Source organism: Cycloclasticus pugetii PS-1, from assembly GCF_000384415.1.
In the GTDB taxonomy this organism is placed as follows: Bacteria; Pseudomonadota; Gammaproteobacteria; order Methylococcales; family Cycloclasticaceae; genus Cycloclasticus; species Cycloclasticus pugetii.
On sequence record NZ_ARVU01000001.1, the window covers coordinates 1 to 115,343 of the forward strand.

The window sequence follows — 115,343 nt, forward strand, 5'->3', positions numbered from 1 at the left end:
TGTTTAAATAAAGATTCCCGCCGTAGTGTCGTTCTCTAATGAATCTTTTTTACTGTGGATAACTTTCCCTTTAAGGGGTATTCTTATAAGCCATTCGTTTCAATTTTATCAAGGATTAATGTGTCATCTCTCTGGGAGCAATGTTTACAACGATTAGAGGAAGAAATTCCCCCTCAACAAATAAATACCTGGGTTCGCCCTCTTCAAGCTCAAACTAATAATGATGAATTGCTTTTATTTGCGCCAAACAAATTTGTATTAGATTGGGTTTCAGATAACTATATTGAAAATATAACAAATATAATCAATAAGTTAACTGAAAATAAAATTAAGCTTCATCTTAAAATAGGCAGTTCAAAAGTACAACCTTCGCCCGCTACTGTCAGTAAAAAAACGACGACTAAAGCTAATAACACACCCAGTGTTTCCCATAATCTTAATAGTGCCTTTACTTTTGACTCTTTCGTTATGGGTAAATCTAATGAGTTAGCCAAAGCCGCGGCTATACAGGTATCGGAGAACCCGGGTGTTTCATACAACCCGCTTTTTATCTATGGGGGAGTAGGACTCGGTAAAACGCATTTAATGCACTCCATAGGCAATGCCATTCTTCAAAAGAACAAAAACAAACGTGTGTCTTTTTTATCATCCGAGCGCTTTGTATCCGGTATGGTCCAATCTTTACAGAAAAACACCATAAATGATTTTAAAAACTACTATCGTTCATTAGACCTATTACTTATTGACGATATCCAGTTTTTTGCAAAGAAAGAAAGGTCTCAAGAAGAATTCTTTCATACCTTTAACACTCTCATTGAAAACAATAAGCAAATCGTCCTAACCTGTGATTGCTATCCAAAAGAGATTAATGGTTTAGAAGAACGACTTAAATCTCGTTTTGGTTGGGGCTTACCAATTCCCATTGAACCGCCAGACTTAGAAACACGGGTGGCTATTTTAAAAAGTAAAGCCGCGTTAAGTGGCGTTGACCTAGCTGATGAAGTTGCTTTTTTTATGGGCAATAGAATTAAATCCAATGTTAGAGAACTAGAAGGGGCCTTACGCAGAGTTTTAGCAAATGCGAACTTTACCGGTAAACCTATTACCTTAGATTTTACTAAAGAAGCACTCAGAGATTTGATTGCTCTACAAAACAAACGTATTAGCATTGATAACATTCAAAAAACGGTTGCTGAGTACTACAAAATAAGGACATCTGACTTATTGTCTGCTAAACGAACAAGATCAATCGCTCGCCCAAGACAAATAGCAATGGCTCTGGCAAAAGAACTTACTCAATACAGCTTGCCAGAAATAGGGAATCAATTTGGTGGCCGGGACCATACGACCGTTCTTCACGCAACGCGAAAAGTAAAAGAGCTAAGAGACTCTGATCAATTGATTGATGAAGATTATATTAACCTGTTAAGAACCCTATCGCATTAATTAGGTGTAAGCTGTGGATAAAATTTGAGATGTTTTTACAAACAAGTTATCCACAATAGTTTTTATATTTAACAACACCTTTTAAAATAACGTAGGTTATTGATTTAAAATTAATAATTAAAAATACTAACCGATTTTTAATTCCTTATAATCATAATAAGTATTAAGAGATATGAAATTAAATATTAATAAAGAAGATCTATTAGAGCCATTACAGAAGGTTTTTGGTGTTATTGAAAAAAGACAGACCTTACCGATTTTATCGAATGTTTATTTATCGATTAACAATGGTACGATCAAATTCACAGGCACAGATTTAGAAGTACAGGTCAGCGCTAAATCCATATTGATAGGGGAAGATAGCTTTAATATAACGATTCCTGCAAGAAAGTTATTAGACATCTGTCGATCTTTACCTGATCACTGTGAATTAAATTTATCTTTCAATGATGGTGTTCTTATTATTAAATCAGGCAAAAGCAGATTTACACTTAGGACACTGCCATCAGATGAATACCCTCTTTTCGATGAATCAAGTTACCTAAATCAAATAAGCATTAACCAAGAGGTTTTATTAAAAGCCTTTAGTAAAACTATTTTTTGTATGGCACAACAAGATGTTCGTTATTATCTAAATGGTTTAATGATGGAAATTGTTGATGGTGAATTACAAACTGTCGCCTCAGACGGTCATCGACTAGCCCTATCTAAAAATAAAATTGATAATGAAAATCAATCCATTAACCAGGTTATCATTCCAAGAAAAGCAGCCCAAGAATTACTCAGACTAATGGATAAATTTGAAGGTGCTGTTGAGATAAAGATCGCTAAAAACAGTATTAAATTCTCGTTGGGTGATGTTGAACTTAATGCAAAGTTGATTGATGGACGCTTCCCTGATTTTAATAATGTAGTCCCTGAACAAAGTAAACATAGCTTTAATATCAATAAGTTATCTTTTAAATCCGCTTTATCTCGTGTTTCCATTTTATCCAATGAAAAATATAAAGGAATACGTTTAGACTTATCAAACCAATTAATGACTATTAATGCTAATAACCCTGAACAGGATGAAGCCGAAGAAGAAGTAGTGGTTGATTACAATGGTGATGAGATGAGTATGGGCTTTAATTCAAGTTATTTAATGGATGCCCTAAATGTAATTGAATCGGATAATGTGTTAGTTTCTTTTACTGATACAAACAGTAGTTGCTTGCTTGAAAACCCAGAAGATAAGAGAAGTCAATTTATTATTATGCCAATGCGTATATAAACATTTTTACTGTAATTATTTTTCTTGTCTTTAGTCGATATTCAAATTAAAGATGTTAGGAATATTGAAAATATAATATTCCAACCATCTCCTAAGCTTAATATTATTGTTGGGCCTAACGGGAGTGGAAAAACATCAATTCTAGAGTCGCTTTACATACTAAGTAGGGCGCGCTCTTTTAGAACGCAAAATATCACTAAGGTTCTCTCACACAATAAAGATAGCCTTATTGTTTTTGCCCAATTAGCTTATGTGAACGTTTCTCATAAGATAGCGATCAAAAAAAACAAACATAAAACCATTATCAGGATAAATGCTCGATCAGAAAAAAAATCTTCTGAATTATCCCGTCTGTTTCATGCACACCTTATCAGGCCTGAATCCCAAACATTATTAGAAAATGGTGGGGTTGATAGAAGGGCTTTTATTGATACCGGTGTGTTCCACGTGAAACACTCATTTTTGAATATATCGAAGCAATATAACCACTTATTGAAACAGAGGAATAAGTTATTGAAAACCAAACAATTAGATACATTAACTGTTTGGAATAATAAACTGATTGAATACGGTACAATAGTCAGTCATGAAAGAGAGAAGTATCTTGAATTGTTAGATAAAGAACTTAAAGGTATTGCCTGTCAGTTTATTGGTGATGCAGAGGTTACTTTAAATTACTTAAAAGGCTGGGATAAAAGCTTATCGTTTGAGGATGCGCTTAATAAAGCAAAGGACCGAGATATCTTGTATGGCTTCACCACAGCAGGCGCGCATAAAGCAGATATTAAGGTTCTGGTTAATGGAAGGTTAGCACAGGATTATTTATCCAGAGGGCAGATGAAACTGCTGGTCATTGCGATGTATTTAGCGCAAATTAAGTTAATGCGTGATCGAGTATCTAAGTCGGTTTGTGTGTTATTGGATGATTTAGGTGCTGAGCTTGATAGGGAGAATGTAAGAAAAGTAATGTTTTTTTTACAGAAACTAAATATACAGACTTTCGTGACGACAACAAATATAGATTTGTTTTTAGAGTTTATTGATGCGAAAGAAACTAAGGTGTTTCACGTGAAACGTGGAGTTATGCAGATAGAGGATAGTTAAGTGAGCGAAGAAAAAAACAATGAGACTTATGATTCATCAAATATACAAGTTCTAAAGGGCTTAGATGCGGTTAGAAAGCGCCCGGGAATGTATATAGGTGATACCGATGATGGTTCAGGCTTACATCATATGGTGTTTGAGGCGGTTGATAATTCTATTGATGAGGCTTTAGCAGGCTACTGCACAGAGGTTGGTGTAATTATTCATGAAGATAATTCGGTTACTATCACAGATGACGGTCGTGGTATTCCTGTTGATATCCATCCCGATGAGGGGAGATCAGCTGCTGAAGTCATTATGACGGTGCTCCACGCAGGCGGTAAGTTTAATGATAACGCTTACAAAGTGTCCGGTGGATTGCATGGTGTGGGTGTGTCTGTTGTTAACGCGCTATCTGACGAATTAGAGTTAACTATAAACAGGGAAGGTAGTCAGCATTATCAGCTGTATAAAAAAGGTGAACCTGTAGAGCCGTTAAAAGTTGTAGGACCAACTGAAAAAACAGGAACAAGTCTGAGGTTTAAACCAAGTATCGGTACCTTCAGTAATATTGAATTTCATTTTGACTTATTGGCAAAAAGGCTACGAGAATTATCGTTTTTGAATTCTGGTGTAAGAATTAGGTTATCGGATGAGCGCACCGCAAAAGAAGAGATCTTTGAATATGAAGGTGGGATTAAAGCGTTTGTTAATCACCTAAATAAAAATAAATCTCAAATCCATGAAAATATTATTTATATCAACGTAGATAAGAATGATGTGAATGTGGAGGTGGCTTTGCAATGGAATGATTCTTATCAAGAGAATATTTTTTGTTATACAAATAACATTCCTCAGAGAGATGGGGGGACACATTTAGCAGGTTTTAGAGCAGGTCTCACTCGAACATTAAATCAATATATAGAAGGTAGCGGCCTAGCAAAAAAACAGAAGGTGACAACATCGGGTGATGATGCGCGTGAAGGGCTGACGGCAGTCTTATCAGTTAAAGTACCAGATCCTAAGTTTTCATCACAAACGAAAGACAAATTGGTGTCTTCGGAAGTGAAATCCATTGTTGAGTCATCCTTAGCTGAAGCGCTACAAGAGTTTTTGTTAGAAAACCCAACAGAAGCAAAAGAAATAGCTGGCAAAATGCTAGAAGCAGCCAGGGCGAGAGATGCGGCTAGAAAAGCAAGGGAAATGACACGACGTAAGTCTGCTTTAGATATTGCTGGTTTGCCTGGGAAATTAGCTGATTGCCAAGAAAAAGACCCTGCATTATCAGAAATATTTCTAGTGGAAGGGGACTCGGCTGGAGGCTCAGCAAAGCAAGGCAGAGATCGAAGAACTCAAGCGATATTGCCGTTGAAAGGAAAAATACTCAATGTAGAAAAAGCTCGGTTCGATAAAATGTTATCGTCGGATGAAGTGGGAACCTTAATAACAGCATTGGGTTGTGGTATTGGTAAGGAAGAGTATAAGCCAGAAAATCTTCGTTATCATAAGATCATTATCATGACAGATGCCGATGTGGATGGCTCACATATACGAACATTGTTATTAACTTTTTTCTATCGCCAAATGCCTGAGTTGATTGAGAATGGTAATGTCTATATTGCGCAACCGCCTTTATATAAGGTAAAAAAAGGTAAACAAGAATATTATGTTAAGGATGATAATGAGCTGAATAGTTACCTTCTACAATTGGCTTTACAAAAAGCAAGTTTAGTTATTAATGAGACAACACCAGCTATTACAGGGCTTGCGCTAGAAGAACTTGCAAAAGAACATATTCAAATTGAAGGAATGATTGCGAGACTGGCGGGGCGTTATGATGAGTTGATTTTAAACGAGCTATTGGTTTCTACTGAAATAACAGAATCTGTTAGTGAAGACGAGTTAAATGATTGGTTACAAGACTTAGAAAAAAACCTAAACGGAATAGAAAGTTGCCCAACCCAATATAGTTTGTCATTAAAGTACCAACAAGATAATTGGTCGGTTCACTGTATAACCATGTCTCATGGAGTAGAGAAATCTTTTGAAATGCCACGTCTATTCTTTAAATCAGGTGAATATAAACGCTTAGTCAGTTTTGGTAAAACATTAGTGGGTATGTTTGAGGAAGACACGCACCTTAATATTGCTGATAAGAAACATACTGTGACTAGTTTTAAAGAAGTTTTTGAATTATTAATGAAAGAAGCAAGAAAAGGTCAACAAATCCAGCGTTATAAAGGGCTAGGAGAAATGAACCCAGATCAACTATGGGAGACAACATTAGATGCAGACTCAAGACGTTTATTGCAGGTAAGAATAGAGGATGCCATTGCAGCTGATGGAGTGTTTACAACATTAATGGGAGATGAAGTAGAACCTAGGCGAAACTTTATAGAAAAAAACGCATTAGAAGTAGCAAACTTAGATGTGTAGTTTTTTATGAAAAAATAACACACATAAACCAGAAGGGTTATGAGTCGTTTAAAAGTATCAAAGGCGGAAATTAAATTTCCGCTTTTTTTTGAAAAATCGGAAATGAATTTCACTAAAGGCTTTATCCTTTGCTGTAGAGCTTAAAAATAAAAAACGCATACAAACGGGTTGCTTTATGTGAAAAGGCTTCTTAAATAAGCTTTCAGGAGCTTATTTTTACCCTGGATTTAAAAAAATTTATTGAAGCCGTGTGAAAAACAAATTAAATAATTACAAGATAGGTATATTTAAGGTATGTATTAATTGTCGAAACATCTGTTAGCAGAGGTTTAGATAGTTTGATTCCTTATAAGAAATAAAAGCAATGGTTAGCTTTACCAATATAAGCCTGTATTTATTCATCGAATGATGCAAGATCACAAAGTAAATCAGGTCTAGGTTTGTTTAAGAGAGGGTTCTTTTATTTTAGCGATTAGTTTATATCTGGAAATCGCACCAAATTAATTCATTAATTTTTTTAGGCTCATTTTTATGAGCTTTTTTTGTGCAATAATTCTAAATATATAGTCATTATCCATTAAAAACAAAGGGTTATATTCTGGCATGATATTCGCATTTTAGTACCTTCCATTGACAAGATAAAAGGTAATGAATGATGAAATATTCAGGAAAAGTGACAGGGATTGCGGCATTAATTGCTGCTCAAGTCATGACTGGTTCTGTATTGGCTGGTGCAAAATTTGAAGGTTCAGATGGTAAATGGATAAGTTTCGGTGTGGGCGTGAGAACAAGTTTCACTGCAGTAGAGGATGCGTCGCCTAGTGGGGATGATTGGTCAAATGATTTTAACTTGGATAGCGCGCGAATCTATATTAATGGTCAAATTTCTGAAAATTTCGGGTTTGAATTAAATACCGAGACATTTTGGAGTAGTTCTAATGCACCATTTGATGAGGAGTTTGGAATTTTAGATGCTATTGCAAAGTTTAAGATTAACCCTGCACTAAATATATGGGCTGGCCGCATGCTAGTGCCTGCTGATCGTGAAGAAATGAGTGGTCCATACTACGCCAATATATGGAATGCTTTTAAAACCCCATTTGGCCCTGCTGATCAAGGAGAAGATCATGGAAAAGGTAATGCAGGTCTATATGGCCGTGATGAAGGTGTAACGGTATGGGGTCGTTTAGGAGCTGAGGAGCGTTTTACCTATGCTGTCGGTGTTTTTGAAGGTTATGAAAGTGCAGGGATGGGTGATGCGGACCCAGATGATAACTTTTTATATGCAGCGAGGTTCAGTTATAACTTCTTAAATGTTGAAAAAGCACCTGGTTATTACACAGGTAGTACATCATACGGTGCAGCGGGCGATATTTTTACTGTCTCAGTGGCTGCTCAATTTGAGGAAGATGCTACCGGTATTGTTGGTGATTTAGGTGATTTCACAGCCTTATATACAGATGTTTTATATGAAAACGTGTTGGAAAACGAAGGTGTTTTGACCATTGAAGCAGCCTATAAAGACTTTGATTTAGACGGAAAAACAAATGCATTTGGTTTATTTGAAGGTGATTCATGGAAAGCAACAACACTTTACTTGTTTCCAAACAAGTTAGGTATAGGCAAGGTTCAACCTTACTTTTCTTACTCAGAAGTAAACCCAGATAACGGCAGCGATTCTGAAACAATTGATGCTGGTTTTAATTATGTTATCGATGGGTTTAACTCTCGAATTTCTGTGGCTTACTCAAGCACAGACAACGGAACAAATGATATGGATGCTTTTGTTATCGGTTATCAATTCCAGTATTAATAATTAGCTCAACACTATTAAATAGGGAAATCAAAATGAATATAAAACGAAAATTAGTTACATCATTAGTTTCAGCAGGTGCCTTAATAGCAAGTAATGTCTATGCGGCAGAAGATACAATTAAGGTAGGGGTATTGCATTCATTATCAGGCACCATGGCAATCAGTGAAACGACATTAAAAGATACGGTTTTAATGTTAATTGAAGAGCAAAATAAAAAAGGTGGTTTGCTAGGGAAGAAACTAGAACCCGTTGTGGTTGATCCTGCTTCAAATTGGCCATTATTTGCTGAGAAAGCGAAGGAGTTAATTGATAAAGATAAGGTATCAGCGGTATTTGGTTGTTGGACTTCAGTGTCACGTAAATCAGTATTACCTGTGTTTGAAGAGTCAGACAGTATACTTTTTTATCCAGTACAGTACGAAGGCGAAGAGTCTTCTAAAAATGTTTTCTATACTGGGGCTGCACCTAATCAACAAGCTATTCCAGCGGTAGATTACCTGATGAGTGACATTGGTGTTGAGCGTTGGGTATTAGCCGGAACTGATTATGTCTACCCACGAACAACAAACAAAATTCTTGAGGCGTATCTGAAATCAAAGGGTGTTGCAGCAGAAGACATTATGATCAATTACACTCCCTTTGGTCATTCAGATTGGCAGTCAATAGTCTCTGATGTAAAGAAATTTGGTTCAGCAGGGAAGAAAACAGCAGTGGTTTCTACCATTAACGGTGATGCTAATGTTCCTTTCTATAAAGAGCTTGGAAACCAAGGTATTTCAGCTGAAGATATTCCTGTTGTAGCCTTCTCAGTTGGTGAGGAAGAACTATCAGGTATGGATACTAAACCATTAGTTGGCCATTTGGCGGCATGGAATTACTTTATGAGTATTGAAGCTGAGACAAATGATAAGTTTATTTCTACTTGGCATGATTTTACTAAAGATGAAAAACGGGTAACGAATGACCCAATGGAAGCGACGTATATCGGCTTCAATATGTGGGTTAAAGCCGTAGAAAAAGCAGGCACAACTGATTCAGCGGCTGTACAAGAGGCCATTATTGGCATTTCAGTTCCAAATCTTACAGGTGGTTATTCGTCGATGATGCCAAATCATCACATTACTAAGCCAGTTGTCATTGGTGAAATCCAAGATGATGGTCAGTTTGGTACTGTTTGGGAAACATCTGGTTTAGTGGCAGGGGATGCATGGTCAGATTACTTAGAAGGATCGAAAGACCTTATTTCAGATTGGCGTAAACCGCTTTCATGCGGCAATTACAATGTGAAAACGGCAAAGTGTTCAGGTCAAAACTTCTAATCAGTTGTAATCGCAAAATTTTTGGCCAGGCACAAGTAAGTTGAGGTTGTGTCTGGCCATGTATTTAAATTAAGAGATTAAATTGTACTTAATAACAGCAGACCTTTTCAGAAACACAATAATACATAAGAGTGTGATTCATGACATACGTAACTAGGATGGTCGTATTAATACTAATGGTAATGATACCTATTAGTTTTTCGTCTTTTGCTGATGATGGGATATCAGCCGATTTTGAAATTGTGTTAGCAGATTTAACATCATCTAAATTTAAAAAAAGGACGCAAGCGATAGAAAAACTCGTCAAAATTAATGACAAACGCTTGCCACTAGTAATTGATGCCTTACTACATAGTCAGCTTCATTACCGAAAAGCAGATAAATTGGTGGCTGTATTAACTGAAAAAACAGGTAAAGACTACGCAAGTGCAGTATTAACAGGTGAATCGCTGGGTGTTGCTATTTCATCAGAGTGGAAAAAAATAATCATCAGTAATCGTTTGCGTACAACGTTACGTGATGCGTTGGCGATGATTCAACTTAATGATGAAAATGCAACGATAAGGAAAACAGCTGTTGATCAGGTGTTAAGTCAAATAGATGTCAAGCAATTAGCCGCATTAGAAAAACGTTATAAGATAGAGCAGGATGATGACGTTAAAGAAAAATTAAATGTAGCTATTTCAACGCTAAAGCTTAAAAAGAATGAGGGTGATACACGAAACTTGATTGCAAATGTGAAAGACAGTGTTAACCCGAGTGTGCGTCAAGTATTGGCAGAAGTTATAGACAATGTAAACGATAAAGAAACGAAAAATCTTGCGACGAAAACATTAGCCAAGATTGATCAACGAGTTAGCCAGTATGCCAAAGTTGAAACCCTGTTTTTTGGTTTAAGTCTTGGATCAGTGTTAGTACTTGCCGCTATTGGCCTAGCTATAACCTTTGGTGTGATGGGTGTTATCAATATGGCTCATGGCGAATTAATTATGTTAGGTGCTTACACAACATATGTTGTGCAACTTTGGTTTCCAAACCTAATTGAATATTCAGTATTAATTGCTATTCCACTGGCTTTTATTGTTTCAGGATTGGTGGGAATTCTAATTGAACGAGGTATTATTAGGTTTTTATATGGCAGACCGCTTGAAACATTATTGGCTACATTTGGTGTCAGCTTAGTTTTACAACAAGTTGTACGATCAATTTTTGGACCCTTAAATCGAGCAGTAGAATCACCAACATGGATGAGTGGGGTGTGGCAGGTTAATGATGCTTTAGCACTAACGTGGAATCGGCTCTATATTATTGTTTTTGCAGTATTAGTGTTTTTCATTTTATTGTTTATTTTAAAAAAAACCACACTCGGTTTAAAGGTAAGGGCCGTTTCCCAAAACCGGACTATGGCCTGTGCAATGGGGGTTAAAGCAAACTGGGTGGATGCAATGACGTTTGGTTTAGGCTCTGGAATTGCAGGTGTTGCAGGGGTAGCACTTAGTCAGTTAACAAACGTAGGCCCTAACTTAGGGCAAGCCTACATTATCGACTCATTTATGGTGGTTGTATTTGGTGGGGTAGGGAATTTATGGGGTACGTTAGTTGCTGGACTAAGCCTAGGTATCACTAATAAATTACTCGAACCTTGGGCGGGTGCAGTGTTAGCGAAAATTATCGTCTTGCTATTTATCATTTTATTTATTCAGAAACGACCTAGTGGGCTATTCCCACAAAAAGGTCGGGCAGCAACTTAAAAGTGGGGGGATAAATAAAATGTATTTAAAGAAAATTTTAAAAGATGATGTCGGTGGTCAAGTTTTTCTTACTATTTTACTGCTCGTTAGTATTATGGTGCCGCTATTAAATTTAGTTGTACCAGAAGGAAGTGCCTTTCACTTAACAACCTATACAGTCACTTTATTAGGCAAGTATCTTACTTATGCATTATTGGCGATAGCTGTCGATTTGGTTTGGGGAGTGCTAGGCATTTTAAGTTTAGGACACGGGGCTTTTTTCGCACTGGGTGGTTATGCGATGGGTATGTACCTTATGCGTCAGATAGGTGATAGAGGCGTGTATGGGAACCCTGAGTTACCAGATTTTATGGTTTTTCTTAACTGGACTGAATTACCGTGGTTTTGGCAAGGCTTTGATCAGTTTTGGTTTGCAGCGATTATGGTTATGTTAGTACCGGGTTTATTAGCCTATCTGTTTGGCTGGTTAGCTTTCCGTTCTCGTGTAACAGGTGTTTATTTATCAATCATGACTCAAGCATTAACTTATGCACTAATGTTAGCGTTTTTTAGAAACGAGCTTGGTTTTGGTGGGAATAATGGTTTAACGGATTTTAAAGATATTCTCGGTTTTTCACTGCAAAGTGATGCAACTAGAGTGGGTTTATTCTTTGCTTCGGCTGTGGCGCTAGCTTTTGGTTATTTAGCTTGTCGAGCGATCGTACAATCTAAATTAGGTCGCGTTGCAATAGCGGTACGAGACTCAGAAGATAGGCTTCGCTTTATTGGTTACCGAGTTGAAAATGTAAAACTGTGGATATTCACTTTTTCTGCAATTCTTGCAGGCATTGCTGGTGCCTTGTATGTACCACAGGTTGCGATTATTAATCCAGGTGAATTTTCACCATTACTCTCTATAGAAATGGTCGTTTGGGTAGCGATTGGTGGACGGTCAACACTATATGGTGCGGTAATAGGGGCGATTTTAGTGAATTTTTCAAAAACATACTTTACCGGTGCATTTCCTGAGGTTTGGTTATATGCACTAGGCGGGTTATTTATCTTTGCAACCATGTACCTACCGCAAGGAGTAGCCGGCTTATTCAAAAAAAGCAAAGAGGCTACGGTATGAGTACATTAGATATGGTGCGTGATGTATTGCGCCGAGATGAGGTGTTTGATTTATTAAAGCCGGATATAAATCCTAACCTAGAGGTTAGTAAAGACATTATTTTATATATGGAAGATGTCAGTGTGAGCTTTGATGGCTTCAAAGCCATTAATGATCTTAACTTATATATTAATGATGGAGAGTTACGTTGTATTATCGGTCCAAATGGTGCTGGTAAAACAACGATGATGGATATTATTACCGGCAGAACTAAGCCGGATAGTGGAACTGTTTATTTTGGCCAAACGATGAACCTGCTTAGAATGACAGAGCCAGAAATATCGAATGCTGGTATTGGTCGTAAGTTCCAAAAACCAACAATATTTGAAAACCATACTGTATTTGAAAACCTTGAGCTATCGATGAAAGGTGATAAAGGTGTTTGGGCGACTCTATTTGCAACATTAACGGGCGAGCAACGGGATACTATTGACCAAGTACTTGAGAGAATTGGTTTACTTGAAAAAGCAATACTGCCTGCGGGTTTATTGTCTCATGGTCAAAAACAATGGTTAGAGATTGGTATGTTATTAATGCAACGGCCTAGGCTGTTATTAGTGGATGAACCTGTAGCAGGAATGACACATCAAGAAATGGAAAAAACCGGGGAACTACTGACCTCACTGGCAGGAGAGCATTCTGTTGTAGTTGTAGAGCATGATATGGATTTTGTTCGTTCAATTGCACGCAAAGTGACCGTGTTACATCAAGGGAGTGTGCTTTCAGAAGGAACCATGGATGAAGTGCAGAATGATGAGCGTGTTATTGAAGTCTATTTAGGTGCTTAGCGATGTTAAAAATTGAAAAATTAAATCAATTCTATGGTCAAAGTCATACATTGTGGGATTTAGATATAGAAATACCTAAAGGGAAATGTACCTGTTTGATGGGGCGCAACGGTGTTGGAAAAACCACTCTAGTCCAAAGTGTGATGGGAATTTTGCCAACAAAATCTGGAAGCATGATGTTTGATGGTCAAGAGCTATCTAAATTATCTGCGGAAAAACGAGCGAGTTTAGGGATCGGTTATGTACCTCAAGGGCGACAAGTTTTTCCACTGTTAACGGTAGAAGAAAATTTAAAAATTGGATTATCATCACGCCGAGATAAGGTGCGAACAATTCCTGAGTCTATTTATGAAATGTTCCCCGTATTAAAAGAAATGTCACAACGCCGTGGAGGAGACTTGTCGGGTGGCCAGCAACAACAATTAGCTATAGGGCGTGCCCTAGCGCTTGATCCTGTTATGTTAATTCTTGATGAGCCTACAGAGGGTATTCAGCCAAATATAGTTCAAGAAATTGGCGATATTATTAATAAATTGAACAAAGAAGCTGGGTTAACCGTATTGCTTGTTGAGCAAAAGTTACCGATAACTAAAAAAGTTGCTGACCAATTTATCATTATGGAACGCGGGTGCGCAGTAGCTAAGGGTGAAATTGCTGAATTAACGGATGATTTAGTCAGTGAATATTTAACCGTATGAGTTCAGCATTAACGTCAACAATAGAGACAGAAACAGTGTCTGGTTGGGAGGCTCAGCTGGATTTAAAGTTTGCAGTGCAAGTGAATAAAACGGTGTTGTCTGCACGCCAACAACGTGGGCCCTTAGCTGTTCAGCGTGCATTTTATCCTGAAGGTGATGTATGTCACTTGTATATATTACATCCACCGGGTGGAGTGGTCGGTGGTGATCGCTTGTATATAAATGTGGATGTGGGGCAGCAGGCTAATACGCTATTAACTACGCCGGGTGCAACGAAGTATTACAAAAGCCAAGGCGATACAGCACACCAACAACAAAGGCTAACTGTAGATGAAGGGGCAGCATTAGAGTGGTTTCCCCAGGAAAATATTTATTTTCCTGGCGCAAAAGTTCATTTGAGAACTCATATCGACCTTACGCCAACAGCACAATTTATAGGCTGGGAAATGCATTGTTTTGGTTTACCAGCTAATCAACAAAAATTTACCGAAGGTCGCTTGCAGTTGGATTTTATGCTCAGTCGTAATGAGAGACCGCTATTAATAGAAAAAATGAACGTTGAAGCAAATAAATTGGAGTCACCAACCGGTTTACGTAATAATTCGGTGATGGCTATTTTTTTGGCAACGCCTGCAAACAACAGCATGCTAGAGATGGTGCGAACATTATTGACAGATGATAATAACGTATTGATTGCCACAACCTTAGTCGAAGACTGTTTATTGGTGCGATATTTAGGTGATTCTACGGAGCAATGTAGGAAAATATTCACTCGTCTATGGAGTGAATTAAGGCCATTGGTACTCAAGCGTAAAGCCTGTTCACCACGCATCTGGGCTACTTAGTAGGATTAATTATGAATTTGACCCCAAGAGAAAAAGATAAGTTATTAATTTTTACCGCAGGATTACTAGCTGAGCGGCGCAAAGCGCGAGGTGTAAAGTTAAATCACCCTGAAGCCATTGCTTATATTAGTTCGGCCATACTAGAGGGTGCGCGAGATGGACAAAGTGTGTCTGAATTAATGAATTTTGGTCGCACACTATTAACACGAGATGATGTAATGACAGGCATTGCCGAAATGATTCAGGAGGTACAAGTTGAGGCAACATTTCCCGATGGTACAAAGTTGGTAACTATCCATGATCCAATTGTTTAATAAAGTACGACAGGAAGGTGCCTTATGATTCCAGGTGAAGTAAAGGTTCTAGAGGGCTCGATTAAGCTTAACGTTGGGCGTGAAACAGTCCTTGTTAGTGTGGCTAATACGGGTGACCGTCCGATTCAAATTGGTTCTCACTATCACTTTTTTGAAACCAATCCTGCTTTAACATTCGATCGAAAAAAAACCTATGGGTTTAGATTAAATATAGCGGCCGGTACAGCGGTGCGTTTTGAACCAGGGCAAACGCGGGAAGTGGAGTTGGTCGCCTATGCGGGAGATCGAAAAGTGTACGGCTTTAATGCCGAAGTAATGGGTACTTTGGAGACGCACTCATGACCAGTATTAGTAGACAAGCTTATATGGAGATGTACGGGCCCACGACAGGGGATCGTGTTCGATTAGGTGATACCGAGCTTTGGATTAAAGTTGAAGATGACCGAACCATCTATGGTGATGAAGTAAAATTTGGTGGTGGTAAAGTTATTCGTGATGGAATGGGGCAGAGCCAACGTGTAGATGCGGAGGTCGTTGATGTGGTCATTACCAATGCATTAATTCTAGATCACTGGGGTATTATTAAAGCGGATGTTGGTATTAAACATGGACGTATTGTTGGTATTGGTAAAGCCGGTAACCCTGATGTACAGCCCGGTGTTGATATAGTCGTTGGGCCAGGAACCGAGGTAATTGCCGGAGAAGGCCAAATATTAACGGCAGGAGGTGTGGATTCACATATTCACTTTATTTGTCCTCAACAGGTTGAAGAAGCTTTGATGTCAGGTATCACCACCATGTTAGGTGGTGGTACCGGCCCAGCTACTGGAACTAACGCCACCACGTGTACACCGGGTATTTGGAATATGCATCGAATGCTGGAAGCAGCAGAAGAATTGCCGATGAATATCGGTTACTTAGCTAAAGGCAATGCCAGTAGTGAAGAGCCACTAGTAGAACAAATAACAGCCGGCGCGATTGGCCTTAAATTACATGAAGATTGGGGGACGACACCGGCTTCACTTGACACGTGCTTGTCAGTAGCTGAAAAAATGGATGTACAAGTCGCAATTCATACAGACACGTTGAATGAGTCCGGTTTTGTAGAACATACCTTAGGTGCAATGAAGGGGCGCACAATTCATACGTACCATACGGAAGGCGCAGGCGGTGGTCATGCGCCAGATATTATCAAGGCCTGTGGTGAACCGTTTGTATTACCATCCTCGACGAACCCAACAAGGCCCTATACGATCAATACGGTGGACGAACATTTAGATATGTTGATGGTTTGCCATCATTTAGATCCTAATATTGCTGAAGATGTGGCTTTTGCAGAGTCTCGTATTCGCCGGGAAACCATAGCAGCAGAAGATATTCTGCATGACCTAGGCGCATTTTCAATGATTGCGTCTGATTCGCAAGCAATGGGACGGGTTGGCGAAGTTATTACGCGCACATGGCAGACAGCACATAAAATGAAAGTACAACGGGGTGCATTAGAAACAGATGATGAGTTGTCGGATAACTTTAGAGCAAAACGCTATATTGCTAAATATACAATTAATCCTGCAATAACACATGGCATGTCCCATGAATTAGGCTCAATTGAGGTTGGTAAATTAGCTGACTTGGTTTTATGGTCACCCGCATTTTTTGCCACAAAACCAAGCCTAATTATTAAAGGTGGCATGATAGTAGCCGCTCCAATGGGCGATCCAAATGCATCTATTCCTACACCTCAGCCAGTGCATTATCGAACTATGTTTGGAGCACTCGGCGGTGCACGGCATGCAACTCGTATGACGTTTGTGTCACAAGCTGCTGCGAAAGATGATATTGCAGGCAAGTTAGGCTTAAAAAGCATGATTGGGGTAGTCAAACATTGCCGTGATGTATGTAAGTCGGATATGCTGCTTAATGATTATCAGCCTAATATTCAAGTTGACCCTCAAACCTATCAAGTGTTTGCTGATGGTGAGCAGTTGACCTGTGAGCCAGCAACAGAGTTACCGTTAACGCAACGATATTTTTTATTTTAATGATGCTGAAGTTAGTAAAAAAACTGAAAGAAGCGGCTGATGCGCAAGCAAGCTTAACCCTGCCACTGGCAAGTAGGGTTAAAAGTCGGCTACGATCAACCCTAGATGATGGTCGAGAAGTTGGCTTATTTTTAGAAAGAGGCCAAACTCTTTATCATGGAGACTTATTAGTAAGTACCGATGGGTTGGTTGTTAAGGTCATTGCTGCGGATGAAACCGTGTCGACAGTAAATTGCGATGATTATCTATTACAGGCAAGAGCAAGTTACCACTTGGGTAATAGGCATGTTGCCCTACAGATTAAACCCGGACAGCTGCGCTACCTTCATGACCATGTTTTAGACGACATGCTTAAGGGGTTTGGGTTAACCGTTAAGGTCGAAAAAGCGCCATTTGAACCTGAGCCAGGTGCTTATCAAAGTACTGGATTACATCACCATGAACATTAAGTAGGAGCTTTCTTCATGAATAAATTACTCGTAGCGATCGTCACTTTATTTCCAGCTTTAGCATATGCCCACCAAGAGCATGGGCACAACCTATCAGAAAATATTTCGCATATATTTTCAAATCCAGAACATGTGTGGCCTTTATCGTTGGGCATTGTTTTGATTGTTGTTATTGGGGCCGCTTTTAGTAAAAAGTAATTAATGCTGGAGTCTAATGTTAGTTTAATACGGCTATTACAATTGTGTAGTAGTGCGTTGCCGATAGGCGGATTCACATACTCACAAGGCATAGAATGGGCTGTTGAAGGACACTGGGTGAATAGTGAAAACGATTTGCGAGCATGGTTATTAGATCTTATAAAAACTAATCTGCAACAGCTTGAAATTCCAGTTTTTTTGAGAATGCTTAGAGCGTGTGAAGATAATGACGAATTAGCATTAAAGCGTTGGTCAGATATTTTATTGGCCTATAGAGAAACCAGTGAGCTGAGATTAGAAGAAAATAACCGTGGCCGAGCAATGACGCGATTATTAATAGATTTAGAGGTGGAGGCTTCTATTGATTTACAGTCAACACTGGCGAAAACTCAAACAGCTGGGTTTGCGTTAGCTGTCAATCAATGGGGTATTCCTGTCAATATAGCTGCTCATGGTTTTGCTTGGACTTGGCTGGAGAACCTAGTTATTTCTGGTGTAAAACTAATACCTTTAGGTCAAGTTTCTGGCCAACGTATTTTACGTGATTTAGCAAAGCCGTTAGCTACAGCAGTGGAGCAAGGGTTGGAAATTCTTGATGAAGATATAGGTAGCTCATCGCCAGCGTTGGCTCATGCTAGCGCACGCCACGAAACACAATATACACGATTATTTAGATCTTAACATTTGGGTAAAAAAGAAAATGATGAATAGTTCAAAAAAAATACCTTTACGAGTTGGAGTGGGTGGCCCTGTTGGGTCAGGTAAAACAGCTTTATTGGACTCCCTTTGTAAAGCGATGCGTGCTGATTACCAGTTAGCAGTGGTTACGAATGATATTTATACAAAAGAAGATGCGCAATTCTTAACTAAAAGTGAAGCGCTTGCAGCTGATCGAATTGTAGGGGTTGAAACGGGTGGCTGTCCTCATACAGCTATTCGTGAAGATGCATCAATGAACCTTGCTGCTGTTGAGGATTTGAGTGAGAAATTCTCAGATTTAGATCTAATATTTATTGAAAGCGGTGGTGATAATTTATCGGCTACATTCAGTCCTGAATTAGCCGATATTACAATTTATGTTATTGATGTTGCTGAAGGAGAAAAAATTCCTAGGAAAGGTGGCCCTGGTATTACGCGCTCAGACCTTTTAGTGATTAACAAAATTGATTTAGCACCCTATGTAGGCGCATCATTGGATGTAATGGATAAGGATACGAAGCGAATGCGAGTAGATAAACCTTATGTTTTTACAAACCTTAAGACCGGTGAAGGTCGCGCCAGCATTATCGACTTTCTAGTTAAAGAAGGCATGCTTTAAAGCCGAAACTTTACTCTGGATAGGTCAACTATACCTAATAAAACCTATTGCTAATGGGGTTATTAGTGATCACTTGAAAGCTATAAGAGTTGATTTAATAGCATGATAGTTAAGGGACACTAATAACGTTTTAAGGCGATTTGTTTGTTATTTCTTCCATCTGCCCTTCAATCCAGTTTTCTGCTTGTTGATTGAGCTCTTTGGCAGACATGGCGTTACTGTCGATCATTTTTCCAATTCGAACTTGAATCGTACCTGGGTGCTTTATGAAAGCATTTTTTTTCCAAAACTCGCCGGCATTATGTGCAACAGGAATAACCGGGTAACCAGACTTTTCCGCTAATAAGGCACCGCCTACCATGTACTTTTTTCGTTCACCAGGGGCTGTTCGTGTGCCTTCTGGAAAAATAACAACCCACCGACCAGATTGAAGTCGTTGACTGCCTTGTTTGATAATTTGTCGAAACGATTTACTCTTTTTTGAGCGGTCTATTGCAATAGGTTGCGTTAGTGCAAGCGCCCAGCCAAATAAAGGGATCCACAGCAGTTCTTTTTTTAAGACCCAGCATTGCTCTGGAAACATGACTTGTAACGCAAAGGTTTCCCAAGCAGATTGATGTTTACAAAAAATAATGCCATTACCTTTTATATTTTCTAAACCAGTTACCTGAAAATCCAGCTTACAAATAACTTTAAGGCCTTTAATAACCAGTTTAGCCCAGGTGCTAGCTATGGCGTATCTTATGTTATAGGAGAACGGAAAAGACAGTAGAACCAGTGGTGCAAATATAAACAAAGTAGTTACTTGGAATATAAAAAAAACAACCGATCGTAATCCGGGAATTAACAGTTTAAATAAGGATGTTTTGGCTTGCGTCATAAAGTGTCTCAAAAATAGGGTAAGGGAGCTCAGGGTTTTCTTGTTGAGTTTTTTTTCCTTTTCCGGTCAAAACAAGTATGGCTTTTGAACCAACTTCAGTTGCGGCTTGTAAGTCCCTTAGGCTATCGCCAATGACAATAGCGGCGTTTAAATCAATATTGAATTCTAGGGATAAATCATGCAATAAGCCAGGCTTTGGTTTACGGCAAGTACAATGATCATCAGGTGTGTGTGGGCAAAAGGCTATCCCAGTAATTTCACCGCCGGCTTGATGTATTAAATCGAGCATTTTGTTGTGCATGGCGGTTAAGGTATCTAAGCTAAAGTACCCACGACCTAAACCGGATTGGTTGGTTGCAATAAAAATTCGATGACCTGCTTTGTGCAAGTTAGCAATCGCAAGAATGCTACTTTGAATTGGGAGCCATTCATTAACACTTTTAACGTAGCTGTCACTGTCGATATTAATAACACCATCACGGTCTAAAATAATGTCTGGCTTGTTTATTTTAGTAAGCATTACTGTCTATCTAACAAATTGATATATCAGCTATTTTAATAAAATTAGAGTGAATTTTGTTAAGCAAAGCCAACCGCGAATGTTTAAGCTGTTCATCTTCGGCCATAATAAAAACGTGTTCAAAGAAATCATCGATGGGCGTTTTCAGCTTAGATAATACTTTTAGCGCTTCAATATATTGTTGTTGCTCGATTAATGGATGAGTCTGTGTTTCGATCAGTTGTAATTGTTCATATAGGTAGATTTCTTGCTGATCGACTAAACGCGAGGCATCAAAAAGCGCGCTGACATTGTCCGGTGCTTTCTTTAATAAGTTTTGAATCCGTTTATTGGCCTCAGTTAAGCTCATAGCTTCGTCTAGTTTAGAAAAATCTTTGACCGCACGAATACGATTCATAAAATCTACAGGTCGAGTACAGTCAACAGAGGCAACGGAAACGAATTGCTCAGGAGAGTAATGATTTGACAAACAATAGCCTTTTAAACGGTCGAGCATAAAATTTAAAACGAGCTCTTTGGTCTTATTTGCGTCAAACGTGTGGCTAAATTGCGCACAAGATAGGCTAATGAGTTCTTTTAGGTCAAGTTCGAGTTGACCTTCAATAATAATCCTTAAAATACCTAAAGAGGCGCGACGTAAAGCAAATGGGTCTTTGTCGCCGGTAGGTAATAAACCGACACTGAAAATCCCCACAACGGTATCGAGTTTATCAGTAAGGGCAAGAAGTTGACCTGTTTTGCTGGTCGGTAGCACACCACCCGACTGTTTCGGCCAGTATTGTTCTTGTAAGGCTTCGGCGACTTCATCTGGTTCGCCATTTTCTTTGGCATAGTAACGGCCTATAACGCCTTGTAGGCTAGCAAATTCGCCAACCATATCCGTTATCAGGTCTGTTTTACTGAGAAGTGCGGCGCGTGAGGCTAGTGCTGTATCACGCCCGAGTTGATCGGCAAGTTGAATAGAGAGTTTTTCAACGCGACGAGTTTTTTCACCAATAGATCCCAACTTTTGCTGAAAAATGACGTTATCTAATGAGCTGATTCGTTCAGCAAGTGTCTTTTTCATATCTTGTTGCCAGAAAAACTCAGCATCGGATAAGCGCGGGCGAATAACTCGCTCATTACCATGACTAACAGAGCTTGGGTTGTTGCTATCAATATTACTAATGGTAATAAAGTATGGAAGCAACTCGCCGTTCTCATCCAAAATAGGGAAGTATTTTTGGTTGATTTGCATGGTGGTAATGAGGACTTCTTTGGGGAGTGCTAAAAAATGGTCGTCAAAACTACCTGTTACGGCAACAGGGTATTCTACTAATGCAGTAATTTCATCTAACAGGCTAGGTTCGATGTGCGCTTGACCATTGACCGCGTTAGCAGCTTGAATGGCTTGCTGTTCAATAAGGGCTTTGCGGTCTACAAAAGAAGCGATCACGTGGGCATTAGCGAGCTTTTCATTGTATTGGCTGGCCTCTTCAATGGTAATAGGGCCAGGTGCATGAAAGCGATGACCGAATGAAGTATTTGAGGCGTTAACAGCAAAAAATTGAGTATTAATGACCTCATCACCTAAGAGCAATAATACTGAATGTACAGGCCGTACAAATGCATCGTTAGAATGACCCCAGCGCATACGTTTTGCAATTGGTAAGCGAGTCAAGGCTTTTTCTATAATGCTAGGAATAAGCGCTTTAGCCGATTGACCTTTTTCAAGCTTTTTATACGAAAGCCACTCGCCTTTATCTGTTTTCAGCGTGCCAAGGTCATCAAAATTAGTGCCACAACCACGTGCGAACCCTAAAGCAGCTTTAGATGGGTTGCCTTCAGCATCATAAGCAGCCGCTATAGCGGGGCCACGTTTTTCAACATGAATATCTTCTTGAGTTGTTTCGAGTGCTTCTACCCATACAGCTAAACGGCGGGGTGTGGCAAAACTATGAGTACGAGTAAAACCTAATTTTGCCTCTTCAAGGCCACTGCATATTGCAGATAGCAGGTGGTCGCGTAAGGTTTTTAATGTTGATGGTGGAAGTTCTTCACAACCGAGCTCAAACAATAAATCTTTTGTTTCGGCCATTACGGTGTCTCCTCAGTTTTTAGCATGGGGAAGCCTAGCGCTTCTCGAGAGGCGAAATATGTTTCAGCGACCATTTTAGAAAGGCTGCGGACACGTAAAATAAATCGCTGCCGTTCAGTCACAGAAATGGCGTGACGAGCATCTAATAAGTTAAAGGTATGCGAGGCTTTTAAAACTTGTTCGTAAGCAGGCAGCGGCAAACCTTTTTCAATTAAAAGGTTGCAAGCCTGTTCGCATTCATCGAATTGTTTAAACATGGCGTCTATATTGGCATGATCAAAGTTGTAAGCCGATTGTTCCACTTCATTTTGGTGAAATACATCACCGTAAGTAACGACACCCTTATTGGTCTTAGTCCAGACAAGGTCATACACACTTTCAACGCCCTGTATATACATGGCAATGCGTTCTAGCCCATAGGTGATTTCGCCGCTAACGGGGCGGCAATCTAAGCCGCCGACTTGTTGAAAATAGGTGAATTGGGTGACTTCCATACCATTTAACCAGACTTCCCAGCCTAAGCCCCAAGCACCTAAGGTAGGAGACTCCCAGTTATCTTCAACAAAGCGTATATCATGTTCAAGCATGTCTAAACCAAGATGACTGAGTGAACCTAAATATAAGTCTTGAATATCAATGGGCGATGGTTTGATAAGCACCTGAAACTGATAATAATGTTGTAGACGGTTTGGGTTTTCACCGAAGCGGCCATCGGTTGGGCGGCGCGAGGGTTGTACATAGGCCGTTGACCAAGGTTCAGGGCCTATGGCACGCAAAAAAGTGGCAGGGTGGAAAGTTCCAGCGCCCACTTCAAGGTCTAGCGGTTGAAGAATAGCACACCCTTGGTTAGCCCAATATTCTTGTAAAGCAAGGATAAGGCCTTGGAACGTCATAAGGTCTTGAGTAGATTTTGACACAGTAGTTTCGGCGGTTGTTTGAATAAAAAAGAGAAGTATATCTAATAAGCCTACACTTATCATTAAAGCAAGCTTAAATGCATAAGCTATTTAAGCATTTATACGAAACTTGAGGCCCTTTGGGTATAATGATCAATCAATGTATTTAAGAGAAGATTATGGCAACGCAACGTAAAGCGGTCGCACTGATATCAGGTGGTTTAGATTCACTATTAGCGGCAAAAGTTATGCTTGAGCAAGGGGTTCATGTAGAGGGTATAAATTTTTATACAGGGTTTTGTGTGGAAGGGCATACCCATGCAATTCGAAAAAAAGATAAAGCAAAACCGAAAAGAAACAATGCATTATGGAGCGCTGAAAAGCTAGGCATTAAGCTTCATATTATTGATATTATTGAAGAATATAAAGATGTTTTGCTTAACCCAAAGCATGGTTATGGCGCCAATATGAACCCTTGTTTAGATTGTAAAATCTTTATGGTGGGAAAAGCCAAAGAGTGGGCAGAAGAAAATGGCTTTGACTTTATTATTACCGGTGAAGTTATTGGTCAACGTCCGATGTCACAACGTAAGGAGACTATGCCGGTAATTTCTGAAGAGTCGGGCGCGGATGATTTGTTATTGCGCCCTTTGTGCGCGCAAAATTTGCCAGAAACGCTGCCCGAGCGTGAAGGCTGGGTTAATCGTGACCAATTGTATGACTTTAGTGGGCGGACACGTAAACCTCAAATGGCGCTGGCTGAAAAATTTGGCTTTGATGATTACGCCCAACCTGCTGGTGGTTGTTGTTTCTTAACCGATAAAGCGTATTCCGTTAAGTTAACTGATTTATGGGCTTCTCGAGGCAAACGAGATTATGAAATAGACGACATTATGTTGTTAAAAGTAGGCCGGCATATTCGACCAAAACCAAACTTTAAATTGATAGTGGCTCGTGAAGAAGGTGAGAATAATTTCTTACAGGGTTATAAAAAGCAGTTTATAACGCTAAGAACCATGAGTCATAAAGGGCCATTAACGTTGCTGGATGGAACGGCCAATGATGAAGACCTTAAACTAGCGGCACAAATTGTCGCACGGTTTAGTCAAGGTAGAGATGCAGAAACTGTTGATGTTGAAGTGACTGAGAACGGGGTTAATAAAAACTTTTCCGTAACGCCTTTAAAGGCGGATCAGATTCAAGATGCTTGGCGCGTATGATAGAGCTAGATGCACGCCGGTTAATGTGCCCTATGCCGGTTATAAAAACGCAAAATATAATAAAGACACTGTCTTCAGGTGATAAAGTAAGAGTCAGCTGTACAGATCCTGGTGTTATGCAAGATATTCCTGCTTGGTGTAGAATCAATGGACATACTGTTTTAAGCACAGAAGAAATTGATCACGAATATATCCTAATTATCAAAGTTGGAAGCGATTAAATAATATGTCTCAACTGATGACTGAAACCAGGGCCAAAAAGAATATCACCGTGATTGGTGGCTTGGCTAATTTAGTATTGTCCGTTTTCAAAATTGGTTGTGGTTGGTTCACGCAGTCACAAGCACTGGTCGCTGACGGTTTTCATTCTCTGTCCGATTTATTAACAGATGGCTTGGTGTATTACGCATCGCATCATGCCGGCCAAGAGGCGGACGAAAAACACCCGTACGGTCATGCAAGGTTTGAAACATTAGCAACCGTCATTTTAGGTGCTTTGTTGGTGGCTACGGCTGGGGGAATTATTTGGAATGCAATAGCCGGCTTCTTTAATGATGATGTATTGCTGCATGGTTGGTTGGTTATTACTATTGTAATGATCTCTGTCTTATCTAATGAAGTCATGTACCAGCTGACGATGAAAATTGCTCGGGATACAAAATCTGAGTTGATGAAGGCTAATGCGTGGCATCACAGGAGTGATGCGATTTCTTCTTTAGTTGTATTAATAGGTGTTGGTCTTGATATGGCTGGCTTTCAATACTTTGATTCTATTGCGGCAATTATCGTGGGTCTAATGGTGGCAAAGGTTGGGGTTGATCTAGCATTGAATGCGAGTAAGGAGTTAGTCGACACTGCATTGGATGAAGAGGTTGTAGAAAAAATTAAGCAAATCATATTAGACGCCAGTGGCACGAGAGAGCTACATTTTTTACGTACTCGAAAAATGGGGGATACAGCTCTTGTAGATGTGCATATCTTGGTGGACCCTAAAATAAGTGTTTCTGAGGGACATTTAATTAGCGAAAGGGTACGCTTATCATTAATAAAGGGCGTTGAAAATATTGGTGAGGTGACGGTCCATATCGACCCAGAGGATGATGAGATTTATTCGCCAAGTGTCGATTTACCCTTAAGGCATCGTCTTATAGGCCAGCTTAATGAGTCATGGGAAGGCATTGCTGAAAAAGACGGAGTGTCAAATGTCACCCTTCATTATCTGGATGGTAAGGTAGAGGTTGAAATAGAGCTTCCTTTAGAGGTCATTAATAATATTAGTGAAGCACGGGATGTGTCAGAAAAATTTAAAAAGAAAACGTTAACACTTCCAGAGGTGACGGATGTAAAAGTGTTATTTGTTTAAATTGCCTAAAATTGGTGCGGCTAGTGTAAATAATGCACCAATATTGGGATTTTAAGCCGTGAAAAAGGTAAATATCCGTAAAATACAACAAGTTATGTTTTGGCATATTATGTGCACAAAATGTCGAGCTAACTTAATTTTAGAAGCAATCATTTAAAAAACTTTAGGAGTAATCATGTCAGCACAAGATGTATTAGATTTGATCAAAGAAAAAGAAGTCGCTTTTGTTGATTTCCGTTTCGTTGATACTATTGGTAAAGAACAACACGTAACAGTTCCATCACATACGGTAGATGCTGATGTGTTTGAGGACGGCAAAATGTTTGATGGATCTTCCATTCTAGGTTGGAAGGGTATTAATGAGTCAGACATGATTTTGATGCCAGATCCATCAACAGCTGTTTTAGACCCATTTTTTGATGACGTAACGCTGATTATCCGTTGTGATGTTGTTGAGCCTAGCGATATGTCTGGCTATGAAAGAGACCCTCGCTCAATTGCTAAAAGAGCAGAAGAGTATCTTCAGTCAACAGGTATTGGTGACGCGGCTTATTTTGGTCCAGAAAATGAGTTTTTTGTATTTGATGATATTCGTTGGAAAACAGACATGTCGGGGTCTTTTTATAAAATAGACTCTGAAGAAGCGGGCTGGAATTCAGAAAAAGATTATGAAAGTGGCAACATGGGTCACCGTCCTGGTACAAAAGGCGGTTATTTCCCAGTCCCTCCTGTTGATTCTCTTCATGACATGCGTGCGGCTATGTGTTTAACGCTTGAAGAAATGGGTCAAGAGACTGAAGTTCATCACCATGAAGTAGCAACAGCGGGCCAGTGTGAAATTGGCACAGTGTTCAATACATTGGTGAAGAAAGCAGATGAGGTCTTAGAGCTTAAATATGTAGTTCAAAACGTTGCTCACGCCTATGGCAAAACAGCTACTTTTATGCCGAAGCCAATCGTTGGTGATAACGGTAATGGTATGCATGTTCACCAATCAATTTTTAAAGACGGCAAAGCATTATTTTCTGGTGATTTATATGGCGGTTTATCTGAAATAGCCTTGTTTTATATTGGCGGTATTATTAAACATGCTAAGGCAATTAACGCCTTCGCAAATGCTTCAACAAACAGCTACAAACGTTTAGTACCGGGTTTTGAAGCACCTGTTATGTTGGCTTATTCTGCACGTAACCGTTCAGCATCTATTCGAATTCCTTTTGTAGCAAACCCTAAAGGTCGTCGAATTGAAGTGCGTTTTGCTGATTCAACGGCAAACCCATACTTATGTTTCTCAGCCATGTTAATGGCGGGTCTTGATGGTATTAAGAATAAGATCCACCCTGGCGAAGCTATGGATAAAGACCTTTATGATTTGCCACCAGAAGAAGAAGCTGCAATTCCACAAGTAGCGACTTCATTTGATGAAGCACTAGTTGCATTGGATAAAGACCGTGCGTTCTTAACTGAGGGCGGTGTGTTTACTGATGATATGATTGATGGCTACATTAAATTAAAAATGGAAGAAGTGACTCGCCTAAGGATGAGCACTCACCCGATTGAGTTTGATATGTACTACAGCTTGTAAAATTGCATTAATGTAATGAAAGACCCCGCTATTGCGGGGTTTTTTTTTGCACAAATTTTAAGAAATATGGTCTTATGGTTGCATAGCACAGTCATAAAGGAGCAGGGTATGAAGCGAAGTATTATTTTAATCACAATTTTTTTAGCGGGTTTTGTGCAAGCCGATGTTTATAAATATATCAATAAACAAGGGAAAACAGCCTACTCCGACACACCTGTTAAAGGTGCAGAGAAAGTGATTGTGCCGCCGATTATGACTTATGAGGCACCTAATATTCCTACAAAAAAAATAGTGACTTCAGAAGAGCGCAAAGAGTTAACTGAAGCCAATATTCCTTATGATCATATTAGTATTATTTCACCCATTGAGCAGGGAACGGTTAGGAGTAATCAAGGTATTGTGAATGTTACATATGATTTGCAGCCGGCTTTGCAAGAAGAAGATACGGTTGAATTATTACTTGATGGGGTGGTTCAAGAAGGCTTCAATCTTGAGGGGGTGGAGCGTGGTGCGCATGTTGTTCAGGTGCAAGTAATAGATAAGAATGGTGAGGTGAAAATAACTAGCCCCAGTGTGACTTTTTATTTACAAAGAAGCACAGCATCATAAAGATATAAAGCGTTTAACAATGGGACGTTAAAATAAAAATGCACTGCACTGGTGCATAAAATTTCTGTTAACGAGTATGATGAGACCTATGTTTATTAAAGAGGGCACCTCATACTACTTGGCGCATTAATTGCTAGGTATCTAGAATGAAAAAACACACCTTTATGCCAAATTCTGTCATGGAACAACTGTCTGTCGGTATATTGCTGTTTAACGAAAAAAATGCGTTAGTTTATATAAACAATGCAGCTGAAGAATTACTTGATATCAGTGAACGTAAAGCCATTGGCGCGAAGGCAGAAAACCTGTTTAAAACAGCACGCTTTGATATCAATAAGGTGTTTCAGCGTAGCCGGCAACTAGGGTCAAAAGTGACTGAGCACTTGGTTCCCATCGGCCACCCCGTTGGAACAAAAAGAAGCGTAAGTTTATCAGCAACACCATTATCAAATAATAGTAATGACGATGAAGAAGAGCTGCTCGTTGAAATCGTTGATTTTAATTACTATTTACAGATCGATCATGATGAAAAATTATTAGCGCAAAATGAACTAGCGACCAATATGTTACGAGGGCTTGCGCATGAAATTAAAAACCCATTAGGTGGTATTAGGGGGGCTGCTCAGTTGCTATCAAAAGAGTTAAATGGTGATTTTTCTGACTATATACACGTTATTATCGAAGAGGCGGACCGCTTAAGAACGCTAGTTGATCGAATGTTGGGGTCATCAGAGTTACCGAATCATCAATACATTAATATACATGTGATTTTGGAACGTGTAAGGCAATTAGTGGAAGCCGAGGTTAATGAAAAAGTCATCATAAGAGCAGATTATGATCCTAGTCTTCCAGATATCAAGGCAGATAAAGATCAGCTTATTCAAGCATTACTAAATGTAGTTAGGAATGCAACGCAAGCAGTTCAAGATGGTGGTGAAATTATCCTTAGAACGCGAATACATCGAAATTTTACGATAGGTGATGAGACTAGAAAGTTAGCGGTAAAAATTGATGTAATTGATGACGGGCCTGGCATCGAGAAAGAGATGCAAACAAAAATTTTCTACCCGATGGTGACTGGGCGAACTGACGGAACGGGTTTGGGCTTATCAATAGCTCAGACAAATGTGCAGCGCCATAGTGGCATTATAGAAGTGGCCAGTGAACCGGGCCACACGGTTTTTTCAACAATATTACCGCTAGAAAAAGCAGGATAACTAGGGAGTGTAATACCTAATGGGTTGTCGAGTAAAACGTAAGCATCAGATAAATGGATAGTATTAATTATGGGTGAAAAGATAAAAGCATGGGTGGTCGATGATGATCGTTCTATTCGATGGGTGTTGGAAACAGCATTAAAAAGAGAGGGTCACCAAGTTACTTGTTTTGAGAGTGCAGAAGGTATCCTAAACCTTATGCACAAAGATAAGCCGGATGTGTTGCTAACTGATATTCGTATGCCCGGCAAAAGTGGCATTGAACTCCTTGCAGAACTACAGAAACATTATCCAGATTTACCTGCGATTGTGATGACGGCTCATTCAGATATGGACAGTGCGGTGTCTGCCTATGATGGTGGTGCTTTTGAATATTTGCCTAAACCTTTTGATGTTGATGAGGTTGTTAATCAAGTTGAACGAGCCTACGAGCACCTTAAAAAGAAAACAAGCGCTGTTGAGCAACCTGATACTCAAGATGAGGCCAGTGAGTCGGGCATTATTGGTAGTGCTCCAGCTATGCAGGTTGTTTTTAGGGCGATTGGGCGCTTGTCAAAGTCTAATATTACGGTGATGGTAAATGGAGAATCAGGCACCGGTAAGGAATTAGTTGCCAAGGCCCTTCATCAACATAGTTTAAGAAGAGATAAACCGTTTATAGCGTTAAATATGGCGGCGATTCCTAAAGATTTATTAGAGTCTGAGCTATTTGGGCATGAGAAAGGGGCATTTACTGGCGCAACGAGTCGTCGAAAAGGGCGTTTTGAGCAAGCCGATGGTGGGACGCTGTTTTTAGATGAAATTGGTGATATGCCAGCAGATATGCAAACACGTTTATTGCGGGTACTGTCAGATGGAGAGTTCTTTTCTGTCGGTGGTCATCAACCAATAAAGGTGGATGTGCGTATTATTGCGGCAACACATCAGGGGCTAGAAAAACTTGTTGAAGAAAAACTTTTTAGAGAAGATTTATTCCATCGTTTAAATGTGGTGCGTATCAAAATCCCTCCGGTTCGAGAACGTCGCGAAGATATTCCATTACTTCTAAAACATTTTTTAGCTAAGGCTGCCAGCGAGTTGGAAGATGATGTGAAGTTGTTGGATGACGAAACCATGCAGTATCTGTCAGGCTTGCCTTGGTTGGGTAATGTTAGGCAAATTGAAAATACCTGTCATTTATTAACTGCAATGTGCCCGAGTAACATCATTCAGTTAGATGACCTACCTGATGAGTTGAAAAATATCACCTCGACAGAAAAAGTGATGGTTGAGGGTGACTGGTTAGACGCAGCAAAAGAAGATATTACTAAAAGATTATTAGCAGGGGAAGCAGATGTGGCGAAAAGGGTGGTGGCTTCGGTAGAAAAGGTATTAATTATGCAAGCATTGGATGTTACCAAGGGGCGCCGGCAAGAAGCGGCAAAATTACTAGGCCTTGGGCGAAATACCTTAACTCGGAAAATTAAAGATTTTAGTGCTTAACAGTCGAGGCTACCGATTAATTCAGAAAAATGGTTAAGTTGGTGTGTATCGAGATAATCGGTTATCCCATCATTAACTTTTTTACTCAGTAAGGGGTCATAGAATAGCCCTGTACCAAGACCAACTGCGCTAGCTCCAGCAATAATAAACTCAAGGGCATCATTAGCGGTAGTGATACCGCCTTGGCCAATAATAGGAATATTATGTGCTTTGCAGACTTGATAGACTTGATGAACTTTCAATAAAGCAATGGGTTTAATTGCCGGGCCAGAAAGCCCGCCCTGTACATTACCAATAATGGGGGTTCTTGTGTTGGTGTCGATAGCCATGCCCATTAAAGTGTTGATGACTGAAAAGGCATCGCTACCGGCGTCAATACAACGTTGTGCATTGTCAGCAATATTTGTTTGATTGGGGGATAGTTTAGTAATTAGTGGTTTGTTGGTAACGGATCGACAGGCTTCTACCACGCGTGCAGACATGTCAGGATCGTTGCCAAATGTCACACCACCTTCTTTTACATTCGGGCAAGAAATATTAATTTCTATGGCATCAATAGCAGATTGATCAAAAAGCCGTGTTACCTCAGTGTATTCTTCGATGGTGGAGCCAGAAACATTCGCAATAAAACGAGTTTCTTGGAAATTTAGCGAAGGAAGTATCTCATCAACAACCTTATTGGCACCGGGGTTTTGCAGGCCAATCGCGTTTAACATGCCCGATGGGGTTTCGTAAACGCGGTGTGTTGGGTTTCCAGGGCGGGCGCTCAACGTGGTGCCTTTAAGACAAACAGCGCCAATATCTCGATGAGAAAAACCCTCTACGCGGGTGTATTCTTGACCGAAGCCAACACAGCCAGAAAGTAAGACAACGGGTGTTTGGAATCGCATTCCACAAAAGTAAGAGGCTAATTTAGGGTGTAACATTTGCTGACTGATAGTGAGATAATATGCTCAATTATACCAGTTAACCCAAGGTTAATATCATCATGATCCATGTCGTTTTATTTGAACCAGAAATTCCTCCTAATACGGGTAATGTAATGCGCCTTTGCGCTAATGCTGGGGTGCGTTTAAGTTTGATTCACCCGCTCGGTTTCGAAATTAACGATAAACAGTTAAGGCGAGCAGGGATGGATTACCGAGACGTGGCGGATGTGAAGGAATATCAAAATTTTGATGAATTTTTAGACGGCGAAAAACCAAACAGGGTGTTTGCTTTTTCTAGGTTTGCAAAAAGTAATTATTCGCAGGTCAGCTATCAAGCTGGCGATGCCTTGGTTTTTGGTCCTGAAACGAGAGGCTTGCCAAAGGCATTTATTGAAGCCTTACCAGAGCAGCAGCGACTTTTAATTCCAATGAAGGAGGGTAATAGAAGCCTTAATTTATCAAACTCAGTTGCTGTAGCGGTGTATGAGGCATGGCGCCAACATGATTTCGAATGGTAAAAACTAGTCTAGCTGAGGTTCGGCCAATTGAGCGCGGCTGAGCAAATATCTAACGGCTACGTCAGGGGCTAATCCTTCATACAAAATTCGGTATGTTTGAATGCAGATGGGCATATCGAGTGACCACTTTTCACAAATAGCATGCACTTCACGAGCAGCATGGATGCCTTCTACTTCTTGGCCAATCGTTTGTTTTGCGTCATCAATTTTTTTACCCTGTCCAAGCTGTAAACCAAGACGTCGGTTACGTGATTGATTATCGGTACAAGTCAATACTAAATCACCGACACCGGCTAAGCCAAGAAAAGAACTTTCCGAGCAATTATAGACATGGCCGAGTTGTACCATTTCAGTTAAGCCTAGGGTGATTAATGCGGCTCGAGCATTGGCTCCGTAACCTAAACCATCAGAAATACCGGCAGCAATGGCTAAGATATTTTTCATGGCGCCACCTATTTCTGCGCTAGCAAGGTGCTTAGTTGGGAAGGTCAGGAAGTTAGCGTTTCGTATTATATCTGCAACCTCAGTGGCAACCTCGATATCTGTAGAAGCTACTACAACGGCTGTGGGCAGATTATCTGCAACTTCAAGTGCAAAACTAGGCCCAGAGATTAGGGCTAACTTTGTATCCTTACCTAGGGTTTCTATGACGATTTCATGTGCTAATAGCCCTGTGCCGGTTTCAAAGCCTTTTGTTATCCAGCTCACGATAGTATCTTTTTTAAGCTGAGGCTTACATTTAAGTAGCGTTTGTCTAAATGCATGACTGGGAACAGCAAGCATTAAAAAATCGTGTTCTTCGACGGTTTCTTCCAGCTGATCTGTAACGCTTAAGGTGCTGGGGAAGTCGGTGCCAGGAAGAAATTCAACGTTACTATTATCAATCTTGAGTTGCTTAATATGGCTCGGGTTATGTCCCCATAATGTAATGTGGTGACCTGCTCTGGCCATCATCACAGCCATGGCGGTACCCCACGAGCCAGCACCAAGAACAGCTATTTTTTTAGGGCTCATCTGCGTATTAGTTAATTGGCTTTGGAGATATCGTTTTGTTGGCTATGCTGAGCGTATAAAGCATCAAAGTTAACAGGGTTTAGTAACATTGGAGGGAAGCCGCCTTTGGTGACAACCTCAGAAACCACTTCACGTAAATAGGGAAATAAAACACTTGGGCAAAAGCTACCTAAGAGTGGGCCTAACTCAGGCTCTGAGAAACCTTTAACACCGAAAATTCCTACCTGGGTCGCTTCAACTAAGTAGGCCACGCTGTCATTATTTTTTACGGTGACGGTAACAGTGATTGAGACTTCAAAAAGGTCTTGAGGTGCTTTTTTGGCATTACTGTTTAAGTTTATATCAACATTGGGTTCCCACTTTTCTGTAAAAACAGTGGGTGTGTTAGGCGATTCAAAAGATAGGTCTTTTACATATAGTTTTTGAATTGCAAATTGTTTGTCAGATGAAGCGGTTTGTTCGGTAGAGGCCATATGGATTCCAGATGAAAAGGGTTATTTTTTAACGAGTGGCATGCTGGCGGCTTCCCAAGCTTGGATCCCACCGCTTAAAGCATGCACATTAGTTCTGCCAAGCTTGCTGAGTGTTTTGCAAGCTTCGTCAGAACGTGTTCCTGACTTACAGTAAAGTATTAGCGGGCGTTCCTCGTATTTATTTAACGCATCAGCGTTATCTTTTATCTCAGAGATCGGCATCAATACGGCGCCTGAAATGTGACCACTTTTAAACTCGTCTTTAGTACGTGTATCAATAACGACAGCGTCTTCACGGTTAATCAGGTTGATCGCTTCAGATGGGGAAATGAGTTTATATTTGCGGGTAATGTCGCTAAAAAAAGACTGTAACAATAAAATAATAACAAACAGCAAGGCAATAAAAAGCAGGCTGTGATTGCTGATAAATTCCAAATAAATATCCATCTTAGGGTGAGCCTTAAAGTATTAGATTAATTAGCAGTAGATTTTTTTTAATAAATGTACGACATCTATAGAGGCCTTTTCAGCCACGCTATAGAGGACTTGAGTGGCATTTTTTCGGTATTGTAAAACGCCATTATTTCGCATAATTGCAAGATGTTGTGAGACGTTGCTTTGGGTAGAGCCAACACTGTCTAATAGTTGTTGTACAGTTTTTTCGTCATGCCCTAGCTGACAAATGATTTTTAGCCTAATAGGGTGAGAGAGCACTTTAAGAAGATCAGCGGCTTAGTTTATTTCCTCATCACTTTCGATGAGTTTGTCCATAGCTAGGTTGCTCATAGGGCTTGTCTTTGCATATAGTTAAAGTATTAAAAGGGCATATATCGTAAAATGGATGACATATATTAACCCATTATAACAAGCAAACTGTGGAGATAGCATTTTGAAGCAACATTTAATTAAACGCCCTATTGTGTTAATGATTTTAGATGGCTTTGGTTACGCTGAGGCAGGAGAATCTAACGCCATTAATGCGGCGAACACGCCAACCTGGGACAGACTATGGGCAACCAAGCCTAAAGCTTTATTAGATTGTTCAGGCTCGGTAGTGGGGTTACCAGATAGGCAAATGGGTAATTCAGAGGTTGGGCATTTGCACTTGGGTGCAGGACGCTTATTGCCGCAAACGTTTACGCAATTAAATGATGATGTTCATTCGGGTGAATTTAAAAACAATCCAGTACTTTGTGATGTAGTAAATGATGTGATTGAAGATGATAAGGCGCTACATGTTGTAGGCTTATTATCGCCTGGTGGTGTACATAGCCATGAAGATCACCTTAAAGCAATGATAGAAATGGCTGCTGAGAAAGGTGTTAAAAAGCTTTATTTGCATGCCATCTTAGATGGCAGGGACACACCGCCGAAAAGTGCTAAGGCGTCATTAGAAAAAATGGAGCTTTTATATAAACAGTTAGGTGTTGGCAAAACGGTGTCTTTAGTAGGTCGTTTTTATGCGATGGATAGAGATAATCGTTGGGATAGAGTCCAACTGGCGTATGACCTATTGAGCCAAGGGAAAGCAGAATATTCTGCTGAAGATGCAATTAGTGGATTAATGGCATCTTACGGACGCGAGCAAACAGATGAGTTCGTCTTGCCAACCAGCATACACCCTACTAGTAGCCAGGCTATTAAAATAGAAGATGGCGACAGCGTTGTTTTTATGAATTTTAGATCAGATAGAACACGTGAATTAACCAGGGCATTTACAGAAACTGGCTTCAATGAGTTTGAGCGAGCTGAGGTGCCGTTATTGAATAAATTTGTGTGTTTAACACAGTACCATGAGGATTTTGATTTGCCCGTTGCCTACCCTCCTATAGAGGTAAATAACGGCTTTGGAGAGGTGCTTGCCAGTAAAGGTCTAAAGCAGTTGCGTATTGCTGAAACTGAAAAGTATGCGCATGTTACGTTCTTTTTTAATGGTGGTGATGACGCACCAAATGAGGGTGAGGATCGAGTTTTAATTCCATCGCCAAATGTTAAAACATATGATTTACAACCAGAGATGAGTGCGCCAGAACTCACAGATAAATTGGTTGAGGCTGTTTTATCAGAAAAATATGATGCCATTATTACCAATTATGCAAACTGCGATATGGTTGGCCATACAGGTAATTTTGATGCAGCGGTGAAAGCTGTTGAAACGATTGATGCCTGCATTGCAAGGTTGTTGGAAGCACTTGAAAAAGTAGGCGGTGAGGTTTTTATCACGGCGGATCATGGTAATGCCGAACAAATGACGGATCCAGATTCTGGTCAGACGCACACAGCGCATACCACCAACCCAGTGCCCTTTGTTTATGTTGGCCGTTCCGCACAGCTTGATAGCAGCGGTGATTTAGCAGATGTCGCGCCTACGATGTTGGCCGCTATGGGGCTTAGTCCATCAGCCGAGATGAGTGGGCATAGTTTGCTTCATTTAACCAGTTAAAGTAGTACCTCTAGCCAATAAGAATGTTAAAGCAACGACTTATTTTAACGACGCTTATATTAGTTTCGTTACTGGGTTCAGGGTCCTTATTTGCATCGCCTGAGAGTGAGAAAAAGAAACAACTGGCTTTGTTGCGCGAGCGGATGCAATTGGTGGAAAAAAACATCGCTTTAACGCAGCAATCAAAAACTAAAGAGGAAAAGGCGCTTAAACAACTGGATAAACGCTTGGCTGAGTCTTCAAAAAGGCTTCGTTTGCTGAATGAAAAGCTTGATGAAACAGACAAAAAAATTAAGCAATTGCGAGCCCAGCAAGCTAGGCTAAAAGAACAGACTAAGGTGCAAAAACAGTTATTGGCCGAGCAATTAAAGTCGGCGTATTTAATGGGTAAGCAACAGCGTGTGAAGATGTTGCTTAATCAACAGCACCCAGATCGGATGAGTCGAGTAATACAGTACTATGACTATTTCAACCAAGCGAGATTGGACAATGTAACGGCACTGGACGCGGGTATTAAAAAATTAATTGATGTTGAAGTGGCGCTAGATGATCAGTTGAGTGAGTTAGCCACCTTTATTGACGCAAAAAAAACGGAGAACGAGCAGTTAATGGCGGCTAAGAGTCAACGTAAAAAGGTGTTGGCTCAGTTAGGTAAAGAGATGAAATCAGCGGCCGATGAATTGGCTGAATTAAAAGAAAATGAAAAACGCTTAACAACGCTATTAGCTAGTATTCGCCAAGTCATTATTGATACGCCTGTGTTGGCCCAGCAAAATAAACCTTTTAAGAGCTTAAAAGGTCGATTGCCTTGGCCTATAAAAGGCTCGATACGTAAGCGATTTGGTAGTGCAAGACAATCTGGTCGCTATGACGGGGTTGTTATTGCTGCAAGCGAAGGCACCGCCATTAAGGCTATCTCGCATGGTAGAGTAGTGTATGCGGATTGGTTAAGAGGCTATGGTTTGTTGATTATCGTCGATCATGGTTCAAACTATATGAGTTTATATGCCTTCAATGAAGGGTTGTACAAAGAAGTGGGTGACTGGGTTGAAGCGGGTGAAATGATAGCAACGGTTGGAGTGAGTGGCGGACAACAAAAAGCCGGTCTATACTTCAGCATTAGAAAAAATGGAAAGCCGGTGAATCCTATTCAATGGTGTCGAGCGGTTAAAAAAGGTCGCGTTGGGTAATTTTGTAAGTTAATGGAGTTGATATGAATTTTTTACGTAAAACATTGCCAGTGTTAATGGTAGGTGCTGCACTGGGTATTATGTTGAGCATTGGCGGGACCGTGTTGGCTGAGAAAGAACGGGTTAACAGTTCGTTACCATTAGAGGATTTAAAGGCATTTTCAGAAGTATTTGGCCAAATTAAAGCGTCTTATGTTGAAGAGGTGAGTGATCACGACCTATTAGAGAATGCGATAAAAGGGATGTTAACGGGCTTGGACCCTCACTCAACCTATTTGGATAAAAAAGCCTTTAAAGATTTGCGTGAAGGAACACGTGGGGAATTTGGTGGTTTAGGCATCGAAGTAGGTATGGAAGATGGTTTCGTAAAAGTTATTACGCCAATTGATGATACGCCTGCTTTTAAAGCAGGGATAGAAGCCGGTGATTTGGTGATTCGTTTAGATGAAAAACCAGTAAAAGGCATGACCTTGTCAGATGCAGTAAAAATAATGCGCGGCAAACCAGGGACCGATATTCTGTTAACGATTATAAGAGAAGGTGAGCCGAAGCCACTTAAAATTAAGATCACCCGTGCAGTTATTAAAGTGGTTAGTGTGAAAAATCGTCTTTTAGAACCCGGCTATGGCTATGTAAGAATTGCCAGCTTCCAAACAAGGACTGGAGAAAACCTAAATGACGCGATTTCTGAGTTAAAAAAAGAATCTGAAGGTAATGAGCTAAAAGGTCTGGTATTGGATTTACGTAATAACCCTGGTGGTTTATTAAATGCGGCCGTGTCAGTGAGTGATGCTTTCTTAAGCGATGGTTTAATTGTTTACACAGAAGGCCGTATTGAGCATTCTAAAATGAGCTTTAAAGCAGGCCCCAATGATGTTTTAAAAGGTGCTCCAATTGTTGTGTTGATTAATGGTGGTTCTGCGTCGGCCTCAGAAATTGTTGCTGGTGCGTTACAAGACCATAAGCGTGCAGTGATTATGGGGCAGCAAAGTTTTGGTAAAGGTTCGGTGCAAACGATTTTAGAAAACAATAAAGGCGGAGCGATTAAATTAACCACAGCGCGTTACTTCACGCCATCAGGTCGCTCAATTCAAGCTGAAGGGATCACGCCTGACATCACTTTATCGGCAGTAAAGTTAGAACAATTAGAAGATGATTTTGTTGCAATTAAAGAAAAAGATTTAACAAAGCATTTAGTGAACCCCGAAGGCGAAGAAGAAAAGGAAGAAAAAGTAGTAGAGCAAGTGAGTACAGATTACCCCTTGCACGAAGCGCTTAATTTGCTTAAAGGCATCAATATTTTAAGAAAGTAAGCGATAGGCACGAGCGACCGGTGGAAAAGTTAATTATGGCTCGGACTTTTTTATTGATCGCTTGTGTTTTTTTGATAGGGCCTAGCCACGCCGAGGAAGTAAAACCAGAGGCGGTTATCAGTATTATTATTGATGATATTGGTTATCGTTTAGAAGAAGGCAGGCAGCTGATTAATCTATCGGCCAACTTAACGTATGCGGTTTTACCCAATGCACCAAAAGCCAGACAGTTGGCGAATCTTGCGCATCAGCATGGGCACGAAGTTATGCTGCATATGCCAATGCAGTCAACCCTTGGAGAAGCTGCCGAAGAGGGTGCCTTAGCCATTGATATGAAAGAAAAAGAGGTGGAGCAGGCCCTGTTGCAGGCGTTTAATAAAGTACCTCACGCAATCGGTATGAATAATCACCAAGGGAGTTTGCTAACACGGCATCCTGGCCATATGGAATGGGTGATGAAAACAATGCGGCAGGGAAATTATTTTTTTGTTGATAGTCGTACTGCTGGGCAGTCTATTGCCGCGCAAATTGCCGTTGAACAAGGTGTGCCCGTCCTTAGTCGTGATGTTTTTCTCGACCACACTATTGATGAAGAAAAGATTAAACAACAGTTTGATATATTGATTAAACAAGCTTTAGAAAACGGTTATGCCGTGGGCATTGGTCACCCATATCCAGAAACATTAAGTGTATTGCAAGAAATGTTACCCACATTAGCCTTACGGGGGGTGAAGCTTGAGCCTATTTCATATCAGCTTCGGAAAAGATCGGCACAAATGGTAGTGGGTAAGATCATTAACTAAATTGCACGCTGTTTCAGCAATGAACACAAAAAGTCCCTGCTGATAAAACCAGCAGGGACTTTTTAACAAAGCATTGTGTTAATCAATGCTTATTTCGTAAATACTAATCGTGTTACTAATCTCATTAGTAACAATTAGCCAACCATGAGACTCAGTTTTTTTAATAAAAATTAACCCTTCTGGTCCAATGTCACCTTGCTTCTCAATGTTGATATAACCGGCAGGCTTTGGTTTGCGCGGATTAGAGATGTCATATATAAAAATACCATTAGCTCTTTCTAAGCCAATAAAGGCATAAATTTTACCGCGTAGCTCACCGGTAGTAATAGATTCAGGTTCAGGCCCCTTGTCGTCACTACGTCCTTCTTCCCATGGTTCATTATCAACGTTGTTATCAGCATAGGTGGCTAAGAAGCGTTCAAAGTCAGACCCAGAGTCATAGATTCGAGACCCTTTTTCATCCCAGATAGAAAAAGAGCGTGCGCCATAAGAGTAAATCTTTTCATGTGCCCCATCATTGTTTATATCGCCATTGGCAGTGGTGGTTTTTAATCGCCCCAGGTTCTCTATTTGTTGAAGCTCTCTAGCATTTTCGAATGCGTCAGGGTTTAATATTAGGTCTTCAACACGCACTTCTTCGCTGTAACCGTCATAGTCTCTAGCATCGCCCTCATTGGCAGATAAAATGAAAGTTGAACCTTTATACTCGAAACTTGCAATAGCATCGGGTTGATACATGCCGTATGTTGGCCATGTTTGAATGTTTATTGCATTATCTTTGTTGCTGGCATCAAAGGCATTTTTATTTTGTTGATGTTTTTTGTAACCTAAGCCATAAATATCGGTGATAGTCGCTGACGCAATGTCTAGTTTTGCTAAAGCATTGTTTTCTTGCAGGCTAATCCAAGCCGTACTGGAGTCGGCTGAAACAGTAATATATTCAGGTTCTAGGTCTTGGGCAATTGACGCATCTGGGCCAAAAATACGCACGTTTTTTAATTTAGTACTGTTAAACGTATTAAAATCAGCCGTTGCAGGCATCCAAGTGTTTGTATTGATAACAGTTACCGTACCTTCAGGGTCATTTTTATACTCATCGTCAGGCTCTCCTTCGTTAGCAACAATTAAAAATTTACCGTTCGGGGTAAATGTCAGCATGTCGGGTAATGCGCCAGCTTTTATGATCCGCTGTAAATTTCCTTCAAGGTCATAGATAAGAACGTTGCCATCATCTTGTTTATTGACAGCCTCTACGGCTACAGCAACCCAATTCCCGTAGGTAGTAACACTGTTTGGGCCGCCACCAATCAAAGTCAGAGTGCTGTGCTCGGAGAGCCAGCCGTTACTATCTACATTAAGAATTTTGAGTTCATTCTCTTCGGCATTGGTGGTGTAAATCCTATTCGACACAGGACTAAAAGCTGAAATCTCGGTGCAACTTTCTTCGCCGCCACATTCCTCGGTATATTGACCTTTTTTAACGATATTAATATCAGCAAAAGAAAGTGTAGAGAATGATATGCCAAGCGTTAAGCTGACGCCGAGAGTGAGCTTTATTAGTGAATCCATTGGATGTCCTTATGCATTGAAACGGGACATCAAATGTACCAACAGGTTATGACGCTTGTGTGACGGTTAGGGGGTGTTTTAGTTACAGCCTGGCAAGGGAGCTAAGAAGCGAGCTAGTGGTGTAATATGTTTTTTTGCGTATTTTGTCGTTATTTTGATAAAAATAACGATAAGGGCAAGGCTGCTAGTTGGTAGCAGCCTGATAGAAAACGCTAAACTCATTTAATTTTTCTAAGGCAAGCGAACCAGCTTCTTTAGTTGAGAATTCAAGTGTATCGAATCCTACACGTGTTAAATAAAGAGCCTGATCGGGTAGGACATCACCAACGGCTCTGATTTCTTTGGTGTAATGGTGCTTTTCACGTAATATTTTCGCTAGTGAGTAACCACGACCGTCAACAAATGTTGGAAAGTGTATAGCGATAAGCTCAAAGTATTGTAAGTCATCTGCAAATTGTTCTGCACTTTCATCGCCTTGAACCCATAAGCCAAGATGTCCTTTGCTAGCGATTAAGGAATCTTTATTGGCATTCCAATAGGCAAGATCGATGATGTTATAGTCTGCTTGTAGAGCTTGCTCTTCGTCTAGCTTGGTCCAACGGTCTTGAACGATTTCGTTGTTTTTAATGAGCGTCATACACTTTATCCTTAAACGGTTGTAATCCGATGCGTTGCAGTGTGCTTGCAAAGTTTTCATCATCTATTCTGTTGGCTTTATAGACCTGAACAATGTCGTCAATAGCATCTACTACACCATCTTTGGCAATGGCTTTTCCAAGCCTGTCCCCTAATTTACTTTGATGGCTATCGGAACCACCTAGAGTTAATTGATACCATTGCTCGCCTTTTTTATCGACACCCAAAATACCAATTTCACCGATGCTATGGTGGCCACAGCCATTCATGCAACCAGACATTTTGAGGCTGATATTGCCAGCGTCAATGGCGCTGTCAGTAAAACGGTCAGTAATACCTTGTGCGATATCAATAGAGCTGGCATTTGCTAAGCTACAAAAATCGAGACCGGGGCAGCAAATCATATCGGTAATCGTGCCAATATTTGCTGTTGCAAGGTCATGCTCGGCTAATTGCTGCCAAAGGGCATATAAATCACTGGATTTTACATCGGTTAATGCAAGGTTTTGGTCGTGAGTGGTTCTGATCTGGCCAAAACTATATTGGTCAGCCAAATCGGCGATGAGTTCCATTTGCTGTTTGGTTACATCGCCCGGCGGACGCTTTGGTGATTTAAGCGAAACAAAGGCAATACGGTAACCGGATTGTTTGTGCGCTTTAGTATTTTGTTGAAACCACTGACGAAAAGCACCGCTATTAGCCAAGTGTTGCTCTAAAGCCTCATCGTTAGCTGTTTCGTAATTTAGTGGTGTGAAGTAACGTTTTACACGTTGAATGTTATCGTCGGTTAGCGTTAATTGACTGTCTCGGATGGAAGCCCATTCTGCTTCGACCTGTTCTTTAAAAGTATCTAAGCCTGTTTCGCGAACGAGTATTTTAATACGGGCTTTGTATTTATTATCTCTGCGGCCAAAGCGGTTATAAACGCGAAGAATCGCTTCAAGGTAGGACAAGAGGTCTTTTTCAGCAATAAAGTTGTTAATTGTTTGACCAATAACGGGGGTGCGCCCAAGTCCTCCACCAACTAAGACTTCAAAACCGATGTTGCCATCAGCATCTTTTTTAAGATGTAGACCAATATCGTGTACTTGTGTAGCGGCACGATCTTTTGGCGACCCGCTTACGGCAATTTTAAATTTGCGTGGCAGGTATGAAAACTCTGGGTGTAAAGTTGACCATTGACGAATTATTTCGCAATAGGGTCTTGGGTCTTCAATTTCATCTGCACAAACGCCAGCTAGTGGGTCTGCAGTCGTGTTTCGGATGCAATTGCCACTACTTTGAATAGAGTGCATTTGCACGCTTGCTAAGTCAGCAAGAATATCGGGCACCCGTTTTAGCTCTGGCCAATTAAACTGAATGTTTTGGCGAGTCGTAAAGTGTCCGTAGTCTTTGTCATACTTATGAGAAACGTGGGCAAGCATGCGAAGCTGTTTACTTGATAATAAGCCGTACGGTATATTGATGCGCAACATTGGCGCATGTGTTTGAATGTATAAACCATTCATAAGGCGTAAGGGGCGAAATTGTTCTTCCGTTAGATCGCCATTTAAGAACCGCTTTGTTTGATCGCGAAATTGTTCAACGCGTTCGTTGACAAGAGTTTGATCAAATTCGTTATACAGGTACATGTTATTATCGTCGCTTAAGGCGCAGTAAATTCATACTAGGCCGGTGAATATAAAGGGTTTTTGATATAATTAAAAATAATATTAACTGATATTATTATAACTTAAAAGAATAAATTGTCTAATATTAAAACAAATTCAGTGGGTATTGTTGAGCCACAAACCCTTCACTTTGACGAGCCGTTATCGTTGGAGAGTGGTAGGCTCATTGAGCAATACGATATTGTTTATGAAACCTATGGCAGGTTAAATTCGGCAGCAGATAATGCGGTTCTAATTTGCCATGCCTTATCGGCAGATCATCATGCAGCTGGGTATCATCATGAAGGTGACTCAAAGCCAGGCTGGTGGGATATATGCATAGGGCCGGGAAAAGCAATTGATACGAACCGGTTTTTTGTGGTCTCGCCCTGTAATTTGGGCCACTGCAGTGGTTCAACAGGGCCGCGAAGTATTGACCCGAAAACCTCGCAAGCTTACGGTCAAGACTTTCCAATAGTGACCGTTGTTGATTGGGTTAACTATCAAAAAAGACTGGCAGATAAGCTCGGTATCAGTCAATGGGCCGCTGTAGCGGGCGGCAGTTTAGGAGGTATGCAGGCGTTGCAATGGGCGATTCAATTTCCAGATATGATACGCCATGCCATCGTCATTGCGTCTGCCCCTAAATTATCAGCACAAAATATCGCCTTCAATGCGGTCGCGAGACAGGCTATTATGAGTGACGCTGATTTTCACGGCGGTCGTTATTATGATCATAATACGGTGCCGGCTAATGGTTTAAAGGTCGCAAGAATGTTGGGGCATATAACCTATTTATCTGATGATGCAATGGGTGATAAATTTGGTCGAGAACTAAAAAACGATCAACTTAAATATGATTACGGTGTTGAGTTTCAAGTAGAAAGCTATTTGCGATATCAAGGAGAATCTTTTGCTAACCGTTTCGATGCGAACACTTATTTATTAATGACCAAGGCGTTAGATTATTTTGACCCTGCTGAAAAAGAGGGGGGCGATTTATCTGCTGTATTTGAGAAAGTTCAAGCAAAATTCTTTTTAGCCTCGTTTACTACAGATTGGCGTTTTTCACCTGCTCGTTCAAAAGAGATTGTCAGTGCATTAACCGAGGCGGGTCGAGATGTTAGCTACTTAGAGTTTGAGTCGAATTATGGGCATGATGCATTTTTAGTGCACAATGACGACTATCTCGATGCATTTGGTGCCTATATGCGAAATATTGAGGTGTCGCCGTGAGTGAACTTAGACCCGAACTAGAAAAAATTTGCGATTGGGTAGAGCCGGGCTCTAGGGTGCTAGATTTAGGTTGTGGTGATGGTGCGTTACTCGATTGGTTGCAAAGAAATCGGCAGGTGACGGGCTATGGGGTAGAAATAGACCAACAGAATGTCTTGAGTTGTTTAAAAAAGAACGTCAATATTATTCAGACAGACTTGGATGCAGGTTTAACTGATTTTGCTGATGGATCATTTGATTACGTGATTATGACTCAAGCATTACAGGCGCTGCATCGACCAGATAAAACACTGGAGGAAATGCTGCGGGTAGGACGAAAAAGTATAGTGACGTTCCCAAACTTTGGTTTATGGCGCTGTCGCCTTTACCTTTCCCTGAAAGGGCGGATGCCCGTTTCTAAGGCTTTACCGGCTGAATGGTACGATACAAAAAACATACATTTATGTACGGTGAGTGATTTTGAACAGTTTTGTCATCAACGTTCAATGGTGATTTCTAAAAAAGGGATCATGGATTATGATCATCGACCAAGTACATTAATGAAGCTATGGCCTAATTTATTTGGCGAAGTGGCACTCTATCAACTTGATGGAAAAAAAGATGCGATTTAAAAAATACTTTTTATTACTTTTATTGTTATGCCCAACATTGAGTACAGCAGAAAATGCTTACGATTTTGGTGACTATATTGTGTATTACAACGCGTTTACTGCTGATACCTTGCCGCCACAAATGGCTACGGCTTATGGCATTTTGCGGAGCCGTTATAAAGGGGTGTTAAACCTGTCGGTTCAAAAGAAGCCCCACCCGGGCCAGTTGCCTCAAGCAGTTAATGCAGACGTTAAAGTAACGGCCGTTAATCGTGCGGGTCAGTTAAAGACTCTTGAATCAAGAAGAGTAGCGGAAGGAAAGGCTATTTATTATTTGAGTGAGTTTAGAGTGTCGAACAAAGAAGTGGTGACATTTAATATCAGCCTAAAACCAAAAGGTGTAATAAAACCGCTGGAATTGAGTTTTAAACAACAGTTTTATGTTGATTAGCCAGCTATTCATCAAGGTGCCGTAGTTTTTTACGTCCCTTTAAACGTTTAGTTTAATGTGTTTATTAATCCAACTGATCAGCACAAGGACAGGGACCCCCATTAACGCGGTGATTAGGAAAAATTGTTCATAGCCAAATAATTCAACCATCGAACCAGAGTAGCCACCTAATATTTTGGGGAGCAAGGTCATCAAAGAACTAAAAATGGCGTACTGTACGGCGGTGAATGAAACATTGGTGAGGCTCGATAAAAAAGCAATGAAGGCAGCGCTAGCAAGACCAGCAGACAAATTATCAGCAGAAATCACAAGGTAAAGCATAGGCATATTGTGACCTATTTGTGCTAACAGCATAAAGAGCAAGTTAGTCAGTGCAGACAGTAAGGCGCCGATAAACAAAATTCGTATCACGCCGAAACGTAAAACAAGTAAGCCGCCAATAAAACCACCCAGAAGAGTCATCAGTAGTCCGAATGTTTTTACCACGCTCGCGATCTCGGGCTTACTGAAGCCAAGGTCTTGATAAAAGATGTTTGAAATGACGCCTAGAACAATATCAGATATTCGATACAAGCCAACCAAAGCCAGTAGCAGCCAAGCAACTGAATAACCATAACGTGAGAAAAAGTCTTTAACGGGTTCTATGTAAGTTTTGGTGACCAGTGTATAAGAAATAAGCCCACTTGATATCAGCAGGCGGGTGACAAGGCTTGCACCTGCCAGTGCCAGTCCAAGGCGGAAGAATTCGACTAAAACACTGGCTAGGGGTCTGTTTGAGAAAAGCGAGGTCAGCTCTGCTTTGAGTTGGTTTGCCGTATCGGCGCTAAAAAAATAAACAGTAATAAAACCCGTAACAGCCAAGGTGAAAAGCGTTAATAGCTGGACATGCTCACGGGTGTCGTGGAAAAAATTGGAGTGAATTTTTTGACGGGGCTCAGATATCAAAAGTGTTGTGATAACGCCAATCAACATGATGCTGGCCATACATAGGTAGGTCCACTGCCATGCACTATAGTTGTAGCTGTCTATACTGGACCCTAAGTGGTTGGCTAGCAATAACGCGCCAGCACCAGAAACAATCATGCCAATCCGATAGCCGGCAATGTAGCTAGATGACATCAGCGCCTGTAGGCTGCTCTCGGCTGATTCAATGCGATAAGCATCAATAACAATATCTTGCGTCGCTGAAGAGAAACCGAGCAAAATAGCGGCAAAAGCCATGAGAACTAGGTCATCTTGGTGCGGATCTATGAACGCCATCAAGCAAATCGAGATGATAATCATCAGCTGTGAGAATAAAATCCAGCTTCGTCGATAGCCGAGCCAAGTAGTTAAAAAAGGCAGTGGTAATTTATCAACCAAGGGTGCCCAAACAAACTTAAAAGAATAGCCCAAAGCAGCCCAACTAAAATAAGTAACAGTAGCACGCTCAATGCCAGCTTCGCGCAGCCATAAGCCTAATGAAGAAAAAATTAATAGGAGTGGAATGCCTGCAGACAGGCCTAAAAATAGCATCGCTATGACGGGTGGTTGGCAGAAGGCACGAATAGAGCCTAGCCAACTTCCTTGGGCGATAGAGATCGGCATAATTAGGCTGTAGGGATGTCGTAATCAACAATCAAGGGGGCATGGTCAGAAAACCGCTCATCTTTATAGATGGATGCATTGGCAACCGTATTTTTTAAGTTTTCTGAAATAACTTGGTAATCTATCCGCCAGCCAGTGTTATTGGCCCACGCCTGTCCTCGGTTGGACCACCATGTATATTGTTCGGCTTCTTGGTTCACAAGGCGAAAGGCATCACCCCAGCCTTCTTTGCCAAATAGCTCGTCTAGCCAGGCGCGCTCTTCGGGTAAAAAACCAGAGTTTTTTTGATTGCCGCGCCAGTTCTTAATGTCTATTTTTTTATGTGCAATATTCCAGTCCCCACAAATAATATGTTGTTTGCCATCTTTTTGTTTTTCTTGTAGAACGGGCATTAATCGATCCATTAAGTCGTACTTAAAGGCTTGGCGGGATTCTTTTGAGGACCCCGATGGCATGTAAATAGATGATACCCTTAGGTTGCCAAAGGCGGCTTCAATAAAGCGACCCTCGGCATCAAAGTCTTCCCAACCAATACCTTTAGTTACATTGTCAGGCTTTTGTTTGGAAAAAATGGCGACGCCGCTGTAACCTTTCTTTTCGGCAGGATGGTAGAAACAATGGTAATTAGCGGGCCAGAAGGTATCGGCAGTTAGTTGATCTTCTTGGGCCTTTATTTCTTGTAAGCACAGTACATCAGCATCGAGTTGTTGTACCCAGTTAAAAAAGCCTTTTCTTTCGCCAGCGCGAATGCCGTTAATATTGATTGAAACAATTTTCATGAGGGGTTTTCTGAACAATTAATAAAATTAGACATCATACCGAACAAAGGTAACAATGAAAGGACTTGCTAAAAGCTAACATTTTTCGTATGATGCGCGACCAAGCTTAAGGACAGTACTGTCCTGCCACAGATTTTTAGAGAATACTATGAAACCAGATACACACCCAGAATATAACGAAGTAGCCGTTACTTGTAGTTGCGGGAATGCTTTTAAAACTAGTTCAACACTCAGTAAGTCTGAACTGCATATTGAATCTTGTTCAGAGTGTCATCCATTTTATACCGGTAAACAGCGTATTGTTGATACGGCTGGCCGTGTTGATAAGTTTAATAAACGTTATCAGCGTGGATAAGTTGACGCTAAAGCGTATAGTTGAAAAAAATGCTACCTTATAGGTAGCATTTTTTTTGCTTAAGTGTTTTAGGGAGGAGGCATGGTAAGTCGTTATAGTATTGTCATAATCGTATTACTCTGTGTTGGCTGCTCGGTTAACCCAGTAACCGGAGAGCGTGACTTTGTCTTAATGTCAGAGCAAGAAGAACTGGCCTTAGGTCGGCAGCATAGTCAGCAAGTAATGAAGGCATATCGTCGCTATGATGACCCAGAGCTTCAGCAGTATGTGCAATCGGTGGGTGATCGGGTTGCACGTGTTAGCCATCGACAAAGCTTAATTTACCGATTTACCTTATTAGATAGCACTCAAGTCAACGCTTTTGCATTACCCGGCGGCTATATTTATATTACTCGAGGTTTATTGGTGTACCTTAATAGTGAGGCTGAGTTGGCTGCCGTGTTGGGTCATGAATTAGGTCATGTCACAGCGAGACACTCTGTTCGTCAGCATAGCCTAGCAACGACAACAAATATCATTGGAAGCCTTATTGCGGCTGCATCTGGGGTGCAGGGGGCTGGACAATTAACGAATATGTTAGGCACGGGCATAGTCAGAGGTTATGGGCGTGAACACGAGTTAGAAGCGGACGGTTTAGGGGTTCAGTACCTGATTAATGCGGGGTATCGTGCCTCTGCCATGCGACAAGTCATCTCAACGTTAAAGAATCAAGAGTTGTTCGATAAAAAACTAGCTATTGAGCAAGGCCGTGAGCCACGAGCTTATCACGGTGTGTTTTCAACCCACCCCGATAATGATACCCGTTTGCAACAAGTGTTAAGTGGAGCAGGGGCTTCATCAGTTGTTTCAGGAACGACTGGTCAAGACACTACGTTTTTAAAAAAAATAGAGAGCTTAACATTTGGCGACAGCGAGAAAGATGGAATCATTCGTGGGCGTCACTTTTATCACCCTGAGATGAATTTTAAACTGACGTTTCCTAGTCAGTGGCTTATTTTGAACAAGCCGAACGCAATTGCTGCATCAACCCCTAACAACGATGCGTTGATGCAATTAACGTTAGAAGATTTAAATAAAAAAATAACCCCTAAGGAGTTTCTAAGAACTCGCTTAGGAATAACAAAAACACTCAGTGAAAAGCCTTTTTCAGTGGGTCAGTTAGCTGGCTATCAGGCGATAGTTAACGGTAAAACACCATATGGGCAAGGCAAGGTTCGAATAGCCGTGGTATTTGATGGCTTAAGGGCGTTTGTCTTTTTTGCGACAACAAAACGAGCTGATAGATTTGTAGAGGTTGATAAGCAAGTGCTTACGAGCATTAAAAGCTTTTCAAGGTTGAATGCTAAAGATAGAAAAGTCGCAAAAGAGTTAAAGGTGGTGTTAGTGAAGGTTGGCCAACATAATAAAAGTATAAAGCTGCTGGCTAAAAACTCGCCGATCACTCACCATGTAGAAGACCAACTGAGGCTTTTGAATGATCTTTTTCCGAATCGTGAGCCCAAACTAGGTGACCTGATTAAGATAGTTCGTTAAAATCATGAGTAAGTTTTCAAATTATTTTTAATGAGTGCATGTTTTTATTGCGCGTAAGTAGTGAGATAGCACTATTTATAGATAGGGAGTTATAGATGTCGTCAAAAAATTTAACGCTAACAGATAATACAACTGGGAAAAGTGTAGAGCTGCCATTACTTGAGGGTACGCTTGGTAATTCAACCATTGATGTTAAAGGGATACCGGGTGAACTAGGGTACTTCACACACGATCCTAGTTTTGGAACAACGGCAAGTTGTGAAAGTGAAATTACGTTTATTGATGGCGATAAAGGCGTGTTGTTGCATCGCGGCTACCCCATTGAGCAGTTGGCTGAAAATAGTAACTATATCGAGACAGCGTATTTGTTAATTCATGGTGAATTGCCAAATGCGGAAGAGTTTGCAACTTTCAGTAATATTATTCGCCGTCATACGATGATTAACGAGTCGTTGAAAAAGTTCTTTGATGGTTTTCGTCATGATGCTCATCCTATGTCTATGATGATGGGTGTGGTAGGGTCGTTAGCGGCTTTTTATCATGATGGTTTAAACATGAATGATGAAGAGCACTTGATGGTTTCGGCGCACAGGCTGATTTCTAAATTACCTACGATTGCTGCGGCTTGTTATAAGCACTCAATCGGTGAGCCAATTGTCTACCCGCGTAATGATTTAGATTATTGTGAAAACTTACTGTACATGATGTTTTCAGTCCCTTGTGAGGATTATGTCGTTAGCCCGATTGCAGCAAAAGCCCTGAATCTATTGTTTATTTTGCATGCTGACCATGAGCAAAATGCGAGTACTTCAACAGTTAGGTTGGTAGGCAGTACAGGTGCAAACCCATTTGCTTGTATTTCAGCGGGTATTGCAGCGTTATGGGGGCCTGCCCATGGTGGTGCTAATGAAGGGGTGCTGACAATGCTGGACGAAATTGGCAGTGTGGAAAATATTCCTAAATTCTTAGAAAAAGCCAAAGATAAGAATGACCCATTTAAACTCATGGGTTTTGGGCATCGTGTATATAAGAATTTTGATCCTAGAGCAACGATTATTAGAAAGGTATGCTACGAGGTGCTTGAAGAGACGGGCACGCAAGATCCGATGTTTGAATTAGCAATGAAGCTTGAAGAAATTGCATTGAAAGATGAGTATTTTGTTGAGCGTAAGTTGTATCCAAATGTTGATTTTTATTCGGGTGTTATTTATAAGGCACTTGGTATTCCTGTCAGTATGTTCACGGTGATGTTTGCACTTGCTAGAACATCTGGTTGGGTGTCACATTGGTTAGAAATGATGGCTGATCCAAAAGGTAGAATTGGTCGTCCACGTCAGCTATACAAAGGTTCTCCAAAACGTGATTATGTGTCACTGGATGAACGTTAATAGCCGTAACGTTTAATAATTGCTACAAAAAACGCACTTAAAAGTGCGTTTTTTTTGGTAGTTAGATCGCGTGTTTTAGAATAACTCTTCGATGGAGGGTTGTTTTCCTAGGGACGAGTTACTGAATTCATTATTTTTATTATCAGCTGGCGGTGTATTTTCTTCTCGGAAATATTCAAAAATAGCTTTTGGGTTTGAAGGGTTTGTTTTTAACCCTGTCTCAGAGTCAATTAATAATCCAACAATGCCATCGGGCTGTGAGAGGGGGATATTAGGTGTGTTTTTAAGTGCCTCCCTCATAAAGTCAATCCAAATAGGTAAGGCGGCGCGGCCACCTGTTTCTCTATTGCCTAATGGTTTGCCGTTATCAAGGCCAACCCAAGCAACGGCAACCAATGAAGGGTTGAATCCATTGAACCAAGCATCCCTTTGATCATTGGTCGTGCCCGTTTTACCTGCTAGGTCTGAGCGACCTAAAGAAAGGGCTTTTCTCCCGGTTCCTCGGTTGACAACATCCCTTAATAAAGAATTAATAAGAAAGTGAAGTTGTGGGGAAATAACACGAGGAGCTTTTCTAATAGGAGGTTCAACGATGGGGTCAATGGGTGTGTTGTTATCTAATAGCGTAGGCGTTATTAGCGGCGTTGTCACTGCTGAGTCGGCAAGTAGATTTTTGCTTTGTGGCGTTTCTTGCTTGTCGATGATGGCGACAGCTGGATTAGCTTGGAAGAGTATTTCGCCAGAGGCAGAAGTAATTTGTTGGATAAAATAAGGGCTTACACTGAAGCCGCCATTAGCAAAGACAGAATAAGCGGTTGCCATTTTGTATGGGTTAGCGCTACCGCTACCAAGGGACAAGGAGAGGTTGTTTGGTAGTGAAGAGGGGTTAAAGCCAAAACGTCCGGCAAAGTTTCGTACATATTTTGTGCCGATGTCCCGTAGAATTCTTATTGAGACTAGGTTTCTTGAGTGAATAAGCGCTTCACGTAAACGGGTAGGGCCAAAGAACTTGCCGCTATAATTTTCTGGTCGCCATTGCTGTTCGAGGCCTGCATCATCAAAAACGACAGGAGCATCATTAATCAACGTAGCCGTTGTATAGCCTTTAGATAGGGCAGCGGAGTATAAAATAGGTTTGAAGCCAGACCCCGGTTGGCGTTGAGATTGAAAGGCACGGTTAAATTTACTGGAGTAATAATCATAGCCCCCAACAAGAGAAGTGAGAGCACCATCGTTTGGGTTAATTGAAACGAGCGCGCCAGAAACGTTAGGCACTTGGGCAAGCTCAAAAATATCAGTATTAGGTTGCTGACGAACCCGGATAATATCACCAACAGCCAAAATTTCAGCGGCTGAGGTTGGCTTTTTGCCTTGCTTATTTTCGTTGATATATGGCCATGCCCATTTCAGGTTTTCCCAAGTAATTTCGACTAGTACTTTATCTGAGGTGATGGCAGTAACGCTCTTGTCCGTTAAAGCGGTCACAATGGCGGGTTCTGTTTCACCAATTTTTTTATACGATGATAAAGGACTTAAATCTAAGTCGTTGGTGTCGATATTATCTAAGTCAATATGGTCTAAAATACCGCGATACCCGTGGCGCCGATCATAGGCGTGTAAGGCCTTTCTAACGGCATGATTGGCAGCATTTTGGTGAGTGCTGTCGAGAGTGGTGATAACATGCATGCCGTTGGTATAAATTTCATCACCATATATTTCATAAACTTCATTGCGCACCATTTCTGCAACATAAGGTGCTTCAAGTTCCACAGAAGCAGAATGTAAGCGAGCGGTAATAGGTTCGGCAATGGCGGCATTAAACTCCGGTTGACTAATGTAGTTAAGACTTAGTAATCGGTTAAGAACATAGTTACGGCGAAGGAGCGCTCTGTCTGGGTTGGAGATTGGGTTGAAGGCGGAAGGTGCCTTTGGAAGCCCAGCAATCATTGCTTGCTGGGCTAAAGAGAGATCTGAAAGTGTTGAGTCATAATACACTTGAGCGGCTGCTGCTATACCGTACGAGCGATGGCCAAGGTAAATTTTATTTAGATAAAGCGTTAGAATGTCTTGTTTGCTTAGCTCTCTTTCAATAATAAAAGATAAGAGGATTTCACGTATTTTTCTCGAATACGTTTTTTTCTTCGTGAGAAAGAAATTTCTGGCGACCTGCATGGTAATGGTGCTGCCTCCTTGTTTCTTCTCGCCAGTTAATAGAAGCTGGCCTGTGGCACGCAGAAGCCCAATAAAATCGACACCTGAGTGTTGAAAGAAGTCTTTATCTTCAGCGGCAAGAAAGGCATTGATTTGGGTCGCTGGAATGTCTTCGTAACGTGTAGGAATGCGTTTTTTTTCACCAAATTTAGCAATGAGTAAGCCATCTCGGCTGTAGATGCTCATAGGGGTTTGGAGCTGGATATTTTTTAAGAGATTGACATCAGGGAGGTCAGGTATTATTGAAAACTTGATGTATAAACCGAGGGCACCAATAAAAATCACACCTATCAAAAAAATAGATATGCTGACTTTTTTAAAAAGTGATGAAGAGCTGTGCTGTTGATTCATTCCGTTTTTAGCTGCAAAAGTAGGGGGTGGATTAAGTAATGGTGTACTATTGTATTAGCATTATGAAGAAAATCACATTAACCGTGGCTTAATGGTTTTTTTTTAAAATGAAAACACATATATCTAAAAGTAAGGCTATACTCAAAGAAAACGTTGTTAGTTATTGATTTTATGCTTGATTTTGTTGTTTAGTTGTATTTAAATTATTGAGAGTTCTCTGTGTGGTCACAGGAACGACTAAAGAGAAGGAAAATACAGGATGTCTTTTTTCAAACGTAATAACCCTAATGTTTTGGGTATTGATGTCAGTTCATCAGCGATTAAGCTTATAGAGCTCAGTCGACATGGTTCACGTTACCGAGTGGAGAGCTATGGTGTTGCAGCGTTACCTGAAAATGCGGTTATTGATAATAACTTTGCAGACCTTGAGGCTATCGGAAATACGCTGTCTACCGTTATTGAGCGTTCAGGCACAAAATTAAAGCAAGCTGCGTTGTCGGTTTCTGGTTCCGCTGTTATCACCAAAATTGTTACTATCCCGAAACCTGAAAGTGATGAAGAACTCGAAGCGCAGGTTGAGATGATTGCTGATCAATACATTCCTTATGCTTTGGACGAGGTTAATCTGGATTTTAGTGTTATTGGTCCAAATGAAAAAAATGCAAGTTTAATAGATGTACAGCTGGCAGCGTCAAGGCGTGAAAATATAGACGATAGGGTGGCGGTATTAGATCTGGCCGGGTTGAAAGCCAAAATAGTGGATGTCGAAGCCTATGCGCTAGAAAATGCCTATGGGCTTTTACAAAGCGGACTACCCGACTATGGCCCCGAGGCAACGATTGCTATTGCTGATACAGGCTCTACGGTAACAACGCTTAATGTTATTCATAAAAATAAAGTCATCTACTCTCGAGAGCAGGGCTTTGGCGGTAAACAATTAACAGAAGAGATTCAACGTCGGTTCGGGCTTTCGTATGAAGAAGCTGGCATGGCCAAAAAACATGGCGGCTTGCCAGACAGTTATATAACAGAAGTGTTAGACCCCTTTAAAGAGGTCATGTGCCAACAAATTGGGCGTTCATTGCAGTTCTTTTTCTCTTCTAGCGCTCAACATAGCGTAGATCACATTATTCTTTCTGGGGGTACTTCATCTTTACTAGGGATTGATGCGTTGGTAGAGGAAAAACTAGGAACCCCTGCAACGGTAGCAAACCCATTTTCTGAGATGACATTGGCCGGGAAAGTAAAAGCTCAGGCGCTTAGTAATGATGCGCCCGCAATGATGATTGCAACGGGTCTTGCATTAAGGAGTTTTGATTAATGGCTAAAATTAACCTTCTTCCATGGCGCGAAGAACTGCGAAAGCAGCGCCAAATTGACTTTTTAATGTTTTTGGGTATGGGTGTATTGGCATCAATCATCTTGATGGCGACAGTGCACTTTTCGATTGAAGGGCTTATTGAAACTCAAAATAACCGTAATCGATTTATTCAAAATGAGATATCTGTTTTAGATAAAAAAATTAAGGAAATTGAAGCGTTAGATAAGACAAAAAGTAAGCTGCTGGCTCGGATGGAAGTCATACAACGTTTGCAAAGTAGCCGGCCTGAAATCGTACACATGTTTGATCAATTGGCAAAAACAGTGCCTGAAGGTGTGTACCTTACTAAATTTAACCAAAGCGGAAAAAAACTGGCCATCGAGGGTAATGCCCAATCGAACACAAGGGTCTCGGCTTATATGCGTAGTTTGGAGCAGTCGCCTTGGTTGAAAGGGACTGACTTGAATGTGATTCGCTCAAAAGGTGTTGATGCAAATAGTTTTACCCTGAAAGTTGCTCAGGCAAAAGTTGGGGAGCCCACGGAGGGAAAATAAATGAATTTAGATGAGATTAATTGGGATTTTAATGAGGCGGGTAATTGGCCCACCGCTATTAAAATAGGGGCTATTGTTTTAGTAAGTGTTATTTTGCTCGGTGCTTGGGTTTATTTTGACACGCTTGATCAGTGGGATGACTTAAAGAAAGTAGAGCAAAAAGAAACGGCCTTAAAGAAAACGTTTGAGCGAAAACAAGCAAAAGCTGTCAACCTAGATGCCTATAAGCAACAACTTAGTGATATGCAGGAGCAGTTCGGTGCAATGTTGCAGCAGTTACCTAATAAAACACAAATAGCCGATTTATTGGTTGATGTTTCCCAAGCAGGCTTAGCAAGTGGTTTGGAGTTTAGCTTATTTCAACCGTCGGGCGAAAAAAGAAAAGATTTTTATGCTGAAAAGCCGATTAAATTAACCGTAGTGGGAAGTTATCACGAGTTTGGAGAGTTTGTTAGTAATTTAGCAGCCTTACCACGTATTGTAACGTTACATAATGTGTCACTAACACCGGCTGGAAAAGGTGGGCAGATGACAATGAATGCAACTGCAAAAACTTATCGTTACTTAGATGAGGATGATAAATGATGGCTCGCTTAAAGCTAAATAAACTGCTGATTCTTATCATGTTGACGCTATTGATGGGGGGCTGTGTTAGCGAGGAATTTGATGATTTAAAAGCCTATATTTCACAAGTAAAGTCTAAACCAGCAACGCCAATTGAGCCGATGCCTGTTATCAAGTCGTATGAGTCGTATAGTTATGTTGCTGATGGCTTGCGTAACCCCTTTGAAAAACTTGATGAGCCTCAGGCTATTGAGAAAATGATGAATGTAGAAGGGCCTGGACCTGATTTGGAAAGAGAAAAAGAGGAACTGGAAGCTTACCCGCTAGATACATTAAGGATGGTTGGTACGCTGTCTAAAGATAATGAACAGTGGGCCCTTGTAAAGGCAAATGATGGAGTTATACACCGCGTTCAGGCAGGTAATTATTTAGGTCAAAACTTCGGCAAAATTATAAGAATACAAGATCAACAAATTGATCTTGCAGAATGGGTAGCTACAACAGCTGGTAAGTGGCGCGAAAGAGAAGCTTCTTTGGCTCTTGTTGAATAAAGAAGAGAATATTGATAATGAAACATGTAAATAAGGGAAAATTCATGCACAAGTCAAATGCAAGTGGATGGGACATAGCAAAGCAAAAAGCTCGGCTAATAAAAGGAATGTTTGCTATGGCATGTTGGGCTTCGATGTCAATGATGCCTGCGCAAGCAGCCATTCTGAAGGATATTCAATTTTCCGGTTTGCCTGGGAATAAAGTGCAGCTTGAACTATCGTTGGATTCTGCGCCAGATCAGTTGAAAAGTTTTAGTACTGATAACCCAGCTAGAATAGCCATCGACCTTATGGGGGTAAGTAATGGTGTTGGTAAAACAACTATTCCAATTAATATCGGTAAAGCCATCAGCGTTAGAGCGTTAGAGGCAGGTGGTAGAACACGAGTTGTGCTTAACCTTAATGATGCTGCGCCTTATGCAACAAAAATAGAGGGGCAGAGTGTCTTTATAACGTTAGGTAATGTGACCAGTGCTCCTGTGATTAGCAGTCCTAGTGCAACAACAGCACCAGCAAAAGCGGCAGATAAATTAGTTAGTGCAGTGGATTTCAGGCGCGGTGAAGAAGGTGAAGGGCGTGTTTTAGTGAGCCTTACAAATACCTCTTCGGTTGTAGATGTTAAGCAGGAAGGTGGTAAAGTCATTGTAGATATTAAAGACACTTCGCTACCCCCAGAGCTTGCTAATAGATTAGATGTATTAGATTTTGCAACACCTGTAAAAACTATTGATGTGATGCCATCTGGTAATGATACAAAGTTATCAATTGCAGCAATTGGCCACTACGAATTTTTGTCATATCAGATGGATGAATTGTTAACGGTTGAATTCAAACCATTAACAAAACAAGAGCAAGAAGAATTGGTAGCTGATAAATTTCCGTATACAGGTGAAAAGTTATCTCTAAACTTTCAAAGCATAGAAGTTCGATCTGTATTGCAACTGCTTGCCGATTTCACAGATATGAATTTAGTGGCTAGTGATTCTGTCGGTGGCAGCGTGACTTTGCGATTGAATAATGTTCCATGGGATCAGGCATTAGACATTATTCTTAAAAGCAAAGGTTTGGCGAAGCGGATTACGGGCAATGTGATGATGGTTGGCCCACAAGCAGAGGTCGCGGCTCAAGAGAAATTAGAGCTTGAAGCCAAAAAGCAAGTGGTGGAATTGTCGCCATTATTAACGGAGTTTTTTGAGGTTAGTTATGCCAAGGCTTCTGACTTGGTGACAATTTTAAAATCTACAGGCGGGCGTAGTGGAAATACTAATTCAAATACAAAGTTAATTTCCAATAGAGGTGGGGTTTCAGTTGACCAAAGAACTAATACTTTGTTGGTTCAAGAAACCGCTGAAAAATTGGTTGAAATTCGTAGAATTATTGAGCGTTTAGATCGCCCAGTGCGACAAGTGATGATTGAGTCGCGAATTGTGATTGCGAATGATGACTTTACACGTGACTTAGGTGTCAGGTTCGGTTTGTCTGGCATAACGGGTGGTGGCGTTGCTACAGGGGATTCAACAACAGTCGTGGGTGGAGCATTAGAAAATGGAATAACGGTTGGAGCCGGAAATATTTTTGATGTTGGTGGCAGCGAAGGTTTGATGGTTGATTTGCCAGCGGCCAGTCCAGCGGGTGCGATACAGTTTATAATGGGTAAAATTGGAAGCTCTTTATTACAATTAGAACTGTCAGCGTTACAAACAGAAGCAAAAGGTGAAGTTATTTCAAGCCCCCGTGTTATTACGTCTGATCAAATTGAGGCTGAAATCAGTCAAGGTGTTGAAATTCCATTTCAAGAGGCATCCTCTTCAGGCGCTACTTCAACGAGTTTTGAAGAGGCAGAGTTAAAGTTATCGGTGACGCCAAGAATTACACCAGATGACCGAATTAACTTAGAGTTAAATATAACGAAGGACTCGCCAGATTTCTCAAATGTTCAACCGGGTGGTGTGCCAATTAATACACAGGAAGTAGATACGACAGTACTGGTAAATAATGGCGATACAGTTGTCTTAGGGGGTATCTATGAGCGTTCGAAAGATCACAGTGTTCGTAAAGTTCCTTTCTTTGGAGATTTGCCAGGTGTTGGGGTGTTATTTAAGAAAGACTTTAAGCAAGATAATAACAGAGAGCTTTTATTCTTCATTACACCTAAAATATTAAAAGATAATTTAGCGGTTAATTAAAAACGATAGATTGATAAAAAAACGGGGCTAAGCCCCGTTTTTTTATGTGCTTGTACTTGTTGTAAGCAATACATTGCACGCGCTATGAAATGCTCGTGATATAGTTCTAGCAAATTTCAGAATAAGATAAAGTTCATGCCAGAAAAAAATAATATCTATCTTGTGGGCCCAATGGCAGCCGGCAAATCAACGATTGGTAAACTGTTAGCGCGGCGTTTAAATAAAGCATTTTATGATACAGATGCAGAAATTATTAAATGTACAGGGGTAGAAATATCCTTAATTTTTGAGCTTGAAGGGGAAGAAGGTTTTAGGTCTAGAGAAACCGATAAACTTAAGTTACTGTCGGTATTGGATGGCGCTATCATTGCAACAGGTGGTGGTATTGTCTTAAGCGAAGAAAATCGTAAAGTGTTAACGGAAACAGGCTGGGTTATATACTTACAATGTTCTGTTGAGCAGCAGTTAAGCCGAACAAAATTTGATACAAAAAGGCCTTTATTGCAAATTGACAACCCACGGAAGAAGCTGGAAGAATTAATGCGACTTAGAGCGCCGATTTATGAATCAATTGCAGACATCGTTGTTAGCACAAACAAAACAAGTAGTAAGAAAGTAATCTTAAGTATTCTTGAGCAACTAAAGAAAAAATGAATAATAAATTAGAGATATTGAATGTTGACCTTGGTGATAGAAGCTACCCTATTTACATCGGTGAGGGTTTATTAACGCAGCCAGCATTCGTTGAAAAGCACATTGTCTCTAACCAAGTATTGATTGTCACGAATGAAACGATTGCACCAATGTATTTAAGCCAGTTGGTCGATCAGCTGCCAGTAGGTGTAGACGTTAGAACCGCTATTCTGCCAGATGGTGAACGGTTTAAAACGCTAGAGTACCTAAATAAAATATTTGATTCATTATTAGAAAACACATGTAACCGGCAAGTCACATTGATCGCTTTGGGTGGTGGTGTGATTGGAGATATGACAGGCTTTGCAGCTGCAAGTTATCAAAGAGGAGTTGGTTTTATTCAGCTCCCGACTACTTTGTTATCTCAGGTTGATTCCTCTGTGGGTGGAAAAACAGGGGTCAATCATCGTTTGGGTAAAAATATGATTGGGGCGTTTTATCAGCCTAAAGCTGTTTTGATCGATACGACAGTGCTCTCAACATTGCCAGCCAAAGAACTAAGTGCCGGTTTGGCAGAAGTCATAAAATATGGTGCGATAAATGATATGGATTTTTTTGTCTGGCTGGAAAAAAATATAGAGTATTTATTAGCACAAAAAGCGGACGCATTAATTTATGCAATTAAAAGATCGTGTGAGAAAAAAGCTGAGATCGTCGAGAAGGATGAGAAAGAGTCTGGAATACGCGCAACACTTAATTTTGGGCATACATTTGGGCACGCCATCGAGACTCATATGGGGTATGGTGAATGGTTACATGGCGAGGCGGTAGCCGCTGGAATGTGTTTAGCAGCAGAATTATCTGTGGAGTTGGGTTGGATGAGCTCTTATGAGGCTGTCCGGATAAAGGCCTTATGTATAAAAGCTAACTTGCCAGTAAAAGCACCTGAAGAAATGGACGGTGCCGATTTTATAAAGCATATGAAAGTCGATAAAAAGAACACCTCAGGTTCTATTCGACTAGTGCTGCTAAAAAACCTTGGTGAAGCCGTTATTTATGACTGCACTGATGAGTCGTTAATTAAAAAAGTGATTGACGGAAAAGACAGAGATGTCTCTTAATCGCCTAAATGAAGAGGTGGGGCTGGAGGAGTTTTTCCCAGCAGAAAGGCAGCAGCGGCTTGATCTAATACTTCACCTTATTCCAAATACAAGGCAAGCTATTTTATTAAGAGGGCCAGAACAATCAGGGAAGTCTTTTTTTCTTAGGCAATTTGACAAACAAAGGGATAAGCGTTGGCAGTTTTGCTTAATACCAGCGAAATCGCTAATGGATACAACATCTCCATTGGAGGTATTAACTCAAGCTTTTGATGAATTGGAAGGCAATAACAAACAGCTTCTTGTGCGATTGGCAGCTGCGTCAAAAGCAGAAAAAAAAGTCATTATCTGTATTGAAGATACACATCAATTAGGCGAGGCGCAGTTCGATTTTTTGTTTAAATTGGCAGACAGCTATGATTGTTTGCAAGTTTTATTAAGCTCTGCGGATAATCTAGGAGAGGCCATTGAGTCGCGTTGCCAGTTGATTGACCTAGAGCCATTTACACAACGGCAGACAACAGAGTATGCGCGAAAGATAATACAAAAAAACAATCCAGGCCTGACTAATTTGGTAGGCCTAGATGAAGTGGTGTTATTTATTGAAACAGGTGGTTTGCCAGGGCGAATAAATGATGTCTTAGCGCAAATGAGCACCTCAGCTATGGGGCATGAAAAGCCTACACTTGTGAAATCAGGATCCGTAATAGGGTTAATAGCACTAGCTATTTTATTGCTGGGTGTTTCAGTTTTTATCTTTTACCCTCAAGAAGAAAGTGAGGAAGTGCCTTCTACTGTTGTGCAGGCTCAGTCGGCAGGGCGGATACATAACCAAAAGCTAGAAACTCCAGCTAAAACAGCGATTACTGAGCAGCCAAGAGTAAGCGGCTTTAGCGAGATAAAAGAGTTCAAAACGCCTTCTTCAATGTTAGACGCTCCTTTAGAGACGGCGAGTAAAACAAAGGTGAGTGGCCTGAGAAATACAGATGAAAAGGTAGGGGCCGTTAAGGTAGAGAGGAGCGTTAATACTCAAACGGTGGTTCTAGCTAACATCAAAGCAGAGGAGTCAGGTAGCGATAGCAAGGAGGTCGTATCTATAAAAGAAAATAGTAATCCTAGCGCCAAAGCACCCGCAGCATTAACAGCTATTCAGTTGAATCACCAATGGCTTGAAAGTAGAGATAAAAAACATTTCACTTTGCAATTGTTGGGTGTGTCTACAGAAGAGTCTGCAAAAAAGTTTATTCTTAAACATAACACCCTTAAACCATTATATTTTTTTCAACATAAAAGAAATGCTGGGCAATGGTTTGTGGTCATCTATGGTGATTTTGAAAATAAAAAGCTAGCAGAAGAAAAAGCGAATAAGATGCCGGCTTCTTTGACGGCATTAAAACCTTGGGTTCGTACGTTTGACGCCGTTCAAAGAGATGTTCTAGTTAAAGAGTGAACTAGGTGCTAAAAAGCTGACATTTAGTTAAGCGTGTGTCGCGTAGGTCTTGAGAGTGTGGTATTTGTTAATAGATATGCTCTTCAAAATTGAAAATAATCTATCTGATTGGTATAATTATTAGCCGACTTGCGTAAGTAAGTTGTCTATTCAATAACTAAGCACATAAGGTTAACCGAGTGAAACATACCTCAATCCCTCAAGCGGGTTTATATGACCCTGCGTTTGAAAAAGACAGCTGCGGATTTGGACTCATTGCGCACATTGATAACAAACCGAGCCACTGGCTGATTAAGACGTCCATCGATTCGTTAGCTCGATTGACCCACCGTGGCGCCATCGCAGCAGACGGCAAGTCAGGTGATGGCTGTGGTTTGCTCCTTAAAACGCCAGAAAAATTCTTTCGTGCAAAAGCACAAGAGCTTGGCGCGACACCGACTGAATTGTTCGCTGTTGGCATGGTCTTTTTAAGCCAAGATGCGTCTAAGGCTGAGCAAGCAAAACTAATCCTTAAAGAAGAAATAGAAAAAGAAGGGCTCACTGTTATTGCCTGGCGAACTGTGCCAACCAATACAGAAGCATGTGGTGAACAAGCCTTAGCAACATTGCCTTGTATTGAGCAGGTATTTGTCAATGCCAAAGAGGGAATGAATAATGCAGCAATGGATTGTTGCCTATATATTGCAAGACGTCGTGCTGAAAAGCGGATAGAACAAAACGACGAGATGTTTTATGTGGCGAGTTTGGCTTCAAATGTCATTTCTTACAAAGGCTTGGTAATGCCAGAGTTTTTACCGGTTTTTTACCCAGACTTAAATAATCCAGAACTGGAAAGTTCACAATGTGTTTTCCATCAGCGATTTGCAACCAACACATTTCCACAATGGCGTCTAGCTCAACCGTTTAGGTTTCTGGCACATAATGGTGAAATTAATACTATTCGCGGTAACAGAAGCTGGGCGCAAGCACGTAGCTATACGTTTGAAACGCCTTTAATACCTAATATGGATGATATTCGACCTTGGGTTTCGTCCGTAGGCTCAGACTCAAATAGTCTGGATAATATGGTGGATGGTCTGATTGCTGGCGGCATGGATATTTTCCGTGTTATGCGCCTGCTTGTCCCACCAGCATGGCAAAATGTTCACACTATGGATCCTGAACTGCGTGCTTTCTATGAATATTCATCGATGCATATGGAGCCTTGGGATGGCCCTGCAGCCATTGTGCTGACAGATGGTCGTCATGTAGCGTGTTGTCTCGATCGAAATGGCCTACGCCCTGCTCGTTATGTGATTACTAAGGACCGTCATATCACCCTGGCATCTGAGGTGGGCGTGTATGATTATAAGCCAGAAGACGTTGTGCAAAAAGGTCGCTTAAAACCGGGCGAAATGTTAGCTGTGGATACAGAAAAAGGCGAACTGATTACACCGAAGGAAATTGATGACCGTTTAAAGGCTCGTCAACCGTACAAAGCATGGTTAGCTGAGCACACTAAAAAACTATGTACAGAAAGAGATGATGATCCGCTGACTTTGGCGCCATTAGATAAAGCAACTTTACAGGTGCATGAAAAACAGTACCAGTTGACTTTTGAAGAGCGAGATCAAGTACTTAAAGTGTTGGCAGAAGCAGGCCAAGAAGCAATTGGTTCAATGGGTGATGACATCCCCATGCCTGTTTTATCAACTAAAATTCGTAGCTTGTATGATTATTTTAGACAGCAGTTTGCACAAGTAACGAACCCGCCTATTGACCCTTTGCGTGAGCAAGTGGTTATGTCATTGATGACAAGCTTTGGTCGGGAAAAAAATCTATTTGAAGAGTCGGCCGAACATGCGCACCGCTTAGAAGTGGGTTCACCGGTCTTATCAGCATCAAAATTTGATGCACTGCTGTCAATGACAGATTCGTCATATAAAAGCGCGGTTATAAGTTTGCAATATGACTTGTCTGTGTTTAATTTAGAAAGTGCTATTCAGCATATATGTCAGCAAGCTGAGGAAAAAGTTCGTGAAGGTAATGTTGTTATTGTCTTAAGTGACAGAGGGTTAGCAGCGGGCTTTTTACCAGTACATGCCTTATTAGCGACGGGTGCTGTACATCATCATTTGGTCAACGTTGGTTTGCGTTGCCAGTCAAATATTGTTGTTGAGTCGGCTACGGTCCGAGATCCACACCAGTTTGCAACGCTTATTGGTTACGGTGCAACGGCTGTTTGTCCATATCTTGCCTATGAAACGCTGAACGACATGCTGGAAACGGGCGATATAACTGGTATTGAAGAAGATGTGTTGGCTCAGAATTACCGTAAGGGTATCAATAAAGGGCTGTACAAAATACTATCTAAAATGGGTATTTCAACAATTGCTAGCTATCGTGGCTCGCAGTTATTTGAAATTGTTGGGCTGCAATCGGCAGTTGTTGATACCTGTTTCAAAGGAACCACCAGCCGCATTGAAGGGGTTGGTTTTGAAACGCTAGAAAATGAGCAAAAACAACTCTCTAAAGTAGCTTGGAACCCACGAAAAAGTACTGAACAAGGCGGTTTGTTGAAATATGTTCATGGGGGGGAGTATCACGCTTATAACCCAGATGTTGTCAACTCTTTACAACAAGCGGTCCGTTCAGGTGATATTAGTAAATACCGTCTGTATGCTGATGAGGTGAATCACCGTGCACCTGCCTCCATTCGCGATATGTTTAGCTTGAAGTTAGATGAGAAAAAAGCTATTTCTATCGATGAAGTAGAGCCCGCAGAAGGCTTGTATACACGTTTTGATACAGCTGCAATGTCATTGGGTGCGTTGTCACCTGAGGCGCACGAAACATTAGCTATTGCAATGAATCGTTTGGGTGGCCGTTCAAATTCTGGTGAAGGGGGTGAAGACCCTGCAAGATTTGGCACTGAAAAGCTGTCAAGAATAAAACAAATTGCATCAGGGCGCTTTGGTGTAACACCACATTATTTAGTTAATGCCGATGTCCTGCAAATTAAGGTTGCTCAAGGTGCTAAGCCAGGCGAAGGTGGGCAGTTGCCGGGGGATAAAGTTAATAAAATGATTGCAACGCTGCGCTACTCTAAGCCAGGCGTTTCACTTATTTCACCACCACCACACCACGATATTTATTCAATTGAAGATTTGGCTCAGCTTATTTTTGATTTGAAACAAGTGAACCCAGAAGCCCTTGTGTCGGTTAAATTGGTTTCAGAAGCGGGTGTTGGAACGATCGCCGCGGGTGTTGCTAAATGCTATGCCGATTTAATTACGATTGCGGGTTATGACGGCGGTACAGGTGCCAGCCCACTAACCTCAGTACGTTATGCTGGAGCACCGTGGGAGTTAGGATTAACTGAAACGCATCAAACATTGCTTGCAAATGATCTAAGAGACAAAGTTCGTCTGCAAACAGATGGGGGGCTAAAAACTGGTCTAGATGTTATTAAAGCGGCTATCTTAGGTGCCGAAAGCTTTGGTTTTGGTACGGGCCCAATGGTTGCTATGGGGTGTAAATACCTTCGTATTTGTCATCTAAATAACTGTGCGACAGGCATTGCGACACAAGATAATGTACTTCGCATGAAGCATTATCACGGAGAAGTAGAGTATGTGATGAACTACTTCCGCTTCCTTGCTCAAGAGGTGCGCGAATGGTTAGCGAAACTGGGCTTTAAAAAACTTGAAGACATCATTGGCCGAACAGATTTGCTTGAGCAAATTGAGGGACTAACAGATAAGCAAAGTGGCTTAAAACTACAGCCTATCTTGGATTATATTCCGGGCAATGAAACGAAAGCACAGCACTGCATTACGCCACAAAATGATCCGTTTGACGATGCCGCATTTGCTGAAGGAATAGTGGTAGATGTGCTGCCAGCAATCGAAGCAAAAGCGGGTGGTTCGTTTAGATATACGATTAGTAATATTCACCGGTCTATTGGTGCTCGCGTATCAGGTGAAATCGCGAAACGTTATGGCAATAATGGTATGAACGATGCCCCTATTGATATTCACTTTAGCGGTTCAGCAGGCCAAAGTTTTGGTGTGTGGAATGCGGGTGGTCTAAATATGACACTTGAAGGCGATGCGAATGATTATGTTGGTAAAGGTATGGCCGGTGGTAAACTGGTTCTAAAAGCACCAGCAAATAGCATGTTCGATAGTCATGATTCAACCATCATGGGTAACACCTGCTTATATGGCGCTACCAATGGTAAATTATTTGCAGCTGGCCTAGCAGGAGAGCGTTTTGCTGTTAGAAACTCTGGCGCAATAGCGGTTGTTGAAGGCATTGGAGACCATGGTTGTGAATACATGACAGGTGGTGTTATTGCTGTCTTAGGAGAGGCCGGCATTAACTTCGGGGCAGGAATGACGGGTGGCTTTGCATTTGTATTGGATGAGTCACGTACGTTTGTCGACAGATATAACCATGAATTGGTAGATATTCATCGTGTGTATACAGAGTCAATGGATGCACATTGTGGCTATTTACGCCGTTTAATAGAAGAGTTTACAGTCGAAACAGGCAGTAAAAGAGGTCAAGATATACTTGATAATTTTGCTGATTATATACAACACTTCTGGCTGGTTGCACCTAAAGCGGCTGACGTTAAATCGCTATTAGATTCAATAACCTCATAAGAAGTTTAACGTAGAGAAACACAGATAAAATGGCTAATAATTTTCAATTTGTTGACGTACCTCGCATTGACCCAATAAAGGTGCCTGCGAATCAAAGAAAACAAGAGTTTAAAGAGATTTATGGTGAGTTAGATGCAGAGCAAGCAGCCGATCAAGCTGATCGTTGCCTACACTGTGGAAACCCATATTGTGAATGGAAATGCCCCGTGCATAATTACATTCCAAATTGGCTTAAACTGATTTCAGAAGGTAAGGTTATTGAAGCAGCCGAGTTGTCGCATAAAACTAATTCATTGCCGGAAATTTGTGGACGCATTTGCCCACAAGATAGGTTGTGTGAAGGCTCCTGTACGCTAAACGATGAATTTGGTGCTGTTACTATTGGCTCTATTGAAAAATATATTTCTGATGAGGCTTTCAAACAAGGCTGGCGTCCAGACCTATCAACGGTCAAACAGACGGGTAAACGCGTAGCGATTATTGGTGCAGGACCGGCCGGTTTAGGGTGTGCCGATATTCTTGCTCGTAATGGTGTAAAGCCAGTGGTTTATGACCGTTACCCTGAAGTAGGCGGACTATTAACTTTTGGGATACCTCCGTTCAAATTAGAAAAAAGCGTGGTGAAAAACCGTCGTGAAATTCTAGAAGGTATGGGTGTTGAATTTATATTAGAGACAGAAATTGGCAAAGATGTGCCATTTCAGCAATTACTAGACGAGTACGATGCTGTTTTCCTAGGGATGGGTACTTATAAATTTATGAAAGGTGGTTTTCCGGGTGAAAACTTAGAGGGCGTGCATGAGGCGCTTCCATTCTTAGTGTCTAATATCAACCGCTTGATGGACTTAGAAGGCGTTAATACCATCATGGGCGATGAGTTCATCGACATGAAAGGGAAACGAGTTGTGGTGCTCGGTGGTGGAGATACGGCGATGGATTGTAACCGTACAAGCATTCGTCAAAATGCACAAGAAGTGACTTGTGTTTACCGTCGTGATGAAGAAAATATGCCGGGCTCTCGTCGTGAAGTAGCAAACGCAAAAGAAGAAGGTGTTAACTTTCTTTGGAATCGTCAACCGGTAGAAATTATTGGTAAGGACAAGGTTGAAGGCATTAAATTAGTGACCACCGAGTTAGGTGAGCCAGATGCACGCGGCCGACGTAGCCCTGTTGTAATACCAGGCACGGAAGAAATCGTACCGGCTGATAGTATTATTGTGGCTTTTGGTTTTCAGCCAAGTCCAATGCCATGGTTTGCAGATTTTGGTATAGATCTTGATGAGCGTGGCCGTGTGATAGCACCAGAGCATAATGAATTTGGTTATCAGACCACCAATGAAAAAGTATTTGCTGGCGGCGATATGGTTAGGGGGTCGGATCTTGTTGTTACGGCTGTTTACGAAGGTCGTGAGGCCGCCCAAGGCATCCTTGATTACTTAAACATATAGTCTTCATTACCCTATTTTAGCAACGCCAATACACGGCTTTTACACTTAAGAGTATTAAATAATGACCACGTTAAATAATGACCACGTTAAAAAATGATTTAATGTTAAGAACATTGCGTGGTGAAAAAACAGAGCGTACGCCTGTTTGGATGATGCGTCAGGCGGGCCGATATTTGCCTGAATACCGTGCGACACGCGCTCAAGCGGGTAGTTTTTTAGATCTGTGTAAAAATGCAGAGCTTGCTTGTGAAGTCACTTTGCAACCGTTGGAACGTTATCCAATGGATGCAGCGATCCTATTTTCCGATATTCTGACAATCCCAGATGCGATGGGTTTAGGCCTTTATTTTGAAGAAGGCGAAGGCCCTCGGTTCGAACGTACTGTGCAAACGGCAGCGGATATTGACAAGTTATTTGTACCCGATCCGAATCAAGAACTTCAGTACGTAATGAACGCTGTTTCAACCATTAAAAAAGGGTTGAATGGTGCTGTTCCATTAATTGGTTTTTCCGGTAGCCCATGGACCTTAGCTTGTTACATGGTTGAAGGAAGTGGGAGCAAGAACTTCGCAAAAATTAAACGCATGATGTACGACACCCCCGAGTTGATGCATCGTTTGCTCGACATCGTTAGTCAATCGGTAATAAGCTATCTACAAGCTCAGATTGAAGCGGGCGCACAAATAGTCATGGTGTTTGATACCTGGGGCGGTAACTTATCAACAAAAGATTATGAAACATTTTCTTTAGCCTATAGCCGAAAAATTTCACACGCCCTACAAGCAACAAACCCAAGCGTACCACGATTATTATTTACTAAAGGTGCGGGTGTTTGGCTAGAAACTATGGCGGATGCTGGCTATAACGGCTTAGGAGTTGATTGGACAACAGATTTAAAGCTAGCACGAGAGCTCACGAAAGATAGCGTTGTACTGCAAGGGAACCTTGACCCAACAAGCTTGTATGCTAGCCCAGAAAAAATCCGTCAAAAAGTACGTGACGTATTGGCCGATTATGGTCACGGGCATAAACATATCTTTAACCTAGGACACGGAATACTACCTGACATTAATCCAGAGCACGTGAAGGCGATGATTGATGAAGTACATCAAAGTAGCCCCGCGTACCATCAATAATATTATTTTTGGTTTATAGTTTACTGACGGGTGACTGAATTGGACTACGACGATAAACCCAGAATAGAAATACAGTATTGCACCCAATGCAGGTGGTTGTTACGTGCGGCCTGGTTAGCACAGGAGTTACTGACAACGTTTGAAGAAGAGCTCGGTGGTGTTACTTTAATACCAGCCAGTGGTGGTACATTTGAAATCACAATCAATGGCAAGCAGTTATGGTCACGAAAATTAGAACAGCGCTTTCCAGAAGCGAAAGAAATAAAGCAGCGAGTGCGTGACGAGCTATGTCCTGATAAGTCATTAGGGCATTCAGATATTAAAAAGCCTAGCTAGACAAAAGGGCCACGGTTAACTGGCAAGTCGTTTTAAGTTTTTTTATTACGTATTAGCCCAATAGTTTGTTTTAATTGAATGATACGCTGAGCGTATTTTGGTACTCGCCCAGCAGAAGACCGTTGAATATTGTCCAACAGCTTTTCAGATTCATCCAATCGGTTTAAGCCAATTAATGCATGGGCTTGCATCAGCACAAAACGAGGGTTATTCGGGTTAAGTTTAATACCTGTATTAGCGGTTGCTAAAGCATCAGCAAAACGATTTTGTTTCATTCTAATCGCAAACAAATGCACTAACGAATAATAGCGGTGTGCAGATTTACCCTTTGGTTTGTCAATTAAAGCTTGTAGCCAGCTGGCCACATCATTTGCTTTAGATAAACAACGTTCATTACCAGACATCACACACTTAATGGCCACGTCTAAGGCTCGAATGCCCCATGCACCCATTGGTTTTTGATGGATAATGTTAACAATATAATCTGAGCGGGCAAGTTGTAGAGAGTCTAGTTGGGTTTCAAGTTGAGTAAATGAGTCGGGTGTTACCATGCTTAAACTGATTAAAAACCCAGCTTCTTCAGGCGATAACTCAGCAGCGCGTAAGTAATAGGCATAAGCACCCTCAAAGTTTTTTTCGCGTTTACGTAAAATTTCGCCACGCAAATATTGGCTACTTGGTGAGTCGGGGTGATTGACCGCAAGGCTTTCAATTAAGGTAGATTCACTACTCCAATAATGTGCACGCTGGAAGGTACCAAAACCAAGGCAAAAAATAACAAGAAAGATCATGCAGATCCTTAAACCGTTCGGTATTTTGCTTGGTAACGCAAATAACAATAAATAGCTAATGGCTAACAAAGGCCCTAGAGCCGGCAAATAATTTCGGTGTTCATGGATAATCTCTAGTGGAAAAACGCTAGACTCGAGACTATGACCTACTAAAAACCAAAGTACAGCAAAGGCAAACACAGGGAAGCGTTTTCGCCAAGCAATGGATAGTATCAATAAAATAATAATGCCAATAATGCTAGGCAAGGTGGTCCAAATTGAAAATAAATCTGAGCTGAGCTTAAAATCATCATGAAATAAGCCCATGGTTTGTATATCTGGAACAATAATCATTGACAGGTAAAACCATAAAACACGTGGTTCGGTTAATACCCGTTCATAAAAAGTGAAAGGGCGTCCTCCATAACCGCCTGTAATAAAACTGGGATGTTGAAACCAATATAAAAGTCCGGCTAAGATTGGTAAGCCAAGGAAAATAATAAAAAACCAACGGACTTTTTTAATTGTTTGTTGGCTAGAATGTAATTGAGTCAGTAGCGTGAACTCTAAAGCCCCAATATAAACAGGCAGTAACGCAGCATTTTCTTTACATGCTACGCCTAGCACCGTACCAGCAATTAAACCCAGACACATCAGGGATAGGCCCTGTGCAGGTTGTTTCTCAAGCGAGAGACGACCTACTACATAAAGACAGGTGCCCATCAACATAAACATACTGGCCATACTGGTCATGCGCTGAACAACATATAAAACACTGGTTAGTAAAAAAGCATGTAATGCCCAAATCAATGTGCCGCTAATGGCAAAGGCCACGCGAGGGTTAGATAAGCGGGACTGTTGTGCCCAGCTCGTATGGCAAACACTTGGCCATAATAAAGTGAGTAGCCAGAAGACAAGGCCGGAATTTATGCAGTGAATAGCAATGTTAAACAGCTTAAAGTGAATAGACTTGAAACCATCGGCAAAGTAGTAATTTAATCCAAAAGAGAGAGCAGGGATGATGCGCTTTAAAGGCCCGCTTTCATTCGATAACGTTGAGCGAATAATATTTTGTTCGTTGAGATCATGAATAGGAACATTAGGGTTCTCAAGAATATTCAGTTGATCATCAAAAACAAATGGACCATTCCAGCCAGGCGCATATGCTATAAAAATAACCAGGCAACAAATGCTCCATAACACAAGCGGTGAAGCTAAAGGATTAGTCATTTTGAGCAAAATCAAGGGGTCAGCCAGCTTGATTTTTAAAAGATTCACTTTTCCTATCTCCTCCGTGAGTGCTAAGTTTCGTTGTTCTAGAAACTAATGGTCTGATTTTTTTATGAAAGTTTTCGCTGCCATAAGCTTCACCCGCAATAGTTGCTCTTGTGATTTTTTCTTCTTGGTGGGTTATATCGAGTCGATTAAATAATTCTTTATAGCGCTTGCATCGTATATCGGGGTTGTAACCTAACGCGCTATATAAGCTGTGCTCAGTAATTAACTTATCCTCCACCGCTAATGCATTATGTGAGTAGCTTGACCATCTATAGTCACAAGGGTTGGTCACAATATTCGCTTTAACAGGATTCATCTCAATGTATTTGTATAAACTAAAAAGATAAGAGTCACTGTCTACTAGGCAAGACTTATAGCGGCCCTCCCATAACGTGCCAGTTCTTTTATGTAACGCATTGTAATAACGAACATACCGGTTAGCCATCGCCTGCATAAAAACAGCTAATTGCTCCTTGCTATCAGGTGTAATTAGCAAATGTAAATGATTTCTCATAATGACGTAAGCATGCAAAGAACAACCTGACTTTTCCAAACCATGGGCAATATCATCCTTAACTCTCAACATATCATCTTCAGAATTAAAAATATCTTGCCGGTTATTACCACGGTGCATAATATGCAATGGTTGATTAGGGATAACGAGTCGAGGAAGTCTTGCCATAAGTTGACTCTAACGGATAAGAGGGTTTAAATCAAGCTGGCTGACCCCTTGATCTCTTGATCTCTTTATTGCTTGCAACATTGCCTGAATGGATTATAATTAACCAATATAGTAATGGGTAATACTAGTATTACCAGAAAGCAAAGGAGCTATTGTGCAAACAGCGACGAGTAAACTAACAAAGAAATACCAAGCAACAATACCAGAGCCAGTAAGAAAGCTACTGCATTTGAAAATGGGTGATGAAATTGCCTTTGATATAAAAAAAGACGGTGTTCACTTACGTAGAGCAAGAGCAGTAGATATAGCCTTCACGCAAAGCCTAGAAAACACATTGAGCGAGTGGATGACGGAAAATGATGAAGAGGCATATAGTGACCTTTAAGGCATTTGATGTCGTCGTTGTACCGTTTCCATTTACAGACCGGACAACAACAAAAAGGCGGCCAGCGTTAGTCCTATCAAATGAAAATACATTTAATCGCAAGGTGGGGCAGTCCGTGTTAGCCATGATAACTAGCGCTAAAAACTCAGATTGGCCGCTAGATACCAATATTCAAGATTTAGATGCAGCAGGCCTACCATCGGATTCAGTAGTACGAATGAAGCTGTTCACATTAGACGATAGACTGGTTCTTCGTAAGGCAGGGCAATTGAGCAGCAGGGATAAACAAGCAGCTCAAGTTGCTCTTCAAGAATTACTAGATGTTTAGTATAGCTGATGGTTATTATTCCTAAGCATTACCACCATGAGTTGAGCAAGAACCTTAGGATCAAGCTGGCTGACCCCTTGAATTTCCCTTGAATTTCTTGAATTTCTTGAATTTGTTGGGGTCTTTAAGTCATGCTCAATAGCTTCTCAAGCTCCTTATGTTATTTTCAAGCGTAGAGATAACTAAACGGTGTTAAGAAAATTAAGGTGTTACGGTTATTTCGATAGAGGACGTGCTTATCGGTTCACCACTAACATCCCTATCAACCCAACCATCATTTCCAGTGAAGATTTGTGATCTAACGGTTGTTGTTGGAGAAGTAGCGCTACGGGCATAAAATAAACCTCGACTGTAAGTGCCTTCGTCACCATCAATTAGTTCTTGGTTTGATATACAGTTTGGACCAGCAGAGATGTTTGATGCTTGGCATGGTGTTCCTGCGCCATTTGGAATTGGGTCATGTAAGCCAGCTTCCCATTGGTTGCTGACAACTCCATCGCCGGTATAGGTGGCAGTAAAGTCATAGTTATCTTCATCTGGAGTCCAGCCTGTTAGCTTTGTTAGATCAACCTCGTAAAAAGGTATGCGATCTAAAGGAATATTAGTCGCAGTGTATGTTGTCCCTTCGTATGCTCCATCAGGTGTTTCATCCATATAGATCGCTCGGGCTTGAAGTTGGAGCGTCGATGAGTTAGTTAGTGAGTTATAATTTCCTGCAGAAATCTCACTTGAGGCATAATCAGCAAAGCTACGATCAACGGTAGAGTATGAATTTAAGAAATAGTTGATACCTTGGGTTTTTTCAATGTCTGCTACATGTCGAACTAAACTTGTTATGTAAGTTGAATAAATAGCATCATGTGTTGAAACGTTTAAAAATTGTTCAGGAATAACGTTAAACCCAATTAATTTCCAGCTTGGGAAGATCTTAAAGCCGCCAGCAATATATTTAAATCGACAAACCTTATATGCAACATTGGTAGCGGGTATATTCGACTCATCTTTTCCATCTCTGCAACAGGCATTGCAAGCAAACGGCTGATCATTATCGCCTAATTGATTTTCTTTAACTTGAGTATACCTAGTTTCGTATGTGCTCAGACTCACAAGATTTGAGGTGACCTTGTTTGCAGTGTCCCAAGTTACATACCCAGTAAGGTGAGTGTCTGATGCTGCACCGTTGACTTTTTTGCAGACACAGCCAACAGTATTAAACCTATCACGCCTTTGTATAGTATTTGTTGAGGTATTAAACACTAAAGATTCAAACGCTGAAAGAACACCAGCGCCTCCCCGGCTAATGTTAGGAGCAACTTGTCCACCAATTAACCTATTATTGTCTTCAATATCGACTTCAGCGACCCCGTTATTCGGATCAAAATTATCATCAATTTTATCTGTAGGGCCAACATTACCAAATGTATCATCAACTGTAGAGGTGGTAATTGATGGGTCGTATCTATAAATGATGGAATCAAACGAAACAACGTTATTGGTATCATCACCGACACCGTCCCAAGAGGCAACAACGTGAGCTACCTTGAAAATAGGGCTCCCTGAGGGAGTGGTTGATGGGGTTGTTTTGCTAGTAGAGGCGTAATAGTTAATAACCGACCACTCCAAGTCGTAATTTATGTTTCCAACAGTAGTGGCGCCTGAAAGAATTCGCCCTCCTGCATTATTACCTATATGTTCATAAGCAAGGGAATTTGGATTTGCAATTAAACCATCTGTATTAAGAGCTAAGGAAGCCCAGCTATGAGTAGAGGTAATGTTTATAAAACGCGATAAATCATCAACTTTCCTATTAACAAGGCTTGCAGCAACGGCTCTTTCATTTGCATTACTGCCGCTTCTTAGGAGGGAAGTTTGTAATTTTGAAACAGCTAAAATCCCAATAGCCAGTACGAGTACGGCAATCATGATTTCAATTAAGCTAAAGCCATGCTGATGTTTATCCTGATTATAATTTTTCATGTAGGTCCTCGATCAGTTGCTTTGGAAGTCTTTGGCACTATAGGCAAGTTTAGCAATATCAGAGTTAACTGCGTCATCCTGTAGGCCTGAGAGGACACAGAAATCATAAATTTGCTCATAATCACCGTTCGTTAGAAAGCTATAGGTATCGGTATCTTCAACAATGACAGCGCCATGAACTTTAGCTCCACCGTTGGCAGTGAAGTCAGTTAAACCGACAAAGATCCCCCATACATTAGCGCCAGCATTGAGTTTTAGTTTGCCTTCAGAGACAGCGATAATAGGGTTGTATTGCTCGCCGGAAGTGGTGAATGTAGCGTCCCCAGTGCACCAAATAATCGGTTTTGCATTAGTTTTGTAACCAGCTGTATGACTATCATTGCATGGTCCATCAACATAGATACCGTCGCTTTGGGCAATGGCTTTTACTTCAGCTACTGTTTTACCATTAAAGAAATGTTCAAATGGACTGTCAGGAAAATCTTCGATGACATTCCATGGACCTTTAATATCGGGGTGGTCGTATGTCGGCGTATATCCAGCACTACTTCCAGCACCGCTGTCACTTAGGTGATCATCCGGGTCGCATGCACAGTTGCTCCAGTCATCGGTATCGGTATATTCGTAAACACACTTTAAAGGCCCTCCCCATGCGGATGTGGCACTACTGTCAACATATGAGTCGATACCACATGTTTGCCAAGTACCACCACTGCCTGAACCGTCAACCCACAAAGATAAGTCACCAAGAATGTCGCCATTATCATTTGTTATGGGTGATACGTTTAGTGGGGTTACTGTTTTACAGTCAGTTTGATTATGGGTAACACGTGGGTCAGCAATAATCGTAAAACTACCAGATAAGTCTACTCCTGATGCAAGAACAGGGGGGACGACTCCAGGCGTAATAAAGGTTGTTTTTCCATAAGATACTTGTGAAAAAGCTTCTCCTGTGTCATCTAGACTTTTACCTGTACCTATGGCAGTGATTATGTTGCCAGCAGATGAAGCTTCATACACGATGTATGAGTCTGAAGCTATGTTTGATGTGAGTGATACAGTATATTCTAGAGGCTCGATGGCTGTTGTAGCAATTACGCCATCATAGGCTAGGTCGTATGATTTGCTGCCAATTTTACAAGGCAATACGTCCTTAATGGCGACATTTGTGCAGTCTTTCCATGGGGATGTGCCGCCTACAGTACCTTCATATAGATCCGTGTTGTTTTCTATAAAAGCCGAGCTTTGCTCAAGCGCAGCATCAGCCGCCGCTTGTGCCTCTTTATGGCGATACTCATTAGCTGCTATACGTTGATCCATTACGCCAACTCGGGCTGCAAATACAGTAATGAGAGTGACCCCAATAAGTAAAATAATAGAGACAAGAAGAACGGCGGCGCCCCTTTGTAAGCTTAATGACTGTCGTGAATTATGTATTTTCATTGTAAGCCCTAGTTTTTGGGATCGTCGTTTCTTAAACGAATGGTTTCAGTTATAGTACGTCTTGGGTCGTTAGCATCTGGGCCGATTGGCGGCAAATCAACTGTCCCCGTTAAAGTGATAGTGACGTCATAAACGCTTACGCCAGTTGTTGTTGTTAGGGCTGTTAAGCTACTAACGTCGTTAGTGTTTGCACTACCTGAAATATCGAAATCTAAAGTGGTTATGAATGCAATATTGGGGTCGGTTAGATCTTCCCAGGGCAAGGCAGTGTCACAGGTAGGGCTTCCTAATGCGCCAATAGCTCCACCGCTGCTAATCCACTTAACTGTATTTTCGTGTAGTGTAAAACCAAAATGCTCTCGACTTTCAGGGTTTATGCCGCCTGTATCTGCAACAGCCCCTGCATCAGCATCTTCATCATAAGCATAGCGAATGCAGCTTCTTGGAAGTGTTGCTGGGTCAGGGGCATTTAATTTGTCCATAAAATCACTGATTGTCGTACGCTCTGAATAACCGGCTCGCTTTAATTCGTCAACCATAAAAGTCATTACACCCCTTAACTCTTGGTTAAGGCGAATCATTTTAATGTTTTCTGTGCTAGAGCGTACGTTAGTCGAAAATACGGTGATGATAACGGCTGTAACGAATAAACCAAGTACCATCGCAATCATCATCTCGATAAGAGTAAGGCCTGTTTGTCTTTGATTAATCATGATTAGCAGCCCTCGAATCCCATTCCGCTATCAGAGCAAATGGTAGCTCTTCCGCGGGCATTCACTGTAGTTCTTATACTCCTGCCATCAGCTAAGGCAAACTCAACATGCCCTGGCGTTGCTTGGCCGCGTAATGGTGTAAAAGATACTAAGTCACTTGCAAAATTAACATTGTTATCTTTAATCAAAACATTGTTGCCATAGTCTGCTTGACTAATGGTCTTCTTTACACCATCAATTTCACAATAATCAGCTTGCGAAGAATCGGCTTGAAAACAATCACAAGCGGCATTTACTTTCATGCCATAGCACCATTTTGAGGTGTCGACGGAGTCAAATTTATAATAAATTCTGACAGGTGTGTTTCTTTTAATCGCCTCAGTTTTAATAAATATTAAATCTACTTGGAAGTTTTCAGCGGCTCCTTTTAACTTACGCCCTTCTAATATACTGAACATAGAGGGCGCAGCAATAGCCACCAAAATACCCAATATCACTACTACAATAAGCAGCTCAATCAGTGTAAAACCCTTTTGTCTATTTTGATCCATCTACAAAGCTCTCCTAGTTACGGTTAATTATAGTAGTGATGCTTAGGTTGGCAAGGGTTATGATATACCGCTTGTCTTGATAAAATAGCCGTTTGTCGTGTTGTGTGCTATTTTTTAAGAAAAATCAGATAATTTAATTTTACTAAATTATACAATTGGATGCATGGGAGCTGCACGATGATTAAAAAACCTTTGTACGGATTCACCTTAATAGAGTTGATGATTGTAGTGGTAATTATTGGCGTATTGGCAGCGATAGCAGTACCTGCTTATCAAGACTATGGGAAGCGCGCGCGACGAGCGGATGCAAAGCAAGCTTTGTTGGATGCGCGTTTAAATCAAGAAAAATGGCGTGCTAATAACTCTAGTTATGCGTCAACTACCGTCAGCGTTTGGAGTAAAGATGTAGTAGGAAACGTTGGCAAGAGCCTAGATGATCATTATGACATTGAGGTGCAATCGGCTACAGTAACTCAATACTCGATAACCGCGACACCAGTTTCCGGTGGATTTCAAGATGGTGATGATTGCGGTACGTTTGCTATTGACGTGAATGGGGAAGATTACACTGGCAGTTATGCAGGTGAGAATTGCTGGGACCGATAACTATTTGATTTAAATAAAACCCCCCCCGTCAATTGAAGGGGTTTTTGTTGTTCGTTAGCAAAGAGTTTTCTAGTTATATGTTGGGCTTCCTTTGTCGGCAACTGCTTCTGCATTCATGCAGTTGTCAGCACCAACCTACGATATAAGTTGTTTGGTGGAGAAAGCTTGCTCACCCATCATAATTATCAATCAACTCCATACCACTGTCGTTATCATCATCGGGGTTTTTAGCTTTTGCATCACCCAGCTTGATCATTAAGCGTACCTCGTTGCTAGAGTCGGCGTAATTAATGGCGTTTTCGTAGCTGATGTCGCCGCTGGCATAGAAGCCGTACAGTGCCTGGTCAAACGTTTGCATGCCTTGTTCGGTAGAGTTTTTCATCAGCTCTTTTAGTTTATGAATATCACCTTTTCTGATGAAGTCTGAGGCTAACGGTGTGTTAAGCATAATTTCAATCACTGCTTTTCTGCCTTTGCCATCGATGGTGGGTACAAGTTGCTGCGCGATCATGGCCTTTAGGTTGAGCGATAAATCCATAAATAATTGCTTGTGCGCTTCTTCAGGGAAGAAATGAATAATACGATCAAGTGCTTGGTTGGCGTTATTAGCGTGCAAAGTGGACAGGCATAAATGCCCCGTTTCAGCGAAGGTCATAGCGTGCTCCATGGTTTCGCGACTACGAATCTCACCAATTAGGATGACATCGGGTGCTTGACGCAACGTGTTTTTAAGCGCAACTTCATACGATTCGGTATCTATGCCTACTTCGCGTTGCGTAATGACACACCCCGCGTGTTCATGCACATACTCAACAGGGTCTTCAATGGTGATGATATGGCCGGAACTGTTTCTATTACGGTAGCCAACCATCGCAGCTAAGGACGTTGATTTACCGGTGCCGGTTGCGCCCACGAAGATAATGAGCCCGCGTTTTGTCATTGCCAATTCGTCTAAAATTGGTGGAAGGTTGAGTTCTTCAGAGGTTGGGATGGTGGTTTCGATTCGACGTAAGACCATGCCAGCATCGTCTTTTTGTATAAATGCGCTGACACGAAAACGGCCAATATCTGGGCGTTGAATGGCAAATTGGCACTCTTTGGTCTCTTCAAACTCTTTTTTCTGATCATCGGTCATGATGCTTTTTACGATGTCTAAAGACTGGCTAGCGCTTAAGCGTGTTTTTGATACTTGCTGTAGCGCTCCATTGACCTTAATGGTGGGAGCCCAACCAGATGTAATAAATAAGTCAGATGCTTTTTTATGAACAACGAGTTGTAAAAGTGCATCAAAATCCATATTAAATTCTCCTTTATATACTATCTAGCTAAATGCTTTTTTGTCGGCGGCTTTCATTCGGGCATCTTGTCTTGTAATGACACCGGCTTGAACAAGCTCTGTTAAGTGTTGATCGAGGGTTTGCATACCATCTTTACGACTGGTTTGTATGGTGGAATACATTTGTGCAATTTTATCTTCTCGAATGAGGTTTCGGATAGCCGCAGTGCCGGTCATGATTTCCCATGCGGCAATTCGTCCACCACCAATTTTTTTCATTAAGGTTTGTGCAATAACAGCACGAAGTGACTCGGATAACATGGAGCGAACCATGCCTTTTTCACCCTCGGGGAATACATCAATAATACGGTCAATGGTTTTGGCAGCAGAGCTGGTGTGTAAAGTACCGAAGACCAAGTGGCCTGTTTCTGCCGCGGTTAACGCAAGGCGAATGGTTTCAAGATCTCGCATTTCGCCGACTAGAATAATGTCGGGGTCTTCACGAAGCGCAACACGTAAGGCTTCACTAAACCCATGTGTATGCTTGTGTACCTCACGTTGATTAATAAGGCATTTTTTACTTTTATGTACGAATTCGATAGGGTCTTCAATGGTGAGAATGTGTTCGTATACATTATCGTTTTTATAATCCATCAAAGCCGCTAGTGTGGTCGATTTTCCTGACCCTGTTGGCCCTGTTACCAGCACAATGCCACGAGGAACATTGATGATTTCTTTAAAAGATTGGGGGCAATTTAAGTCTTCTAGGGTAAGAATATCAACGGGAATAGTTCTAAATACAGCAGCAGCTCCGCGGTCTTGATTAAAGGCATTAACACGGAAGCGAGCGGTGCCGGGCAACTCGAAGGAAAAATCGACTTCAAGAAACTCTTCAAAGTCACGGCGCTGTTTATCGTTCATGATGTCATAAATCATTGCATGAACTTCTTTATGCTCAAGCTCAGGCATATTGATTCGTCGAATGTCGCCATCTACTCGAATCATAGGAGGTAAACCAGCTGAAAGGTGTAAGTCAGAGGCGTTATTTTTGGTGCTAAAGGCTAATAAATCTGAAATATCCATGTGTTAAATCCGTTTGCCCCAGAGAGCTCAGTTATTTGTATAATGAAACGTCTAGAAAATACTACTATCATTAGTGCAAGTAAATCTAGTACGTATTCTAAGTATAGGCACGAATCTTAAATAATGCTTCCTTTATTACAACGATACTATACACAACAGGCGCTGATTGCAGATTTAGAGCAAACGCATTGTTCATCGGTTAAATTATTAGCAGTTAGTAAAACTCGCCCTGCGTGTGATGTGGCAGTGCTGTACAGTGCTGGGCAGCGTGATTTTGGTGAAAACTATTTACAGGATGCGCTGAAAAAACAACAGGTATTAGCGCATTTAGATATTTCATGGCACTTTATTGGGCCTATTCAGTCAAATAAAACTCGCGACATTGCGCGCTATTTTAGCTGGGTACACAGTGTAGACCGGTTAAAAATAGCGACTCGTTTAAATCAGCAGCGACCGGCTTATCTGCCACCGCTTAATATTTGTTTGCAAGTTAATGTTGATGAAGAAGAAACCAAGTCAGGCTTTTATTTAGATGAGTTGTTAGACGTTATTGAACCAATATTATCATTGGAAAACATTCGGTTACGAGGGCTTATGGCTATTCCCAAAGTAGATAAGCCGATAGCTGAGCAGCACGCATCGTTTAGGAAAATGGCACAGGCAAAAAAAGAAATTGAGCAAACATTTGATATTAGCTTGGATACGCTTTCGATGGGAATGAGCGGCGATTTACAGGTGGCCGTTGCAGAAGGAGCAACAATGGTGAGAGTAGGCACCGCTATTTTTGGCGAAAGACTAAAAAATACGGTTTAATGGCGTTTATAAAATTTAAGATTAAGTGAGAGTATGAATACAAAACAGATTGGATTTATTGGCGGTGGCAATATGGCCAGCAGCTTAATTGGTGGGCTTGTTAGTAATGGTTACCCAGCCGATAAGCTAACCGTTGTTGACCTAGATAGTGAAAAACTGAGCTATTTAAACCAAACATTTGGGGTTAATACCTTACAAGACAGCAAAGAGCTAGCCACTAAAGCAGATGTTTTGGTATTAGCAATAAAACCCCAACATATGCAATCGGTTGCACAAGATTTAGGGCAGGCGATACAGGATAAATCCCCTGTTGTGGTATCTATTGCAGCCGGTATCCGAGTGGAGGCTCTTGATCGTTGGTTAGGTGGCCATTTACCGATTGTTCGTTGTATGCCTAATACGCCAGCGCTGGTTAAAACAGGGGCGACAGGGCTTTATGCAAATGCTCAAGTGACGGAAAACCAAAAAGACTTGGTGGAATCCCTGTTACGTGCAGTTGGAGTGACTGTGTGGGTGGAAGAGGAGCATGAGCTGGATGCGGTGACAGCCTTGTCAGGTAGTGGGCCAGCCTACTTTTTTATGATCATGGAAGCGTTGGAGGCGGCAGGAATAAAGGCGGGTTTGAACCAAAAAACAGCGCAATTATTAACACAAGAAACAGCTCTAGGTGCGGCAAAAATGGCGCTAGAGTCGACTGAGCCAGCAAGTGTATTACGTCAACGCGTGACCTCACCCGGAGGCACAACGGAGCGTGCTATAGGTATTTTGGAAGAGCAGGGGCTAAGGGATATTTTGCAGGCTGCGCTGTTGGGAGCAAAAGAACGCTCAATCGAGTTATCTGACGAATTGGGAAATAACTGATGCCAGAAGGATATTTGTCAAACCCATTGATGCTGATTATAAATTCGTTGGTAGGTGCGTATATTTTCGTGTTAGTACTTAGGGTGCTACTGCAATATACAAATGCGGACTCAAGAAACCCGGTGTCGAGCTTTATTATTAGAGCAACACAGGTACCGCTGAAAGTACTAAAGCCGATTTTCCCTACCGTTAAAGGGCTTAACCTATCGGCTATTGTGTTGATGTTGGTTTTGCAGATGCTAATAGGCTTTTTAGCCATGAGAGGGCAACCGAATGTTTGGGTGGTTTTTATTTGGAGTTTGACAGAACTTATTAGCACCATTATTAATGTTTTTATTTATAGTATTTTCGCAACCGTTATTTTAAGTTGGATAAACCCGGGTGCCCATAATCCGGTGGTCAGCTTGCTATATAAAATAACAGAGCCCGTATTGACGCCTTTCCAGCGCTTGATTCCACCAATGGGTGGTATCGATTTTAGCCCGATAGCGGCCTTGTTAGCGCTGCAGGTATTAAAAATGTTACTACTACCACCGCTTTTTGCTTTGATATAGCAAGTGACGCACTTGGGAGAATACGCGCGGCTAGTGCGACTGCCGAGTTGGCACGTGCTTGCCGCTAATGTATCGATTATCTTGGCAGTTTTCCCTCAAGGTATAAAATATTATTAGCGCAAACGCCCTAGTGTGCATCGGCATCCATCGTGCTGTCAGAACTTTTCAAATAATCATCTATACTTTTAAGAAAGCTTTATGGAATAAGCCGGCTAAATAAAGGGTGGTTAACAAATGAACCTTGATGCACAACTTCGCAGTTATGACCTATGGAAGCAGTCAATGACTGACTCTATAAAGGTTTATCAGCATTGGTTAGATGCGATGAGTCTTACGGATACAGAGACAGAGTTGATGTTGATTAAAAATTTGCGATTGATAGAAAAAGATACGATTACTATCGCTTTTGCAGCTGAGTTCTCGCGAGGCAAAACAGAGTTAATTAATGCATTATTTTTCTCGTCTGCGGGGATACGTTTATTACCATCGAGTCCAGGCCGGACAACAATGTGCCCGACGGAGCTTTTTTATGACCGCAAAGCGGCGCCTTATCTTAGGTTGTTAGATATTGAAACGCGTGCCAACGACACCTCGATAGAAGATTACAAAAGAGACCCAAAACACTGGGTGCATATTGAGCTTGACGACGATTCACCTGAAAAAATGCAAGATAGTTTTTTGCAGTTATTAAAAACAAAAACGGTGTCAGCAGCACATGCAAAAGAGCTAGGACTGGCCACTGAAGAGGTTGAAGGTGAGGTGACGATTCCTGCTTGGCGTCATGCGTTGGTGAGTTTTCCGCATCCGATATTAGAAAAAGGGTTAACCGTGCTCGATACCCCCGGTCTCAATGCATTAGGCAGCGAGCCAGAGCTAACCTTAAGTATGTTACCGAATGCTCAAGCAATGATTTTTGTTTTAGCTGCGGACACGGGTGTGACACAAAGTGATATGGCGATGTGGAAACAATATGTTCAAGGGTATAGTAATAAGCATCCACATAGTTTGGCGGTGGTGCTGAATAAAATTGATACGTTAAGCGATGAATTAATGAGCGATGATGAATGGACTCAGTCGATTCATAAGCAAACATTGGAAACGGCAGGTTTATTAAATCTAGAAGAGCAAGTCATTTTTCCCCTATCAGCCAAACAGGGGCTGATAGGCAATATTAAAAAAAACCAACAGATGATTTCAGCAAGCGGCATACAAGGCTTGGAAATCTTTCTGTCAGATAGAATACTCAGCTCACAAAAAGAGATTCTTCAGCATAAGGTCATTAGTGATGTTGTCGACAGCATGAAGTTAGCAAACAGTGTACTCACCAGCCGATTACAGCATGTTGTGAACCATACCAATGAGCTGAACGGGTTTTATAGTAAGAGTGAAGAAGCAACGGCGGAATTATTATTAGAAACGCGAAAAGAGCAAACGGCTTATAAGCAAAACTTAGCGCACCTAAAAACCAGCCGGCATATTTTTTATACGCAAATAGCGGACTTATTAGAAGTGGTTAACCCAAAACGTGTGTCGTATCTTATTGATGAAGGACGCGAGCAAATGAGTAAAAGCTGGACCAGTGTTGGTATTCGTCAAGGTATGAAAAGTAGTTTTGAAGGGTTAAATTCGCTGTTGAACGAAACACTGAGTACCACACAAGCGAGTATTAAATTACTGGATGCTATCTATAAGCGTTTTAAAGATGAGCATAACCTCGATGTGGAGCAAGCAGCGCGATTTGATATTAAGGTCTATCAACAGCGATTGGATAAATTGCTTCGAGATGGCTTAGAGTTTAGTAGTAGTTCGGAGGCTGCGTTAACCGAACAAAATACACTTACAAAACGTTTCGTTAATACCGTTGGAGCGCAGGCGATATCAATCTTTGAACAAGCGCAAGCTGATATTAATCGCTGGAAGTCGATGGCGCTGGCTAATTTAATTAGGGAAGTAAGTGAGCAAAAAAAACTGATGGAAAGTAAGTTGGACAGCTTGCGAAGTGTATCGGCAGGAAAAAATGAGCTAGACGACAAGATTGCTAACAATAAAATATTAGAAACGGAGATAAAGGAACGACAAGCGCAGCTTTTGCATATGATGGATCAAATTAATATATCGGCAGAGAGCTTGGAGGTAGAAAAAAGCGTACGTCAGGAGGCTATTTAAGGGTCTTTGTGATAAAAATCATATCCCACACGCCATGGCCTAAACGTAAGCCTCGGTTTTCAAATTTCGTTAATGGCCGAGAGTCCGGACGTTCAGCATAATTTGGCTCAGTTGAATTAATAAATCCTGGATGAGCGTTTAACGTTTCCATCATGTGTTCGGCATAGTTTTTCCAGTCTGTTGCAGCATGAAATCGCCCGCCTGTTTTCAGTTTAGAGTGAATCAGGGTTAAAAAACTTGTTTGAACAATGCGGCGTTTATGATGCCTTTTTTTGTGCCAAGGGTCGGGAAAAAAAAGCTGCACGCAGTCGAGACTATGGTCAGGAATAGCGTGCTGAAGTACCTCAATAGCATCGGTATCAAAAAGACGAATATTAGTCAGCTTCTTCTCTAAAACGATGCGCAATAAATGCCCAACACCAGGCCTATGCACTTCAATACCGATAAAGTTTCTGTCTGGGTTATTCTCAGCCATGGTGGCTAAGCTTTCACCATTACCAAAGCCTATCTCTAGTGTTACAGGGTGGTTATTAGCAAACAGTGAATTTGGCTCAATAAGAAGGGCCGGATCCAAGCCATATAATGGCCAGCCTGTTTTAATGGCGCTGTCTTGTCCGGGCGTCAAACGGCCTTCACGTTTTACAAAACTGCGAATGCGGCGTAAGAAGTTGGGGTTGGTTTCGTTGCTCATGAATAAAGCTCGGTTAAATTAAACCATCCAACGGTGAGGAGGCCGACGCATATCGGCGGCGAGGCATACGACCAGCCAAGAAGGCTTCACGTCCGGCCTGCACGGCTTTTTTCATAGACGATGCCATTAGTACAGGGTTATTTGCGTGGGCAATAGCTGTGTTCATTAGAATGCCATCGCAGCCCAATTCCATACCAATGGCAGCATCAGACGCGGTACCGACGCCAGCATCAACAATAATGGGTACCTTAGCATTTTCGATGATGGTGAGAATATTGTATGGGTTACGAATACCCAAGCCTGAACCGATTGGAGCGGCAAGTGGCATAACGGCTACACAGCCCATCTCCTCTAGCCGTTTAGCAATAATAGGGTCGTCGTTGGTATAAACCATTACGTCGAAACCTTCCTTAACGAGAATGTCAGCAGACTCTAAGGTGGCAGTAATATCAGGGAATAGGGTTTTTTCGTCGCCTAATACTTCTAATTTGACCAGTTTATGCCCACCTAATAGTTCACGTGCAAGGCGGCATGTTCTAAGAGCATCTTTAGCGGTATAACAACCGGCTGTATTGGGTAAAATAGTGTATTTATCAGGGGAAATAACATCGAGTAAATTAGGCTCGCCAGGGTTTTGACCAATATTCGTCCGGCGAATGGCTACCGTGACGATCTCAGCGCCGCTCATTTCGATAGCCGTCTGGGTTTCTGCCATATCTTTATATTTGCCTGTGCCCACTAGTAATCTAGAGGAAAAAGATTGGCCAGCAATAACAAGGTCATCGGGTTGACCGCCACCAATGGCTTGTACGACTTCCACAGTATCTCCTTCTTTAAGTTGAATGGTATTAAACTGGTCGGCGGGCTTTATTTCTTCATTCAGTTCAATAGCAATACGCTTGCCGAACAGGCCCATTTGTTTGATCAGTTGCTCTAAGGTTGTTTTATCATCACAGCTAAAATTTTCGCCGTTAAGTTGAATATTCATCAGCAGTTATCAATGATTAATCGTTTGCACTATCTAGTTTGCTTTTGCGTCTTGAACGCACAGCGGCCGCTAATTCTTCTAGCAACTGCACGCTGCTATCCCAGTCAATACAAGCATCGGTAATGCTTTGGCCATAAACTAGTTCTTGGCCGTCAACTTGATCCTGGCGGCCAGCAACTAAGTGGCTTTCAATCATAACGCCGCTAATACGCATGTCACCACCGGCTATTTGTTTCGCCACATCCTTACCTACAAGCATTTGGCGTTCGTGTTGTTTACTGCTATTGGCATGGCTAAAGTCAATCATCATGTGTAGGTTAACGCCGGCTTTCCCAAGCTCTTTAGCGGCAGCATCAACACTGTCGGCATCATAATTCGGCGTTTTGCCACCGCGTAAAATTAAGTGACAGTCGTCGTTGCCAGCAGTTTGAAAAATGGCCGACTGGCCTTTTTTGGTAACCGATAAAAAGTGATGTGGGCGAATGGCTGCTCCAATTGCATCAATCGCTACTTTAACAGTGCCATCAGTGCCATTTTTAAAGCCGACTGGGCAGGATAGGCCGGATGATAACTCGCGATGCGTCTGGCTTTCAGTGGTTCTCGCACCGATAGCGCCCCAAGCGATCAGGTCGGATACGTATTGTGGCGTGATTAGGTCTAAATACTCCGTGGCAGCAGAGACACCTTGAGAATTAAGGTTTAGTAATAATTCGCGTGCGGTATACACACCTTTGTTGATGTCAAAGCTATTATCAAGGTTGGGGTCGTTAATTAGTCCTTTCCAGCCAACCGTGGTGCGTGGTTTTTCAAAATATACTCGCATCACGATGATCAGATCGTCAGATAAATTATCAATGTAAGGCTTTAAACGGGCGGCATATTCGAGTGCTGCTTTCGTATCATGAATTGAGCATGGGCCAATAACAACCAGTAAACGATCATCTTCGCCATGCAATACTTTATGAATAGCGTTCCGGGTTGAGGCGGTAGTTTCAGCAGCCGTATCTGTAATAGGCAAGTCTTTGTGTAATTGTTCAGGAGAAATAATTTTCTGCATACCAAGAATTCTTGTGTCGTCTGTTTGAATTAAGTTCATGATCAGTCCGTTCTATGCTGACGCTAGTGATAGCCTAAATCAGCAAATTAATAAAAGACTGGAAATAATACATCTAATCGGTTGAATTTGCCTGCCCCTTGACCAAAAATAGATCAAATACTTTCAAATTTACAGGGAAACTTAACGATGGAAGAGGGATATGAAGAATATGATGAGGTTTTTGAAAAAATTCTTGCGAATAAGTCTTTATTGCCCGTAATACCAGATGCTGGCCTGAAAATTTTATCAGCGTTAAATCACCCTAAGGGTAACGCTAAGATGTTTGCGAAGGTTATCGAAAGTGATATGGGCTTGTCTGGGTTTATTCTTAAAACTTCTCGCAGCTTAAGGTATTTAACTCGCGTCCCGCCGAAACGTGTTGAGCAAGCAGTGGCCCGAATGGGGCTGCGTGAAACCTATCATCTATCACTTAGTTTCTTGTCAAAATCTATTTTTCATTCGTCAAATAAGCAAATTGAAGGGTATATTAAAAAGGCTTATCGGTTTTCTACAAAGGTGGCTGTGATATCGTATTTTTTAGCCGGTAAAACACAAAACTTAGCGCCGGGCGATGCAATGTTGGCGGGCCTGTTTCAAGATATTGGTGTGCCCTCTATTTTAGCGACATTGGATGAATATCCGAATATTTTGCAAAATGACCTGAACAGAACAAAGTGTATTGATGTATTGGCGCCTAGGGTAGGTGCGCTGATCATAAAGAAATGGGGTTTAGACGAAATGCTGGGTGTTGTAGAAAGTCGGAAAAATTGGTGGTTAGATAAGGAACAGCTTGGTTTGGCGGAGTTGGTGTTGATTGCACGTGTGCATGCAACAATTGGCACACCTGAGTTTAGGGCGTGCCCACCGTTACTTGAAATACCTGCGTTTCAAAAGCTTCAACTAGGGGAGCTTGGCCCCGACAACACATTGCAAATACTCAGTGAATCAAAAAATGAATTGGCTGAAATAGAACGCTTGTTGGCCGCTTAGCTTAAATCGATCATTCATACAGTTTTAATAAAAGGCTGATATCATCTAAGGATATAAAACGAATACTCAAGGGGGAGTAAAAGTTATGAGAACATTATTTAAAATTTTGGGTGGTTTAGTATTGTTATTGGTTGTGACTATTATAGTTGCGCCAATGCTGATTGACCCAAATGATTACCGAGAAGAGATTCAGGCGGTTGTTAAAGATAAGACCGGCCGTGATTTGTCCATCAATGGTGACCTTAATTTATCTATTTTCCCTTGGGTGGGCGTGGGTATTAACGAGGTGAGTTTAAGCAATGCAACAGGTTTTAACGCCGAATACTTTGCAGAGATTCAAGAGGCAAACGTTAAAGTTAAGCTGCTACCGTTGTTAAGTCGGCAGGTAGAAGTGAGCACAGTTGTTCTAAAAGGCATGCGGTTAAACCTAGCAAAGGATAAACGCGGCAAAACTAACTGGGAAGATATGATCCAGTCATCGGCTGAGGGCGATAAAAAACCAAGCGATACGAATGCTGATCAAGCATCAGGGGCTGCCTTAGGTGCGATAGCAATTGGTGGTGTGCAAATTGTTGATGCAAGCATCTCATGGGATGATGCCAGCAAGGGTGAAAGCTACAACCTGACTGATTTAGGTTTGAGTACAGATGCGTTATCTTTAGGGTCGCCAATGGGTGTTGAGTTAGCCTTTACCGTAGAAAGTAGTAAACCAAAAGCGACAATACGTTTGAAGCTTGATGGTGATGTGGTGATTAACGAAGGGTTAAATAAATTTGATTTTCAAGACTTAGCGTTAGCGATTGATGCGGCCGGAGAACCTGTTCCAAATGGTGCAATGAAAGTTGATATAGCCACTCACTTGGTGGCTGACTTAGCAAAATCAGGGAGCTTAACGCTAGATCCTATGACGATTAAATTCGATGATTCAACGTTATCGGGTAAGGCATCTGTTAATAATTTTGATAAACCAGCAGTCACTTTTGATTTAGCGGTAGATACAATAAATATTGATCGTTATCTGCCAAAAACAGCCACAGAGGGAAGCCAAAGCAGCGCGGGTAATAGCGCCTCTGTTCCTCCGCCAGCAGCAGTTGCGTTAATTCCTGTTCAAACAGTCCGAGATTTAAATATCAATGGTTTGTTTGTAGTGAAATCGCTCATTGTTAATGGTTTAACAGCACAGGAGGCGAGTGTAAAAGTTGTCGCTAAAAATGGTGTTTTAAATTCACAGCAGAGCGTCAAAAAGTTTTATAACGGTAGTTATGATGGTAAAACAACAGTTGATGCGCGCCAAAATACACCACGTATTAGCGTTAAAGAACAGGTAACGGGGGTTGATATTGAACCGTTGATGGTAGACCTGATGGGAGAGTCTAAGGTGTCTGGCGTGGCGAATATTAAAGCAGCGTTAACCACGCGCGGGAATACGGTTGCTGCGTTTAAGTCGGCATTAAATGGTACTGCGCAGTTTAGTTTCGAAGACGGCACGGTAAAAGGCATTGATGTTGCTGCATTAATTAAACAAGGTGAGGCTGTGCTGAAAGGTGATGTATCTGCGCTGGCAGCTCAAGGCACGGGTGAAACAGCCTTTGCAAATATGTCTGGTACTGCGCAAATAACTAATGGCTTGGTTAACAACCAAGACCTCTTGATGGCCTCACCTTTGGTTAATATCAAAGGGGCAGGGACAGCAAATTTAGTCAGTGAGGTGTTGGATTATCGACTAACATTACAGCGGACAAAGGCACTTAGTGAGGCCGAGCAAGCCGATGCTGAAGACCTTAAAAACATGTTAATTCCGGTGAATGTGTCTGGAACATTTGCAAAACCAAGTATTAAGGTTGACACCAAAGCGATCGTACTCGAGACGCAAAAAGAAAAAATTGAAGAAAAGAAAACAGAGCTAAAAGAAAAGCTCGATGAGAAAATTGGCGAGAAATTAAAAGGCCCAGCGGGTGACTTATTAAAAAGCCTATTTTAATAAAGCAACCTCAGCAGCTGTCCGTAGGGCCTGAATATTTTCAGGCCCTTGTTTTTAGTTGGTTTGAGTTGCACGGCAGAAAGAGTTTACCTTGGCAATTACCGCCAGAGTCCTACCGTGTTTGGTTGTCTGAGATCATGTTGCAACAAACCCAGGTAACAACGGTTATACCGTATTTTGAGCGATTTATTCAGCACTTCCCATGCGTTGAAGCGTTAGCAAAAGCGCCATTAGATGATGTGCTGCATTATTGGTCAGGTCTTGGGTATTATGCACGGGCAAGAAACCTTCACAAAACAGCAGGCATCATTGCTAATCAGTATGGGGGGCGTTTTCCTCAAACGCTCGCTGAGCTTGTTGAGTTGCCGGGTATCGGGCGCTCTACGGCTGGGGCGATAGCAAGCTTATCAATGGGGCAGTCAGAAGCGATACTTGATGGCAATGTGAAACGCGTGCTCTGTCGTTTTTTTGCGATACAGGGCTGGTCTGGGAATAGTGCCATTTTAAAGCGTCTATGGGCTATTTCAGAGCAGTTAACACCTAAGCATAAGGCTGGTAACTATAATCAGGCCATGATGGATTTGGGCGCAACGGTTTGTAAGCGTTCAAACCCCGACTGCCCGCAGTGCCCATTAAAGGAGGACTGTTTGGCACTAAAGAAAAACTTAGTTTCAGAATTACCGACACCAAAAAAACGAATGAGTTTACCGGTTAAAAAGCGGTACTGGTTAGTCTTTAAAAATGCTCAGACGGTTTTACTCAATCAACGACCGCCAACAGGATTATGGGGTGGGCTATGGGCTTTTCCAGAATTTGAAACGTATGACCAACTGGTTGAGTGGTGTGAAAAAAATGACACTGACATAACTGGGGCGAAAACAATAGCGGAAAAACGTCATACATTTTCTCATTATCATTTGGATTACACGCCTATTGTTTGCTCGACGCCAGCGGTTAGCTCGAAAGTTGCAGAAGATAATAGATCTAGCTGGTATGAAATAAACAGCCGTGTGAAAATAGGTCTCCCAAAGCCGGTGAGTGAATTAATTTCCCAGCTAACGAATGAATCATAAGAAGGTTAATACTATGTACTGCCAAAAATTAAAACGCGAAGCCGATGCGCTAGAAAAGCCGCCTTTTCCGGGTGAGCTTGGTGAAAAAATCGTACAAAATATCTCAAAAGAAGCCTGGCAGATGTGGCTAGCGCAACAAACGATGCTTATTAACGAAAATAGACTAACGCCTTTTGAGCCTGAAGCGCGTGCTTTATTAAAAGCAGAAATGGAGAAATTTTTATTTAGTGATGACGCTCAAGCACCAGAAGGGTACGTTCCGGTCGATAAATAAGGTCATTTCTAACATCTTTCTTGACTAAAGTTGCCTGCCGCTGTTTAATACGCGACCACATCTTAGATGCCCAGATAGCTCAGTCGGTAGAGCAGTGGACTGAAAATCCTCGTGTCGATGGTTCGAATCCGTCTCTGGGCACCATTTGTTATAAAGCCTCAGCTACTATGTAGTTGGGGTTTTTTTATTTCACTAGGACGCCATTATTTTACTTAGTTGGTCGGTGGTCTCGTTCTCTCATCTAAGTGGTAGCTTCTCATTTGAGCCTTTTTTGAATTGGCGACGTTGTTTATACCTCCACGAGGTGTTCATTTTGCCATGCGAGTTTCTAACGTTATGCGAGCTATCCTTCGAGCCATGTATGGCGGTTGAAGAAAGCTCTATGTGAAAAGCTCCCCTTCATGGCTGTTAGGTGTAGCTGGGTTATTTACTCTTGCTTCTTTAGTTCGTTTATAGGCTCATAGGTATATGGGGCGGGGGAACGGGCTAAGTATATTGACCACCACATATATTAATGACTCCCTTTAGCTGACTGAGAAGCAAATCCACCTGTTGGCTACTGAAAGTAATTTCCGAGGAGCAGCAATATAAGAGATGTAGAGTATCTTAAGTAGTTCAATAATGTTGCCTGAGTTGAGTAAGTAAAAGTTGGTTACAGGGCAGCATTTAGCCAAAAACCACTACTAAGTCACAGAAAAATTACACCCTTTGATTGTATAGTTGCCTTGACTGAGAGAGAAGGATGACTCAGCTAAATTAACTAAAAATAATCAATATATTTTTTAATTGAAAGTTTTTAATTACTAACGAAATATTAATCAGGGAGGTACATTTTGTTGTTTGCGCGTAATTCAGGAATTTTTCATATTTGTTACTTACATTATTTATTTACAAGCCTTCATATAAGGAAAATTAAAACAAAAATATTATTATCATTTGTTCTATTAGGCATATTATCAACGGGACATACAGAAATCTTTACTGCTTCTAATCAACAAGAACTTTATTCGGCAATAGAGGCCGCTAAACTCAGTTCTGACGAAGAATCGTTGATCACCTTGATGGATGGGTTTGTTATCAGCGATCCGTTTCCAGGCGTTTCTTCTAAAAACATAACCATAGATACGGCTGTGCATTCGCTCTCTTTTTCAGCAGACTCTGTATTTAATATAGATACTAATGGGGTGCTGACACTGCTTGGTAATATTGATGGCGGTGATAGTATTTTTGATAAAAATGGAAATGGTGAACTGGTTCTAAATGTGACCGGTTCAGATATCAACCGGATTAGCTCACTTGAAGGTGATATCGTTGTGAGCGGTGGAGGTGAGCTGAGAATAATAAACCCGTTATCTGAAACGAACGGTATAGTAAATATTGGGTTGTTGTCGAATAAAGTAGCTAGTTTAACGGTAACAGGCGGAGGAACGCGGCTCTTAGCAGAGGGGCCTGATGGCTTAGATATGAGCCAAGGTAGTGGTTCTAATTCTACACTCACTATTCGAGAGGGTGCATATTTTGGTATTGAAAACGCTGTAAGAATACATAGGACTGGTTATCAAAATTCTACAGCGACTTTGAATATAATTGGCCAAGGGTCTTTGTTGGAGACTTCTGCCATCGGCTTTTTTAACGGACAAAGTGCCGTTAATTTATTGGATGGTGGTCAATTGCGCTCCAGCGGTTCTTCACATTTGGGCGGGTTTTATGCGGGAAGGATGCCTGATGCAGAAGGCATTGCTGTGGTGTCAGGCCAAAATTCAAGTTGGACCTCTGATACTTTCTATATGTATCGTGGTTCTCTTAGTATTCTTGATGGGGGCGTAGTATCTGCATCAACACTAAATATTGGAACTCGTGGATTTGCTGTGCCTAACTTCGATGTTCTTGTTTCAGGACAAGGATCATCATTGATGGCGAATACGATGGCATTAGGTACTACAGGAACAGGTGTTTTGACGATTTCTAACAATGGTGCCGTTATTGTAGATGAGGGTGCATCTCCATTTGTTTTAGGGGGTGCAAACGCTAATAGCAATGCCATTTTGAATATTGGGGGCGGAGTGGGTAACAGTCCACTTTTGGCCGGTTCTCTTGAAGCATCAGAAGTTTTGCTCGACTCAAAAGCAAGGATAAACTTTAACCACCTTGAAGCTGATTACAGTTTTGATACTGCAATCACTGGTGCTGGGGCGATTAATCAAGTGGCGGGTCGTACAATTTTTACTAACGATCAAACTGGTTTCACTGGTTTAACTAGCGTTGAAGGTGGTGTATTGGAAGTCAACAGTATTCTTGGTGGAACAATGAAGGTAAATGGAGGTCGTTTACATGGCTCTGGCTCTGTTGGGGATGTCACCCATGAAGCTGGCGCTATCATTGCTCCGGGTAATTCCATTGGTACGCTCACCATTAACGGGGATTATGTTGGTAATGGTGGAGAAATTGAAATTGAATCTGTATTAGGTGATGATAATTCGGCGACGGATTTACTCAGCATAACAGGGAATACTTCAGGTGCCGCAAAGGTTGTGGTTAACAATCTTGAGGGGGCGGGTGCTGCCACACAAGAAGGCATTCGAATTATTTCGGTTGGTGGTGTTTCTGATGGCAGTTTCACGCTGCAAGGCGATTATGAATACGAGGGAGAGGAGGCCGTTGTTGGTGGTGCTTACGCTTATCGTTTATATAAAAATGATGTCAGTACAAACAGTGATGGTGATTGGTATCTCCGTTCTTCTCTTTTACCTAATTCAGAAAAGCAAGCTAGGCCACTTTATCAGGCCGGCGCACCGGTATATGAAGCTATGCCTCGTTTCTTATTGGAACTAAACAGGCTCCCGACGTTAAAGCAACGGGTTAGTAGTCGATATTTGAGTCATTATAAAGATAAGGTATCAACTTACAAGAATACAGGCGAGCAGGCAAATCAACTCCGTCATAATGCTGGCCTTTGGGCACGCTTTGTGGCATCAAATGATCGTATGAGCCCTAAATCGTCAACTAGCGGGACGAAACTAAATTCCGATTTATGGAAAATGCAGTTAGGGCTAGACGGCAAGCTGCCAGGTATTAGTGAAGGCGAGCTGATTGCTGGTTTTACTGCCCACCTTGGAGCGGCATCAGCTGATATGCGTTCTCAATATGGTAACGGCGCTATCGACACAAATGCATATGGTGTTGGTACAACATTAACTTTGTATCAAGAAAGTGGGCTCTATATTGATGGTCAAGCGCAAATGAGTTGGTTCCGTAATGACCTATCTTCCAAAACGATGTCACGTAATCTTGCAAATAATGTAGACGGATTTGGTTATAGTTTGGGGGTCGAAACGGGTTTTCGGTACGAGTTAAACCCCAAATGGAGCCTGGTCCCACAGTCACAACTTACCTATACCACTGTGGATTTTGATAATTTTGAAGATGTGTTTGAAGCCAATGTTTCACTCGAAAAAGCAGAGAGCTTAAAAGGTAGGCTCGGATTAGAGGTTGGGTATGGGCCTGAAAAAAACCAGTACATTTACAGTATTACAAGTTTGACATATGAGTTTATTGACGAAACATCAGTATCAGTATCTGGCACAAAATTTAACTCCGAGGACCGACGCTTAGGTGCTGAGGTAGGCATTGGAGCGAATTACAGCGAGGCAGAAGGTAAATACCAACTATATGGTGAAGTGTTGGTCTCATCATCATTTTCCGGAGAGGTCTCAAGCACTGGAACAGTCGGAGTTATGATTCCCTTCTGAAGAGGTGGATGAGGCTTTATTTCAGAGACTAATCTTTAAGTTGCCAATCGAGCACACATTGTGCTTTTGAAAAATTGTGTCTATGAGCTGGAAAGCTTGTTTGGGCAGGTATTTTCAATACCATTGTATGAGGTTCATTAAAGGGTTAAAAGTTTGTTATCATCAGTCGTACATTTAATGCCAAGTGGATATTGTTATGAGAATAAAACAGCTTATTTTACTTATTTCATTATTGTGTTTGTCGCTAGCCGCGCAAGCAGGTTATCAACTGGATAATACCGCCTCATCACTTTATTTCGTTTCCATTAAGAAAAATACTATTGGCGAAGTGCATAGCTTCGACTCTTTGAGTGGTTCTGTGGATAACAATGGCGCTGCAAGTGTTACGATTAATTTGGCCAGTGTTAAAACGAATATCGAGATTCGTGATGAGCGTATGAAGTCGTTATTATTTGAAACGGCAGCTTTTCCGACAGCTGAAGTGTCTACGAATATAGAGGTGGGCGCGATAACATCCCTAAATATCGGTGAAAGGCTTGTCATGCCAGTGGCGTTGACACTTAATCTGCATGGGCAGTCAGTGGCGGTGCAAACACAGCTACAAGTGATCGCTGTGAATGGCGGAATATCGGTGAGTACAATTAAGCCAATCATGTTGAATGCCATGGATTTTGGCCTAACGGAAGGGGTTAAGGCGTTAATGGAGATTGCAAGCCTTCCCTCTATTGCAACAGCCGTTCCCGTCTCGTTTAACCTTGTATTTAAAGCGGACTAAAGTTAGCGCGTAACGTTGAGAGAGTGATGTTGCACGACTGCTGGGCCTGAAAAAGGTGGCTAGTTGAGTAAACTTTTTTAAAACCACAGGGCTCACGTAAACGTGTTAGAGGCCCTTTAGGTATAATGCCACTTTGCCTAGCGATAGTTTTTATTTACATGCCTTCATCCATTCGCGAGATTCGCGCATTAATCCCTAATTGTTTAACCAAAGACCGGCATGCCTTTCGTACGCAGTTAAAAAGAGCGAGTTTAAAACGCTCGCTAGAACAGCAAGCGCTGCTAGACACGCTGGCTGAAAAAGTAGCAATGTCTATTAGTCAGGTAGAGCTGCGTGAGGGAAGTTGCCCAACAGTGAACTTTCCTGATTTACCGATTAGTGAGAGACGGGAGGAAATTTCCAAGCTGATTGATAAGCACCAAGTTATTATTCTTTGTGGTGAAACGGGGTCAGGAAAAACCACCCAATTACCTAAAATTTGCTTGGAACTGGGTCGTGGGTTTAAGGGACAAATTGGCCATACACAACCGCGCCGATTAGCCGCGATCAGCGTGGCGCAACGCATAGCTGATGAGCTGAAGTCAGAGCTAGGGCAAGCGGTTGGTTACAAAATTCGTTTTCAGGGTAAGGAGAATCAACAAACCCTTGTTAAGTTAATGACAGACGGTATTTTGTTGGCAGAAATTAAGTCGGATCCATTTTTAAGCCAGTACGATACCTTGATATTAGATGAGGCGCACGAACGTAGCTTAAATATTGATTTTCTCTTAGGTTATATGAAATGGCTGCTACCAAAGCGACCAGATTTAAAATTAATTGTTACCTCGGCAACGATTGACCCCGAGCGTTTCTCTAGGCACTTTGATGGCGCACCTATTATCAATGTTTCCGGTAGAACCTATCCGGTTGAAATGCGTTATCGGCCAGTCGGTGTCGATTCGCAGCAAGGCGACGAGGATATCGTTCAGGGGATTGTTAATGCGGCTGATGAATTACATCGCGAGAGAGCGGGTGATATGTTGGTGTTTTTAAGTGGTGAGCGAGAAATTAGAGAGGCGGCAGAAGCGCTTAGGAAACATCACCCACCAGGCTACGATATTTTGCCCTTGTATTCACGGCTCAGTAGCAAAGAACAGGCGGCTATTTTTAAGCCGCATAAAAAACCACGTATTGTGCTGGCGACAAACGTCGCCGAAACTTCATTAACAGTACCGGGTATCCGTTGCGTGATAGATACCGGCTTGGCACGGATCAGTCGCTTTAGTCAGCGGAGCAAAATACAGCAGCTACCAATAGAAGCTATTTCACAAGCAAGTGCGAATCAACGAAGTGGTCGCTGTGGGCGAGAAGCGGCGGGAATTTGTATTCGCTTGTTTAGCGAAGATGATTTTAACCAACGGCCTGAATTCACTGAACCTGAAATTTTACGTACCAATCTGGCATCGGTTATTTTGCAAATGAAATCGTTGAGGCTGGCAGATATTAATCAGTTCCCATTTTTAGAGCCGCCTGCCGACAAAATGATTCGTAGTGGCGTGCGTAGTTTGCATGAACTAGGTGCGCTAGATAAAAATGAAAAATTAACTCAAATTGGCCGGCGGTTAACGCATTTCCCGCTCGATCCTCAATTTGGCAGGATGTTATTAGCCGCTGAGCAATTTCAATGCTTAGACGAGGTCTTAACCATAGTGTCGGCCTTGTCGATCCAAGACCCAAGAGAACGGCCTGGTGATAAGGCGAAATATGCCGATGAAAAACATAAAGCGTATCAAAATGAGAGCTCGGACTTTCTATCCTTTTTAGTGTTATGGCGTGAAATACAACGCCAGAAAAAGACACTATCGAATAATCAGTTCCGTAAATATTGTCGAGAAAACTTTCTTGCGTATATGCGAATAAAGGATTGGGAAGATATTCGTCGTCAGCTATTAGATTTAGTGAAAAAAAACTTGGCGTTGAAGATAAACAACACGCAGGCCGACGATGATGCGATTCATCAGTCTTTATTGGCAGGCTTGGTGACTCGGATTGGTTTTAAACACGAACAAGCTGAATATTTAGGTGCACGGAATTTAAAATTTTACATTCATCCCGCCTCTACGTTATTCAAGAAGCCGCCAAAATGGTTGATGGCCGCAGAGCAAGTAGAAACAACGCGTGTTTATGGTCGAACGGTTGCGTCAATAAAACCCGAGTGGATTGAAAAAGCCGCTGGGCATTTGATTAAGCACCATTATTATGAACCGCATTGGTCAAAAAAATCGGCGCAAGGGATGGTGCATGAACAACTTTTATTGTTTGGTTTAACGATTAGCAAAGGGCGGAAAGTACCGTTGGCTCGAACAGAACCAGAGCAAGCCCGTGACATGTTTATACGCCATGGGCTGGTTGATAGAGATATGGTTTGTCATGCGGCGTTCTTTAGAAAAAATGAAAAACTGTTGCAGGAGATTGAGTATGAACAGCAAAAAGGCCGCCGTGTAGACCTGCTTGTAGATGAGCAAGCCTTGTTTGAGTTTTATGATCAAAAATTGCCAGCGCAAATCAACAGTTTGGCCGCTTTAAATAAGTGGATAAAAAAGGATGAAAATCAGGCGATTCTTGAATTAACGCCAGAGGATGTTTCTTCGCAAGATGAAACAGCGGTTGATGCGAATAAGTTTCCCGATATGCGTCTGATAAATGGTGTGCCGATAAAATTGAGTTATCGATTTGAACCAGGCCATGATGAAGATGGTGTTACCGCGCAGATCCCATTGGCACAGCTAAATCAATTAACCGGTGATGGGTTTGAATGGCTGGTGCCGGGCTTGTACGCGGAAAAACTACAAGCATTGATAAAGGGGTTGCCAAAAAATTTACGTAAACAGTTTGTGCCTATTTCAAATTCTGTTGAAGCCTGCTTAGAGGAAATGGATTATGCGAATGGGCGTTTGTTAGATAAATTGGCTGCTTTTTTAAATAAACAATTTGGCTCAACCTTAAAAGCAGCAGATTTTGAATTAGATAAATTATCACCCCACCTGCGAATGAATTTTAATATTTTGGGTAAAAAATCTAAAATTATTGCTGTATCTAAAGATTTTAATGCCTTAAAGCGGCAGTATGCTGAGAAGGCAGGTATGCAATTTCAAACGGCGTTAACCAGTGCGTTATCGTCATCGGGTTCAAAAAATTGGCAATTTGATGATATCCCCGAACATCAAACGATTCAACATGATGGGCAAGAGCTGAAGGGCTTTCCGGCCTTAGTTGATGAGCAAGGGAGTGTGGGGCTCACGCTAATGGATTCAGCTGAACAGGCGCAAAAAACTCACCGAAATGGCTTGATACGGTTATTTCGTTTGAAGTTTTCAAAAGAGCTAAAAAAACTAAGCCGGCAGTCAGCCATCACCACCGCACAGGCGTTTAGTTATCAACAATTGCCATTGCATCCTCATTGCAAACGGAGCCATGGGGAGGATGTTTTCGATGATTTGGCCTATCAATTGATTGCTAGTTTTTTTGCTGACCAAGATATTCGTACTGAAGCTGAGTTTGATGCAGCGGCGCAGAAAAATGATATTTCATTGTATGCAAAAGGCTATGAACTTTCGGAGGTTATTTCGCAGCTTTTGTCTCAATATCAAAAGCTAGCAAAAGAGCTTGAACAGTGGCGTAATGAAAAAGTTATGTATGAGGATATTTCTAAGCAATTGTCTTGTTTATGTTTCAACGGGTTTGTTAGGCACGTTTCGGCAGACCAGTTAAGGTTTTACACACGTTATTTAAAAGCAATTCAGCTTAGGTTGGAAAAAGCAGGCGGGCAATTACATAAAGACCAAGAAAAAACAAAACAGGCGCAGTATTTTGAAAAGAAGTTTTGGCTGTGGGTGTCTTCATCAGGCGCAAACCCGGAAAATGAAGCTTTCCGCTGGATGTTAGAAGAATTCAGAATATCGCTGTTTGCCCAGCAAATTAAAACTAGGCAACCTATCTCAGAAAAGCGGTTGGAAAAGGCGTGGGCCGCGATGTTGGGCTAAAGCTAGAGCTAGAGCGCTAAGGGTGATAAGAACGTTAATGATAAATCGTTTTTATGATAGAAAGCTGAACTCAGGCCGCCACGCCACACCCGGTTTTAACCAGCGTAATGAAAGCAGCTTTCTAGCGAGCCTCTTTACGTTGCTGAACGAGAATCCAAGGTAATACAATAACAGACCAAAGGTTGCTATCACCTTTTGACCATAATAAAGCCTCTTCATTTGAAACGGCTGATAAACGGTTCTCAGCGATCCATTGTTCAATAACTGGTTTATTGTCATTAGCCATTTCCACAGCGGCATCCACAAGATCAAGCTCACTGGAAACACGTAATAAATTACCGCGAGCAAAAAAACGCTCTAAGTCTTTCCACTCAATGCTGGCTGTTTCGGCATGTAAGGTATGCCATTGGTCGGTTTTGTTTTTCATGGCGTGTATTTTACACAAGATTTATCTTCTCAGCAGGGTCTAGGGGGTTAATATGTTTTTGATAATATGCTTATTATATTTAATAATATAAATTTATTCATAACATAAGAGAAGTGACACTATGGAGAACTTTACCCCCTATTTATCGTTGGCAGGCGGTGTATTAATTGGTATCAGTGCGAGTATTTTAATGTACTTAAATGGTCGTATTGCAGGCATTAGTGGCATTGTCGCCGGTGTCTTTAATGCGCCTTCGTTTGAAGAAAAGGCATGGCGCTTTGCCTTTGTTGTTGGTCTTGTTTTAGGAGGTGCGGTTTATATGCACTTTTTCCCAATCACAATAGCGGCTAGGGAATCGATGTCTACAATATTATTAATTGCCGGCGGGTTGGTGGTTGGAATAGGCACAGCAATGGGTAGTGGTTGTACTAGTGGGCATGGAATTTGTGGTATTTCACGTTTTTCTCTGCGCTCATTAGTAGCAACAGCGACGTTTTTGTTAAGTGGCATTGTAACAGTGTATGTTTTCAAACAAATTACGGGGGGTTAATAATGCTTAAAATACTCAGTGCGTTAGTTGCCGGTGTTATTTTTGGCGTCGGTTTGGCGTTATCGCAAATGGTAAACCCCAATAAAGTGATCAATTTTTTAGATATCACCGGTCAATGGGACCCCAGTTTAATGTTTGTTTTAGGGGGCGCTGTTTTAACAACAACGCTTGCTTACCGTTTTATTTTTTCAAGAGGTAAGCCTCTTTTGGCTGACGACTTTCAATTACCAACTTTATTACAAATAGATCGTCCGTTAATTATAGGCGCGGCGTTATTTGGTATTGGTTGGGGCGTTATTGGTTATTGCCCAGGTCCTGCGGTTGCAAGTTTAGGGTTTGGTTTTCAAGAACCGTTGCTGGTCGTGGTATCCATGTTGGTGGGTATGTTGCTCTATAAGGCGGCTGTTAAATAATTAAAAAATTGCGCTGATAAACATTTTTAAGCCAACAAAAAGCATGATGACGGCAAACGTTTTCTTCATTGCACCGGTAGGGAGCGTGTGAGCTAGGTGCACACCAATCGGTGCGGCGAATAAGCTGGCCACACTAATGCCCAGAAAGGCAGGTATATTAATATAGCCAATATTGCCTTCCATGGGGATAGTGTTTTTTAGGCCGAGAATAATAAAACTAATGGCACCAAAAATGGCAATAGGCAGGCCAAAGGTGCTTCCAAACGCAATAGCTTTTTTCATCGGTACGTTGTGCAATAACATGTACGGAACAGTAAAAGTACCGCCACCAATACCAATCAGCGTGGAAAGTATGCCTAAAACACTACCGGCGAGACTCAAGGGTAGTGGCGAAGGCAGTTTGCGCTCAGGATTCGGTGTTAACTTTAGTGCCATACGAAGGCCATTCAGTAATAAAAACCCACCAAACACCATAGAGAGCAGCTCAGTCGTCAGGTAATGCACTAAGTGGGCGCCAAAATAAGCGCCAATAGCAATACCTGGGGTGAAATATTTAACAACTTTCCAGTCAATGGCGCCACGCTTGTTTTGCGCATAAATGGCGGAAAGGGAGGTGATAATAATAGTGGCTAAAGAAGTAGCAATCGCAGTTTGCATGCTGGTTTCTACTGGCATACCATGGAGGGGTAATAGCCAAGCTAAAAATGGCACAATAGCAATACCGCCGCCGATACCTAAGAGGCCTGAAATCAGTCCTGTGAAGGATCCAAACAGCAAACAGTACATGAAAATCTCTAACACAATAAAACCTTGGGTTGAAAAAAAGCTTAAAATCATAACATATATTAGACTATGGTAATGGAGATATATCTGGTAGGCGGTGCCGTCAGGGATAAGCTGCTTAACTATCCGTCAAAGGATAGGGATTATGTTGTTGTTGGCTCATCGGTAGGTGAAATGCTACAACAAGGCTTTGAGCAAGTAGGTAAGGATTTTCCTGTTTTTCTTCACCCGGATACAAAAGCGGAATATGCCTTAGCAAGAACAGAACGCAAAATAGGCGGTGGTTACAAAGGGTTTGAAGTGCATGCGTCACCGGAAGTGACATTAGAGGAAGATTTGCAACGGCGTGATTTGACGATCAATGCGATGGCACAACGTGCCGACGAATTGATTGACCCATATGGTGGCAAAGTTGATTTAGAAGCTCGAATATTGCGTCACGTGTCTCCACACTTTACAGAAGACCCGTTACGCATCTTGCGCGTGGCACGATTTGCTGCACGTTATGCGCATCTGGGTTTTAGCGTGGCGCCAGAGACCATGAAAATGATGCAAGAAATGGTTAGTAGTGGTGAGCTTGCCTTGTTAACAGCGGAGCGTGTTTGGCAAGAAATTAGTCGCTCATTGGGTGAGCAATCACCAGATATATTTTTTGAAGTATTAAGGCAATGTGACGCCTTAGCGGTTATTTTGCCGGAGTTGGACGTATTATTCGGTGTCCCTCAGCCAGCAAAGCACCATCCTGAAATTGACACCGGTATTCATACAATGATGGTGCTACGTCAAGCCGCTAAGTTATCGGACAGTGCTGTCGTGCGTTTTGCGGCATTGGTGCATGACCTTGGGAAAGGGCTGACGAAAGCGGATAACTGGCCGTCTCATCATGGTCATGAGGAGATGGGGTTAACGGCTTTAAAGACGATGGCAACACGTTTGCGAATTCCCAATGAATTTGTTGATCTGGCAGAAAAAGTGATGAAATATCATACGCATTGTCATCGGGCATTTGAGTTAAAAGCAGCGACCTTATTGAAAGTGTTGGAGGCATTAGGGGCTTTTCGCCAACCGCAAAAATTAACCTCATTTTTATTGGCTTGTGAGGCAGACGCCAGAGGTCGAAAGGGTTTTGAAAACAAGGACTATCCACAGGCTGATTGGATTAAACAGGCTTACTTTGCAGCGAATGAAGTTGACCCTAAAGAGTTTGTTAAACGGGGTTTAGTGGGTAAGAAAATTGGTGATGCCATTCATAAACGGCGGCTTGAAGTCATTCAACAATTAAAGCATGCAAGAGCAGACTAAAGTCGTTGGGCATAAAGTCTGCCAATGATGTTGTTGTGTGTATTTTATAATACTGAGCATGCATATTTAGAGGCTTAAACGGGCAAAAAGACAAACCGGGCAGCCGACTGAAAAACATTTTTTATAGTGCGATGGTTTTTAGTCGCAATAACCAGCGCGAGCAGATCCTGTTGACCAATGAGCTTGCCAAATAACCGATCATAACTTCGGTTTGTTGCGGAGAGGCCTTTACCAGAACTGAGTAAAAAAAGTTCTCCATTTTGTTTTCTTTTGGTTTGCAGTAACCACGAAGCGACTTCAATATTGCGTGCGCCGTTATACACTTTTTGAGCATCTAAGCTATCGAATAAATAAAACTGGCTTTTACCGTTATATGACAAAGTAAGCATGCTAGCTAAGCCCGATACATAAGCAAGTACACGGTCACCTTGATATTGTTCGTTAAAAGCGAGTCGAATACTGTCCACGCTACTTTTGCCATTTACGGTTGGAAAGGGTTGTTTAAAAATACGTGCTACAGCGGCTTCTCTTGATTTTAAATTGGTTTTCTTCCATTCTCGTGGGTTACGTTTGTAGAGTTTTGTTGCTAGTAGCCTCAGGTGTTTGATAGTTTGTTTTACGTGGGTGTCAGCGACCATGTCGATATCAGTCTTGGCCATGGCGTTAAGATTGAAGTATTCGTAATGGTAGCCTTTTTGGTCAGGGACTTGAGCGCAAGCACTTAATAGAAGGGCCAAAAATAGCAACAAAAAGAATCGGTTTTGCATATGTTATTCAGTAGTATGTTCTTATTGAAAGTCTAGTTTAATTCGAGGGTGGTGTGTCCAAATTGCAGAAAATAGTGTTAATTACTGGTGCGGCAAGGCGAATTGGCGCGCAAATGACGAAAACGTTTCATGCGGCAGGGTACGGTGTTGTGGTTCACTATCGTCATTCACGCAGCGAAGCGGATGAGCTTGTTCAGCTATTAAATAATAAAAGAGAGCACTCTGCGTGGGCTATAAAAGCGGATTTACAGTCGGTGCAGAAAATTGAGCAGATGGTCGATCAGGTGATTACTAGACATGGGCGTTTGGACGTGTTGATTAATAATGCGTCTACATTTTACCCAACGCCAGTTGGCGATGCTAATGAGAGTGAGTGGAATGATTTGATGGGGAGTAATTTAAAAGCCCCATTTTTTGTCAGTAAAGTGGCGTTCAAGGCATTAAAAAAAACCAAAGGTTGTATTGTTAATATTGTTGATATTTATGCTAAACGTTCATTGGTAGATTACCCGATTTATAGCACCGCAAAAGCGGGGTTATATGCGTTAACAGAATCGTTAGCTAAGGAGTTGGCGCCAGATGTGCGTGTGAATGGCGTATCGCCAGGGGCAATTTTATGGCCAGAAAGTCAGGCAACTGAATTGACCGACAGCATTGTTGAAAAAATTCCTTTGCAGCGACAAGGTGCACCCAGCGATATTGCCGAAACAGTGTTATTTTTAGCCCAAAATGCGGCTTATATTACCGGTCAGGTGATTGCGGTTGATGGCGGTAAAAGCCTTGTCTAATCCCAACTAAAATCAATGCGTTTTTGTACGATGTTAGATTTGTCGAAATGTTGCCAGAGCTGCTGGTAAGAGGTCTGTAAAACAGGGTGTTGTAGGTTGCCAGCAATTTCAGCCAGTGGCTCTAAGACGAATGCATACTGAGTTATTTCGCCACGCGGAATATCGAGAAGAGGGTCTTTGCTGATGAAGTTGCCATACAGGATTAAATCTAAATCCAGTGTTCGCGGGTTAAATTTTTTCTGATCAAGGGTGCGGCCATTGTCTTTTTCAATCGTATCAAGAATGGTATCTACTTGTATTGCGGACAGATCTGTTTCAAAAGCAGCAATTAAATTTAGAAAGGGTTGACCATCAAAACCAACCGCGTCGGACTCATAAACGCTGGATAAGGTGAGGTTACCGAATTGTTTTTTTAAGGCATTTATACCGGCACGGATATGTTTTTCGCGCTCAATGTTGCTGCCAATGCTTAGGTAAACAGTGGTCATTGGGGTTTTGATCCACGCTCAATAATAATGCCAACGTCATCGGCATGGCGTAATGCTCCTTTCTTATTCAAGGTTAGCTTTAGCCAAGGGACATTGAAATCATGAATAATCAGTTCGGCAACTTTTTCGGCTAATGTTTCAACTAACTGAAACTCACTTTTTTCGACAAAATCAATCACTGCTTTCGATAGAGATTTATAGTCTAAAGTGTCGTCAATATGATCACTAGCAGCAGCTTTTTTTATGTCCGCGGCCATTTCGATATCAAAAAAAACGGGCTGTTTTACTTTGCGTTCCCAGTCAAAAATGCCAATGATGGCTTCAATTCGTAAGTTTCGTAGAAAAATAATATCCATAAGGTCTTTGTTTACTTTGTTTGAGGCGTATTAAGTGCAGATAATGGCCAGCGAGGTCGAGCTTTAATGCTGAGCTCGTCGAATTCCCCAGCTAATAGACGTTGATAACCAGCGTAAGCGATCATGGCGCCATTGTCAGTACAAAATTCATGGCGGGGATAAAATACCTTGGCGCTGATTTCTTTGGCCATTTGGTCCAGTGTTTTACGTAAACGTTGGTTGGCGCTGACGCCACCAGCAACCACTAGGGTAGAGAGCCCGGTTTGAGTTAAAGCGCGTTTGCATTTAATCGCCAATGTGTCAGCCACGGCATCTTCGAAGGCTCTGGCGATATCAGCACAGGTTTGCTCGTCTAAAGCATGTTGCTGGCTGGTTGTTAAGGCAAAAGTTTTGAGCCCGCTAAAGCTAAAATCAAGCCCTGGCCGGTTGGTCATAGGGCGTGGAAAATTAAACCTTTCCGGATTGCCATTTTTGGCGCAAGCGGCCAAGGCAGGTCCCCCTGGGTAGCCTAAATTGAGTAATTTTGCTGTTTTATCAAAGGCTTCGCCGGCAGCATCATCTAAGGATTCGCCGAGTAGTTGATAGTCACCTATTTGATTGACCTTAATTAATTGTGTGTGCCCACCTGAGACCAATAAGGCAACAAAAGGAAAGCTAGGTGGTGTTGTTTCAAGCATGGGGGCTAATAAATGACCTTCCATATGGTGAACGCCGATAGAGGGGATGTCCCATGCATAAGCCAAGCTTCGAGCAACGCTAGCTCCAGCAAACAGAGCGCCAACAAGTCCCGGCCCAGATGTATAGGCAACGCCGGACAACTCACGACTAGTTACGCTGGCATTAGCAAAGCATTGTTTAATAAGTGGAATTAGTTTACGGACGTGGTCTCGTGAAGCCAGTTCAGGCACAACGCCTCCGTACTCCGCATGCATGTCAATTTGGCTATACAGCGCATCAGCGAGTAAGCCGCGTTCGCCATACAAGGCAACGCCTGTTTCGTCACAGGATGTTTCAATACCAAGAACAAGTGGTGGCTGGGTAGTCATTGATGGCGATGGTTTAGCAAGGTTTTAAAGCAGGCTATTATACGCAAACAAGGCGCTTTCTGCCTAAACGATATGAAGCTCACGTTAACCATTAACAATAGATTTTCGTTAAAGGTGTTGTTATTAGGAGAGTATGGGTGTTGGCATATGGCTTTGCTGCGTGTATAATCCGCCATCCTTTTACACCATTTAACTTTTAAGAAGAGAGAAATACATGCCTTCAGTTCGCGTTAAAGATAACGAACCATTTGACTTTGCTCTACGTCGTTTTAAGCGTACATGTGAAAGAGCCGGCGTTTTGGCTGAATCACGTAAACGTGAGTTTTATGAAAAGCCAACTGCTGAGCGCAAGCGTAAAGCAGCTGCAGCGGTTAAACGTCATTTGAAAGGGTTGTCTCGCACACGTCGCGCATTGAACAACCTTCGTCGTGGCCGTAGCTAATATTTGCTACTCGCGTCGTTAACATAATGAGCGAACAAGCCACGCCTTTATTGCACCGTATCCGTGAGGATATGAAGTTAGCAATGAAGGCTAAAGAAAAAGAAAAGCTGAGTGTTATTCGTTTAATACTCGCTGCTATTAAGCAAAAAGAAGTCGATGAGCGTATCGAATTAGATGATACGCAAGTCCTTCAATTGCTCGATAAGATGGTCAAACAGCGTCGTGATTCAATAGAGGCGTTTGACAAAGCAGGTCGTGACGACCTATCACTGATAGAGCAAAAAGAAACAAGTATTATCCAGCAGTACTTGCCCCAACAATTAACTGAATCAGAGGTCGATCAACTGATCGATCAGGCGATTACCGAATCTGGTGCGCAAGGCATGAAAGATATGGGTAAAGTGATGGGTATTCTTCGCCCTAAATTACAAGGTCGTGCAGACGTTGGTGCGGCAAGCGGTAAAATAAAAGCCAAGCTTTCTTAATTTGTTTTTATTTAGTGGTCCGCATGATCACTGTATGACAAATTGGTAGGCATGGAGAAGCGCATCAATTTCACTGGGCACTTCCGGCTCGTATAGAAAAGTATTAACGCTTGTTAATGTCGTCTATGCTTCAAGCAAGAATCATAGGGTAAATAAAATACCATAATCATGGCAGGTCGAATCCCCCAGCATTTTATTGATGACTTATTGGCAAGAACCGATATTGTCGAGGTGATTGATAGCTTGCTACCGTTGAAAAAAAAAGGTGCAAACTACTCTGCTTGCTGCCCTTTTCATAACGAGAAAACCCCCAGTTTTACTGTCAGCCAAGACAAGCAGTTTTATCATTGTTTTGGTTGTGGCCAGAGTGGTTCGGTGATTGGCTTTTTAATGGATTACAGCCACTTTAGTTTTGTAGAAGCAATTGAAGAATTAGCAAGCCGCGCTGGCGTGGAAGTTGTACGCGAGCAAGGGTTTGAAACGGAGAAACCGAAACGGGATTTATCGCCACTGCTGCGTATGAATGAGAAGGTGAGTGACTTTTACCAGCAGCAACTGCGACAGCATGGGGCCAGTCATATTGCGACGGAGTACTTGAAAAATAGAGGGCTGACAGGCGAAGTGGCTAAAACCTTCCAATTAGGTTTTGCACCACCAGGTTGGAGTAATTTGCTGTCGTCGTTGGGCCAAGATAACGATTCGCTCCATCAGTTAGGTGAATTAGGGCTTGTGGTGACGAATGAAAATAATAAAACGTATGACCGCTTTAGAGAGCGAATTATTTTCCCTATCCGTAATAAACGTGGGCAAACTATCGGGTTTGGTGGTCGAGTTCTAGATGGCGGCGAGCCAAAGTATTTAAATTCTCCAGAAACGCCGCTCTACCATAAAGGCCGTGAAGTATATGGTTTATATGAAGCGCTAAAATCGTCTACTAAAATACAGCAAATTATTGTGGTTGAAGGCTACTTAGACGTTATTTCGCTTTATCAGCAGGGCGTTACAAATGCTGTTGCTGCCTTGGGTACCGCAATCACTCGCGAGCACGTTGATTTATTATTTCGCTCTGTGTCCACCTTGGTGATATGTATGGATGGTGACACAGCGGGACAAAAAGCAGCATGGCGTGCTGTGACGAATGCTTTGCCAGCTTTGCGCACTGGACGGCAAATAAAAGTATTACTGTTAGCTGAGGGTGAAGATCCTGATAGTTTAATTCGTGAAAAAGGGGCCTCACACTTTGAGCAGTTGGTAGAGCAGGCGACGCCGTTGTCCAGTTATTTTTTTGATTACTTAGGTAAACAGCACCCGTTGACGACAATCGAAGGGCGGGCTGGTTTTATGGAGCAAGCGAAACCATTGCTAGATACATTACCTGCGGGTGCTTTTGCAGAATTAATGAAGAAACAATTAGCACAGCTAACTAAAATGGAAAAGCAAGGTGCGGCCGCTTCCTTCAAACCTCGATTCGGTGCGCGACAAGTTGTTAAAAAAACTGGGGCCGCCCCCCTTTCGGCTATGAGGCATTTAATAATGCTGATTCTTCATGAGCCTGCGTTGGTGCAAAAAATTAATACACAAGACGCTTGGTTACAATTAAATGTGCCAGGAATGCCGGTATTAAATGAAATTATTTCGGTGTTAAATGGTCATATAGAGGTATCGCCAGCAATGCTGCTAGAACGGTTTCGTGGGCACGAACATGAAAAAATTATTAGAGCATTGTTTGCCGAAGAGCGATTAATCGAAGGGGAGTCGACTGAGCAGGAGTTTTTAGGCGCAATTGAGCGCTTGAAAGAGCAGGCAAAAAAGAGTCGTTATGAAATATTATTGGCAAAAGCAGAAGATTTAAGTGAAGAAGAAAGAGATGAGCTTAGAGAATTAATGAAATAAAAGAACATTCGTAGATAAATTAAGAATATCTGCTAAAATACTCGGTTCAGTTGGCGAAAATTTGTACTTAGTTCACGGGAACATAATGGATAAAGAACAACAGAAAGAACAAACCTCTAAAATCAAAGCATTGATTAGTAAAGGGCATGAGCAAGGTTACTTGACGTATGCGGAGGTGAACGATCACCTACCCCAAGACGTGGAGCCAGAGCGTATTGAAGAAATCATTACAATGATTTCAGATATGGGCATTAGTGTCAGCGAAGAGGCGCCAGAGTCAGATACTGTATCCGATGGCACCGTTGCTCAAACGGTTGATGAATCTGCTGCGGCTGAAGTAGCGGCTGTTGCTTTAGCAACCGTTGATAAAGAGTTAGGCCGAACGACAGACCCTGTCCGTATGTACATGCGTGAAATGGGCACGGTTGGCTTATTAACTCGCCAAGGTGAGCTTGATATAGCTAAGCGTATTGAAGAAGGGCAAAACGAAATGTTGGCGGCGATTGTTCGTTACCCAGCTGTTGTGGATCGCTTTTTTGATGTGTTCGAAAAAATTAAGAGTGATGAACTTCGCCTAGCAGACTATATTCCAGATTTTGTTGATTTAGAAGACGACTATGATTACACGCAGCCTGCGGCAGCGAAAGATGAAAGTGCGCCTGAAATTCCAGCATTAACCATCGAAGATGTCGAAGTTCGTATTAACGAAATTGCGGCTAAGTACAAAGAATGTACTAAGGTGATTAAAAAAGAAGGTTATGCCTCAGAAAAAACTCAAAAAGAGTTTGATGAGTTGGCCTTATTGTTTATGGCGCTTAAATTTACACCGCGTTTCTTTACATTGCTTTCAAATGAAATGAAACAATGTGTTGAGTTGGTTAGAGCTCAAGAAAAAACCATTATTGACATCTGCGTTAAACAAGCAAAAATGCCGCGTAAGTTATTTATCGCAGGCTTTGTTAAAAATGAAAGTGACATAACATGGTTAGAAGAGCACTTAAAAACAGACGAGCCATTTGTTGCTGTTATTAAAGAAAATTTCCATGAAATTAAAAAAGCACAAGTTAGGCTGGCTAATGTAGAAAGCGAAAGCTCTTTAGTCACGACAGAAATCAAAGACATTAACCGTCGCTTATCGATTGGCGAAGCCAAAATGCGCCGTGCTAAAAAAGAAATGGTTGAAGCCAATTTACGATTGGTGATCTCCATTGCTAAAAAATACACAAACCGAGGGCTGCAATTCCTAGACCTTATTCAAGAAGGCAATATCGGCTTAATGAAAGCGGTTGATAAGTTTGAATATCGTCGTGGTTATAAGTTCTCTACCTATGCAACATGGTGGATTCGTCAGGCCATTACGCGTTCCATAGCCGACCAAGCAAGAACGATTCGTATACCAGTGCATATGATAGAAACGATTAATAAATTGAATCGTATTTCACGTCAAATTTTGCAAGAAAAAGGTCGAGAAGCATTACCAGAAGAGTTGGCGATAGAAATGGAAATGCCAGAAGACAAGGTCCGCAAAGTACTTAAAATTGCAAAAGAGCCTATCTCTATGGGTACACCGATCGGTGATGATGAGGATTCAAGCCTAGGTGACTTTATTGAAGATGCTAACGCAGTGTCACCAGTAGACTCAGCAACAATTGAAAGCTTGAGAGAGTCAACACAAGACGTACTTGCTGGCTTAACCGCTCGCGAAGCAAAAGTGATTAGAATGCGATTCGGTATTAATATGAATACTGATCACACATTGGAAGAAGTGGGCAAGCAATTTGATGTGACTCGTGAGAGAATACGCCAAATTGAAGCAAAAGCATTACGTAAATTACGTCACCCTTCACGAACAGAGCATTTACGTAGCTTTATAGATACGTCAGAATAGAACAATGGGCCTATAGCTCAGTTGGTTAGAGCAGTGGACTCATAATCCATTTGTCCAAGGTTCAAGTCCTTGTAGGCCCACCATATAAAAAGCCTCAATTCCCGTTTAGGGAGTTGAGGCTTTTTTATTTAAATAAGGTTTTTCAATGCGCTAGATTTACTTTATTCGGTAACCGTATAAAGCCTATAGCGGGTGGGTGATAAAAAGAAGGTGTTGCTGGCCTTTTAAAAAATCTTTAAGTGAAAAAAATCACAAATTAAATTTAGTAATATGCTGTTTACCCGTATGCTTATAGACAATTCATTAATGAATCTATAAATAATATGTCGACAACATTATTAGCCATTTATAACCGGACCGTTTTAGGTCGACCTGTTTTTACAATGGTCGTGATGGTGCTTTTAGTCATTTTTCTGGGGACTCATGCTACTAAATTTAGACTAGATGCCTCTGCTGATTCGTTAGTCCTAGAAAATGATGAATCATTAGAGCTTTATCGGTCAATAAAGGCGCGCTATGGCTCAGATGATAGTTTAATTCTTACCTATACACCTCAGTTGGATATGTTTTCAGATGAGGTGCTACAAGACATAAATCAGTTACGGTCAAAATTAAAAAAGATTGATCGAGTTGAGTCAGTAACTACTTTATTAGATGTGCCTTTAATTAATAGCCCTCCGATGACGTTGTATGAGTTAAGCGAGGAGGTTATTACGTTAGAAAGCCCTAAGGTTGATCGTGAGCTAGCTAAGCAAGAGATAATTTCTAGTCCGCTTTACCGTAATCTATTAATCAGTCCTGATGGGGAAACGACTGCCTTGCAAATAACGTTTAAATTTGATGAAAAGTGGGAGAGTTTGCTAAAAAGTCGTGATGCTTTGCGTACCAAGCAGTTAGAAAATAGGCTCTCTGTAAAAGAGGCTAACTTACTGCAAAAAATTTCAGGTGAGTTTGATGCTTATAACGCATTGTTACAGGTCCAACAAAGTAAAGATATTGAGACAGTACGTAATATCATGGATCAACACCGAAAGTCCGCGCACTTGTTTTTAGGGGGCGTGCCGATGATTGCCAGCGACTCGATAGACTTTATTCGGCATGATTTATTAACGTTTGGTATTGCTGTTTTTGTGATTCTCATCATTATTTTAAGTGTCATTTTTAGACGCTTACACTGGGTTATTCTGGCCATGATGACCTGTTCAGCATCAGCAATGAGTGTGATTGGTATCTTGGGCCTTTTAAATTGGCCGGTGACGGTTGTTTCATCAAACTTTGTTTCATTGCTTCTTATCTTAACGTTATCGTTATTGGTTCATTTAATTGTCCGGTATAGAGAATTACATCGAACACTGGCAAATTATGATCAGCGAGAATTAGTGCTTGAGACGGTAAAAAGTAAATTTATTCCCTGCTTGTATACATCGATCACCACGATGGTGGCCTTCGGTTCGCTACTGGTTAGCGGTATTCGCCCAGTGATTGATTTTGGTTGGATGATGGTAATAGGTATTGGCATCGCGCAGCTGATGACGTTTACATTATTTCCTGCGGCAGTGGTGTTATTAAATAAGGAAAAGCCGACGCAAGAACATGATATTACCGAGAAGCTGACACAGTTTTTGGCAGATAAGAATAAGCAATATGGTCGTGGAATCATGTTGTCTTTTGTTCTCTTGGCGGTGTTAAGTGTTTGGGGGCTTGCTCAACTAACCGTTGAAAACCGTTTTATAGATTACTATAAAGAGTCGACAGAAATTTATCAGGGTATGGAGCTGATAGACCAAAAGCTAGGCGGTACAACCCCCATGGATGTGGTTATTGATGCACCGGCTTATTTTTACGAAGAAGAGGCTGAAGAAGAAATATATGAGGAGGACGATGAGTTCTTTGATGATGAGTATGGTGATGCTGCTATTGGAATAACAGGCTCAAGTTATTGGTTTAACAGTCAGATGCTAGGGAAGATTGAGGAGATACATAATTACCTTGATGCCTTTGATGAAACAGGGAAGGTAATCTCCATAGCAACAGCAGTAAGTTTGCTGAAAACGCTCAATGAGGAGATTCTAAATAATGATTTTGAGCTGGCGATTCTTTATAAAAAGTTGCCCCCTGTTATTAAGGAATCGTTAATTGAGCCTTACATGTCTGCCGATGGCAATCAATTACGTTTTAGCATCAGAATTTTTGAATCAGACCCATCACTACAACGCGGAGAGTTATTGGCAGAAATTAAACAGGGTCTAAACCGTGACCTTGGGATAGATGAGGAGCAAATTAAAGTTACCGGCATGGTCGTTCTCTATAATAATATGCTTCAAAGCTTATTTCGCTCACAAATTTTAACCTTAGGCGTTGTGTTTGTTGCTATTTTGATAATGCTGGCAATACTTTTTCAAAACATACGCTTAGCAGCCATCGCCATCATCCCCAATATAATGGCCGCGGGAATGGTGCTTGGGCTAATGGGCTGGTTAGCAATTCCACTGGATATGATGACAATCACCATCGCCGCTATTTGTATAGGCATAGCCGTCGATGACACGATTCACTATGTACACCGTTTTATAGATGAATATAGCCAACATCAAGATTATTGGTTGGCGGCTCAGCGAAGCCATAGTTCGATTGGTCGAGCAATGTATTACACATCGTTGACGATTACGATAGGCTTTTCAATTTTAGTATTTTCTAATTTTATACCCACTATATATTTTGGTCTTTTAACGGGGTTTTCAATGATTGCAGCCTTACTGGCGAATATGACGCTCTTGCCATTACTTATTATTCGTTTCAGGCCACTGGGTAATCAGCCAAAAATTAATGTTTAATAAGACTTGTTAGTGGGGGGATTTAAGGGGGCTAA

The 115,343-nt window shown here is 41.5% G+C and carries 103 protein-coding genes, 2 tRNA genes and 1 pseudogene (1 of these 106 running past the window's edge); 73 read left to right on the plus strand and 33 right to left on the minus strand.

The window, feature by feature from the left end; translation table 11 throughout:
• The first annotated feature begins 120 nt into the window (after positions 1–120).
• From dnaA to ureG, 18 genes are all read left to right on the plus strand, one after another.
• Positions 121–1,446 (plus strand): chromosomal replication initiator protein DnaA, encoded by a 1,326-nt coding sequence (gene dnaA / locus CYCPU_RS0100005; RefSeq protein WP_015004814.1) that lies wholly within the window; start codon positions 121–123, stop codon positions 1,444–1,446.
• A 172-nt stretch (positions 1,447–1,618) separates the two neighbouring features.
• Positions 1,619–2,719 (plus strand): DNA polymerase III subunit beta, encoded by a 1,101-nt coding sequence (dnaN, locus tag CYCPU_RS0100010; RefSeq protein WP_020161585.1) that lies wholly within the window; start codon positions 1,619–1,621, stop codon positions 2,717–2,719.
• Between the two features lie 24 nt (positions 2,720–2,743).
• On the plus strand, positions 2,744–3,823 hold the full coding sequence (gene recF, locus CYCPU_RS0100015) for a DNA replication/repair protein RecF (protein WP_020161586.1): 1,080 nt from the start codon (positions 2,744–2,746) through the stop codon (positions 3,821–3,823).
• Entirely contained in the window at positions 3,824–6,238 is a 2,415-nt protein-coding gene (gyrB, locus tag CYCPU_RS0100020; protein WP_015004817.1) for a DNA topoisomerase (ATP-hydrolyzing) subunit B, read from the plus strand. It begins immediately after the preceding gene.
• A gap of 652 nt (positions 6,239–6,890) precedes the next feature.
• A complete protein-coding gene (locus tag CYCPU_RS0100025) occupies positions 6,891–8,051 on the plus strand; it encodes a hypothetical protein (RefSeq protein ID WP_026362527.1) in 1,161 nt (386 codons plus the stop codon).
• A gap of 35 nt (positions 8,052–8,086) precedes the next feature.
• Complete coding sequence (gene urtA, locus CYCPU_RS0100030; protein WP_020161588.1) at positions 8,087–9,373, plus strand: urea ABC transporter substrate-binding protein; 1,287 nt, start codon at positions 8,087–8,089, stop codon at positions 9,371–9,373.
• Between the two features lie 140 nt (positions 9,374–9,513).
• Entirely contained in the window at positions 9,514–11,124 is a 1,611-nt protein-coding gene (urtB, locus tag CYCPU_RS0100035; RefSeq protein ID WP_232228488.1) for an urea ABC transporter permease subunit UrtB, read from the plus strand.
• A gap of 19 nt (positions 11,125–11,143) precedes the next feature.
• The gene (gene urtC, locus CYCPU_RS0100040) at positions 11,144–12,235 is read left to right on the plus strand and encodes an urea ABC transporter permease subunit UrtC (protein WP_016390247.1); all 1,092 of its coding nucleotides are present in this window, start codon (positions 11,144–11,146) and stop codon (positions 12,233–12,235) included.
• A complete protein-coding gene (gene urtD / locus CYCPU_RS0100045) occupies positions 12,232–13,062 on the plus strand; it encodes an urea ABC transporter ATP-binding protein UrtD (RefSeq protein WP_016390248.1) in 831 nt (276 codons plus the stop codon). Before urtC ends, urtD begins: the two co-directional genes overlap by 4 nt.
• 2 nt (positions 13,063–13,064) lie before the next feature.
• Complete coding sequence (gene urtE / locus CYCPU_RS0100050) at positions 13,065–13,760, plus strand: urea ABC transporter ATP-binding subunit UrtE (RefSeq protein ID WP_015004823.1); 696 nt, start codon at positions 13,065–13,067, stop codon at positions 13,758–13,760.
• A complete protein-coding gene (locus CYCPU_RS0100055) occupies positions 13,757–14,605 on the plus strand; it encodes an urease accessory protein UreD (protein ID WP_020161590.1) in 849 nt (282 codons plus the stop codon). Before urtE ends, CYCPU_RS0100055 begins: the two co-directional genes overlap by 4 nt.
• Positions 14,606–14,616: 11 nt before the next feature.
• Positions 14,617–14,919, plus strand: a complete 303-nt coding sequence (ureA, locus tag CYCPU_RS0100060) for an urease subunit gamma (RefSeq protein ID WP_015004825.1) — start codon at positions 14,617–14,619, stop codon at positions 14,917–14,919.
• 24 nt (positions 14,920–14,943) lie between these two features.
• Entirely contained in the window at positions 14,944–15,261 is a 318-nt protein-coding gene (locus CYCPU_RS0100065; protein ID WP_020161591.1) for an urease subunit beta, read from the plus strand.
• Positions 15,258–16,961 carry an urease subunit alpha gene (gene ureC, locus CYCPU_RS0100070; protein WP_020161592.1) on the plus strand — a complete coding sequence of 568 codons (1,704 nt, stop codon included), beginning with the start codon at positions 15,258–15,260 and terminating at the stop codon, positions 16,959–16,961. Before CYCPU_RS0100065 ends, ureC begins: the two co-directional genes overlap by 4 nt.
• Positions 16,961–17,410, plus strand: a complete 450-nt coding sequence (gene ureE / locus CYCPU_RS0100075; RefSeq protein WP_015004828.1) for an urease accessory protein UreE — start codon at positions 16,961–16,963, stop codon at positions 17,408–17,410. Before ureC ends, ureE begins: the two co-directional genes overlap by 1 nt.
• Positions 17,411–17,425: 15 nt before the next feature.
• On the plus strand, positions 17,426–17,608 hold the full coding sequence (locus CYCPU_RS0100080) for a hypothetical protein (RefSeq protein ID WP_016390251.1): 183 nt from the start codon (positions 17,426–17,428) through the stop codon (positions 17,606–17,608).
• Between the two features lie 3 nt (positions 17,609–17,611).
• The gene (locus CYCPU_RS0100085; protein ID WP_020931757.1) at positions 17,612–18,289 is read left to right on the plus strand and encodes an urease accessory protein UreF; all 678 of its coding nucleotides are present in this window, start codon (positions 17,612–17,614) and stop codon (positions 18,287–18,289) included.
• A 22-nt stretch (positions 18,290–18,311) separates the two neighbouring features.
• Positions 18,312–18,926 carry an urease accessory protein UreG gene (ureG, locus tag CYCPU_RS0100090; protein WP_020161593.1) on the plus strand — a complete coding sequence of 205 codons (615 nt, stop codon included), beginning with the start codon at positions 18,312–18,314 and terminating at the stop codon, positions 18,924–18,926.
• A gap of 130 nt (positions 18,927–19,056) precedes the next feature.
• Here ureG and CYCPU_RS0100095 read toward each other — a convergent pair whose 3' ends face one another.
• From CYCPU_RS0100095 to glyQ, 4 genes are read right to left on the minus strand one after another with little or no spacing between them, the layout of a single operon-like run.
• Positions 19,057–19,806: a lysophospholipid acyltransferase family protein gene (locus CYCPU_RS0100095; RefSeq protein ID WP_015004832.1), complete on the minus strand. Its 750-nt coding sequence runs from the start codon at positions 19,804–19,806 to the stop codon at positions 19,057–19,059.
• Entirely contained in the window at positions 19,778–20,326 is a 549-nt protein-coding gene (gene gmhB, locus CYCPU_RS0100100; protein WP_020161594.1) for a D-glycero-beta-D-manno-heptose 1,7-bisphosphate 7-phosphatase, read from the minus strand. The genes CYCPU_RS0100095 and gmhB overlap by 29 nt, the downstream gene beginning before the upstream one ends.
• Positions 20,327–20,336: 10 nt before the next feature.
• The gene (gene glyS / locus CYCPU_RS0100105) at positions 20,337–22,403 is read right to left on the minus strand and encodes a glycine--tRNA ligase subunit beta (protein WP_020161595.1); all 2,067 of its coding nucleotides are present in this window, start codon (positions 22,401–22,403) and stop codon (positions 20,337–20,339) included.
• Positions 22,403–23,296 carry a glycine--tRNA ligase subunit alpha gene (gene glyQ / locus CYCPU_RS0100110; protein ID WP_198003976.1) on the minus strand — a complete coding sequence of 298 codons (894 nt, stop codon included), beginning with the start codon at positions 23,294–23,296 and terminating at the stop codon, positions 22,403–22,405. The genes glyS and glyQ overlap by 1 nt, the downstream gene beginning before the upstream one ends.
• A gap of 182 nt (positions 23,297–23,478) precedes the next feature.
• On the opposite strand from glyQ, the gene CYCPU_RS0100115 reads away from it, so the two are divergent.
• From CYCPU_RS0100115 to ntrC, 7 genes are all read left to right on the plus strand, one after another.
• Entirely contained in the window at positions 23,479–24,519 is a 1,041-nt protein-coding gene (locus CYCPU_RS0100115; protein WP_016390254.1) for a tRNA (5-methylaminomethyl-2-thiouridylate)-methyltransferase, read from the plus strand.
• Complete coding sequence (locus CYCPU_RS0100120) at positions 24,516–24,740, plus strand: sulfurtransferase TusA family protein (RefSeq protein WP_015004837.1); 225 nt, start codon at positions 24,516–24,518, stop codon at positions 24,738–24,740. The genes CYCPU_RS0100115 and CYCPU_RS0100120 overlap by 4 nt, the downstream gene beginning before the upstream one ends.
• Positions 24,741–24,757: 17 nt before the next feature.
• On the plus strand, positions 24,758–25,882 hold the full coding sequence (locus CYCPU_RS0100125) for a cation diffusion facilitator family transporter (protein WP_232228490.1): 1,125 nt from the start codon (positions 24,758–24,760) through the stop codon (positions 25,880–25,882).
• Positions 25,883–26,057: 175 nt separating this feature from the next.
• Positions 26,058–27,467 carry a glutamate--ammonia ligase gene (gene glnA / locus CYCPU_RS0100130; RefSeq protein WP_015004839.1) on the plus strand — a complete coding sequence of 470 codons (1,410 nt, stop codon included), beginning with the start codon at positions 26,058–26,060 and terminating at the stop codon, positions 27,465–27,467.
• 108 nt (positions 27,468–27,575) lie between these two features.
• Positions 27,576–28,076, plus strand: coding sequence for a DUF4124 domain-containing protein (locus CYCPU_RS0100135; RefSeq protein ID WP_015004840.1), 501 nt, complete (start codon positions 27,576–27,578; stop codon positions 28,074–28,076).
• 146 nt (positions 28,077–28,222) lie between these two features.
• Positions 28,223–29,293, plus strand: coding sequence for a nitrogen regulation protein NR(II) (gene glnL, locus CYCPU_RS0100140; protein WP_016390257.1), 1,071 nt, complete (start codon positions 28,223–28,225; stop codon positions 29,291–29,293).
• Positions 29,294–29,362: 69 nt separating this feature from the next.
• On the plus strand, positions 29,363–30,775 hold the full coding sequence (gene ntrC, locus CYCPU_RS0100145; RefSeq protein ID WP_020161597.1) for a nitrogen regulation protein NR(I): 1,413 nt from the start codon (positions 29,363–29,365) through the stop codon (positions 30,773–30,775).
• Here ntrC and CYCPU_RS0100150 read toward each other — a convergent pair.
• A complete protein-coding gene (locus CYCPU_RS0100150) occupies positions 30,772–31,701 on the minus strand; it encodes a dihydroorotate dehydrogenase (protein WP_016390259.1) in 930 nt (309 codons plus the stop codon). The two genes, ntrC and CYCPU_RS0100150, sit on opposite strands and share 4 nt — an antisense overlap.
• 62 nt (positions 31,702–31,763) lie before the next feature.
• On the opposite strand from CYCPU_RS0100150, the gene CYCPU_RS0100155 reads away from it, so the two are divergent.
• Positions 31,764–32,222, plus strand: coding sequence for a tRNA (cytidine(34)-2'-O)-methyltransferase (locus CYCPU_RS0100155; RefSeq protein ID WP_015004844.1), 459 nt, complete (start codon positions 31,764–31,766; stop codon positions 32,220–32,222).
• A 3-nt stretch (positions 32,223–32,225) separates the two neighbouring features.
• On the opposite strand, the gene CYCPU_RS0100160 is transcribed toward CYCPU_RS0100155, so the two are convergent.
• From CYCPU_RS0100160 to CYCPU_RS12175, 4 genes and pseudogenes are all read right to left on the minus strand, one after another.
• Positions 32,226–33,236, minus strand: a complete 1,011-nt coding sequence (locus CYCPU_RS0100160; RefSeq protein ID WP_016390260.1) for an NAD(P)H-dependent glycerol-3-phosphate dehydrogenase — start codon at positions 33,234–33,236, stop codon at positions 32,226–32,228.
• 11 nt (positions 33,237–33,247) lie between these two features.
• Positions 33,248–33,709 (minus strand): protein-export chaperone SecB, encoded by a 462-nt coding sequence (secB, locus tag CYCPU_RS0100165; protein ID WP_015004846.1) that lies wholly within the window; start codon positions 33,707–33,709, stop codon positions 33,248–33,250.
• A 21-nt stretch (positions 33,710–33,730) separates the two neighbouring features.
• Complete coding sequence (locus tag CYCPU_RS0100170; RefSeq protein ID WP_015004847.1) at positions 33,731–34,156, minus strand: rhodanese-like domain-containing protein; 426 nt, start codon at positions 34,154–34,156, stop codon at positions 33,731–33,733.
• A gap of 30 nt (positions 34,157–34,186) precedes the next feature.
• Positions 34,187–34,429, minus strand: a pseudogene (locus CYCPU_RS12175) (ArsR/SmtB family transcription factor); the annotation flags it as partial.
• Between the two features lie 184 nt (positions 34,430–34,613).
• On the opposite strand from CYCPU_RS12175, the gene gpmI reads away from it, so the two are divergent.
• The 4 genes from gpmI to CYCPU_RS0100195 are packed head-to-tail and all read left to right on the plus strand — an operon-like array spanning position 34,614 to position 39,458.
• The gene (gene gpmI / locus CYCPU_RS0100180; protein ID WP_232228640.1) at positions 34,614–36,152 is read left to right on the plus strand and encodes a 2,3-bisphosphoglycerate-independent phosphoglycerate mutase; all 1,539 of its coding nucleotides are present in this window, start codon (positions 34,614–34,616) and stop codon (positions 36,150–36,152) included.
• A gap of 23 nt (positions 36,153–36,175) precedes the next feature.
• A complete protein-coding gene (locus tag CYCPU_RS0100185) occupies positions 36,176–37,342 on the plus strand; it encodes a murein hydrolase activator EnvC family protein (RefSeq protein ID WP_016390263.1) in 1,167 nt (388 codons plus the stop codon).
• 23 nt (positions 37,343–37,365) lie between these two features.
• Positions 37,366–38,655: a S41 family peptidase gene (locus tag CYCPU_RS0100190; protein ID WP_016390264.1), complete on the plus strand. Its 1,290-nt coding sequence runs from the start codon at positions 37,366–37,368 to the stop codon at positions 38,653–38,655.
• A gap of 20 nt (positions 38,656–38,675) precedes the next feature.
• The gene (locus tag CYCPU_RS0100195; RefSeq protein ID WP_016390265.1) at positions 38,676–39,458 is read left to right on the plus strand and encodes a divergent polysaccharide deacetylase family protein; all 783 of its coding nucleotides are present in this window, start codon (positions 38,676–38,678) and stop codon (positions 39,456–39,458) included.
• 78 nt (positions 39,459–39,536) lie between these two features.
• Here the strand turns inward: CYCPU_RS0100195 and CYCPU_RS0100200 are convergent, their stop codons facing one another.
• The 3 genes from CYCPU_RS0100200 to CYCPU_RS0100210 all read right to left on the minus strand — a co-directional run bounded on the left by CYCPU_RS0100200 (position 39,537) and on the right by CYCPU_RS0100210 (position 43,294).
• Positions 39,537–41,027 (minus strand): choice-of-anchor I family protein, encoded by a 1,491-nt coding sequence (locus CYCPU_RS0100200; RefSeq protein ID WP_016390266.1) that lies wholly within the window; start codon positions 41,025–41,027, stop codon positions 39,537–39,539.
• A 184-nt stretch (positions 41,028–41,211) separates the two neighbouring features.
• Positions 41,212–41,664, minus strand: coding sequence for a DUF934 domain-containing protein (locus tag CYCPU_RS0100205; protein ID WP_015004854.1), 453 nt, complete (start codon positions 41,662–41,664; stop codon positions 41,212–41,214).
• The gene (locus tag CYCPU_RS0100210; protein WP_016390267.1) at positions 41,651–43,294 is read right to left on the minus strand and encodes a nitrite/sulfite reductase; all 1,644 of its coding nucleotides are present in this window, start codon (positions 43,292–43,294) and stop codon (positions 41,651–41,653) included. The genes CYCPU_RS0100205 and CYCPU_RS0100210 overlap by 14 nt, the downstream gene beginning before the upstream one ends.
• Positions 43,295–43,408: 114 nt before the next feature.
• On the opposite strand from CYCPU_RS0100210, the gene metX reads away from it, so the two are divergent.
• The 3 genes from metX to CYCPU_RS0100225 are packed head-to-tail and all read left to right on the plus strand — an operon-like array spanning position 43,409 to position 45,589.
• Positions 43,409–44,548, plus strand: a complete 1,140-nt coding sequence (gene metX, locus CYCPU_RS0100215) for a homoserine O-succinyltransferase MetX (RefSeq protein WP_015004856.1) — start codon at positions 43,409–43,411, stop codon at positions 44,546–44,548.
• Positions 44,545–45,159 (plus strand): methionine biosynthesis protein MetW, encoded by a 615-nt coding sequence (metW, locus tag CYCPU_RS0100220; protein WP_015004857.1) that lies wholly within the window; start codon positions 44,545–44,547, stop codon positions 45,157–45,159. The genes metX and metW overlap by 4 nt, the downstream gene beginning before the upstream one ends.
• Positions 45,149–45,589, plus strand: coding sequence for a DUF4426 domain-containing protein (locus CYCPU_RS0100225; RefSeq protein WP_016390268.1), 441 nt, complete (start codon positions 45,149–45,151; stop codon positions 45,587–45,589). The genes metW and CYCPU_RS0100225 overlap by 11 nt, the downstream gene beginning before the upstream one ends.
• Before the next feature lie 39 nt (positions 45,590–45,628).
• On the opposite strand, the gene CYCPU_RS0100230 is transcribed toward CYCPU_RS0100225, so the two are convergent.
• Positions 45,629–47,176, minus strand: a complete 1,548-nt coding sequence (locus tag CYCPU_RS0100230; protein WP_020161602.1) for an AmpG family muropeptide MFS transporter — start codon at positions 47,174–47,176, stop codon at positions 45,629–45,631.
• Positions 47,177–47,178: 2 nt separating this feature from the next.
• Entirely contained in the window at positions 47,179–47,955 is a 777-nt protein-coding gene (locus CYCPU_RS0100235) for an exodeoxyribonuclease III (RefSeq protein WP_020161603.1), read from the minus strand.
• 148 nt (positions 47,956–48,103) lie between these two features.
• Between CYCPU_RS0100235 and rpmE the strand changes: the two genes are divergently transcribed.
• The 3 genes from rpmE (at position 48,104) to CYCPU_RS0100250 (ending at position 51,231) form a co-directional block, all read left to right on the plus strand.
• Positions 48,104–48,310 (plus strand): 50S ribosomal protein L31, encoded by a 207-nt coding sequence (gene rpmE / locus CYCPU_RS0100240; RefSeq protein WP_015004861.1) that lies wholly within the window; start codon positions 48,104–48,106, stop codon positions 48,308–48,310.
• 81 nt (positions 48,311–48,391) lie between these two features.
• The gene (locus tag CYCPU_RS0100245) at positions 48,392–49,843 is read left to right on the plus strand and encodes a M48 family metalloprotease (RefSeq protein WP_020161604.1); all 1,452 of its coding nucleotides are present in this window, start codon (positions 48,392–48,394) and stop codon (positions 49,841–49,843) included.
• 95 nt (positions 49,844–49,938) lie between these two features.
• On the plus strand, positions 49,939–51,231 hold the full coding sequence (locus tag CYCPU_RS0100250) for a citrate synthase (protein ID WP_015004863.1): 1,293 nt from the start codon (positions 49,939–49,941) through the stop codon (positions 51,229–51,231).
• A 75-nt stretch (positions 51,232–51,306) separates the two neighbouring features.
• Here CYCPU_RS0100250 and CYCPU_RS0100255 read toward each other — a convergent pair whose 3' ends face one another.
• A complete protein-coding gene (locus CYCPU_RS0100255; protein ID WP_198003959.1) occupies positions 51,307–53,628 on the minus strand; it encodes a penicillin-binding protein 1A in 2,322 nt (773 codons plus the stop codon).
• Positions 53,629–54,052: 424 nt separating this feature from the next.
• Here CYCPU_RS0100255 and CYCPU_RS0100260 point away from each other — a divergent pair, with 424 nt between their 5' ends.
• The 12 genes from CYCPU_RS0100260 to CYCPU_RS0100315 all read left to right on the plus strand — a co-directional run bounded on the left by CYCPU_RS0100260 (position 54,053) and on the right by CYCPU_RS0100315 (position 69,721).
• Positions 54,053–55,114: a pilus assembly protein PilM gene (locus CYCPU_RS0100260; RefSeq protein ID WP_020161606.1), complete on the plus strand. Its 1,062-nt coding sequence runs from the start codon at positions 54,053–54,055 to the stop codon at positions 55,112–55,114.
• A complete protein-coding gene (locus CYCPU_RS0100265) occupies positions 55,114–55,668 on the plus strand; it encodes a PilN domain-containing protein (protein WP_015004866.1) in 555 nt (184 codons plus the stop codon). Before CYCPU_RS0100260 ends, CYCPU_RS0100265 begins: the two co-directional genes overlap by 1 nt.
• Positions 55,669–56,253 carry a type IV pilus inner membrane component PilO gene (locus tag CYCPU_RS0100270; protein WP_016390274.1) on the plus strand — a complete coding sequence of 195 codons (585 nt, stop codon included), beginning with the start codon at positions 55,669–55,671 and terminating at the stop codon, positions 56,251–56,253.
• Complete coding sequence (locus CYCPU_RS0100275) at positions 56,250–56,783, plus strand: pilus assembly protein PilP (RefSeq protein WP_020161607.1); 534 nt, start codon at positions 56,250–56,252, stop codon at positions 56,781–56,783. Before CYCPU_RS0100270 ends, CYCPU_RS0100275 begins: the two co-directional genes overlap by 4 nt.
• Before the next feature lie 44 nt (positions 56,784–56,827).
• Complete coding sequence (pilQ, locus tag CYCPU_RS0100280) at positions 56,828–58,969, plus strand: type IV pilus secretin PilQ (protein ID WP_020161608.1); 2,142 nt, start codon at positions 56,828–56,830, stop codon at positions 58,967–58,969.
• Positions 58,970–59,104: 135 nt separating this feature from the next.
• Positions 59,105–59,623 (plus strand): shikimate kinase AroK, encoded by a 519-nt coding sequence (aroK, locus tag CYCPU_RS0100285; RefSeq protein WP_016390277.1) that lies wholly within the window; start codon positions 59,105–59,107, stop codon positions 59,621–59,623.
• Complete coding sequence (aroB, locus tag CYCPU_RS0100290; protein WP_020161609.1) at positions 59,620–60,723, plus strand: 3-dehydroquinate synthase; 1,104 nt, start codon at positions 59,620–59,622, stop codon at positions 60,721–60,723. The genes aroK and aroB overlap by 4 nt, the downstream gene beginning before the upstream one ends.
• Positions 60,713–62,152, plus strand: a complete 1,440-nt coding sequence (locus CYCPU_RS0100295) for an SPOR domain-containing protein (protein WP_020161610.1) — start codon at positions 60,713–60,715, stop codon at positions 62,150–62,152. Before aroB ends, CYCPU_RS0100295 begins: the two co-directional genes overlap by 11 nt.
• Positions 62,153–62,331: 179 nt before the next feature.
• The gene (gltB, locus tag CYCPU_RS0100300; RefSeq protein WP_016390280.1) at positions 62,332–66,801 is read left to right on the plus strand and encodes a glutamate synthase large subunit; all 4,470 of its coding nucleotides are present in this window, start codon (positions 62,332–62,334) and stop codon (positions 66,799–66,801) included.
• A 29-nt stretch (positions 66,802–66,830) separates the two neighbouring features.
• The gene (locus CYCPU_RS0100305) at positions 66,831–68,249 is read left to right on the plus strand and encodes a glutamate synthase small subunit GltD family protein (RefSeq protein WP_015004874.1); all 1,419 of its coding nucleotides are present in this window, start codon (positions 66,831–66,833) and stop codon (positions 68,247–68,249) included.
• A 77-nt stretch (positions 68,250–68,326) separates the two neighbouring features.
• Entirely contained in the window at positions 68,327–69,385 is a 1,059-nt protein-coding gene (gene hemE / locus CYCPU_RS0100310) for a uroporphyrinogen decarboxylase (protein ID WP_015004875.1), read from the plus strand.
• Positions 69,386–69,415: 30 nt separating this feature from the next.
• A complete protein-coding gene (locus CYCPU_RS0100315; RefSeq protein ID WP_232228492.1) occupies positions 69,416–69,721 on the plus strand; it encodes an Rdx family protein in 306 nt (101 codons plus the stop codon).
• A gap of 32 nt (positions 69,722–69,753) precedes the next feature.
• Here the strand turns inward: CYCPU_RS0100315 and CYCPU_RS0100320 are convergent, their stop codons facing one another.
• Complete coding sequence (locus CYCPU_RS0100320) at positions 69,754–71,769, minus strand: tetratricopeptide repeat protein (RefSeq protein ID WP_020161611.1); 2,016 nt, start codon at positions 71,767–71,769, stop codon at positions 69,754–69,756.
• Entirely contained in the window at positions 71,741–72,451 is a 711-nt protein-coding gene (locus CYCPU_RS0100325; protein ID WP_020161612.1) for a transposase, read from the minus strand. Before CYCPU_RS0100325 ends, CYCPU_RS0100320 begins: the two co-directional genes overlap by 29 nt.
• A gap of 154 nt (positions 72,452–72,605) precedes the next feature.
• Here CYCPU_RS0100325 and CYCPU_RS0100330 point away from each other — a divergent pair, with 154 nt between their 5' ends.
• Together CYCPU_RS0100330 and CYCPU_RS0100335 are read left to right on the plus strand one after the other, a co-directional pair.
• Positions 72,606–72,836: an AbrB/MazE/SpoVT family DNA-binding domain-containing protein gene (locus CYCPU_RS0100330; protein WP_015004879.1), complete on the plus strand. Its 231-nt coding sequence runs from the start codon at positions 72,606–72,608 to the stop codon at positions 72,834–72,836.
• Positions 72,808–73,164 (plus strand): type II toxin-antitoxin system PemK/MazF family toxin, encoded by a 357-nt coding sequence (locus tag CYCPU_RS0100335; RefSeq protein ID WP_198003960.1) that lies wholly within the window; start codon positions 72,808–72,810, stop codon positions 73,162–73,164. The genes CYCPU_RS0100330 and CYCPU_RS0100335 overlap by 29 nt, the downstream gene beginning before the upstream one ends.
• Before the next feature lie 201 nt (positions 73,165–73,365).
• Here the strand turns inward: CYCPU_RS0100335 and CYCPU_RS12140 are convergent, their stop codons facing one another.
• Genes CYCPU_RS12140 through CYCPU_RS12070 form a run of 4 tightly spaced genes read right to left on the minus strand, consistent with a single transcriptional unit; the run spans position 73,366 to position 77,848 of the window.
• Positions 73,366–75,141 carry a prepilin-type N-terminal cleavage/methylation domain-containing protein gene (locus CYCPU_RS12140; RefSeq protein ID WP_020161614.1) on the minus strand — a complete coding sequence of 592 codons (1,776 nt, stop codon included), beginning with the start codon at positions 75,139–75,141 and terminating at the stop codon, positions 73,366–73,368.
• A 12-nt stretch (positions 75,142–75,153) separates the two neighbouring features.
• Complete coding sequence (locus CYCPU_RS0100345) at positions 75,154–76,584, minus strand: pilus assembly PilX family protein (protein ID WP_020161615.1); 1,431 nt, start codon at positions 76,582–76,584, stop codon at positions 75,154–75,156.
• 8 nt (positions 76,585–76,592) lie between these two features.
• A complete protein-coding gene (locus CYCPU_RS0100350; RefSeq protein ID WP_020161616.1) occupies positions 76,593–77,297 on the minus strand; it encodes a prepilin-type N-terminal cleavage/methylation domain-containing protein in 705 nt (234 codons plus the stop codon).
• A 2-nt stretch (positions 77,298–77,299) separates the two neighbouring features.
• Positions 77,300–77,848, minus strand: coding sequence for a GspH/FimT family pseudopilin (locus tag CYCPU_RS12070; RefSeq protein ID WP_020161617.1), 549 nt, complete (start codon positions 77,846–77,848; stop codon positions 77,300–77,302).
• A gap of 177 nt (positions 77,849–78,025) precedes the next feature.
• Here CYCPU_RS12070 and CYCPU_RS0100360 point away from each other — a divergent pair, with 177 nt between their 5' ends.
• Positions 78,026–78,454, plus strand: coding sequence for a type IV pilin protein (locus CYCPU_RS0100360; RefSeq protein ID WP_016390291.1), 429 nt, complete (start codon positions 78,026–78,028; stop codon positions 78,452–78,454).
• A 169-nt stretch (positions 78,455–78,623) separates the two neighbouring features.
• On the opposite strand, the gene CYCPU_RS0100365 is transcribed toward CYCPU_RS0100360, so the two are convergent.
• Positions 78,624–79,751, minus strand: a complete 1,128-nt coding sequence (locus tag CYCPU_RS0100365) for a PilT/PilU family type 4a pilus ATPase (protein ID WP_015004886.1) — start codon at positions 79,749–79,751, stop codon at positions 78,624–78,626.
• 24 nt (positions 79,752–79,775) lie between these two features.
• A complete protein-coding gene (locus CYCPU_RS0100370) occupies positions 79,776–80,813 on the minus strand; it encodes a type IV pilus twitching motility protein PilT (protein ID WP_015004887.1) in 1,038 nt (345 codons plus the stop codon).
• Positions 80,814–80,936: 123 nt separating this feature from the next.
• Between CYCPU_RS0100370 and CYCPU_RS0100375 the strand changes: the two genes are divergently transcribed.
• The 4 genes from CYCPU_RS0100375 to CYCPU_RS0100390 all read left to right on the plus strand — a co-directional run bounded on the left by CYCPU_RS0100375 (position 80,937) and on the right by CYCPU_RS0100390 (position 85,207).
• Positions 80,937–81,626 carry a YggS family pyridoxal phosphate-dependent enzyme gene (locus CYCPU_RS0100375; RefSeq protein WP_015004888.1) on the plus strand — a complete coding sequence of 230 codons (690 nt, stop codon included), beginning with the start codon at positions 80,937–80,939 and terminating at the stop codon, positions 81,624–81,626.
• 33 nt (positions 81,627–81,659) lie between these two features.
• A complete protein-coding gene (proC, locus tag CYCPU_RS0100380) occupies positions 81,660–82,487 on the plus strand; it encodes a pyrroline-5-carboxylate reductase (RefSeq protein ID WP_020161618.1) in 828 nt (275 codons plus the stop codon).
• On the plus strand, positions 82,487–83,041 hold the full coding sequence (locus tag CYCPU_RS0100385) for a YggT family protein (RefSeq protein ID WP_020161619.1): 555 nt from the start codon (positions 82,487–82,489) through the stop codon (positions 83,039–83,041). Before proC ends, CYCPU_RS0100385 begins: the two co-directional genes overlap by 1 nt.
• A gap of 234 nt (positions 83,042–83,275) precedes the next feature.
• Positions 83,276–85,207, plus strand: a complete 1,932-nt coding sequence (locus CYCPU_RS0100390; RefSeq protein ID WP_020161620.1) for a dynamin family protein — start codon at positions 83,276–83,278, stop codon at positions 85,205–85,207.
• Here the strand turns inward: CYCPU_RS0100390 and trmB are convergent.
• From trmB to CYCPU_RS0100405, 3 genes are read right to left on the minus strand one after another with little or no spacing between them, the layout of a single operon-like run.
• Positions 85,200–85,898, minus strand: a complete 699-nt coding sequence (gene trmB, locus CYCPU_RS0100395) for a tRNA (guanosine(46)-N7)-methyltransferase TrmB (RefSeq protein ID WP_020161621.1) — start codon at positions 85,896–85,898, stop codon at positions 85,200–85,202. The genes CYCPU_RS0100390 and trmB overlap by 8 nt on opposite strands.
• 13 nt (positions 85,899–85,911) lie before the next feature.
• Positions 85,912–86,886 carry a sulfur carrier protein ThiS gene (gene thiS, locus CYCPU_RS0100400; RefSeq protein ID WP_020161622.1) on the minus strand — a complete coding sequence of 325 codons (975 nt, stop codon included), beginning with the start codon at positions 86,884–86,886 and terminating at the stop codon, positions 85,912–85,914.
• 16 nt (positions 86,887–86,902) lie between these two features.
• Positions 86,903–87,982, minus strand: a complete 1,080-nt coding sequence (locus CYCPU_RS0100405; protein ID WP_020161623.1) for a 3-deoxy-7-phosphoheptulonate synthase — start codon at positions 87,980–87,982, stop codon at positions 86,903–86,905.
• A 147-nt stretch (positions 87,983–88,129) separates the two neighbouring features.
• On the opposite strand from CYCPU_RS0100405, the gene CYCPU_RS0100410 reads away from it, so the two are divergent.
• The 8 genes from CYCPU_RS0100410 to hrpA all read left to right on the plus strand — a co-directional run bounded on the left by CYCPU_RS0100410 (position 88,130) and on the right by hrpA (position 100,846).
• Positions 88,130–88,972: an HDOD domain-containing protein gene (locus CYCPU_RS0100410; protein WP_020161624.1), complete on the plus strand. Its 843-nt coding sequence runs from the start codon at positions 88,130–88,132 to the stop codon at positions 88,970–88,972.
• A gap of 85 nt (positions 88,973–89,057) precedes the next feature.
• Positions 89,058–90,953, plus strand: a complete 1,896-nt coding sequence (locus CYCPU_RS0100415) for an AsmA family protein (protein WP_020161625.1) — start codon at positions 89,058–89,060, stop codon at positions 90,951–90,953.
• Between the two features lie 17 nt (positions 90,954–90,970).
• Positions 90,971–92,026: an A/G-specific adenine glycosylase gene (gene mutY / locus CYCPU_RS0100420; protein ID WP_026362532.1), complete on the plus strand. Its 1,056-nt coding sequence runs from the start codon at positions 90,971–90,973 to the stop codon at positions 92,024–92,026.
• Between the two features lie 13 nt (positions 92,027–92,039).
• Positions 92,040–92,300: an oxidative damage protection protein gene (locus tag CYCPU_RS0100425; RefSeq protein ID WP_015004898.1), complete on the plus strand. Its 261-nt coding sequence runs from the start codon at positions 92,040–92,042 to the stop codon at positions 92,298–92,300.
• 68 nt (positions 92,301–92,368) lie between these two features.
• Positions 92,369–92,444: transfer RNA gene (locus CYCPU_RS0100430), tRNA-Phe, on the plus strand.
• A 689-nt stretch (positions 92,445–93,133) separates the two neighbouring features.
• Positions 93,134–96,049 (plus strand): autotransporter family protein, encoded by a 2,916-nt coding sequence (locus CYCPU_RS11825; RefSeq protein WP_020161628.1) that lies wholly within the window; start codon positions 93,134–93,136, stop codon positions 96,047–96,049.
• Between the two features lie 196 nt (positions 96,050–96,245).
• Positions 96,246–96,824 (plus strand): YceI family protein, encoded by a 579-nt coding sequence (locus CYCPU_RS0100440; RefSeq protein WP_020161629.1) that lies wholly within the window; start codon positions 96,246–96,248, stop codon positions 96,822–96,824.
• 158 nt (positions 96,825–96,982) lie between these two features.
• Complete coding sequence (hrpA, locus tag CYCPU_RS0100445) at positions 96,983–100,846, plus strand: ATP-dependent RNA helicase HrpA (protein WP_051088450.1); 3,864 nt, start codon at positions 96,983–96,985, stop codon at positions 100,844–100,846.
• Between the two features lie 121 nt (positions 100,847–100,967).
• Here hrpA and CYCPU_RS0100450 read toward each other — a convergent pair whose 3' ends face one another.
• Entirely contained in the window at positions 100,968–101,273 is a 306-nt protein-coding gene (locus CYCPU_RS0100450; RefSeq protein ID WP_020161631.1) for a DUF2288 domain-containing protein, read from the minus strand.
• Positions 101,274–101,394: 121 nt separating this feature from the next.
• Here CYCPU_RS0100450 and CYCPU_RS0100455 point away from each other — a divergent pair, with 121 nt between their 5' ends.
• Positions 101,395–101,823 (plus strand): YeeE/YedE family protein, encoded by a 429-nt coding sequence (locus CYCPU_RS0100455; RefSeq protein ID WP_020161632.1) that lies wholly within the window; start codon positions 101,395–101,397, stop codon positions 101,821–101,823.
• A 2-nt stretch (positions 101,824–101,825) separates the two neighbouring features.
• The gene (locus CYCPU_RS0100460; protein ID WP_016390305.1) at positions 101,826–102,236 is read left to right on the plus strand and encodes a YeeE/YedE family protein; all 411 of its coding nucleotides are present in this window, start codon (positions 101,826–101,828) and stop codon (positions 102,234–102,236) included.
• Here the strand turns inward: CYCPU_RS0100460 and CYCPU_RS0100465 are convergent, their stop codons facing one another.
• Positions 102,237–103,037, minus strand: a complete 801-nt coding sequence (locus CYCPU_RS0100465; protein ID WP_232228496.1) for a sulfite exporter TauE/SafE family protein — start codon at positions 103,035–103,037, stop codon at positions 102,237–102,239.
• 57 nt (positions 103,038–103,094) lie between these two features.
• Between CYCPU_RS0100465 and CYCPU_RS0100470 the strand changes: the two genes are divergently transcribed.
• On the plus strand, positions 103,095–104,321 hold the full coding sequence (locus tag CYCPU_RS0100470) for a multifunctional CCA addition/repair protein (RefSeq protein WP_020161634.1): 1,227 nt from the start codon (positions 103,095–103,097) through the stop codon (positions 104,319–104,321).
• A 74-nt stretch (positions 104,322–104,395) separates the two neighbouring features.
• On the opposite strand, the gene CYCPU_RS0100475 is transcribed toward CYCPU_RS0100470, so the two are convergent.
• Complete coding sequence (locus tag CYCPU_RS0100475; protein WP_015004907.1) at positions 104,396–105,088, minus strand: hypothetical protein; 693 nt, start codon at positions 105,086–105,088, stop codon at positions 104,396–104,398.
• Between the two features lie 53 nt (positions 105,089–105,141).
• Between CYCPU_RS0100475 and CYCPU_RS0100480 the strand changes: the two genes are divergently transcribed.
• Positions 105,142–105,876 (plus strand): pteridine reductase, encoded by a 735-nt coding sequence (locus tag CYCPU_RS0100480; RefSeq protein ID WP_223253203.1) that lies wholly within the window; start codon positions 105,142–105,144, stop codon positions 105,874–105,876.
• Here CYCPU_RS0100480 and folK read toward each other — a convergent pair.
• Genes folK through tsaD form a run of 3 tightly spaced genes read right to left on the minus strand, consistent with a single transcriptional unit; the run spans position 105,873 to position 107,766 of the window.
• The gene (folK, locus tag CYCPU_RS0100485; protein WP_015004909.1) at positions 105,873–106,364 is read right to left on the minus strand and encodes a 2-amino-4-hydroxy-6-hydroxymethyldihydropteridine diphosphokinase; all 492 of its coding nucleotides are present in this window, start codon (positions 106,362–106,364) and stop codon (positions 105,873–105,875) included. The genes CYCPU_RS0100480 and folK overlap by 4 nt on opposite strands.
• The gene (gene folB / locus CYCPU_RS0100490) at positions 106,361–106,720 is read right to left on the minus strand and encodes a dihydroneopterin aldolase (protein WP_015004910.1); all 360 of its coding nucleotides are present in this window, start codon (positions 106,718–106,720) and stop codon (positions 106,361–106,363) included. The genes folK and folB overlap by 4 nt, the downstream gene beginning before the upstream one ends.
• 11 nt (positions 106,721–106,731) lie before the next feature.
• On the minus strand, positions 106,732–107,766 hold the full coding sequence (gene tsaD / locus CYCPU_RS0100495) for a tRNA (adenosine(37)-N6)-threonylcarbamoyltransferase complex transferase subunit TsaD (RefSeq protein ID WP_015004911.1): 1,035 nt from the start codon (positions 107,764–107,766) through the stop codon (positions 106,732–106,734).
• Between the two features lie 214 nt (positions 107,767–107,980).
• Here tsaD and rpsU point away from each other — a divergent pair, with 214 nt between their 5' ends.
• The 6 genes from rpsU (at position 107,981) to CYCPU_RS0100525 (ending at position 115,308) form a co-directional block, all read left to right on the plus strand.
• Entirely contained in the window at positions 107,981–108,208 is a 228-nt protein-coding gene (gene rpsU / locus CYCPU_RS0100500; protein WP_015004912.1) for a 30S ribosomal protein S21, read from the plus strand.
• A gap of 26 nt (positions 108,209–108,234) precedes the next feature.
• Positions 108,235–108,693 (plus strand): GatB/YqeY domain-containing protein, encoded by a 459-nt coding sequence (locus tag CYCPU_RS0100505; protein ID WP_015004913.1) that lies wholly within the window; start codon positions 108,235–108,237, stop codon positions 108,691–108,693.
• A 168-nt stretch (positions 108,694–108,861) separates the two neighbouring features.
• Entirely contained in the window at positions 108,862–110,586 is a 1,725-nt protein-coding gene (dnaG, locus tag CYCPU_RS0100510) for a DNA primase (protein ID WP_020161636.1), read from the plus strand.
• 85 nt (positions 110,587–110,671) lie between these two features.
• Positions 110,672–112,474: an RNA polymerase sigma factor RpoD gene (gene rpoD, locus CYCPU_RS0100515; RefSeq protein WP_015004915.1), complete on the plus strand. Its 1,803-nt coding sequence runs from the start codon at positions 110,672–110,674 to the stop codon at positions 112,472–112,474.
• Positions 112,475–112,480: 6 nt separating this feature from the next.
• Positions 112,481–112,557: transfer RNA gene (locus tag CYCPU_RS0100520), tRNA-Ile, on the plus strand.
• A gap of 240 nt (positions 112,558–112,797) precedes the next feature.
• Positions 112,798–115,308 (plus strand): efflux RND transporter permease subunit, encoded by a 2,511-nt coding sequence (locus tag CYCPU_RS0100525; RefSeq protein WP_020161637.1) that lies wholly within the window; start codon positions 112,798–112,800, stop codon positions 115,306–115,308.
• A gap of 31 nt (positions 115,309–115,339) precedes the next feature.
• Here the strand turns inward: CYCPU_RS0100525 and hemN are convergent, their stop codons facing one another.
• Positions 115,340–115,343, minus strand: partial view of an oxygen-independent coproporphyrinogen III oxidase gene (gene hemN, locus CYCPU_RS0100530; protein WP_020161638.1) — the end only. It continues 1,382 nt past the right edge of the window; the window shows 4 of its 1,386 coding nt (coding positions 1,383–1,386); its start codon lies off the right edge, out of view; the stop codon is at positions 115,340–115,342.

What these genes read in the sequence shown, in the direction of transcription:
- dnaN (WP_020161585.1), top strand. Translation starts at nt 1,619, where the DNA reads ATGAAATTAAATATTAATAAAGAAGATCTATTAGAGCCATTACAGAAG.
- CYCPU_RS0100025 (WP_026362527.1), top strand. Translation starts at nt 6,891, where the DNA reads ATGATGAAATATTCAGGAAAAGTGACAGGGATTGCGGCATTAATTGCT.
- urtA (WP_020161588.1), top strand. Translation starts at nt 8,087, where the DNA reads ATGAATATAAAACGAAAATTAGTTACATCATTAGTTTCAGCAGGTGCC.
- urtB (WP_232228488.1), top strand. Translation starts at nt 9,514, where the DNA reads ATGACATACGTAACTAGGATGGTCGTATTAATACTAATGGTAATGATA.
- urtC (WP_016390247.1), top strand. Translation starts at nt 11,144, where the DNA reads ATGTATTTAAAGAAAATTTTAAAAGATGATGTCGGTGGTCAAGTTTTT.
- urtD (WP_016390248.1), top strand. Translation starts at nt 12,232, where the DNA reads ATGAGTACATTAGATATGGTGCGTGATGTATTGCGCCGAGATGAGGTG.
- urtE (WP_015004823.1), top strand. Translation starts at nt 13,065, where the DNA reads ATGTTAAAAATTGAAAAATTAAATCAATTCTATGGTCAAAGTCATACA.
- CYCPU_RS0100055 (WP_020161590.1), top strand. Translation starts at nt 13,757, where the DNA reads ATGAGTTCAGCATTAACGTCAACAATAGAGACAGAAACAGTGTCTGGT.
- ureA (WP_015004825.1), top strand. Translation starts at nt 14,617, where the DNA reads ATGAATTTGACCCCAAGAGAAAAAGATAAGTTATTAATTTTTACCGCA.
- CYCPU_RS0100065 (WP_020161591.1), top strand. Translation starts at nt 14,944, where the DNA reads ATGATTCCAGGTGAAGTAAAGGTTCTAGAGGGCTCGATTAAGCTTAAC.
- ureC (WP_020161592.1), top strand. Translation starts at nt 15,258, where the DNA reads ATGACCAGTATTAGTAGACAAGCTTATATGGAGATGTACGGGCCCACG.
- ureE (WP_015004828.1), top strand. Translation starts at nt 16,961, where the DNA reads ATGATGCTGAAGTTAGTAAAAAAACTGAAAGAAGCGGCTGATGCGCAA.
- CYCPU_RS0100080 (WP_016390251.1), top strand. Translation starts at nt 17,426, where the DNA reads ATGAATAAATTACTCGTAGCGATCGTCACTTTATTTCCAGCTTTAGCA.
- CYCPU_RS0100085 (WP_020931757.1), top strand. Translation starts at nt 17,612, where the DNA reads ATGCTGGAGTCTAATGTTAGTTTAATACGGCTATTACAATTGTGTAGT.
- ureG (WP_020161593.1), top strand. Translation starts at nt 18,312, where the DNA reads ATGAATAGTTCAAAAAAAATACCTTTACGAGTTGGAGTGGGTGGCCCT.
- CYCPU_RS0100095 (WP_015004832.1), bottom strand. Translation starts at nt 19,806, where the DNA reads ATGACGCAAGCCAAAACATCCTTATTTAAACTGTTAATTCCCGGATTA.
- gmhB (WP_020161594.1), bottom strand. Translation starts at nt 20,326, where the DNA reads ATGCTTACTAAAATAAACAAGCCAGACATTATTTTAGACCGTGATGGT.
- glyS (WP_020161595.1), bottom strand. Translation starts at nt 22,403, where the DNA reads ATGGCCGAAACAAAAGATTTATTGTTTGAGCTCGGTTGTGAAGAACTT.
- glyQ (WP_198003976.1), bottom strand. Translation starts at nt 23,296, where the DNA reads ATGACGTTCCAAGGCCTTATCCTTGCTTTACAAGAATATTGGGCTAAC.
- CYCPU_RS0100115 (WP_016390254.1), top strand. Translation starts at nt 23,479, where the DNA reads ATGGCAACGCAACGTAAAGCGGTCGCACTGATATCAGGTGGTTTAGAT.
- CYCPU_RS0100120 (WP_015004837.1), top strand. Translation starts at nt 24,516, where the DNA reads ATGATAGAGCTAGATGCACGCCGGTTAATGTGCCCTATGCCGGTTATA.
- CYCPU_RS0100125 (WP_232228490.1), top strand. Translation starts at nt 24,758, where the DNA reads ATGACTGAAACCAGGGCCAAAAAGAATATCACCGTGATTGGTGGCTTG.
- glnA (WP_015004839.1), top strand. Translation starts at nt 26,058, where the DNA reads ATGTCAGCACAAGATGTATTAGATTTGATCAAAGAAAAAGAAGTCGCT.
- CYCPU_RS0100135 (WP_015004840.1), top strand. Translation starts at nt 27,576, where the DNA reads ATGAAGCGAAGTATTATTTTAATCACAATTTTTTTAGCGGGTTTTGTG.
- glnL (WP_016390257.1), top strand. Translation starts at nt 28,223, where the DNA reads ATGAAAAAACACACCTTTATGCCAAATTCTGTCATGGAACAACTGTCT.
- ntrC (WP_020161597.1), top strand. Translation starts at nt 29,363, where the DNA reads ATGGGTGAAAAGATAAAAGCATGGGTGGTCGATGATGATCGTTCTATT.
- CYCPU_RS0100150 (WP_016390259.1), bottom strand. Translation starts at nt 31,701, where the DNA reads ATGTTACACCCTAAATTAGCCTCTTACTTTTGTGGAATGCGATTCCAA.
- CYCPU_RS0100155 (WP_015004844.1), top strand. Translation starts at nt 31,764, where the DNA reads ATGATCCATGTCGTTTTATTTGAACCAGAAATTCCTCCTAATACGGGT.
- CYCPU_RS0100160 (WP_016390260.1), bottom strand. Translation starts at nt 33,236, where the DNA reads ATGAGCCCTAAAAAAATAGCTGTTCTTGGTGCTGGCTCGTGGGGTACC.
- secB (WP_015004846.1), bottom strand. Translation starts at nt 33,709, where the DNA reads ATGGCCTCTACCGAACAAACCGCTTCATCTGACAAACAATTTGCAATT.
- CYCPU_RS0100170 (WP_015004847.1), bottom strand. Translation starts at nt 34,156, where the DNA reads ATGGATATTTATTTGGAATTTATCAGCAATCACAGCCTGCTTTTTATT.
- CYCPU_RS0100185 (WP_016390263.1), top strand. Translation starts at nt 36,176, where the DNA reads ATGTTAAAGCAACGACTTATTTTAACGACGCTTATATTAGTTTCGTTA.
- CYCPU_RS0100190 (WP_016390264.1), top strand. Translation starts at nt 37,366, where the DNA reads ATGAATTTTTTACGTAAAACATTGCCAGTGTTAATGGTAGGTGCTGCA.
- CYCPU_RS0100200 (WP_016390266.1), bottom strand. Translation starts at nt 41,027, where the DNA reads ATGGATTCACTAATAAAGCTCACTCTCGGCGTCAGCTTAACGCTTGGC.
- CYCPU_RS0100205 (WP_015004854.1), bottom strand. Translation starts at nt 41,664, where the DNA reads ATGACGCTCATTAAAAACAACGAAATCGTTCAAGACCGTTGGACCAAG.
- CYCPU_RS0100210 (WP_016390267.1), bottom strand. Translation starts at nt 43,294, where the DNA reads ATGTACCTGTATAACGAATTTGATCAAACTCTTGTCAACGAACGCGTT.
- CYCPU_RS0100225 (WP_016390268.1), top strand. Translation starts at nt 45,149, where the DNA reads ATGCGATTTAAAAAATACTTTTTATTACTTTTATTGTTATGCCCAACA.
- CYCPU_RS0100230 (WP_020161602.1), bottom strand. Translation starts at nt 47,176, where the DNA reads ATGCCGATCTCTATCGCCCAAGGAAGTTGGCTAGGCTCTATTCGTGCC.
- CYCPU_RS0100235 (WP_020161603.1), bottom strand. Translation starts at nt 47,955, where the DNA reads ATGAAAATTGTTTCAATCAATATTAACGGCATTCGCGCTGGCGAAAGA.
- rpmE (WP_015004861.1), top strand. Translation starts at nt 48,104, where the DNA reads ATGAAACCAGATACACACCCAGAATATAACGAAGTAGCCGTTACTTGT.
- CYCPU_RS0100245 (WP_020161604.1), top strand. Translation starts at nt 48,392, where the DNA reads ATGGTAAGTCGTTATAGTATTGTCATAATCGTATTACTCTGTGTTGGC.
- CYCPU_RS0100250 (WP_015004863.1), top strand. Translation starts at nt 49,939, where the DNA reads ATGTCGTCAAAAAATTTAACGCTAACAGATAATACAACTGGGAAAAGT.
- CYCPU_RS0100255 (WP_198003959.1), bottom strand. Translation starts at nt 53,628, where the DNA reads ATGAGCATCTACAGCCGAGATGGCTTACTCATTGCTAAATTTGGTGAA.
- CYCPU_RS0100260 (WP_020161606.1), top strand. Translation starts at nt 54,053, where the DNA reads ATGTCTTTTTTCAAACGTAATAACCCTAATGTTTTGGGTATTGATGTC.
- CYCPU_RS0100265 (WP_015004866.1), top strand. Translation starts at nt 55,114, where the DNA reads ATGGCTAAAATTAACCTTCTTCCATGGCGCGAAGAACTGCGAAAGCAG.
- CYCPU_RS0100270 (WP_016390274.1), top strand. Translation starts at nt 55,669, where the DNA reads ATGAATTTAGATGAGATTAATTGGGATTTTAATGAGGCGGGTAATTGG.
- CYCPU_RS0100275 (WP_020161607.1), top strand. Translation starts at nt 56,250, where the DNA reads ATGATGGCTCGCTTAAAGCTAAATAAACTGCTGATTCTTATCATGTTG.
- pilQ (WP_020161608.1), top strand. Translation starts at nt 56,828, where the DNA reads ATGCACAAGTCAAATGCAAGTGGATGGGACATAGCAAAGCAAAAAGCT.
- aroK (WP_016390277.1), top strand. Translation starts at nt 59,105, where the DNA reads ATGCCAGAAAAAAATAATATCTATCTTGTGGGCCCAATGGCAGCCGGC.
- aroB (WP_020161609.1), top strand. Translation starts at nt 59,620, where the DNA reads ATGAATAATAAATTAGAGATATTGAATGTTGACCTTGGTGATAGAAGC.
- CYCPU_RS0100295 (WP_020161610.1), top strand. Translation starts at nt 60,713, where the DNA reads ATGTCTCTTAATCGCCTAAATGAAGAGGTGGGGCTGGAGGAGTTTTTC.
- CYCPU_RS0100305 (WP_015004874.1), top strand. Translation starts at nt 66,831, where the DNA reads ATGGCTAATAATTTTCAATTTGTTGACGTACCTCGCATTGACCCAATA.
- hemE (WP_015004875.1), top strand. Translation starts at nt 68,327, where the DNA reads ATGACCACGTTAAAAAATGATTTAATGTTAAGAACATTGCGTGGTGAA.
- CYCPU_RS0100325 (WP_020161612.1), bottom strand. Translation starts at nt 72,451, where the DNA reads ATGGCAAGACTTCCTCGACTCGTTATCCCTAATCAACCATTGCATATT.
- CYCPU_RS0100335 (WP_198003960.1), top strand. Translation starts at nt 72,808, where the DNA reads ATGATGAAGAGGCATATAGTGACCTTTAAGGCATTTGATGTCGTCGTT.
- CYCPU_RS12140 (WP_020161614.1), bottom strand. Translation starts at nt 75,141, where the DNA reads ATGAAAAATTATAATCAGGATAAACATCAGCATGGCTTTAGCTTAATT.
- CYCPU_RS0100345 (WP_020161615.1), bottom strand. Translation starts at nt 76,584, where the DNA reads ATGAAAATACATAATTCACGACAGTCATTAAGCTTACAAAGGGGCGCC.
- CYCPU_RS0100350 (WP_020161616.1), bottom strand. Translation starts at nt 77,297, where the DNA reads ATGATTAATCAAAGACAAACAGGCCTTACTCTTATCGAGATGATGATT.
- CYCPU_RS12070 (WP_020161617.1), bottom strand. Translation starts at nt 77,848, where the DNA reads ATGGATCAAAATAGACAAAAGGGTTTTACACTGATTGAGCTGCTTATT.
- CYCPU_RS0100360 (WP_016390291.1), top strand. Translation starts at nt 78,026, where the DNA reads ATGATTAAAAAACCTTTGTACGGATTCACCTTAATAGAGTTGATGATT.
- CYCPU_RS0100365 (WP_015004886.1), bottom strand. Translation starts at nt 79,751, where the DNA reads ATGGATTTTGATGCACTTTTACAACTCGTTGTTCATAAAAAAGCATCT.
- CYCPU_RS0100370 (WP_015004887.1), bottom strand. Translation starts at nt 80,813, where the DNA reads ATGGATATTTCAGATTTATTAGCCTTTAGCACCAAAAATAACGCCTCT.
- CYCPU_RS0100375 (WP_015004888.1), top strand. Translation starts at nt 80,937, where the DNA reads ATGCTTCCTTTATTACAACGATACTATACACAACAGGCGCTGATTGCA.
- proC (WP_020161618.1), top strand. Translation starts at nt 81,660, where the DNA reads ATGAATACAAAACAGATTGGATTTATTGGCGGTGGCAATATGGCCAGC.
- CYCPU_RS0100385 (WP_020161619.1), top strand. Translation starts at nt 82,487, where the DNA reads ATGCCAGAAGGATATTTGTCAAACCCATTGATGCTGATTATAAATTCG.
- CYCPU_RS0100390 (WP_020161620.1), top strand. Translation starts at nt 83,276, where the DNA reads ATGAACCTTGATGCACAACTTCGCAGTTATGACCTATGGAAGCAGTCA.
- trmB (WP_020161621.1), bottom strand. Translation starts at nt 85,898, where the DNA reads ATGAGCAACGAAACCAACCCCAACTTCTTACGCCGCATTCGCAGTTTT.
- thiS (WP_020161622.1), bottom strand. Translation starts at nt 86,886, where the DNA reads ATGAATATTCAACTTAACGGCGAAAATTTTAGCTGTGATGATAAAACA.
- CYCPU_RS0100405 (WP_020161623.1), bottom strand. Translation starts at nt 87,982, where the DNA reads ATGAACTTAATTCAAACAGACGACACAAGAATTCTTGGTATGCAGAAA.
- CYCPU_RS0100410 (WP_020161624.1), top strand. Translation starts at nt 88,130, where the DNA reads ATGGAAGAGGGATATGAAGAATATGATGAGGTTTTTGAAAAAATTCTT.
- CYCPU_RS0100415 (WP_020161625.1), top strand. Translation starts at nt 89,058, where the DNA reads ATGAGAACATTATTTAAAATTTTGGGTGGTTTAGTATTGTTATTGGTT.
- CYCPU_RS0100425 (WP_015004898.1), top strand. Translation starts at nt 92,040, where the DNA reads ATGTACTGCCAAAAATTAAAACGCGAAGCCGATGCGCTAGAAAAGCCG.
- CYCPU_RS0100440 (WP_020161629.1), top strand. Translation starts at nt 96,246, where the DNA reads ATGAGAATAAAACAGCTTATTTTACTTATTTCATTATTGTGTTTGTCG.
- hrpA (WP_051088450.1), top strand. Translation starts at nt 96,983, where the DNA reads ATGCCTTCATCCATTCGCGAGATTCGCGCATTAATCCCTAATTGTTTA.
- CYCPU_RS0100450 (WP_020161631.1), bottom strand. Translation starts at nt 101,273, where the DNA reads ATGAAAAACAAAACCGACCAATGGCATACCTTACATGCCGAAACAGCC.
- CYCPU_RS0100455 (WP_020161632.1), top strand. Translation starts at nt 101,395, where the DNA reads ATGGAGAACTTTACCCCCTATTTATCGTTGGCAGGCGGTGTATTAATT.
- CYCPU_RS0100460 (WP_016390305.1), top strand. Translation starts at nt 101,826, where the DNA reads ATGCTTAAAATACTCAGTGCGTTAGTTGCCGGTGTTATTTTTGGCGTC.
- CYCPU_RS0100470 (WP_020161634.1), top strand. Translation starts at nt 103,095, where the DNA reads ATGGAGATATATCTGGTAGGCGGTGCCGTCAGGGATAAGCTGCTTAAC.
- CYCPU_RS0100475 (WP_015004907.1), bottom strand. Translation starts at nt 105,088, where the DNA reads ATGCAAAACCGATTCTTTTTGTTGCTATTTTTGGCCCTTCTATTAAGT.
- folK (WP_015004909.1), bottom strand. Translation starts at nt 106,364, where the DNA reads ATGACCACTGTTTACCTAAGCATTGGCAGCAACATTGAGCGCGAAAAA.
- folB (WP_015004910.1), bottom strand. Translation starts at nt 106,720, where the DNA reads ATGGATATTATTTTTCTACGAAACTTACGAATTGAAGCCATCATTGGC.
- tsaD (WP_015004911.1), bottom strand. Translation starts at nt 107,766, where the DNA reads ATGACTACCCAGCCACCACTTGTTCTTGGTATTGAAACATCCTGTGAC.
- rpsU (WP_015004912.1), top strand. Translation starts at nt 107,981, where the DNA reads ATGCCTTCAGTTCGCGTTAAAGATAACGAACCATTTGACTTTGCTCTA.
- CYCPU_RS0100505 (WP_015004913.1), top strand. Translation starts at nt 108,235, where the DNA reads ATGAGCGAACAAGCCACGCCTTTATTGCACCGTATCCGTGAGGATATG.
- dnaG (WP_020161636.1), top strand. Translation starts at nt 108,862, where the DNA reads ATGGCAGGTCGAATCCCCCAGCATTTTATTGATGACTTATTGGCAAGA.
- rpoD (WP_015004915.1), top strand. Translation starts at nt 110,672, where the DNA reads ATGGATAAAGAACAACAGAAAGAACAAACCTCTAAAATCAAAGCATTG.
- CYCPU_RS0100525 (WP_020161637.1), top strand. Translation starts at nt 112,798, where the DNA reads ATGTCGACAACATTATTAGCCATTTATAACCGGACCGTTTTAGGTCGA.